We start from the raw sequence: 115,343 nt of genomic DNA on the forward strand, positions 1-115,343 counted from the left end.
CAAAAAAGGCGACCGGGTTGTGGTGCCGTTTACGGTTGCCTGCGGCAAGTGCTATTTCTGCCAGAAGAATCTGCAAATGCACTGCGAAAACTCCAACCCCGAGCACTACGGTCCCGATGGCGGCTTACTCACCGAAAAAGGGGGCGGTCTATTTGGCTATACTGATCTCTACGGGGGCTACAACGGCGGACAGGCAGAATACGTCAGGGTGCCTTATGCCGACTACGGACTCCACACGGTTCCCGAATCGCTCAAAGATGAACAGGTTCTGTTCCTGACTGATATTTTTCCAACCGGCTGGAGCGCCATTGAGTGGGGTGAGCTGAAGGGTGGCGAAACCGTCGCTATTTTCGGATCAGGGCCGGTGGGGCTTATGGCGCAAAAGTCGGCCTGGATACAGGGTGCCGCCCGTGTCATTGCCATCGACCCGGTAAACTATCGCCTGGAGAAAGCCCGGCGCGTCAACAATGTAGAAACGCTCAACCCCGATGAGGTCGATGTTATTGAAGCCATTCGCCAAATGACCAACGGCCGTGGTGCCGACCTTTGTGTGGATGCCGTGGGAATGGAAGCCGACCGGTCGCTGCTGGAAAAAGCCAAAGCCGTTATTAACTTCGAGAAAGGGACACCCAAAGTGCTGGAACTGTGTTTTCAGGCCGTTCGGCGGGGTGGTATTGTATCGGTGGTTGGGGTGTATGGTACGCCCTTCGATAATATTTCCATTGGCCGTATGTTCGACAAGGGCATTACGGTTCGCTTCGGGCAGTCATTCGTCCACAAGAACATGAGCCACCTGCTGGACCTCGTTGTGGAGGGCAAAGTAGTCCTTGACGATATCATCTCGCATACGCTTCCGCTGGCCGATGCCTCAAAAGCCTACGATATATTTAAGAAGAAACAGGACGATTGCACCAAAGTTGTGTTGAAGCCTTGATACGTACGTTTCATATCAAGGCATACCCTAACTCAACAAAACAATGGAACAGCCAATTTCGCGTAAACAACACGGCCTTGCCGACTATGGATACGTTCCGCTGGTTGCTGCGGCACCAGCTCTAGCAGGTTTTGACGATGAGCCGACGGCCACTCGATTAGCCAGAATCATCAGCGGGGGCGTTCTGGCTACCAGCCTGCTGACCCGCTATGAACTGGGGCTCTGGAAAGTTATACCGTTCAAAGCGCATCTGGCGGCCGACGCTGCCGTGAGTGCATTTTCACTGGCGGCTCCCTGGCTCCTTGGTTTTTCGAAACACAAACGCGCCCGGAATACCTTCCTCGCCATTGGTGCATTCGGTGTGGCAGTTGGCTTGTTGACCAGGCCCGACGATATGCCGTAGACAGTTCGATACAGCCCGGATTTGACCGTCCAGGCTACACCCGATTACCCGTTTATTAGTAAACTAAATAACTCAACGATGGAAAACACAACCGGGAAAACAGCCCTGATAACAGGCGCTACAAGCGGCATTGGGCGTGAACTCACCAACCTTTTTGCCAAAGACGGCTATAACCTTGTTCTGGTAGCCCGTTCGGGCGATAGCCTCCGCCTTATTGCGGATGAGTACGAGCAGCAGTTTGGCATTAAAGCCATAACCATCACTCAGGATCTGGCCGATCCCAAAGCTGCCGACGCCATTTATGAGCAAACCCAGCAACAGGGCATCATGGTAGACATCCTCGTCAACGATGCAGGTATGGGCGAATACGGCAAATTCGCTACCGAAACGAATCTGCAGAAAGAACTGGACATTGTACAGATCAATGCCGTGTCGCTCATGCACCTAACGAAGTTATACCTTAAAGATATGGTAGCCCGCAACGAGGGCAAAATCCTGATGCTTGGCTCGGAGGTATCGGTAAGCCCGAATCCGATGATGGCAGTTTACGGAGCTACCAAAGCCTTTATCAAGTCATTCTCGGAAGCCATTCGTAACGAGTTAATCGACACGAACATTACCGTTACGGTACTGATGCCGGGCGCTACCAACACCGACTTTTTCAATAAAGCCGGAGCCGCCCATGTTAAAGGGGCTGACCCATCTAAAACTGCCAATCCCGCCGATGTAGCCAAAGAAGGCTACGATGCTCTTATGAAGGGTAAAGATCATGTAGTAGCTGGCTGGAAGAACAAAGCAAAAGTAGCGATGGCCCATGTGTTGCCAGACCCATTCGTTGCCGCCAACGCCCGCAAAGACATGATGCCTAAAGATGAGTCGGAAGACCAGAAAAGCCAGCTAACCAGTCTGGCCATGGGTATCGGGGTAGCAGCGGGTGTTATAGCGGGACTATATCTGGCTTACCGCCGGAGCACCCCCGTTGAGCAGGCCGTGTACCGATACAGAGCCGGAAAAGCCCTCAATTCGGCTAAAAAATCGTCAAAGTACGTCGGCAATTCAATAAAGGAGTCAGCCCGCAAAGCCCAGGAAACACTGGAAGACGCATGGGTGTAATTGGTTGATGGGTGTTAATGGATAAAGCTGTACGTGGTTGAAACGCGGGCATTTCCGGTATCAGTCACGTACAGCTTTACCCATCAACTAGTCCACTTATTCACTACTTTTCCCCGGCAGGCTTTATCTTCGTGTTGACGTACAAACGGTCCTGTTGGTTCGGTACCGTGAATACAACGTTAGCTCAGCATGAAATACGCCCTATTCTTCTTTCTATTCTTACCTCTCTTTTCTGTCGCGCAGGTTCAGCTGCCAACCAATGAGTTGGGGCAAGTTCAGTATCAGGACCTTGTACGGGTGCCGGATAGTAAACGGCCCGCCCGCCAGCTTATGGAGCAGGTTCGGGCCTGGGCCAGCCAGTATTATCCGCAAGCCAGCGAAGCCGAGCAGCAGTTCGACCAGGAACATAACATTCTGTTTGTTAGAACATTTTATGCGATTGGCAAGCGATCTGTCCGGTATACGCTGACCATCGAGACAAAATTTGGTCGCTACCGGGCTACGTTAACCGACCTGATTATCGACGATGGCGGTCGTACGCAACCCGTTCGGGCGGCCAGTTCAACGGTCGAGGAGATGACCACAGCCGCTGACAAGTCGCTTAAAAACCGTGAACTGCTCCAGCAGATCGTTGACGATCAAACCAATCTGTATCAGCAAATCGATAAGTCTTGCCGAAGTACGCTGGCCAGTCTGAAAGAAGCCATGACGGAAGATTGATATCACCGATGCCGGTCTACCCCTACCTGCTCGCACCAGGGCAAAACGGGGCATGTTGAGCAATGTGGTAATGTACCCGTGCAAATGTGTTTCCCGAAGGGCATCAGCAACCGGTTAATGTTCACCCATTGTTCATTCGGCACCTGTGTTTCCAGTACCTTCAGCGTTTGTTCAGGCTGTTTGGTGTGAACATACCCCCAACGATTCACCACCCGATGCACGTGAACATCTACACTAATAGCGGCTTGTCCCGTTGCTACGCCCAGCGCCAGGTTGGCGCACTTGGGACCAACGCCTTTCAATGACGTCAGCGTGGCATAATCAGCCGGCAACTTGCCATTAAATTCGTTGACAATGCGCTCGGCAATGCCCAGCATCGTGTACGCTTTCTGGTCAGGATACGTGGTGCCGTACAACAGTTCCGTCAGCGTTGGTACGTCGAGGGCGAGGAGTTGCTCAGGGGTACGGGCACGCTCAAACAGCCGCAGGGACACCGGAATGGTTGTTTCATCGAGCGTTCGAATGGATACGATGCACGAAATCAGTTGCTCGAATAAGGTGTTGTACCCCCGCTCGAACAAATCGAACATAGCCGCTTTCGGATAAGGACGAATGGCCGTTTCAATATGCGCTAAAACAACGTTCAGGTCGAAGTCAGGTTTCATCTATGCTTAACCACAAAGGCGCAAAGATGTCGTGAAATCCGCAACCTTTTTTTTGCGTTCTCTGCGACACCTTTGCGCCTTTTATATAAAGCGGCTTTAAACCTTCACGATCACCAGTTCGACGCGCCGGTTTTCGGGACGCTCCTTCAGGCTTTTGTTGGTATTGATAGGCCTTGAGGGTCCATACCCAACGGTTTCAATGCGGCTGGTACTAATTCCTTTATCGACCAGATATCGTTTTACCTCGTTGACCCGATTGCGGGATAGCTCGACATTGGCATCGAACTCACCAACGGTATCGGTATGCCCTTCGAGCCGGATCTGCATCGTTGGATTCGACCGCATCATGGTTACCAGACGGTCGAGTTCCGGAAATGACTCCGGTTTCAGGTCGTACCTGGAGACACTGAAATAGATATTCTTCAGCGTAATTTTCGCCCCGGCCTCAATGGGCACCAGGTTGAAATCGCGGGCCACATCGACCCGGTTCGTTACCAGCGTATCACTCTGACTGAAGTAGCCTTTCGCCGATGCTGTAACGGCATAAACGCCCCGACGGTCAATATCGATCCGGTATTTACCCGTTAAGCTACCACTTTGTATCGAGTCGGCCGGTTCGTCGCCCGATGTTTCGGCACCTGATATCAGGCGGTACGTTACTGTTGCGCCAATGGGCTGCTTCGTCTTTGCATCGCGGGTAATGCCGTTGATGGCTACCCCTGTCGGGGCAGGCACTACCTGCGGCTGAACCGGAACGGGCGTATTATCAGACGGACGCTGCTCGGTTGGCGGCTCCGGCTGCGGGCGAGGAGCCTGGCGGGGTGGCTGCGGGCGGGGCCGAACGGGCGCCTTGCGCTGGGAGTAACTATCCTTCGGTGGGTTTATAATGTGAACACCCCAGAAATTGAAGCAAATGTAATTTTTGCTGTCTCTGCACTCGAAGAGGTCAAACGTGGTGTATCCCGGCTCAATCCGTTCAAAATAAGCAATAAAGTCGACCCGCTCCCCTGGCCGAACCTGCCGACGAGTCTCGGCGGGTATATTCTCAGCCCGAATCAGTTTGTACGACCGTTCGCCCTGATTTACGTACAACCGGGAACCGGGTTGAAAACCAATATTACTTGTTGACTCCATCTGCCCCCCTCCCCGGCTATTCGGCATGGGAATATCAAACGGGAACGACCGGCCATTAAAGCCCGATTTTCGGGCCTGAAATTTCATGTAGATGATGGTATACTGAGCCGTCAGTTCAACACGCTGAATACTAACGTCGGTATCATTGATATCATCAACACGAGGATTTTCAGTCGTAAACTGAACCTGTGCCTGCGCAGCAGTGGCAACCAACAGGTAAAGGATTGTGAAAAGTCTGGATTTCATTGAGTTTGTGTTTACGAACCTACTTTGTTAGTAATCCGTGGCTAGTTAGGTAATGACCCAGTCAACAAAGGCAAAACACAGTTTAGCAACCGCTTATCCCAACTATAACGTCCGGATAAGCGTGTAGTGTTTAACACTTAGACAATGGCTGCTGTTCCAGAGTTTAACCTACCTTTTATAAAATTCAAGGGGCTAAGTTCCCCTAACCAACAGGTAGCACAACAGTCAAGTTTTGCCCGTAGCAATCGATCGCGCCGATGCCAAAAACGACTTCTGAACCCTAAGAAAAATACCAAACAACAAACTAGTTAAACAATAGACTAAATGTGAAAATAGTAATATCATCCTATATATATACTAATTTCAATTAATATAACATTGATAGCCTTAGTAGAATATTCTACCTGATAAAATCGTATAATTAAGTTTTTCTATTGCATAAAAATAGCTAATCAAAATTTGTCTTGATTAACTACTTTTTAATAGTGGTTGATTAATTGTAATTTTGTCATTCATTATAAACCATTCTCAACATACTACTATGAGGAAATTGCTACATACTAGTTTCCTGATTTTGATAACCGTATGGGCGGGTTACGCCCAGGGTCAGACTATTTCAGGTAAAGTAACATCATCAGACGAAGGTAGTCCGCTACCCGGCGTATCGGTGAGTGTCAAAGGAACTACCCAGGGAACATTGACCGATGCCTCCGGCAATTACCGCATCAATGCCGGTAATAATGCGGTAATCGTGTTCAGCTTCATTGGTTTCACCACGCAGGAAGAAAAAGTGGCGAATCGGTCAGAAATCAATATCCAGCTCAAAACCGACGTGCGCAACCTGAGCGAGGTTGTTGTAACAGGTTATGGTCAGCAGATTAAGCGGGACTTAACCGGCAACATTGCCAAAGTCAGAGCTGCCGATATTCAGGATCAGCCCGTAACGACCTTCGATCAGGCATTACAGGGCAAAGCGGCTGGTGTTCAAATCAACTCCGGCTCCGGCAAACTGGGTCAGGGCATACAGGTGCGGGTGCGGGGTCAATCGTCGGTATCGGCATCCAATCAACCGCTTTATATCATTGACGGTATTCCCGTCACGACGGATAACCTCAGCATCAGTAGCGCATCGACTAACCCACTGGCGGATATTAATCCACAGGATATTGAGTCGGTCGATATTTTAAAAGATGCATCAGCCGGTGCGATCTACGGCGCTCGTGCAGCCAACGGCGTCGTTCTGATTACCACCAAACGCGGAAAAGCCGGGCGGACGAACGTTAACTTCGGTGCTCAGTACGGCTCAAGCAAGCCCACCCGCAAACTGGAGTTTCTGAATACCGAACAGTACGTGAAGTTCTACAACCAAGCAGCCGCCAACTCCGACCGTATCGAAGGTCTGGCTGCAGACGACCCGGACTCCTACACGACGTACATGAAGGATTTCTACGTAACGCAGGGCCTGGGTACCTACGGCACCGCGAATCAGGCCAGTACCAAATGGGGTGATCTGGCGTATCAGGATGCACCGTATCAACAGTACGACCTGAACCTGAACGGTGGTAACGAAAAAACGACCTTCTATCTGTCAGGACAATTGCTGGACCAGAAAGGTATTCTGATCGGGAACGCCTTACAGCGTTATTCGGGCCGTTTGAACGTCGACCATCAGGTATCGAGCCGGGTAAAGGTAGGCTTTAACATGGCACTTACCCGCACGCTCAACCAGCGTCTTTCGGGCGACAACCAGTTTGACAACCCCATGCAGATGGTGGCTCTTCCGCCAATGACACCCGCTACGGATGCCACCACGGGGCTGCCCGTGGGCACTCCTCCCGGCGACATCAGCATTCCGGTATATTACAACCCGCTTATCAACATCGGCAATGCCTATTTCAACACCACCGTTTACCGGAATATCAGCAACGTATTCGGTCAGTTGCAGATGATGAAAGGACTTACGTTCCGGACGGAGTTTGGACTCGACGTACTGAACCAGCAGGAAGAACTTTATTACAACAGCAAAACGCAACGGAACTTCGGCTCACCGCTGGGTTTGGGCCGGAACCGTTTTGCCCGGGTAGAAAACTATACGACGAATAACTTCTTCAATTATTCTACCGCTTTTGGCCGGAGTAACCTCGATGCCACGGTGGGGATGTCGTATCAGCAATCGCAGCAGAAAACGAACTATACCGAAGGACGGGATTTCCCGTCTGATGCCTACCGGATGATTGCCAGCGCAGCCCGCAAAACGGATGGTAGCTCTTCGCAAACAGATTACCGGTTCCTGTCGTACTTCGCCCGCGCCAATTACAAGTTTGCCGATCGGTATCTGGTGGGTGTAAGTGCCCGGGTAGACGGTTCTTCCCGTTTCGGTAAAAATAGCCGCTATGGCTTTTTCCCATCCGTTTCGGCGGGCTGGGTACTGAGTGAGGAAGGGTTCATGAAGAACACAACCGCGATCAGCTTCCTGAAGCTCCGCGCAAGCTATGGGCAGACGGGTAATGCCGAAATCCAGAACTTCCCACAATTGGGCCTCTTCACCGGCGATGCCAGCTACGGTACGCTGCCCGGTCAGCGGCCATCGCAATTAGCCAACCCCGATCTGAAGTGGGAAACCACCAACCAGTTCGACATTGGCATTGACTTCGGCATTCTCAACAACCGCATCAACGGCGAGATCGACTATTACAACAAACAAACGTCGGGCCTGCTGCTCAACGTAAACGTGCCGGGAACGACGGGCTTTGCCACCCAGTTCAGAAACGTGGGTAGCCTCGAAAACAAAGGTGTCGAGATCGTTATCAATACCGAAAACCTGACGGGTGCTTTCCGCTGGACCACGAGTTTCAATGCAGCCACTAACCAGAACAAGATAAATAATTTGCAGGGGCAGATTATTGAAGGTGGTATCAACGCCATGAGCCGGGCGGTAGAAGGCCAGCCGCTGGGCGTTTACTTCACGCAGGAATACGCCGGTGTCGATCCGGCCAACGGTGATGCGCTGTGGTACAAGAACACCACCAATACCGACGGCACCATTGATCGTTCTACCACCAAAACATACAATCAGGCACAGCGGGTAGTTGCGGGTAGTCCGTTACCGAAGTGGACGGGCGGCATTACCAACACCTTCAGCTATAAGGGCTTCTCGTTGAGCGTACTGTTCAACGGTGTATTTGGCAACAAGATCAACTTCTACGGCGTGGGGCGCTACTCATCGGCCAACGGTCGTTTTGAAGATAACCAGACCGTCAATCAGCTCGCTGCCTGGACAAAAGAAAACCCCAATACCGATGTTCCGGAAGCCCGCTTGTTCTACAACAACGGTGCCCAGTCGTCCAGCCGCTTCATTCTCGATGGTTCATTCGTTCGGCTGCGTACGGCTACCCTGTCGTACTCGCTGCCCAAAACGCTCATCAGCCGCGTGAAGATGAATAGCGTTCGTCTGTTCGTAACGGGGCAAAACCTGCTGACGTTTACGAAGTATGCCGGCTGGGACCCCGAAGTGAATGCCGACTATATCGTGTCGAACATTGCGCAGGGGTACGATTTCTACACGGCTCCCCAAGCCCGCACCATTACGGGCGGCATTAACATTGGTTTCTAAAACACACGCATGTCAACGTGAGTCAACAGACATTTTAAACGCATTCTCTCTTATGAATTCATCTATAAAACAGTGGTTATACGCAGGCGCCGTTAGTCTTTCGATTATGGCCTGCGATAACAAACTAAATGTTACACCTACGCAAAGCATCGAAGCCAGCCAGGCGTTGAGTACGCAGCAGGATGTACAGATCACCCTGACGGGTGCGTACGACGGCCTGAGTGATGTCAATCTCTATGGCGGGGGCATTCAATACATTGGTGATTTGATGGGCGACAACCGCGATGTTGTTTTCGGCGGCACCTTTGCTACCATCGACGAAATCTGGCGGAAAACCGTCACGGCTTCCAACACCGTCACGCGTGATTTCTGGCTGGACGGGTACAGCACCATTAACCGGGCCAACAACATTCTGGCCTCTCTGGACAAGGTTGGTACGAGCAGTCGGAATAATTTTGAAGGACAGGCCCGGTTCATACGGGGTGCACTGTACTTCGAACTGGTAAAATCCTTCGGTAAGAGCTGGAATGATGGCACACCCACAGCCAACCCCGGCGTACCGCTGGTACTGACACCAACGAATAGTGTTACGGATGCGGACTACAAAGCCCGGAATACCGTTGCCGAAGTGTACGCTCAGGCAATCGACGACCTGACGAAAGCCGAAAGCCTGTTGCCCGCCACGCAAACCGGCGTGCTTGGTTTTGGCGCTGCCACCAAGGGAGCCGCAGCGGCTACGCTGGCTCGTATCTACCTGCAGCAGCAGAATTTCGCAGCCGCCCGCGATGCCGCCAACCGGGTCATTACATCCGGCACTTTCAGCCTGCTTCCTAACTTTGCGGATGCCTTCAACGATGCCACCAAAGGCCCGGAAGTTATCTTCAAGATTATCGTTACCGATCAGGACGGGGCTAACGATATGAACACGTTCTACGCGTCGGCCCTGAATCAGGGGCGTGGCGATGTGCGGGTACAAACCAAATTCCGGCAGTTATACGCAGCCGGCGATGTACGCGGCACATTCTTCAACACCGCCGGTCAGAACACCTTTACCAGCAAGTTTAACGACCGCTATGGCGATGTGCCGGTGGTTCGTCTGGCCGAAATGTACCTCGTTCGTGCCGAAGCCAACTTCCGGTTAGGGACAAGCATTGGCGATACCCCCCTGAACGATGTCAATCGGATTCGGAACCGGGCCAAAGCAGCTCCGCTCACGACCGTCGATCTGCCCGCTATCTTGCTGGAGCGCCGTCTGGAGCTAGCCTTCGAAGGCCAGCAACTCCCCGACATCAAGCGCACGGCAGGTACCGTTGGAACAGCTCCTTACAATTCCAATAACCTGGTGTTGCCGATTCCGCAACGAGAAATCGACACTAATAAAAGCCTGGTTCAGAATCCGGGGTATTGATTGCAATCAGTAGTACCGACCGTCAACGCGTCGACGGTCGGTACTACTGACCTACCAACGCCAGTTTTTTACCGTCAATATCAATAGCCATTCGGGTTAATTGCCGGATGCCCTCCGTACTGAAATCGGCGAGTTGAGTCCAGCTTTGAGCCGTTTCGGGTTTAAGTTGATAGAGGATCGCTCCCTGGCACATGAGCAGGGCGCCGTCTGGTGTCCAGGCGTAATCCTCGCTGCCCGGCAGGGTTCGGCCAAGGGTGGTTATCTGGCGGGTTTGCAGATCAAGCTGCTCTATATCCCAGTCCGTTGGGGTGCGTTTGTGCACGAAGCTGATAGCATTTTTACCCGGTATTTTCAGAATACACCGGCCAATATTGCCCTCAACGCGCAGGGTGTCACCCGTACTGACCTGTGCGAGTTGAAGCGAATTCGGTGTTCCCAAAATAAACAAGGCCAACCGATCGGGAGTAAGCCAGCAGTGATACCCGACGGGCTTCACGGTTGGAAGCACCAGCGTTGGCTCACCAGTGCCCGCGATCGGAAACTTCCACAGGCGCTGTGTCTTATCTTTCTCCACGCGTATTACCGAGAAATACCCCTTGTCGGGTGTAACAATAGGGGAATATTCGCTTTCAGTAGTACGGGTTAATGGCGTAGTCGACTTTTGTTGAAGATCGTACCGATAAATGTCGGTTTGTCCGTCTTCGCGCATGGACGTGTACAGGATGCCCTTACCATCGGGCGTGAACGACGGCTGATTATCATAGCCCTTACGCTGGGTTATATTCACCGGCTTCCCTACCTGAACGCGCTGGCTTTTCAGCATCAGATCAACCAGAAAAATGTCCGCATCAGGTGGCGATTGCGCCAGCACGGCCATACCACCTGCCAGGAATAGTGTCAGGCTGAGCACGGCCGATACAGACAGCCGAGTGATCGGGGAAAATGCGTACACGGAAAGAGGTTGCATACCGTATCGTTTTGTTAAACTTGTACAGGACTGGATTCGATTTTTACTTCCTCACCCCGGCCTCGACAAACCAGTAGGCCGTTTCGGGTTTTGGGTTGGCTTGAAAAGTCATCAGATTAAATCCGGACGTTCCTGCTTCCGACCCCGCAACCGTTGTGACCGAAACGGCTTTCCCTTTTCGGCTCCAGGTGAGGGGCTGGTTGGCCAGACAGATTTCGGGTTTTCGCGGACCTGATTTCAGGAAATAAGCGTTTCCTTTTCCGAAAACGATAGCGTTACCATCGGGTGCGATACAAACGGCCGTCTTCTCATCGACCCCGATACCACGCGTTTTAAGCTCCCAATCATGAAAAGCACGGGCCATGAACACCAGATGCCGCCCTTGCCGGTCGCGAGCGGCATAGTGCATGTCGGTGATGGTATTGGCGAGAAGGGGTTGTTTCAGAAAATCGTCACGGCGAAGATCGACCCGTTTGTCGTACGGGTTTGCCAACGCTTCGGCGGAGGTTATGGTGCCTTCTTTAGCCGTAAAATAGACCTGCCCCAGAATACCGCAACCGGCACTGGTACCGCCCAGCACAGCACCGGCCCGAATACGCTCGTTCAGGGCATCGGCAATGGGCGTCCCCTGCCAGAAATTCACATAATTACCCTGGTCACCCCCAGCGAAGAAGATGCCCTCTGCATTCCGTATTTTCCGGATAATGTCTGCATTGGTCGACAATTGGCGGCTATCGAGCATGATTGTCTCGACCGAGTTGACGTTTACCCCTACCTTTTGATACAGGTAATCGTTGTACCCATCTTTGCCCGACGACCGGAGAATAACCACATCGCCCCCACCCGACCGCTGCAAAAACCAGCGCATGGCGGCATCAATATCCGTACTGCCACCCGCCAGCACAACACCGCCTACCGGCTGGGCCTTTACATCGGCGGTATCGCCCACAATCCAGGACGTATAGGCAGGCACTGGCTGCGGTGCCGCTGGTGCATACAAGAAACTGGCAAGGTGAAGAAACAGGGAAACGAGTGTGTTGGCCATAACAAAACCAATATGATTATTTTTTCCGTCTTTTCGACAACGGACCCGAAACAAACAGGGCTGCCACGGTTCAAACCGTGGCAGCCCTGTTTGTTTCATTTAGATCAATCAACCTCTAGTAACCGGCATTCTGCACCAGGGCCGGATTGGTTGTAATCTCCCGCAATGGAATCGGGAAGATTAGCTTGGGTGAGTTATACGGCAACGTTCCCACGTTGGTCTTGGTCCGGCGGAGGTCGTGAATATACGTTCCTTCGAACGCCAGTTCGAGCCGACGTTCTTTCAGAATAGACGCCAATGTCAATTGGGCCGTTGTCAATGGAGTTGCACCGGCACGGGCCCGAATCACGTTGATATCATTCAGCGGACTATCGCCTACCGTTGTGCCCATCCGGAAGTTAGCTTCGGCGCGGGTCAGGTACATTTCGGCCAGGCGCAGTACCTGAATGTTACCATACTGATTCACGTATTTAAGCGTCCGGATTGGGCCACCATCGTCGTAGAACAGCTGCGACCGAAGGTCGTTTGGCTCAAACTGATTAATGAACGTTTCAGTAACTTCAATATCACCCCGACCGCCCACATCGCTGGAGCCATAGAACGTATTCAGGTCATTGGTTCCATCCTGGTCGGTCAGCTGAACTGCGAAAATCGTTTCGGCGGTATTGATTCCGCTCTGGGACTCCCGGGTGTCGAAAACGCTTTCGATATCGACTAACTGATAGCGCCCGCTGGTAATGACCCGGTTGGCTGCATTAGCCGCATTCGTGTAATCAGCTTTTTGCAGATACACCCGCGACAACTGCGCTCCGGCGGCTCCTTTTGTAGCAAAGAAGCCATTGGCGAGCGGAAGTTTAGCTTCGGCATCCGTCAGATCGGCAAGTGCCTGCGTGTATACAGCCGCTACCGTACTACGTGGCACGTTCGAATTGGCATCCAGATCGACCGTCGGGGTCGTTACGATAGGTACACCGAGGTTGGCATTCGGGTCGCCATCACTCCAGTCACGACCATAAAGCCGGACCAGTTCAAAATACACGGAACCTCGAATGAACTTTGCTTCACCTTCAATCCGGGGCTGATCGGTCGTGGAGGCCAGCTTCAGATTGGCCAGAACGGTATTGCAGATGTTGATCGTACGATAACCGTTCGTCCAGGTTACGTCGGCCTGATCGTTGTTGACCAGTATATTCTTGGTATAAATCTGCTGCGGCCCTACATAGGTGCCTGTCCAGAGAATGTCGCCGGTACCGGGTACCGTACCCAGCAGTTCGGCATCCCGGAGCAAACTGCCGCCGTACAGGTTAATACCACCCAACCCATCGTAGGCACCAACGAGCAGGGCTTTCAAGTCATCGGCCGTTGTCAGCGCCTGGCTGGTTGCAACCGAGTTGAGCGGCTTAATGTCCAATTGGCGGTTGCAGGAAGTTAGCCATAGGCCAACCGACAGCGCCGACGCCAGTAGTATTGATTTATTCGTTTTCATAAGTTGTGTTCGTCGCTTAGAAGCCAATTTGTAAACCACCGATGATTGTGCGCGGCTGTGGAGCCGAGTAGAAATCAATGCCGAGGTTAACCGGATTACCGGTGTAGGCATCCGAGTTAACTTCCGGGTCCCAGCCCGTGTATTTCGTGAATGTCAGCAGGTTCTGTCCCGTGGCAAAAATCCGAACCCGGCTCAGGTGAATACGCGTCAGCAGTTCTTTGGGTAGGGTGTAGCCCAGGGTAATGGTCCGCAACCGAACGTAATCGCCTTTTTGCAGGTAACGCGACGATTCCCCGGTGCCGTTACCACCCAGCAAACGAGCCTGCGGTACGTTGGTAATATCACCCGGCTTTTTCCAGCGGTTAAGCTGATCAATGGACTGGTTATCAAAGTAATCGCCATTGGCTGATTGAAATTTACCCCCACCATTGTAGATGTAGTTACCGAACTGCCCGTTGAACAACACGCTCAGGTCGATACCGCCATAGCTGAAGGTATTGGTGATCCCTCCGATGAACTTCGGCGCTGGGTTTCCAAGGGGTACATAAGCCGCATCGTTGTAATTGTTCGTCGTCGACCGGTCGAGGGTACCGTCAGCTTTGGTCGAGTTCCGGTAATATAGTGCGTCGCCATTCTGCACATCGACACCGGCATATTCTGGCCCCACAAACACGCCCAGCGGCTGTCCTTCCTGCGCCCGGTTCAGGAAGCTGCCCGTAATGGTCGTACCGCCCAGATCGGTAATCACGTTTTTATTATAAGCGAGGTTCAACGAGGTCGTCCACTTGAAGGGGCCGTTAAAGTTGTTAGAGTTGAACACAAATTCGACGCCCTTATTTTCCAGCTTACCCACGTTGCGCAACTGCGTCCGGAAGCCCGATGAGCCCGGTACGTTTACGTTGAGCAGCAAACCACTCGTGTTCTTCTGGTAATAGTCGATTTCGCCGGAGAAGCGATTGTTGAGGAAGCCGAACTCCAGCCCAATATCGGTCTGTAAGGTTTTCTCCCACGTCAGGTCGGGGTTTGGTATCTGCGATGGAGCCTGTCCCGGCACACCAGCGTACCCGGCCGATGTACCCGCATTGTTCGTGGCCGCGTACAGGGCCAGTGAACTGAAATTACCAATTTCAGCATTACCGGTCAGACCATAACTGGCCCGCAGTTTAAGCAGGCTCAGGGCTTTGACATTTTTCAGGAAAGATTCTTCGGTAAGAATCCAGCCTGCCGATGCCGCCGGAAAAAAACCGTATCGGTTATTCGTTCCGAAACGTGACGACCCATCAATCCGGCCCGATACACCCAGTAAATAGCGGTTATTGAAGCGGTAGTTGACCCGGGCAAAGTAAGAAAGAAAGCTAAAGCTGGTTTCCTGCCCGTCGCCCGCTGTAATTCGGGCAGCCGATGTGATTTGCTTGTAGGCGCTGCTGGGAAACTGCTGACCCGTTACGGAGCTGTAATTGTTGCGCGACTCCTGGTACGACATACCTACCGTAGCGTCTACATCATGCTTTTCGGCAAACGTCCGGCCAAACGAAAAGTAGTTGTTGGTCGTGTAGTTGGCCACCTGGCGGAATGTGTTTGACCCCAGTCCATTGGGTGCGCCTGTATTGCCCCGCGTTTCGCGGCCGTAATATTCTTCTTCCTGCTGGCTCAGGAGATCGGTACCAAACTCGGTACGGAACGACAGGCCGGGCAGCAGTTTGTAATCGGCATATACATTCCCGATCATCCGGTACACCCGCGCCTGTAGGTTGGCAAAATCGCGGTTGATGAGCGGGTTGTAGTACAGCGGGAAACTTGGGTAAAGATCAGGATCAGCACCACTCACCCGGCCGGTACGCGGGTCGACAACCGGCGTCATAGGCGACAGGGCCACAATCTGCATCGGTGTCGAGAAAGCGTTGTCGTTCGAAACCCGGTCGTTGATGGAATGCGACAGGTTGAAGTTCACCCCAAGCGTCAGTTTATCCGTGGCAGTATGGTCGAGGTTAACCCGGCCACTCAGCCGACGGAACCGGTTTTTGATGATAATGCCGCTCTGATCGAAATACTGACCCGAAATAAAGAACCGGGTTTTGGCATCGCCCCCCCGTGCGCTCAGGTCATACTGCTGCGAAGGTGCTTTCTGGAAGGCTTCCTGCTGCCAGTCGGTATTGTATTTTGGATTTTCTCCCTGCCAACCTGCCGGATCACCGGCGGCATAACGCGTAAACCGGTTGGCCAGCGAGGTAGCCGAAGTAGCGCCTGTATTGACCCGCGCTTCCTGCAATAATTCCACATACTGCTGGGTATTGAGCCACTGGCGCAGGTGCGTTGGGTTGCTGGCTCCCATTTGTGCCGACGCTTCGAAAGTTGTTTTGGCCGCACGTCCTTTTTTGGTCGTAATCAGCACCACACCATTCGACGCCCGCGATCCGTAGATAGCCGCCGAGGAGGCATCTTTCAGGATTTCCAGCGACTCGATATCGTTGGGGTTCAAATCGGCGATGGGGTTGGTTGGGGCCGTTGTCGACGACTGATCGGAGGAGGTAAGGGGAATACCGTCGATCACATACAAGGGTTGGCTGCTGGCCGTCAGCGACGATGTTCCCCGCACCCGAATCTGTAGCCCCTGCCCCACTTTACCGTTGAGGGAGGTAATCTGCACCCCGGCGACTTTACCCTGTAAGGCCTGTTCAACACTCGGTACCGGAATATTTTCGATGTCGCGGGCGCCTACTTTGGCAATATTACCAGTCAGGTTACGCTTCGACTGGGCACCGTATCCCGTTACGATTACCTCATCGAGGGAACGGGTATCGTTACTCAACGCAACATTGATTACTGCCCGATTTCCAATAGACACCTCCTGCGTCACTACGCCGACGAAGCTGTACACCAGCGTTCCAATGTTGACGGGCACCGAGAGTGTGTAGTTCCCGTCGGCATCCGTCTGCGTACCACGGGTTGTTCCTTTGGCAACGATCGATACCCCCGGTAGTGGGTTACCATCCTCGGCTGATGTGACCCTGCCGGTCACCTGCCGTTCCTGTTGAGCACTGACGTTCGTCGCTATCAGACAACACCAGGTTACCAACAGAAGTAGTAAAAAGTTTCTCATTTGTTGATCTATTAGGTCCATAAACCAACAAAAGTACAAATCAATATATTGCAATATCAAGCAGAGCAATAAAAATCCCAAAATCTATATATAAAGTATAATAACTATTGGCAAGTAGCTACTTGTTTACTGCTATGGGATAAATAGGCAAGTATGTCCATCTTACTAAAATACAAACTGCCTTGGTCTGGTTGTCCCAGCTTGGTGTCTAACTCATGGGATAATAGAAAGGGTCAAATTCTGCGACTTTGGCCCTTTCTATTACTGTTTCACAATTCGTCTTCGGAACACCTGTTCCCCTATCCTGACCTCTACAAAGTACACACCGGGCGGGGCCGTTTTTATATCGAGCGTTTGCTGGAAGAGATCGGTCGTCTTATTTATACATTTTATAAAATTTATTATACTAATCTGCATACTTTTAATAAATATATTTTTATAATTGGGCACAAAAAAATCTCACATCTATGTTTGACCATTTAACAAATATCCTTTCAGTACGCTTGACCGTACTGTTAATGACGCTCTTTACTATCACTTTTTCATCCTTTATCAGTGATAACGAAGATCCAAAACGTGCAGAGTTGCCCTTTAACGAGCATTTCTACATACCCTAGTCTGTTCAGTCGCCAACTGAATATTCATCAGGTAAGGGTAATCCCCTTTTCGATAGTGATCCAATTAAGTTCACTATTAAATCAAACAAAAAGGCTGTTGCGATTGGCGAAGAAATAGAAATTCTCATCTCGGCACATTATTTAAACATTAGCCCTGCACTTCTCTTTGTTACGGCTGGTTCAAACGCATTCCGGCTGAAAGTGTTAGTACCGGACGGCTTTGTACGAACCGGTGGAGACTATACTGATTACATTGGAACAGAACTATCCACTACCAACCCTTTTGCCTCGTATACACTGAAAGGGCATTTTACAAAAACTGGCAATGAAACTAGTTTTAGGTTACTGCGAAGCCATATAAATGAGATGATAATAGCTTATTTGTAGAAAAAGGTCGGCTAATAATAGAGACTTATGATTCGTCATATTCACAAAACAAAAGTACCCGCGTAGGTTCTTGTTCAGTTAGCAGTCCAAATGGAGCTTTTGATTATGCTAACTGTAATGGCATCGGAGGATGGGCACTGGATCAGGCTGACATGAACCAGCCCGTCACAATTGACATTTATGTTGACGGGGTTAAAACATACGCTGACATTACAGCCAATGGCGACCGACAAGATTTAGTAGGGGCATTTGGCAGCACCGCAGCTCGCTATCATGGCTTCAACTACAGTTTCCCCTCTGATGCAGCCTGGAAAAACGGCCAAAACCATAGCATCTCTCGCTTGATTGTGGCTTTGTATGGGCAATTCCAGATACATACAAGAATGGCCGCCAATTGACCATAAAAGTAGTACCCGTAAATGACATATCACCCATAGGAAATGCACCGATGACTACATCGGGTAATTGTGATAAGCCAGTTACTCCCGGCGGAACGATAGAGGGACCTCTCTCTTGGAAAGATTTCCCTAATTTAAAAGCCATTAGTGACCAGTACTTTCTAAATAATTATATCTTGGCAGGCCCTACAAAGCCTATAAATATTGCGGAGAAACTTAATTGCTTTGGTACAGTCCCTGACGATCCACGATACAAGTATAGTGTAACCTTATACGTTGATCAGCCGGTTAATGGAACAAGGCAAATAGCTGATCTTAATCTTAACGAGCGCGATAGAAGACCAGGGCATACCTATTTAGGTCTTGAGAGCTATGATTCCTTTACCGGAAAGGTCATAAGAATAGTTATGGGGTATTACGTGCAGACTGAATGGATTGCAGCTTTAGGTATATCAACAGAAAGCAGTTGGGGCGACGATGGAGGTACTCCTTATGATGTATCACTGAAAGTTGATTTATCAGCTGCTGATTTCAAAAGCGTAGTTTACTATATAAAAAACCTTGGCAATCCAAAATATAATTTGGTAGATAATAATTGTACTACGTTTGCGTGTAAAACTTTGGTTCCTTTTATATCACTTCCTAATGGCAAGGGAAATATTGGCCCACTTGGTCAAGGTTATAATCCTGCTGATCTAGGTCAGGATTTACGTGAAACAAAAAACACATATGGAACTAAAATTACTGTTATAGATAATTCAACTTCGCCTTTGAGCACTAATTGCAACTAATCCTATGCAACATTTAAAAGAATTGGAGTATATCAAATTCCGCTTTTGGCCAACAAAGGTGCTTATGATACTTACTGTTTTATCGTTCGCCTGTATCACGTTTAATGACACAAAACTTGATTGGCCTATACTAATACTGGCTCTTGCCGCAGTTTTTATAGGTTCACTTCTTGAAAAACTACCCTATTTAGTTGTGCTCCTGAGTTGGCTATATCTCGTTGGATTGCTTTTCAATAAACACATCTATAAACGATCAGCAGCAGTGGCAGCTATCGGCGTTTTATGGACAATAGTTATACTACAAGGATCTGCAATGTTTAACGGTATTCAACCGGATACCGTTACTGTTGAACGAAACCACTGGTTTATTGGATCAAGCGTTTTATTTCTTATTAGTTCTTTTCTGATACTACTTCAGATGATGACTGTTCATGCTGAAAATAAGAAAACGTAATAACCAGTTTTAGAAAAATGCTGCATAACGTAATAAATGGGCAAGACATTCGCCAGGCGACTCAGCTCCAACAACTAATTTCAACGCACCTGGCTAATAAACTTGCACAGGGCTTTTACAAAAATTCAATTAGGCTATGAGGAGGGTTGAATTACTGATAAAGTTCTCATAACCAAACAAACAGGGGCCGGATTTGAAAATCCGGCCCCTCAACTTTCTACTGCTTAACCACTCGTTTCCTGAACACATCCTCCCCTATCCTGATCTCCACAAAATACACACCCGGTGGGGCGGTTTTTATGTCAAGCGTTTGCTGAAAGAGATCGGCGGTTTTTTGATGATTCTGCCGGGAGAGTTCAACACCCGTTACGTTTCGCACGCCCAGCGTTAAGGTGCCCCGTTGCGGACCGCTGAAGAGCACCATCATTTGCCCGTCGCTGGGGTTTGGCGTTACCTGTAGGGCCTGTTCGGCAAGTGGTGTATTCGCCGTAACGGTACCCGCCCGGACATTGATCGTTACCACGGCCGTAGTACTGCACAGATCCAGGCCCGAACCCGTCACCGTGTACGAGGTCGTTTGGGTAGGCTGGGCAACTACCTGCGGCCCCAGGGTGGTGTTCAGACCCGTGCCAACCCAGTTGTAAATACCGGCTCCGCGGGCATTCAGCGTAACGGTTTCGCCGGGGTTGATAAACAGCGACGAGGCCGCTATCTGTACCGATGGTTTCTGGCCCACGTTGGCCACAATGTTGTGCGCTACGTTCAGACCCAGGCTGTCGGCATACCGGAGCCAGTTGCCCTGCTGGTTCTGCCGCCAGGACGTCGCCCCCAGCGATTCACCGTTTTTCGTCGTAATTACAGCAATGGTATCGCCGGTAGCGTACGGGAACGTGACACCCACGTGGAACGCCAGCCCGCTTACGGGTACGTTTCGATCGAACGTAACCGTTGTTGGGCGGTTATTGGCAACATCGTCCAGAATGACCCGCAGGGGTACATCTTTCTCACCCAGCACCGCACCGGGACCACCCTGAAAACCTCGTCCGTTCCAGACGGTTACCGTCACCACCGATTCGGTGGAGGCTCCCCTCGCGGCTTTGGCTACACCAAACTTGAGCGATGCCCCGGCCAGATTCGTATAGCCCAGCCTATTGGCAAAAAACTCCGACACGGCTTTGCTTTTGTGACTATTCTGACCGGCTACATAACCAGTTCCGCCTACTTCCCGTAATACCGTTGGCGTTCCGTTGAAGTTAGTAACCGTATTGCAAAGTCCCTGATTAAGCACCTCAATATATTCGGTACGCGTGACCGGGTCTGACTGGCCTACGGCATTGGACGTAACCAGCGTTACCTTGAACTTACCCGGCTGGGTGTAGGTAACGACTGGATTCTGATCCGTTGAGGTGGATGGTGTGCCCCCCTCGAATGTCCACGACCAGCTCGTAGGGAACCCATCCGAGAGGTCATTGAACTTGATCTGACCACCCAACAACACCTGTAGGTTATCAGCCCGGAAGTTCGACACCGGACGAGCTGCCACCAGCGTACCGCACACATTGGATGACAAGAGACTTGCCCGCCGGGGGCTAATTGCCATAACTGCCCGTATACGATCCTTTTGGTTCAGGGTGAATATATTCATGCAGGCATCGTTGGAATAATCCATGTAGTTCTGCACCATATTGGTGGAGCCGCAGCTTACCCGACCCACCGGGCAACCACTACTCGCTGATGCCTGTGGGGGCGTATCGGCGCAAAAGTCGTCACCGCAGTTGGCATCGCCCCAGATGTGACGAAGGCCTAGCCAGTGCCCGGTTTCGTGCGAGAGTGTGCGTCCCAGGTTATACGTGGCCCGCATAGTGGGAAAATTCCCTTTCTCGGCATTGCCGAAGGACCGATAGTCAATCACAACACCGTCTGTGCTGGCCGGACCATCGGAAGGAATACCGGGCAGGTTGGACTGGCTCGGGAACTGTGCATACCCCAAAACCTGACCGCCACCAGGTACGGCTTCATTTAGGTCAAGAACCCAGATGTTATAATATTTGTCGGGGTTCCAGTAAGTGCTGGGTTTCAGAATACCTTCAATATCATTCTGATTCCAGTTGGCCCGGTTACCGTTGTAACGGTCGATACCCGGCTCGGCCATCGACTGCCCCTGCGGATTGACGATGGCTGGACAGAACTCAATTTCAATATCGGCACCTAATGGATTTTCGTTGAACCCCCGTGTGCCCGCCTTCCGCCTAAAATCTTCATTCAGTGTAGTCAACTGTGCCTGCACCTGCGCCCGGCTGATGTTGCGCCCGGCCCCAACAGCCTCGCCGTTGTGGACAACGTGTACCACAACGGGAATAGTGATTACCGTAGCTAACCCTACCCGGCCGCTGGCCATCTGCTTTTTAAGCTCAACTATCTTCTGTTGAAGGGCCCGCTCAAAATCGTTGAGGGTGCCCAGTTCGGGATGGCGGGCGCGGAGCAGACTATCCATCTGCATGGTCGTGCATTGTTGAGGAATCTGGGCGTTTACCCCCGACGTCAACAGGACAAGTAGCAATAAGCTGAGTAATAGTCGGAACATACGCCTATTTGGTTGTAGTCGAATTGAACGTAAACTGATAGCTGGCATTGACATCCGGGAAATAATACTGAACCGTCAGCGAGTTAGCGGTCAGGTTCTTGATCGTCCAGGGATATTTACCATCGAGTACGGGCATGTAAAATTCCAGTGTGGCATTGGCGTTGACCAGTGTCCAGGTGTCCGTCACGTAAATGTCCGGGTCTGATTGATTACACTTGGTAGCGCCTTCACTAGCTTCAAACTTATGCTCCGGATTAGCGTAGAAAGTCAGCAGATCATCAGAGATACAAGGATTTATCCCCGATTGCGAGACCGGTATCACGCCCGATGGGGTACCGTCATCAATAACTTGAAAAGTTACCATCTTCCAGGTTTTCTTTTCGGTGCCGGTCAGTATTTGCGAATAAGTGGCGGGCTTTGGTTCCAGCTTCTCGGAGCAGCCCCCAAAGAGCCAGCCGGTCAAAACCGGAATGAGCACTAAACGTATAAGATGTCGCATGATCGAAATGTATCAATAACTTAATAACTCATTAACCAAACTACTGCGGTGTATAGGTTTGGGCGTAGGATAAGGTGGTATCCCGGCCATTATTCATTCTAAGCCTGAACTGAAGCGTTAGTGAGATCTTTCGGTCGATGGGATTCCAGGCCCCCCGGCCCGAAATCTGGTCTGTCGAACTGAGTTCAGGGTTACCCTGGGGCGGTATCGTCAGGGAGTTATCGCCATTGTCGATAAACGTAAGGGTTGGCTTTGTGGCGTTAAAGTTAAGGAGACCGATGTTCCAGTTTTTCAGGATATACTGTTTGCAATCGGTGCTGGTAATCTCCACATCCGACGCGGTGTAGGTCTGCGCCCCTACCCGGCCACTGCCCGTATAAAAACCACCAAACAGGCAGTCGTCCTGAATGGTAAACTTCAACTGCTTCCCTAAGGCACCTTCTTTGCCAAATCCAACCTGTAATGTACCGGGCTGAACGCCGGTCAGCGTGAAGATGAGCGACTGCGATTCGAGGATGTTATTGGCATTGTTGATCAATTGGAGCTTGATACTGCCCGTACTGGCCTTTGCCGGAATGATTACCGTTCCTTTAGTTCCGGCAATGGTATAATCCTTGCCTTCACGCGCTGTACCGCTGATGCTGTACGTGACCGTGATCGGCTGGTCCAGTATGGGTCCGGCGTTGTGTACGCTAAGGGATATCGGCTTGCTGTAGCTCTCTTTATAATTTAGAGTGGTATCCGTAAACCGCACGAAATAAGGCCCCTCAAACGTGCGATCCAGATCCTGTGGCTCGCAGGCACTTACCGCCCAGCCAATCAGGGTAACGGCCAATAGGCTAAGCAGCCAGCGGCCACTGGTCATTGAATAGTTGCTTTTATTTTCCATAGTCCAGAACAAGACATTTTTTTGCCATTGCCTTACGCGAACCGCTATCGATCAACGTGTTAGCAACAGCGAATACCTGAATAACCAATCAATAGCCCGGGTTTTGTGTCAGGGCTGTGTTTTGCTGAATTTCCCGTTGTGGTATCGGCCAGAGTTCAAAGCGGCTGTTCCAGTTTGGCGAGAACGCCGACATGACGGCCTGCGCCCGGCCCGTCCGAACCAGATCGTACCAGCGCTGCCCTTCAAACGCGAATTCATATACACGCTCCCGCTCAATGGCCAGCAGTACATCGGCCTGGGCCGTTGCGGTAACCGCCGGTGCTTTCGCCCGGGTACGAATTACGTTTATGTCGGCAATGGCCCCCGACGCACCCGTAAGTTTACCCTGCTGCGCCCTGGCTTCAGCGCGAAGAAGGTACATTTCGGCCAGCCGAATCAGTACAATGTTGTTGTTGTCTTCCGTTGCTGTACCGTATTTACGTACCGTCCAGCCATTATCGTTTCCGCGCTGCTGTTGGGCATTAAAGGTAATCGTGGCACTCCGCGTACCCGATTCGGCCGAAAGCAGCGAACTGACAAGTTGGTTGGATGGTATAACTTCCCGTCGACCAACCAGCAGGTTGTTCAGGCTGTATGACCCGGTTCCGGGGTCATCGGACAGGTTATAGCCAACCTCAATAATGGACTCGCTGGTAAAATCTTTGGTGACGAGGTCCGAGTAATTGGTTTGCAGTGTATACACGCCTGAGTTAATCACAACGGTAGCCAGTTGCTCGGCCTGTGCCCAGTTCTTCTGGTACAGATAAAAACGGGCCATCGCTGCCTGGCAATTTATTTTGTTGATGTAAGCGGCATTGGTCGTTGCATTGGTCGACGACGATGTAACATCGGGCAGATCCGTCAGGGCAGCCTGGTAGTCGGCCAGCACCGAGGCCAGAATATCCGCTTTTGGCGTGCGGGTAATCGTCGTGTTGGCTACCTGATTCGTGCTCGTCACTTTAGGAATATCGCCAAAAGTATACGCGCCGATAAAGTTGGCCCAGCCCCGCAGAAAACGAGCTTCGGCCGTAACCTGCTTCCGGGTAGCTTCGCTCACATTCGGTACGCCCGGCAGACGTTCCAGGATAAAATTGGCAACATAAACGGTGTTGTATATCCCGCCCCAAAGCGCATTGACAGCACCGTTGGTAGCTGTAATTCGCTTGGTACCAAACTCAATATTATCAGTAAACGTACCGTTTGCCTGAATGTAATCGGCAGTAAAATCCCCGGCAATGATGTTGGGCGAGGCCATGCCCCGAAACGCACTGTACAAACCAATACGTACCGGCTGCACATCGTTGGGTTCGTTCAGCACCAGTTCATCAACCAGCAGCGTCACCGGTTTGGGCTCCAGCACCTCCTGACAGGCCGCCAGGCTGGCCAGTGTAATCAATAGGCTATATCGTAGAAAGCGAATCATCGTGAAGCGAATTAAAAGCTAAGGGTTGCCCCTACCAATACCGTTTTGATCTGAGGAAAGGTAAAAAAGTCAATGCCCTGCGCCGTGGTAGACCCATCGAGGGTGCTCACCTCCGGATCAGCTCCCGAGTAACGCGTCCAGGTCAGGAGGTTCGTTGCCGAAACGTACAGACGTGCATTGGCCACCTTGTATTTATTGATCCAGGTCTTGGGAATATTGTATCCCAGCGATACGTTTTTCAACCGCAGGTAAGACCCATCTTCCACAAATCGGCTGCTGGTGTAGTTATTATAGGTATTCTGATATTCGTAACGGGGTACGCTCGTGATATCACCCTCTTTACGCCAGCGTTTGAGCGCCTGGCGCGTCTGGTTATTCTGAATATCGGCACCGGAATTCAACAGGGTCTCATTCGAAAAATTAAGGATGCTATTGCCGTACGAAAACTGGAGCAGCGCACTCAGATCAATGCCTTTCCAGGAAATCTTGTTGGTCAACCCGCCATAGAGTTTTGGCTGAGCATTGCCAATAACCTGTCCGTCGGCGGGGGTAATGCGGCCATCGCCGTTTTTATCGTCGTAGATGGCATCGCCGGTGGCGGGGTCGACACCCAGAAATTTCAAGCCCCAGAATGTTCCCAATGGCTGTCCGGGTAAGACAACGTTGGTGTTGGAAACGCCGTTACCCTGGTAGCCCCGGAACACCGGTTCTGTACTGGCCAGTTCTACTACTTTATTCTGGTTATGGGAGAGGTTCAGGTCGGTATTCCAGCGGACAGCCCGGTTGACATTCACTGTCGAAATGGTCAGTTCAATCCCTTTGTTCGATACCTTCCCGATGTTGCCCTGAACGGTACTGAAGCCCGTTGTTTGTGGGATGGGCTGCGCAAACAGGAGTTTATCCGTCAGGTTATCATAGGCATCGACGATAAAATTAAGCCGCCCGTTAAAGAACGAAGCATCCAGGCCAATGTTGGCTTCTCGGGTGCGTTCCCATTGCAGGTTCGCGTTGGCCAGAGCGGCCGGACCCACGCCCGTTGCGCCACTGTAGGTAACCGATGCCCAGGTGCCCAGAAACTGAAAATCGCCGATGCGCTCGTTACCCGTAAAGCCATAGCTCGTCCGTAATTTCAGGTCGCTCAGGAACCGGAAGCGCTCCATGAACTTTTCGCTCGAAATACGCCAGGCAAAGGAGGCCGACGGGAACACGCCAAATCGGCGGCTCTGGCCAAACCGCGACGAGCCATCGTAGCGGGCTGTAATCGTCGCCAGGTATTTTTCATCATAGCTATAGCGAACTTCGCCGAAGGTCGACAACAGGCCATTGTTCGTCACGGAGGAGCCGCCCTGATCGACAATACCCGCCGAGTTTATGTACGTGAAGTCATCACTGGGAAACAACCGTCCCTGAACATTCCCGTCACGGGCGGTAGCCTGCAGAATCTCCACCCCCGCCAGTGCATTGAACTGATGCTTTTCGGCGATTTGAAAATTATAGGTCAGCGTATTCGTATTGACAAATGTGGATAGGGACTGGTTGATGAACACGCCGTAGCCCTGTCCGCCTACACTGGACAGAAACCCGCCAATAGCCGTCGTGGAGGGTTCAAACTGATCTTCAGTTACGTTATTGTAGTCGATATTTACCTTCGACCGGAAGCGCAGATTCTGCAGGATTTCGTATTCGGCATACAGACCTGCCAATATTTTAACCGTGTAAGCATTGAATCGCGGCAGCACAGCCTGGGCTACCGGGTTAAAATTCGGAAAACCTGGGTATTCGGCGTCGGCGGGACCATAAAGACGTCCCTGTTCGTTATAAGGCGAATAATAGGGCAGACTTTTCATGGCACCCGAGTACACGCCATCCAGAAAATTATCGCCCTTTACCCGTTTGTTCAACGCCCTCGACAGGGTCACGTTTGTTCCGAAAGAAAGTTTATCCGTCGCTTTATGATCCAGTTTTAACTGGCCGGTATAGCGCGTAAACTGGTTGTTCAATTGTACCCCCTGCTCATCGCGGTAGCTGCCGCTGAGGTAAAACTGTGTGCGGTCGTTCCCCCCCTGGGTCGATAGCTGGTACTGCTGATAAACCCCTTTTCGGAGCACAGCATCTATCCAGTCTGTATTTTGCCCATCGGTAACGCCTTTGATCAGACCCAGCTTATCGGGGTCAAGTCCGGCATTGGTAACGGCTTCGCGCTGTAATTCCAGCAGTTCTGTAGAATTAAGTAGGTCCGGCCGCTTTACCACATCCGTTATCCCCCGCTGCACATCGGCAGTAAAGCTCGTTTTCTGGGCTTTGCCGCGCTTGGTCGTGATCAGTACCACACCATTAGCCGCCCGTGAGCCATAGATCGCTTTGGCCGAGGCATCTTTCAACACCTGGATAGACTCAATATCGTTGGGATTAAAAAGAGACAGCGCATTGTCTGTTTGCCCGCCAAACTCCCGGCCCGACAAGCCCCCGTCTGATACGGGTACGCCGTCGACAATAAACAGGGGGCGGTTACTGGCCGAGATGGATGTATTGCCCCGCACCCGCACGGTGAGTCCGCCACCCGGCGTACCCGACGACTGCGTCACCTGCACACCAGCCGCCTGCCCTTGCAGCGCCTGGTCGAAACTGGCAACGGGAATATCTTTGAATTTATCGGGCGATACCGAGGCAATGGAACCGGTAATGTCTTTTCGCTGGGTGGTGTTGTAGCCCGTAACGACCACCTGGCTCAGTTCATTAACGGCTTCTTTCATGGGCACGTTGATAACAGTACGGTTGCCCACCGTTATTTCCTGCTGCACCAATCCGATTGAGGTAAACAGAAGCACGGCCGAACTGCCCGGAACCGTGATCGTGTAATTCCCATTGGCATCGGTACTAACCCCATTGGTTGTTCCCCGAACCGCAATGTTCACTCCCGGTATTGGCAGTCCATCCTGCTGCGATGTTACTCTGCCCGTTATACGCAGCTGCTGAGCGAACAGATAACCCGGCAGCAGGACCAGCAGAGCCAGTCCCAAAATAGTACCACAAAATTTTCTCATGTATAGGTTATACGCTAGGCAAAAGTTTTTGGAGGTGAACTACTTATTTGTATCAGAAATAACAGCCGAAAATTACTGGCAAGCTACTATTTTTTACATGAAAATGCATTTTTATTCCATGAACTCCTTAGTTCCAGACCAGTAAAAGCAGAGGCTTTTCTTTCAACAGTCTAGTAAGCGGATCAGGTAAAATATCGTCCTGCATTTGCTGCCTTTTAACAAATCATGTACGCGTCGGTACGTGAAAAACGCTCGATTTGATGCATTATATATACGCCGTAACAATATTTTTTGAACGGCTGCTTTTAGCTTCTAACGCGAAGAGGCTCCCCGGAAAATCGGGGAGCCTCTTATGTACTATCAAATGCCAGTAATTACTTCGGATTTTTCACGGGTGCACTTCCCGCAGCCGCCGGGTTATAGACCAGCTCATTATCGGGTACATCCCAGTAATCGAGGAAGTTATACGTAATGGTTGCATTTGTATTCACCTTACCGGCTTTGTCAACAACAACGGCACCGGTGCGGCCTTTCGAGATCACTTCCCAACGACGGGCATCGTAGAACGAGAGTCCGCGGAAAGCCAAGGCTACCCGGCGCTCTTTGCGAAGTTCTTCTTTGGCAGCATCGAGTGTCAGCCCGCTCAGCGGAGCCAGACCGGCACCCTGAAACGAACGCACTGCATCAATCGAAGCCAGCGCACCGGCGATGTCGCCCGTGTACAGTTTAGCTTCGGCTTTCATCAGTTCGTTTTCTTCGTACGTGCCTGCCAGATACAGTTCATAAGCTCCAACATTCAGGTTGCTCAGCACAACAACACCGGCTTGTCCTTTACCACCGTTCACCAACTGCCAGCGGGTGTTGAATGAGTTACCCCGGTCGGAGTTGAACAAGGCAGGAGCAGCCAGCTGGGTGAAGTTATTGGTTAACCGCTTATCGCCGGCCGGGAAATCCTGGATCAGGCGCTCGCTGATTTTATAGGTAACCGTACCCGGCGTACCCGTCGATTTTGCTGCCATGCTGCCGTTCACGCTGGAGATAAAATCGGCATTGTCGGTCGAACGGCCCGTAAATACGTTATCCGTCGATTTCACCCCATCGTTGGTCAGAGTCAGAATCTGGCCCCATTGTGCAGGCGTCATGGTAGCGGCCGTTGTATTTACCAGAATGTTGCGGGCTTTGAGCGTGTTGATGCTCCGTTTCCACATATCCGTTGTTGGCGGAACCCCTTTACCCACCTGATTGAACTGCGGAACCAGTGAGGTGATCGTTGCCGTGTAAGCCGCATCCGTACCCAGTGTCGTTAACAACGTAGCGGCCTGGTCGAGGTTTTTGTTGGCTTCGGCAATGATCTTCTCTTTAGTCACGTAGTTGCCATTGGTGGCGCCCGTCTTATCATTGATCAACCCCGCGTAATAGATCGATCCAATGCGCGAATAGGCATAGCCTTTCCACCAATAAGCCCAGGCCAGAACGGTGTTCTTTTTAGCAGCCGCCGACGTACCCGAGAACGTAGTTGAATTGACGATGTCAATTACGTTATTCATGGCGTTGTTCAGGTTGTACATATACGCCCACTCATAGAAAAGTGGGTTCGCACCCGCATTGGCGTTGGTATTCACGGTCCGCAGCAGCGCAATCTGAGTATTGACGGCACTTGGGTTGGCCACTTTGGTACCATCGTCCAGCGTTACCAGATCGGGCATACCAACCTGGTTGCCATACACGTTGGCCGCTTCTTCGCCCACCACGTCGCCCATCAGTTCATGGAATCCAACAGCGCCGGTCCAGAAATAACCCGGCACACCGTCACTGTATTTGATCCCATCCCGGAATCCGTTAATGTACACACTCCCCTGGGCCAGAGCAATAACGCCCGTTTCGGTCGAGGCACTGGCCGGCGTAGGCTGGTTAGGATTTTTGACATCCAGTTGCTCCTTGCAGGCGCCAAGCAGGCTAACCAGCGCCAGAGACAGGACTGTTGTTTTTATATATCGTTTCATGAAGTTGTTCGTGCTGATAAAAAATTAGAAGCCAAAATTGAGAGAAACCTGATACGAACGGTTGTTTGGCGTCGTGTTATGGTCCGTACCCCGATCCCATGCCGAACTTTCGTTACCCGTTGTCTGCCCGGAACTTACCTCAGGATCGAAGCCCGTATACTTCGTGAACGTGAGCACGTTACGACCGCTGAAGACAACCTGCAAACGGCGCATCGGCAACTTGATGAGTTTGGTTAATTCCAGACCCAGCGCCACGTTCCGAAGCCGTACAAAGGAAGCATCTTCGTAGAAGTAATCTTTCGTTCCATTGTTGGCACCCGCCTGATAAACACCCCGATAGAAGGCCGTCCAGGCACCCGTCTGACCGTTGATCGTGATCGGATTGGTGTAATCCTTGTGGATACCATCACGGTACATCCATTCTTTCGTCTGGTTGTAGATGTGGCTGCCCTGCGTCCAGTCGAACTGGAAGTTCAGCGTTATGATGTCGCGGAACGAAATATCGTTGATGAACGACGATACGAACGTAGGGTTCGGATCACCAAAGCTGTACTGCGCCGAGCTAAACAGGGGTTGCTTGGTCGTTTTGTTAACCACATAGCCGTTGCTGGCCACTTCGTAATTTCCTTTGGCACTTTCGGCAATGGCGGGCGTGCCATCGGGCAACACCTGATCGAGGCTGTGAATAGCCAGGAAGCCAAATAACTGACCGATTTTCTGACCGGCTTTCAGCACGTAGTTGGTGCTACCGGCGCTGGAGGTCACAACAATCTGCTGGTTCCCTTTCACCGCGTCGATCTGCGAGCTCTGGTGTCCAAAGTTCGTTGTGAAATTCCAGGTGAAGCTGCGACCCCGGTACACCGTTGCATTTAAGGAGAACTGCGTTCCTTTAGACGATAGCGAGAACGCGTTATCTTTAACTGTACCGATACCCGTAGATGGAGCCGAGTTTACGTTATAGATAGCGTTGTCGGTCGAGCGGTCCCAATAGCTGAACGAGAAGTTAAGCTTGCGGAGCCAATCGCCGTTACCGCCTTTAATCGTGAAGTCCGTTCCGAGTTCAAGTTCTTTCGACACCTCTACGCCCAAATCCGGATTGCTTTGCGTTACAGTGTTATAAAAGACGTTGTTAGCGCCGAAGGTACGTGTACCCAGCGTTACGTACCGGTCGAATGGACGGGGCTGAATACCCGCCTGACCGTAGGCTGCCCGCAGTTTGAACTCAGGGACATACGTTCCCAAAGCGCTGTTCTGCCAGAAGGTAAGCGACGACGGACGGACATACCCATCGGCATGCGGGAAGGTAAACGGCGTCGACCCACGTCCGAATGCCGACGAATAATCGGAACGGAAACCGGCGGTCACACCGAGCAGTTCACCGTATTCGATGTGCTGATTGATCAGGTATCCGTACGTTACGAATGGCGTGCTGTTGTCAAGTGAAACACGGTAAGTACTGGCCTGAGCGGCTGTATACGGGTTGTACGTAGGTACGCCCAGCGCATAGGTATCAAATTCTTTGTAATTGTTTTTCCGATAGTCGAACGAGATTTGGGTCGAGGTCCGGATAGGGACGTTCAGCTTGAAATCCTCCTGAAAATCCGTTTTGATGAACGCGCTGGCCAGGAAGTTCTGGAACACGGTTTTGTAATCGTAGGTCGAAATTTCCCCTTTGGCATCGCTGGCGTTCAGCGACGTAGCATAACCGGCACCGTTGGCAATGATATTCCGGTTCAACGTCTGATTCCCATACGTATACCGTTCGCCTTCCTGCGTGTAGTTTAAGCCATACCGGGCGTTCAGGTCCAGGTATTTGATGGGTTTGTAATCCAGTTCAACGCTCTGAATAACGTCTACTTTGTTGTCGGCGTGGTTGCGGTATTGCAGACGGTAGTTCGGGTTGTACCCGTTTACGCCCGACGCGCTACCGAAATAAGCGGCATAGTTACCGTCCGGATCGACGTAATCGTAATTATCGAACGGACGGGTGTTGTTGATATCGTACCAGACAGCCCGGTCGTAGGTATTGATCGTGTTCTTGGTGTATACCAGTTGGGAGATGCTGCGCAAGGTCAAATTCTTGGCAAGGGTCATCCCAATATTGCTAACCAGGTTGCTGCGGTTAAAGGCCCCGTTGTTTTTCAGAATGGTCGACTGATAGCTATTGGAGGCTGTGATGCTGTAATCAGCCTTACCGCTTCCGCCCGAGATGTTCAGCGAGTTGTTGATCGTTTCCGACGACCGGAAAAACATCTTGTAATAATCGTAGAACTTCAGGTTCTGGTCGTACGGCTTATTGGCCTGGCTGTTTACGTCCAGCGCATTGTACTGAACGTTTTCGCTCCAGGTACTGGTGGCCGGATCGAAGGCGAGCGGCTTGCCGGACACCCCAATTACATTGTTGCTGGCATCCGTTACAAACGCATGTTTGTCAGCCTGCGCAACTCCACCCTTGTTGATGTATGAGTTGCTGGCATAGCTGTTTGAGAAGCTGATCTGAGCCGGGCCATCTTTACCCCGCTTACTGAACAATTGAATAACGCCATTGGCGCCCTGCGCTCCGTAGAGTGTACCGGCAGCCGCACCCTGGATAACTTCAACCCGTTCAATGGTAGTCAGATCCAGGCTGTTAATGTCAGTAGAACCTACCTGCACACCATCCATCAACACAATTGGCGATGTACCCCGGTTAATCGTATTGATACCCCGCAGCAGGATATTGGCTTTTGAGCCGGGTGTACCATTGGCACTCACGATCTGAGCACCGGCAATTTTACCAACCAGAGCCTGGTCGATCGAAGCCGTTGGCGCAGCCGGAAGGTCTTTCGCCGATACAGATTCTACGGCAATACCTAACTTGGTTTTTGAGGTGGCTACGCCAACCCCTGTTACGACGACTTCTGATAGCTGACGCGAATCGGACACCAGGCTTACATTCACCTCCGATTCACTACCGAGTTTAATTTCCTGTGTGGTAACACCTACGAAGCTGTATACCAGAATTGTCCCTTTTCCGGAAGGGACTGTAAGACTGTAAATACCGCTCGCATCCGTCGTTGTCCCCTTAGTCGATCCCTTTACTACCACAGAAACGCCGGGTAAAGCGGATCCATCCTCTGCCGACGTAACCTTACCGACTACTCTCCGTTCCTGAGCCCACGCTGTAGACCAGATCGAGCTTACCAACAGGAAACTCAATATTAGAATTCTACTCATTTAGTTGTTGCTTTTTAGGTTAATTAATGATACCCAACCACAAAACTAATATTAAAAAAATTCAACAAAAAATTAGCATCAGATGATCAAACTTAGTTAATCGTACGCCACAAAACCATATTATCAAAATTTTATTTTGTCACCAATGTACTTGGAAGTTAATTAGAGTTGAGCTAATCACAGATTTTTACTTAAAAACAAAACATTATGTATATGAGTAATAACAACAAGAATTACCGATATAAGTAAAAATTATAACGTTTACTTTTTATAATACTAATTTCAGTTCAAAAAGGTAGGTTCTACTAATACAGGGCATCCTTTTATAATACAAAATTTTAATCCTTCTTTAACTTCAGAATCAACTTATATGTGCATACCTATATTCTTGGAATTATACCTTTATTGCCATACTTCGATCAGTCAATGAACAAGCGTACTCAGTCAGTTAATAACACTGGTTATGTGCGATGAAGCTTATACCATGAAGACAACCAACTCATTTGTGCTCGTATATTACCATTGATTCTTAGACAGTGGAACAGCTATGGGCAGTTTAACCTATTTCGTGTGGTTTGTACAACGACTTTACAGCCATTGGTATCAACAGACTCATCAAGCTGAAGTATTCATACGAATAACACGACGAACGATCATCGGACAGTTTAAACGTCTGACCGGAATAGGGTTGGTTCTCCTGCTGTTCATTCAGTCGAAACCCACTCCACCTAAACTGACGGTATACGCTTTTCTTAGCACTGAATGCCCCATTAGTCAGCAGTACGTTCGGACACTGGACAAACTGTACCAGCGTTTTACCCCATCAGGGGTTCAATTTGTAGCGATGTTTCCGCTGGTTACTGATTCACCCCAACGAATCAGGCAATTTCGTTCGGAATACGGACTTCCTTTTGCAGGTCGGGCAGATACCGGAGCGCGGCTGGCCCGGCAGTTTCGGGTACGCACCACGCCAGAAGTGGTCGTCATGCAGGCAAATGGTACTGTACGCTATCAGGGAGCTATTGACGATTGGTATATTTCATTGGGTAAACACCGTCCGGATGTCACGAACGCTTACCTTCAGCAAGCGCTGGATGCGCTGCTGGCAAACCAGGCCGTTGTGACGGCCCGAACAGAGGCTATTGGCTGCTTGCTGAATTGAGGAACTACGGTAACGTCAACAATGGCTGTAGGCTGGTTAAATTGTATTCACCTGACTAGCCAAAAGCTGTATACAAGGTGAATTTCTATCCAACTAACTCGTTACTCACGTTACTTTATATAATAGAACACCAGATTCATCATTTCATCGGTCGAGCTCCAGCCGTAGCCTACGGTTCGTGCGGGACGGTTGGGATTGATGGGGTTCTGATCTGTGTTATCGTAGCTGGCTTCGGCAATAATCGTGGTCCCTTTGGGTAGAACAAGTGGATTTTGGAAGAAATAAGACAATTGCCAGTTGTAGTCCCAAGCGTCTATTTTTATTAGGTTGATCACGTTGCCATCGGGCGTAATAGCAAACGCCCGCACCGATTTCCCCAGCCGGTGCATATGCGGTAATACAGATAAAAGCCGAATGGTATCGGGCAGCGGGCCATAGTTCATGTAGAACGTTGGTTTGGTGTTGGCCGGCAGTTGAAACGGCTGATTCGTCACATTATTCTCCGTGAGCGTAAGCGTTTTTACAACCCTTTCCACTGGCTTTCTGGCGAAATATAACCGCACTTCCGACTGGTCCTGATCGGCCTTTGCTGACGGCGAATAATGGATATTTAGAATCAGGTCGCTACCTGCCCGAATGCGCTTGGCCGCCCCTTCGGGAAACGTTACCCGGTCGTTACCCGGTACCCACCCATACAGGAATTCGTCGGCGAGCGGTGTTTTCTGAAAGTCGCGCAGTCGTGGGTCTTCTTCCGTGATGCCATCAATACCGGCCATAGTCCCTGTAGAGTCAATCATGAGTCGACTATGATGGAGCAACTTACGATTCCCGGGAACAAACTCGATCGCTTCAACCCAGATGTCCTGCAACAAACCCATGGGTATGTGGAAATACCGAAAGTCCTCCCGTGCATCGCCCCTGATACCATAAGGCTTCATACGCAGCACAAGATCCGGCGTTCGGACAGGGGGAAGTGGGGTTAGGATAGAGGATTCCTTATTAGTCAGGCTTCCCTCTGCACCCTGACCTTGGCTAGTTTTTTTCTGCTCTTTACCCCGCACCATTCCCCCCTGCACCCAGGCCCGAATAGTATTGATTTCGCTTTCGGAAAGGCCCCGCTCGTTAGCGTAATGCTGAAACTGACGATCGGCCGGGAAAGGCGGCATATAGCGAATCTGGGTAACTTTCGCGACAAACTTACCTCGTTTGGCGACGTCTTCGTAGGTAAGCAGGCTAAACGGTCCCAGGCCACCGGGGTGGTGGCAGGGCGCACAGTGCTGAGTAATGATAGGCTGAATATCAGCTGCGTAGGTAGGCGTCTGTGCCAGCAGCCGGGGAGCTGTTAACAGCCAAAGTAATAAAATCTTAAATGGCCCCTTCATCATTGGACTCGAATATACAAAAATAGCAGCAACGGGTTACCCCGCTGCTGCTAGTCATTGAATTGTTAACGCTGTTACCGAACCGTGAAGTTCAGGCGGCAATTGGAGTTAGCCTGCGATACCGGCGTTGGGTCGAGACAGATACTATCTTCGTTCCATACTTTAAATACCAACCCGTCAGACGTGGTAAGCTCCCAGGTAACCACAAACGCATCGGCAGTGGCAACCGTTTTACCGCCTACCACCTGAGGTCCCTGCAAACGTGCGCCAGCGGGGCGGGGACGGGCGGGGTTTTCAAATACCTTCACCGCATTTACCTTGTCGTATTTGACGGTCGCATCTTTGTAGAGCGTATAGATATCGGCAGGAGAAAGGCTAAATGCATTCCACTGGCGGTTCGCCGTTGGTGCATCAATCGTTTTCACTACTTTACCTCCACCACCCAGCGATACTGTCTTTGGGTTTCCGTCAGGATCAGTGTACGACTCGATCATGTCTACCTTAATAACGATCTTACTCACTGTGAGTTTGTTATCAAGCGATACCCACCGGATTTTGAAGTCAATTTTTGCGGCATCCTGCCCCGTAAGCGGGAAGTTTTTGGCGTTGGCCGCAAAATTGGCTTTAGCGGTTTCGGCGACTCCGTCAAAAACCCCCAGGGCGTGTACACCTGGCTCCCAAGGTTTGTTGGGGTTAAGTGACTCATCCTGGCAACCGACCAGCAGCATAACTGCGGCCGTTAATGAATATAAAAATAGTTGTTTCATTGCTGTCGTTATCTGGTTAACCCACCGGCTACGCGCTTATGTATGCTCGTAGCCGGTGGCTATGATTTTCCTAGTACTCCCACTTAACTTTTACCTTGTCCCAGAAGATCGGATCCCGGTCGAAAATCACGTCGGAAACGTATTTAGCTGCATTCGGATTCAGCGCACCTTCAGACTGCGGATAGGGTAAGCGCAACGCATACTGACGGGGTGGCTTCGAAATTGGAGCCTGAATCCCTACCGAGAATTGTTTGAACTGGCTTTGAATGGGGTAGCCCGTCCGGCGTTGCAGGTTCCACATATCCATGCCCTGTCCCCACGAACAGAACCAGATTTGTTTGGCTACCACGTTCAATTTAGATTGGGCAGACGTAGCTGCATCATACAAGTCCAGCCAGGCTTTTACATAGGCATCGACATCGGCCTGCGCGGGTGCTTTAGCACGGGTGGGGTCTGATTTAAGGCCCTGAGCCACAACCACGGCAATCTGCTCACGCATGGCGGCTTCAAAGAGAGCCTTGGGGTCGCCTGTTACACCAGTTCCATCCAGAATAGCTTCCACCTGATAGTACTTTGTGTTCCAGCTGTGGATCAGCGGCCACATACCATCACCACCGAAGTTCAGCGATGCCTGGCCGGTAAGGGCTACAGCAGCCACCGTGCGGTCAGAAAAAACGCCACCCGCCGGATAGGTGCCAGGCGCAGTCCGCAGTGGACCATCGGCAGCAGCACCCGATACATCGGCCCGGTCACGTCCAAAGTAACCGGCGATGTAGGCCAGATCAGCAGCCGGTATTGCACCCGTGATACCAAATGCGTTCTTATATTCATCCAGGAACGAAGCCCGCAGTGGCAGGTACGATCCGCCAAAAGGCGTAGTACCCCGGTCGGTTGGGTTATTCTGGTCCAGAATCCGTGATGTTTGCCGGTAGAAATAGAAAGGCAGACGAGGATCCTTGTTCAGGATCATTTCGCCCATCAACTGGTGGTTGATGTACGTCGGGTCCGAGGTTCCGGTATAGGTAATAAACCAGGGGTGGGTGTTACGCTCGGGTGAAATCTGCTTCGAATACAGGTATGACCAGTTCTGGGCGGGAGTTGAAATAAATCCGCCCGCATCGAAAGCCGCTTTCAGTTCGGCATTGCCATTGGTACGGCCTTTACGCGCGTTCAGCAACAGGCGTAACTTCACGGTTCTGGCAATCCGCGTCCAGGTCGTTGCATTGCCACCACCCATATAATCGTTGATGACCGCAACCGGCTGGGGTTTAGCCAGTTCTACAATGGCCTGATCGCACAGTTTGATCAGATCCTCGTAAATGGCAGCGTCCTTATCGAACACCGGGGATGTATTCTGTTTGGCTGCGTTACCTTTCCAGGCTTCTGTGTACGGCATATCGCCAAACATATCCACATAGTTGCCCATTGCATAGGCCTTCAGCACCAGGGCAATACCCCGATAGCGGGGATTTTTACCATCTTCCGTAGCCTTCAGCATTTCCTCCATGCTCTGCATGTTTCGGTAAGCATCATTCCAGGTGCCCTGGAAGCTGGTGTTGCTCAGGTTATAGGCATCGTTGGAATTCCACAGCCCCGCAAAGCCCATAGCACTACTATTGACACTCGTGAACGCATCACGGGCCGCGTTTTCCGCTACGGGCAACAGTAGACCCAAGGAACCTGATGCTGGTTTGTTGGGATCTGTATTGATATCCAGATCGGTATAGCTACACGAACTGACTATGCTTATAAATCCAGCCAGTGCCAGTGCCCTGATACTATTTTTAGTATTAATCATTGTAACTGCTTAGTTAGAATTTTTAATGAGGGAGAGCCATCATCTGTATCTCCCTGACCGTAGTTAGAATGAAGCATTGAGGTTGATACCGAAACGACGGGTCGATGGCGAAGCGCCCAGGTCAAAGCCCTGAATGTTCGAATCGGCGAAGTTGGACAGTACTTCAGGGTCGAAGTTCAGTCCTTTCAGCATGTTCGGTGCATAGAACCACAGGTTACGACCCGATACGGACACCCGCATGCTGCCAAATACCTTAGCATAGCGCTTCAGGAAGGCCTTGGGTACGCTGTAGCCCAGCGATACTTCCCGCAGGCGCACGACTGTAGCGTCGTAGATGTTTACTTCGTCAGCACCGTAGGCGCCGTATCCATCCGTAAAGTGGTACTGGAAGGCCGACATAGCGATGGTGTTTTTTATTGGCTGACCATTATCACCTAACAGTGGCTTGTAGGTAGCCGGATCGCCCAGTACACCCGGAATTACCCGCATACCTTCGCGATCTTCGGAGTTCTTGAGCTGGCCACGCAGCAGCAGTGACGCTGCCGTGCTGGAGAACAGGCTACCACCGGCTTTGTAGTCCATCAATACGCTCAGCGAGAAGTTTTTGAAGTTTACGGTGTTGGTCCAGCCCACCTGGTATTTCGTGTTCGGGTCACCAATAATATCTGATTGTGCCGCCCGGATGGGAAGACCCGTGCTTGGGTTGATCAATAGGTTACCGGCATCGTCACGGGCGTTCTTTGAACCGATGATCTGGCCGTAAGGCAGACCATTCCGGAAAATGGTTCCCAGCGAGGAAAGGCCGGTACCACCAATGAAGATCTCGCCACCGGGACCAGCATCTTCCACTTTCGACTTAATTGTTGTGAAAGCGAAGTAAGACGTCCAGGTCAGGCCGTTGGACATCCGTAGCGGAACAAGCGTCAGGCCAACTTCCCACCCTTTGTTGGAGATTTTACCGGCGTTTGTTATTTCGGTAGCAAAACCTGACGTTCGGGGCAACTCCCGGGTAACGATCAGATCAGTCGATACACGATCAAAATAAGCCGCGTCAATACCAATCCGACTGTTGAAGAACTGAAGTTCTGTTCCTAACTCAACCTCAGACGTAAACTCAGGCTTCAAATTGATGTTGTTCAACTGGCTTGGTAAGTTGGCCGTTGAAATGGCGGTCCCATTGTAGAACGTACGGCCCAGATTGTAAGCCGTAAATACCTGATAAGGCGAAGCATCCTTACCCACTTTGGCGTAGTTAGCCCGTAATTTACCCAGGTTGATAATATTCTTCGGCAGATTCAGTACATCCGAGAATACAAACGAACCGGATACGGCCGGATAGTAGTAGCTGTTATTTTGGGCTGGCAATGTCGACGATTGGTCATTACGAACCGAAGCTGTCAGGAACAGGAAGTTACCATAACCCAGCGTCAACTCGCTGAAAATGCCGTACAACCGGCGCTGGCTCCGATAATCGGCCGCGTTCTGGTTTAGCGTACCGCCAATGGTCAGGATGTTCGGATCAATAACGGGTGCGCCACTAACCGCAGATTCGGTATAGGTCCGCTGGTTTGGGTTGAAACCAACCAGCAGTTTGGCATTGATCTTTTCTGAAAAATCGTGCTGTGCCGTAGCCAGAAAGGTGAAATCAATTTCTGTATTCGTCAAATCTGTCCGGGATACCGAGCCGAGCGGGGAAAATGAACCACCGGGACGGAGCACGTTTCTACGCGTTTCGGAGTAGGTGTTGATACCACCGCGAGCGGTAAAGTTCAACCAGGGTGTTACGTCGTAGCTCATCGTCATATTCCCGTAAACCCGGTTTACGCCAGAGTTGTAGAGGTTGTACTTGGCGGTCCAGAGCGGGTTGTCCAACGCCCGGTAAAATACGTTTGAGCCATCAACCGGGTTTTCGAACGGGTATCCGTTCAAGTCAAAGTTACGGGGTAGATAAAATAAACGGCTGTAGATAGAGCCAGCAGAAGCCAGCCCGCCGTAGTCAGCGTAATAACCAGCGCCCGACTGTGGACTTTGCTGATTGGTGTTCGTATAGGCTACGCTACCGGCTACGTTGACATTGTTGCTAAGCGTGGCATTGCCACCGAAGCTCAGGGTAGTACGATCCGTGAACGAGTTTGGGATAATACCCTCGTTTCGGGTCCTCGAGACCGATGCGTTCAGCGATGTCTTATCGCCGGTGGAGGTAATCTGAATGCCGTTCTCCATCACTTTACCCGTTTTGAAGAAGCCGCCGATGATGTCGTGAGGAACAAGTGGTACGGGAATACCCCGGCCGTTTGCCTGTAGCAATTCAGGGAAAGCCGTCTGGTAACGGGCAGCGCCGTAAGGAACCGTTGCGTCGACCAGCGGGTGAGGGACGGTACCCGCCGGATAATCCGGATCAACTACTTTAGAATACCGCTCAAAACCCAGACCGGCATTAATGCGGTCAACTTCCGATGGGAAAACGGTACCCCAGTTTCCAATAAATCCACCGTTATAGGTCTGGTTAGAACCCTGGGTATAGGTGTTCTGGTAATCGGGAACCGTTGATACGTTTTCAACTGAATATGAAGAATTGAAATTGATTTCAAGACCCTTACGTGCTGATTTGCTACCCGATTTGGTCGTGATCACGATAACGCCGTTAGCGGCCCGTGAGCCGTACAGAGCCGATGCAGCCGCACCTTTCAGTACGGTCATCGCTTCGATGTTGTTCGGATCGATGTCGTAAGCCCGGTTTGTCGTTACCGTGTTTGTGTTATACCCCTGGCTACCGTTTTGGGGCGTGTTGACCGAGTTATCGAAGGGAATACCATCCACAACGAACAGCGGTTGGTTGTTTCCTGTAAATGAGTTGTTACCCCGGATGGTAATCCGTGTACCCGCACCGGGGGCTCCGTTACCGGCCGTGATGTTCACGCCCGGCACTTTACCCGATAGCGCCCGCAGTGGATCGGGCTCCGAGCGTTGCTGAAGCACATCACCTTTCACATTGGAGACGGCATAGGCAAGTGCTTTCTTATCGCGTTGCTGGCCTAAAGCCGTTACAACCACTTCACCCAGTTGCTTGGCATCATTCGCCAGTTTAACGTCAATAACGGTACGGTTACCGATTTCTATTTCCTGCGTTGCCGAACCGACAAAACTGAACACCAGTGTTCCGCCTTTTGCCGGAGCGTTTATTGAATATGAACCATTTGCGTCGGTATTGGTACCTCTGGCTAAACCTTTCAGTACAACAGATACACCCGGTAAAGGTGTACCATCTTCGGCGGCTGTAACCTTACCTTTAATCGTTCGCTCCTGAGCCCATGCCGGAAGCCAAAATGAGCACACCAGAAGGAAGCTCATCAGTAAAATTTTCCTCATAAATACGTCTGTTTAGTAAGTTAAGAAATGAGTACTTTCAACAAAAGTATACCAAGTATCACATTTATCAAAATTTTACTTAACAGCCAATGACCAAGACATAAATAACAAATAGTGTTTTTATATCAGAATAATATTTTGTTTTATACTTCTCTAATCGGCTATATGCAACATTAAAATTATGTTAAACGAACGTAATTATACTTAAACAAATAGAATAGTGGAACCAGCGTATAGCCAATGAATCGAGTTATTGGGCCCACTAATTGTGGCTGATTTCAAATCAATCATTAGAACTTTATATTTTTTCGTCAAACACTTCAAACAAAAAATGCCAAACGAGTGAGTTTGGCATTCTTGATCTTCCTCCGGTATACTCTACAAGGTTTCCAGCGTCGGCTTATCTAAAGCTTTTCCAATCTCGGCGGCCATAGACCGTGTATACTGATACCCGATTCGGAACAACTCGCGGGATTTACTAATATCTGTCGTTGTATACTGCGCCAGTTGGGGCGGCTCAATGAGCACATTACACTTGGCAAACCGGTCCCTCGTTTTACTCTGCACAGCCAGCACCAGGCTTCGCTCAATAACCCCACGCATCGACGTAATTGGCTTACGAGGCCCCAGTACGTTGCAGTGCGAACCAATCAGGAAGTCCACTTTGTGCTCAATCACATCAACGGGTAAGTTGTTGAGTACGCCCCCGTCGACAAACTGCCGCTTATGAATAAGCATAGGTTCAAAAATACCGGGCAAACAACAAGAGGCCAGAACCGGCCGGATTAGCTCACCCGTTTCAAAAACGACCTGCTCCCCGGCGTTTAAATCAACGGCAACCACATGCAGCGGAATCGTCAATCCTTCGAACGTATCGTGTGGAATGTATTTCTTGTAAAGTTCAACCACGTTATCCAGCCGCAGCAAGCCCATACGGTTCCAGGCGGGCCGAAGATGACGCATAAACGAAGAGGATTCGATGATTTTCAGGCTTTCATCGGGCGTGTAGCCCTGGGCCAGCAGCGCACCGGCAATGGCCCCGGCGCTGGTCCCGGCAAGCTGGTCGAACTGTATACCCATTTCCTGAAGGGCTTTGATAATACCCAGATGGGCAATACCTCGCGCTCCTCCCCCTGATAAGATTAATCCTATTTTCATAAGTCAACGACTGGATAAACAACAACAACCGGTTTGATAACGGTACGTCTACTGGTTTGGTTTGTACCACGGGTTTCCACGGCAACGGCCGGCCGGCCGCACTAGAGCAGCTCCGCCAGAGTCCCTTTATCTTTTACCCGGATTCCTTTTTCAGTGCGTTCAACCGTAGCCGCTTCGTGAACGGGGTCATGATCAAAAACCAGCAACCAGTCTTCATCCACAGCCCGGTTGAGAAAGTGCGTTTTCTCATCCATCGTCAGCAGTGGCCGGACGTCGTAGCCCATCACATAAGGAACGGGCACGTGGGCGACCGATGGGATCAGATCTGCGCAAAATACGACGGTGCGCGGCTGACCCGTACTCCCTGTAAGTTGAAGCAACGGCAGCGTCATCTTCTCGGTATGCCCATCCATATACAGTAACTCAACACCCGGCAAATTCAAACCCTCCTGATCTATAAAACGAAGCTGTCCATTCGCCTGCAAGGGCATAAAGTTCTCGCGCAGGTACGTGGCCCGCTCGCGGGGATTGGGGTTCGTGGCCCAATCCCACTGCCCGCTATGACTCCAGTAGGCGGCCTGCGAAAAGGTCGCTTCGAGCGTTGTACGACCCGCATCGGCATACCGGACGGCCCCGCCCGCGTGGTCGAAATGCAGGTGAGTCAGCAAGACATCGGTAACGTCATTCACGGAGTAACCGGCCTGTTCAACGGCGCCGGTCAGGGTTTTCCCGTTGGGCAGATCATAAAATCCAAAAAATTTAGCGTCCTGCTTATCCCCCGTACCCGTATCGACGAGCATGAGCCGGTTACCGTTTTCAACGAGTAAACAGCGCAAGGCCCAGTCGCAAAGGTTACGGTCATCGGCAGGGCATTGTTTATGCCAGATGGTTTTGGGCACAACGCCGAACATAGCCCCACCGTCTAATTTGAAAGGGCCAATATCAATGGGTTTGATGGTCATATACGAGATTTTTGGCAAGTTATACTTTTCCGTTTATTGCCGAAAAACGCATTCCTTCCCGTAAGCCTGTCGCTTACTCCGTGCAGGGTTCACCGACTGGCATAAGCCCGGAATACGTTGACGGTCAGCTTTCTGAACCGAGCCGTTCGTTTGGTTACTTTTTGGCAAAAAAATACGTTCAACAGCTAATTTACGACTGTATGTTCTATAGCTACCACGAACCTAAGACAGAAGGCACGCTAAATCTTATCTGCCAGGAAGCCGCCTTCGGACGACAGTTTTTCAAGGAGCGTCATAATCTGCTGCTGACCATTGTCTGGAATACCGGCAGTGATCAAACGGTTACGATCGACGGTATTGATTTCCGCTTTCCTTCGCAAACGATACTGCCACTGATGATAAATCAAACCGTTCGCTTTGAATGCCCTGCCGATCTGGTGGCCTGGCAGTTCGATCGGGCGTTTTATTGTATTGTTGATCATGACAAAGAAGTATCCTGCGTTGGGTTTCTGTTCTACGGCACCAAAGGCCCGCTTTTTCTTCGTCTGGACGAGAGTGAGCAGCCTAAATTCAACGCCTTGCTAACCGTTTTTTATGATGAGTTCTCGGCCCACGATTCGATTCAGGGCGAGATGCTCAGAATGCTGGTCAAACGTCTGATCATTAAACTTACGCGGCTGGCTAAAGAGCAGTACCTTGACCCGGAGCTGAGCGAGAAAGACCTCGACATCGTCCGCCGGTTCAATCTGCTGGTCGAAGTACATTATCGCCGGTTGCACGCCGTTAGCGATTATGCTGATCTGATGAATAAATCGCCCAAGACGCTGTCTAACCTGTTTGGGCTTTATAATCAGAAGAGTCCGCTACAGGTTATTCATGAGCGGATAACCCTGGAAGCCAAACGGTTACTGCTCTATACGGATAAGTCGACCAAGGAAATTGCCTTTGAGCTGGGTTTTGACGAAGTACCGCACTTCAGTCGTTTTTTTAAGAAGCAGGCTGGCTTACCGCCATCGGAGTTTAAAGACAAGATCGAAAGCAACCTGGCGGCTTACCCGCTGGTCGGGAAGAATTGATAACAGGGCGGGCAGTTCGGTCATTTCCAGGCGCGTTTTAATACAGCACCTTTGTCTGGTCAAAACGATAAACAAAAACGACACGAACATGGCCACCTTCACAGTACCAACCCGCGATCAGGTTTCAGCACAAAACCAGCAATTATTTGATAATTTACAGAAAGGACTCGGCTTTGTTCCGAACTTATACGCCACATTCGGCCTGTCGGACAATGGACTAGGCGCTTACCTGGCGTTCCAGCAAAGCCAGACCAAAGGGGCATTCAGAGCCAAAGAGCGGGAAGCTATCAATCTGGTGGTGTCGCAGGCCAACAATTGTGTGTATTGCCTGGCCGCCCACACAGCCCTGGGTAAAATGAACGGCTTCTCCGACGATCAGATTCTGCAGCTCCGTGCGGGCTATGCCGATTTCGATCCTAAACTCGATGCCCTGGTGAAACTTGCCAAAGCCATTACCGAAACCAAAGGCCATCCGGCTACTGATCTGGTTGACGCCTATATCGCGGCTGGCTATGCCCAAAGCAGCGTTGTGGACCTTATTCTGATGGTTGGCGACAAGATCATCTCGAATTACCTCCACAGCCTCACCCAGATCCCCGTCGATTTTCCGGCGGCCCCGGTTCTGGAAACTGTTGAGGCTTAGCGGTCAGTACGAATCCGGCTGGTAGTTATATCCAGCCGGTTATCAATCACCAACCAAAAGCCCAACCGCCATGCAGTCTATTTTTTCTGTGGCCATAGCCACCTTTCTGTTTGCCTTTACCGTGGCAGATACCATTCCCCAAAAGCCGGAAGACATTAGCCCCCTGCTGATTGGAGAAACGATTCCGGATGTACACTTGCAATCTGTTGATGGGAAGTCGGTTTCCCTATCAGGCGAAGTAGCCAGAAAACCAACGGTTCTGGTTTTTTACCGGGGTGGCTGGTGCCCTTATTGCAGCCGCCAATTAGCCGAACTACGCTTACTCGAACCCGATCTGGCTAAAATGGGGTATCAGCTTATTGCCGTCAGTACCGACAGCCCCGCCAGCCTAAAAAGCACCCTCGACAAAACGGAGCTTACATATACCCTGCTGTCCGACGCGGATGTGACGGCGGCCAAAGCGTTTGGCATCGCCTTTAAAGCACCTGTCTCCTACAGTTCAACCCTGGAAAAAGGCAGCGGTGGCAAGAACATCGAAAAACTGTTGCCGGTACCCGCCGTCTTCCTGCTAAATCAACAGGGCGTTATTAAGTTTGAGTACATTAACCCCAACTTTAAAGAGCGAATGTCGGCTAAATTGCTGAAAGCCGCAGCCGAAGCATCGCTCTAACGTATGTTTACCACATGAACAGTCGGAGAAACAGAGTCCTTTTTTACGACAAAGACCGAAGAAGGAATCGAACTTCCCGGATTATTCGTTATATAATTGCCTGACGCAATCAACCTTTCACTCTCCCAAGCCTTATCACATGAAACGAATTGTTCACAAACACCCGCTGGCCATCCGGTGGTTTCACTGGATCAACTTCCCGGTTCTGTTCGTTATGATCTGGAGCGGGCTGCTGATTTACTGGGCGTATGACCCTTACAAAATCACCATTGGCAGTTATACCCTCGTTTCGTTCTTCCCGGATGGATTTTATAAATCCCTGGGCGTCCCGCGCCGACTGGCCGAAGGCATGGCCTGGCACTGGGTGTTCATGTGGCTGTTCATGCTGAACGGTCTGGCATACGTGATTTATACGTTTGCCTCCGGCGAATGGCGACATCTGGTTCCCAACCGAAATTCGTTTCGCGAAGCGATTCAGGTAACGCTTTATGATCTGGGGCTCCGCAAAACCCAGCCGCCTTTTATCAAATACAATGGCGCGCAGAAAATTGCGTATTTCTCCATTATGCTCATGGGTGTTGGCTCCATACTGACGGGGTTCGCGATCTACAAGCCTACCCAATTTTCGTGGCTGACAACCTTATTAGGTGGCTACAAGGCCGCCCGGCTGGAACATTTTGTGCTGACCGTTGGCTATGTGCTCTTTTTCTTTGTTCACATTGGTCAGGTAATCCGGGCGGGCTGGAATAACTTTCAGTCGATGGTAACGGGCTTTGAGGTTATCAAACCAAACGACCCCGAACGGCCATCGGTCACTCCCGACCCCATCAGCGAACCCGTAGAACCCACTCCAACGCCTACCCCAACACTCGTATGAGCCAGTCAACAGAACCCAAACTCCCGGAAAGCGACATCCCGGAATCGGCCGTCCGCCGGAAATTACTGCAATCCTTTGGCTTGTTTGCCCTGGCGGCTGCCGTACCCGTTGGTGTATACGAGTGGATCACGCACAGCCCCAAGCTACGGGGCATAAAGAAACCGTTTCGGGAGGTGCTCGACGCCAATGAGCAGGTGGCCCGGACGTATTTCAGCAACACCCATCTGGTGCGGACATTTCCGGTCGAAGAAGCCGAAAAGAAAGCCCGCGTCAACGGGTATGATGGCATTCAAACGCCCGTTCCCGAAGACTGGAAACTCCAGATCGACCGCTCCAATGCCGAACCGCTGATGTTATCTATCGACGACATTAAAGCCCTGCCGAAGCACGAAATCGTGTACGAATTCAAGTGTATTGAAGGCTGGAGCCAGGTACAGCACTGGGGTGGTGCCCGCCTGTCCGATTTCCTGGAACACTATAAACTCGGCAGCAAAAGCGGCAACGCACCGACGCCGGATAACACCAGCGACCTATATAAGTACGTCGGTATGGAAACACCCGACAAAGGGTATTACGTAGGAATCGACATCGAAAGCGCCATGCACCCGCAAACGCTGCTGGCTTACGAACTGAACGGCCAACCCATCAACGCGCCCCATGGCGCACCCCTACGGCTGATTATCCCGGTTAAATACGGCGTTAAAAACCTCAAACGCATCGGTCGGATGTTCTTCTCCGACCAGCGCCCACCCGATTTCTGGGCCGAGCGGGGGTATGATTATTATGTGGGGTTGTAATACCGACCGTCCCGGTCGGGTGCGTATGTAAGCAAAGATACAGCCGACCGGGACGGTCGGTAGTACATCAACCAAAATCGTTATGAACTCCCTCCTTCTTTTTCTGACTTTAGTCGGTACCGGGCTACTCAAAAGCCCTGTGAAACCGGCATCGCAACCCGTTGTGGTGCTGGAGCTGTTCACCTCGCAGGGCTGCTCCAGCTGTCCACCCGCCGACCGGGCGTTACAGGCTATAACCCAGCAGGCGGTACGCTCCGGGCAAAAGGTGTATGGCCTGTCGTTCCATGTCGATTACTGGAATCGGCTGGGTTGGCAGGACCCGTTCAGCAACAAACTCTTCACCGACCGCCAGCGCCAGTACGACCGGGCTTTAAACAGCCAGACCTATACTCCCCAGTTGGTGATCAACGGACGGCAGGATGTCATTGGCGGGCAGAAAGGTAAAATTGAACAAGCCATTCAGACGATTCAGCAACAGCCAGCCTCGGCGTTTGTGGGTGTCGATGGCAGCGTCTCCCAGGATACAAAGCAATTAACGGTTCGCTACGCGTTATCAGCCGCCGGTCCCTACCGCGTCAATGTGGCACTGGTTCAGAAAGAGGCCCGTACGGATGTAAGAAATGGCGAGAACGGCGGTCGAACGCTGGTCAACACCAACGTGGTACGGCAATTTAAAACCATCGACAAGGCCGAACAAGCAGGCAGCGTGACCCTTCCCCTGCCCACCGGCCTGACCAGCGATCAGACAGCGGTGCTGGTGTACGTTCAGCGAACCGACAACGGACAGATCGTTGGGGCCAAACAGTTGTAAAATAAGCGTGCTTGGTAGATGGGCGCCCCAGTTCTAAATCGTGGCACCCATCCACCGGGAACACACAACGAAGCAACTATAAACTTACCGTCTGTTTCCCAGCCTTCAACGGCATTGATTTCCCTTTCCAGCGTAGCGTGCCCGTCAAGTTCGCGGGTAGTGTCACAGTACCCATTAGTCCACCGGTTGCTGTTTTTTGGAACTGCACGGCAATCTCGCCCAGCGGGTGTGGCATTTTCCCGTCAACGCTGGTCAGATCCCCCATGTATGGCTCAACGCGTACCGATTTGAAGCCCGGCTCGGCAGTTCGAATGCCGCAGGTGGTAGACAAGAACTCATAAAGGGGTGAGGCACTCCAGGCATGACAGTCGGAGCGAGTGGGTTCCGGATTTTCGGCGAAGGTGGTCAGGCCCATTGCCAGCATGTCGCGCCAGGGTTTGAGCTGAGCCACGAACAGATCGCCAAGACCCGTTTTTTTAAGCGCTTCGAACAGATAAAATTTAAAGTAAAAAGTAGCCTGTGTCAGGGTGGTATCGGTCATGGTTTTCTGCAACAAGGCCGCTTGTTGGGCAGCCGGAACGGCATCAGTCAACACCCCCAGAATGTTGGCGTGCTGGCTGAAGGACGTTTTTTCCGGTGTGTCGGCAAATAGCCCGCGTCCGGCATCCCAGCATTGGGCAAAAACCGCTTTGTTCAGCTTCCGGCCCATCTCGCGGTAATGTTCAGCCCGTTCGTTTTGTCCGTAATGGGCCAGCAAATCGCCCGCCCGAAAATAGGTGTAGGCCTGTTGCAGTGACAAGATGCTCGACCCGCCTTTCCGTGCCCCGGCCGGTACACCACCACTGGTTTCCTCTTTCGCATTTTTCCAGGCCGACCAGTCTACAAAATTCCACCACTCCAGCGGCCCGTTGAGGCCCGTTTTGGCAATACGCTGCTCGTGCCAGTTCAGTACGCCCAGAATACCGGGCAACCTCGATTTGATAAACTCGTCGTCCTGCCGATGCATCCAGTAATCATGGACCATGCAAACCCAGAACAGCGAAAACGTAGGAATAACCTGAAAATCGGCCGATGGGTACCGGCTCTGCGTCAGGCCATCGTTGAACCGACTATGGTCGTAATCCATAATAGCTTTGCGCATCAGCCGATCGTCGCCCGTAACGTAAAGCGAAATCATGGATTGGATACGCGTATCGCCGGTGTATTGCAACTGCTCGTAATAGGGACAGTCGTAATACGTTTCGCCCGCGCAGAGCCGGGCCGTTCGCCAGCCCACGTTCCAGATGGCTTTCAGGGTGGTATCGCTGGCGGCAAACTGCGCTTTTTCCTGAAACGGATAGCCCGTAAACTGCCCCAGTAAATCCTCCAGCACCAGCGGCTCGTCTTTCGTTTCGACCGTTAATTGCAGATACCGGTACGTTCTGAACCAGAGCGGGCGGAAGGTTCGTTTAGCGGTGCCATCGGCCACAAACTGATCTTCAAAACCAAGCATTGTCCGTCCCTCTACGTCGTTACGATTGCCTTTCTGATTTTTAGCATCGATCAGGGCTTCTGCATAGGCCAGCGTAATGGTGCCACCTTTGCCCTGGCTTACAGTCAGTTCAGGATAGGCATTTGTCAAATGACCCTGATCGAGCAGGAAAACGGCTTTGGTGTTGGCGGCAACAGTAACCGGCGCTTTGCCCTGCAAAAAGGCATTGTTCATCGTTCCGTTTACCACCCGCCGAACAGTGGCCAACCGAACGGTTCCTTCCTCCATCATGGGAATGGTACGCGGCACCAACTGCCAGTTGCCGTCCGTGCCGAATCCACGGGGTTTGGTGCCAAAGTTGAGTGGTTTAGCCGACACCCAGGCTCTATCATCAAAGTTGGGCTGCTCCCAGCCCCAGGGGTATTTGGCGGCATCGACCCGGTCGCCATCACCGGCAACGATGTATGTTCTCAGCTTTGGAATATCGTTTTTGATGGGGGAGTAAGCGGTATTCTGGTAGATTTTCCAACTGGCATCGGTATTGGCTATTTTTTCCAGGTCGCCATCGCCCTGCATCAGGAAGCCAAGCTGGTAGCTCATCTGGGCAAAGGGTGCTCCTTCACCCATGTACCAGACCTGCGCGGCCAGCACATTGCGCCCCGCCTGTAAGTATGGCGCCAGATCGAGGGTTTCATAATTCCAGTTCTGGGTATCGCTGCGGGCGGGTCCCATAGCAACGGATTTACCATTCACGAACAGCCGGTAGCGGTTATCGGCCGAGACATGCACCACGAAACGAGCGGGTTTCTGCGCCAGCTCAATGGCTTTTCGAACGTGATAGATGCCATATTGGCGGGCCGGTGCCGTTGGGTGCAGAATCCAACGGGCGGGCCAGTATTGATTGGTCCAGTCGGGCGTGGGTGTTTGAGCAAAGGTCGTTACCGACGATAGGACAATAAAGAGCAGAACTCGAAACCAGGTCATAGAAAAAGAGGGCTTGGAAATAGCGCTGCAAGTTAAGTTTTCTATACCTTTTCTGAGGTCAAGGCGGTGGAAATAGTGTTGGATCAGACTGACAACTCCGGCTGGAAAACAAACTTTTTAGGTGATTCTGTCCGAAAATGTGGTGATTTCAGACATTTTGACGATAAACAAGTATATAATTTATCGAAAAATGGTTTCATTAGACAAATAATTCTAACCGCATCCAACTACCGTGATTCAGAAACTATCCAACCGCTTACGTTTTTTGGATTCACTCATCCGCAAACGGGCCACTGGCTCACCGAAGGAGCTCGCCCAACGCTTGGGTATTACCGAACGTGCCTGGTACAAAATCCGTGACGAATTAATTAACGATCTCAACCTGCCCCTCGCCTACGACCCGGTTCGCAAAACGTATTACTATACCGAAGAGGGTCAATTTATCTTCGGGTTTCAGCGAAAGCTAACGAATGATGATATGGAAAAGCTGGAAGGGGGGCGAAGTCATCGGTATCGTTGGCGAAACGGGTTCGGGCAAAAGCATGCTGCTTCAAATTCTTCAGAAGTTTTACCAGCCTGAGCAGGCAGATCAAATCAGCGTTCAGTTCGATACGCCTACGGGAAAAAGCCAGCTTAACTGGTCAGACATCGCCATTACCAACTGGCGTACCTGGGTTGGTTGTGTGCCTCAGCCGATCAAGATTTTCAACGGCACCTTACTGGACAATATCTGTCTGGGTAATTCTATGGAAGAAGCCGAAGCCGTGGTGCAATTTTGCCAGGCATTCGGCTTTCACGACTACTTCATGAAGCTGCCCCAAAACTACCTGACGCTGGTGGGCGAAGAAGGTATAAATCTATCAGGCGGTCAGCAACAGTTAGTTGGACTGGCGCGGGCACTGTTCCGGCGTCCACAGTTGTTATTGGTCGATGAAGCGACCTCAGCACTGGACCGCCAGACGGAGCAGTTTGTATTAATGCTGTTTGAGCGCATCAAGCATGAGCTGGCCATCATTATGGTCACGCACCGCAGCCAGTCCGTTCAGGTTGCCGACCGGGTTTACGTGATGGAAAACGGTGTTCTTCAAGTAACCAGCGATGCGACGACGGTAGCTTGATTGAAAGGGTTGTGGAATGGAAGGACATACGCCATATCTCCAAGATATGGCGTATGTCCTTCCATTCCACAACCCTTTTAGTTTTACTCCCTCACAACCAGTCGACCAAAGACACCGCCAACCCGATGGTCGTTTGTTTATGGTTATAGTCGATGAGGGTTTCGCCGTAGCCGTGCAGGATCTGGAGGTCGCCCCGCAGGTTGCCCGTTACGGGAAACGTCCAGTCGAACTGAACCTGCCCCCGGTTTTTAGCCCCGCCCCGTAGCGAATGACTACCCACGACCGAAAACAGGTGACGGCCTGTTCGATAAATGACCGTGGCATCGGCCCGGCCAATGTAGTCGGCCACGGCCGGGTTTTCATCTTCGCTATCCGGAAGCCGAAACCACGGACGAAGCAAAACGACCCATTTGCCGCGTTCAAAACCAGCCTGCGCAATAATACGGTTCCAGCTTCGGGAAAGTGGTAAGGCACGCCCGTTAGACTGGTGGTTGAAGGAGATGCCCAGCATCCGGGTTTTAAAGCCCAGGAACGAGAAATTTGTGGCAAAATTCAGGATCACTTCGGGTTCGTAGTTAGTCTCCCGGAATGGCCTCGAAAACGTCGTGTTATAAATCTGCCAGTGCGACTTTTGTGTATAGCCAACCCATAGATCGCCATGCTTCCCGAAAATGCCCTGAATTATTTTGACCTTCAGGCTCAGTTGGAAACGGGCTTCGTACTTACCCAGCGGAATGTTGAACGGATAATTATAAACTGGATTTTCACTGACCGGTTGCTCATTCGGGTCGCTCGACCAACGCCCGGCCGTGACGTAAAGCGGTTTGTAGGCCGTGACCAGAAAAGTGCCTTTCTGCGTAGTCGAGTCGAGTTCCCAGCGGTCGGATAAAGACCGGAAAACCTGTTTTTTTGTGAAAATTGGGTCGGCATCGGTCTGTGCCCATGCCGCCGGAGCCATTAAACCAAGGGAAAAAAGTGCGCTACAAAAACAACGTATACGTTTGTGCTTCATAGGATTTGGTCAGTGAATGTTGGTTGAGGCACCTTTACACCTTTCAATGCGAAGTGATTTCCAGCTACTAACCTCTAAATCAGGGCTGATGTTTATCGGGGTGATTGTTGATCGTCTGTCGGCATTATAGGCAACATTTACTTTGCTCATTTATCGCCTTCCCGTTGTACTTTCGTACTGTAATTCCTAATTCTGGTAACCACATGTATTTTATTGGATTCGACCTCGGCAGTTCGTCGGTCAAAGCGTGTTTAGTGGATGCCGATAGCGGTAAAGCTATTGCATCGGCTTTTTTTCCGGAAACGGAAATGGTCATTGAATCTCCTCAAGCCGGCTTTGCCGAACAACAGCCGGAGAACTGGTGGAAAAATGCCTGCCTGGCCAGTAAGGCAGTTATCCAAAAAGCCAACGTTCAGCCATCAGACATCAAGGCCATCGGTATATCTTACCAGATGCACGGTCTGGTCGTTGTCGACAAGGCGTTTAATGTCCTGCGCCCCTCCATTATCTGGTGCGACAGCCGGGCTGTTCCCTACGGAAACAAAGCCTTCGACGCGCTCGGCCACGACCGCACGCTGCACCACCTGCTCAACTCACCCGGCAATTTCACAGCCGCCAAACTGGCCTGGGTGAAAGCCAACGAGCCGGATGTGTATGCACAGGTCGACAAGTTTATGCTTCCCGGCGATTATCTGGCTGCCCGCATGACCGGCGACATCGTCACAACGGCATCGGGTTTATCGGAAGGCGCTTTCTGGGATTTTCAGAACAACGAACCGGCGCAGTTTCTGCTGGATTACTTTGGTTTCGATGCGTCGCTGATCCCTACCATTAAGCCAACATTCGCCCCGCAAGGCGAACTGACCGCAGCGGCAGCGGCCGAACTGGGTCTTTCAGCCGGCACACCCGTTACGTATCGCGCTGGCGATCAACCCAACAACGCGCTGTCATTGAACGTACTGGAGCCGGGTCAGATAGCCGCTACGGCGGGCACCTCGGGTGTGGTATATGGCGTGAGCGATCAGGCCAGCTACGACCCTCAGTCGCGGGTAAACACATTTCTGCACGTGAGTCATACCGTCGAAGCGCCCCGCTATGGGGTTTTGCTGTGCGTAAACGGCACTGGTATTTTGAATAGCTGGCTGCGGAATCAGATGCTGCAACGGTCGGTGAGTTACCCCGATATGAACGTGCTGGCCCACGAAGCCCCAGTGGGTGCCGACGGACTGATTTGCCTGCCCTTTGGCAACGGAGCCGAACGTATGCTCGAAAATGCTGATTTGGGAGCCTCGTTCCACGGCCTGCAACTAACCCGGCATGGTCTGCCGCACATGATTCGAGCCGCTCAGGAGGGCATTGTTTTTGCGCTCTACTACGGCATTCAGGTTATGGAAAGCGTAGGTGTAGGGCTGCAAACCATTCGCGCCGGAGAAGCCAATATGTTCTTAAGTCCGCTCTTCCGCGATACACTAGCCAACCTGACAGGTGCCACTATCGAGCTTTATAATACAGACGGTGCACAGGGCGCTGCCCGTGGCGCTGGATTAGGGCTGGGCTTCTACAAAAATGCACAGGAGGCCTTTGCCGGGTTGCACGTAACCAAAACCATCGAACCCGACATGCGGGCACAGGAAGGGTATCGAGATGCCTATCAGCGCTGGCTGACAGTTCTGAAGAGCTAGTCAAATAGCGAAATTGCATTGATTAATTTTCATATAAAAAATGCGGAGTATCGACTACTATTTTTTGGTCGATACTCCGCATTTTTTATATGAAAAAAGTAAACTTTATAAATAAAAAAGATTTATCAGGTCGAAAAAATCCGCTATTCTCCTGAAACATTTTTGTTAATCAATTATAGTTAATTGATCATAAACAAATTATCATACATCGGCAACAATTCCGACATAAATCATTGATTAACAGATCATTAAAAATATTTTCAATTAATATAAATCCAAACATCCTCACCTGTCCGTAAGTCTTCATGTTGTCGACAAACACAGTATTACATTCAATACACATTTCAACCAGTCAAAAAAAAATAACGACATGAAAACGCTTAAATTAATTTTCTCAATTGTTGCTTTATCGGCTATTAGCCAGGTTTCATTTGCTCAGGAAAAAACGGTAACCGTTGGTGGTGCTCCGATGTATCCTTCTAAAAATATTATCGAGAATGCGGTGAATTCTAAGGACCATACCACACTCGTAGCCGCAGTTAAAGCTGCCGGCCTGGTTGAGACGCTATCTGGTCCCGGTCCTTTCACGGTCTTCGCTCCTACAAACAAAGCCTTCGATAAACTGCCAAAAGGCACTGTCGAAACACTGGTGAAACCAGAAAACAAACAGACACTGACGGGCATCCTGACCTACCACGTTGTAGCCGGCAAAATGAGCGCTGCCGACCTGATGAAAGCCATCAAAGACGGCGGTGGTAAAGCTACACTGAACACCGTTTCGGGTGGTACACTGACGGCCATGCAGAAAGGCAAAAAGATTGAACTGATGGACGCTAAAGGAGGCACCTCAACGGTCACCATCGCTGACGTAAACCAGTCGAACGGCGTGATTCACGTCATCGACACGGTGTTGATGCCCTGATTAGTCGCTCTGATTTACTCAACACAGAAATGCCCGGCCAAACGGTCGGGCATTTCTGTGTTAAAGCTTACCAATGTTTACAGGAGCCCTACGCATCATAACTCAGTACGGGGCTTAGCCATTTTTCTATTTCCTCCACCGGCATATCTTTCCGCTGGGCGTAATCCAGAATCTGATCTTTATTGATCTTGCCAAGCGCAAAGTATTTCGACTCTGGGTGCGAAAAGTAGAATCCACTCACCGACGAAGCCGGGTACATGGCGTAACTTTCCGTTAGTTCAATATTAATTTTATTGGCATCCAGCAAGTTGAACAACGTACCTTTTTCGGTGTGGTCAGGGCAAGCCGGGTAGCCCGGCGCGGGCCGGATTCCCTGGTACGCTTCTTTAACCAGTTGCTCATTTGACAGATTTTCGTTGACGGCATACGGCCAGAACTCTTTCCGAACGCGCTCGTGCATCCGCTCGGCAAAGGCTTCGGCCAGGCGGTCGGCGAGTGCTTTAACCATGATGCTGTTATAGTCATCGTGGTCGCGTTCGTATTTTTCCAGCAGCGTTTCGATACCAATACCCGCCGTTACGGCAAAGCCGCCAATGTAATCTTCCCGGCCACTATCCAGCGGAGCAATGAAATCCGACAGGCAGAAATTAGGTAAACCGGGCGCTTTCTGGTTCTGCTGACGCAGGAAATGGAGCACCGTTTTGGTATCGTAAATCAACTCCCCAGCCGGGCTAACGGCCGTTTGGGATTGAGCCTTACTGATTTTGTACTCGATATGCTGGTGAGAGCCGTGGCGTTCGCAGGCGGTTTCGCGGACATGTTCTTCAAAATCGTGAAGCAGCACATCGTCGTCGGCCGAGTTGGCGGGGAAGAAGCCCACCACAGCTTTCGCTTTGAGCAGTTTCTTGTCAACGATTTCCTGCAACAGTCGATTGGCGTCATCGAACAATTGTTTGGCTTCTTTACCCACTACCGCATCCTCGAAAATGGCAGGATATTTACCGTGCAACTGCCAAGTCTGAAAAAAGGGCGTCCAGTCGATGTAGTCAACCAGTTCGGCAATTGAATAATCGTCAAAATATCGGTTACCGAGGAAGGTCGGTTTCGTTGGCACAAAGGTGCTCCAGTCGATCTTCGTCCGGTTATCACGGGCCTGTGTAATTGTTAGACTGGCTTTTTCTTTCTGCCGTTTGGTGTGCTCCTCCCGCAGCTTGACGTATTCGGCTTTTATGTCCGTGAAGATTTTCTCCTTTGTTCCATCCGTTTCGCTCACAAGCCGACCGGCTACAGGTACGCTTCGGCTGGCATCCAGCACGTGAACAACGGGTCCGGAGTAGTGAGGATCAATTTTAACGGCGGTGTGAATCCGTGAGGTGGTGGCCCCGCCAATGAGCAATGGAAGCTTGAAACCCTGGCGTTCCATTTCTTTGGCCACGCCAACCATTTCGTCCAGCGACGGGGTAATCAGGCCACTGAGGCCGATGATATCGACATTATGCTCCCGGGCGGCATCCAGAATTTTCTGGGTAGGCACCATGACACCGAGGTCAATGATCTCGTAATTATTACAGCCCAGCACCACACCAACAATGTTTTTGCCAATGTCGTGTACGTCGCCCTTAACGGTAGCCAGCAGGATTTTGCCGGCATTGGATGAACCGGTTCCAGATTTCTCCGCTTCGATAAACGGCGTTAGGTAAGCCACCGCTTTTTTCATAACACGGGCCGATTTTACCACCTGAGGCAGGAACATTTTACCCGCGCCGAACAAATCACCAACCACGTTCATGCCGTCCATGAGCGGGCCTTCGATCACGTGTAAAGGGCGTTCCACCTGCTGGCGAATCTCTTCTACATCCTGGTCAATATAATCGGTAATTCCTTTGATCAGCGCGTGTTTGAGCCGTTCGCGAACGGGTTCGAGCCGCCAGCTTTCATCCTGAACAATGGCTTTGCCCTTCGCTTTTACGGTTTCGGCAAATTCAACCAGGCGTTCGGTGGCGTCGTCACGCCGGTTGAGGAGCACATCCTCGCAGCGTTCCAGCAAATCTTTGGGAATGCTGTCATATACCTCCAACTGTCCGGCATTCACGATACCCATGTCCAGACCCGCCCGGATGGCGTGGTACAGAAATGCGGAGTGCATAGCTTCGCGTACAACATCATTGCCCCGGAAGCTGAACGAAATGTTCGACACACCACCACTCACTTTGGCCAGCGGCAGGTTTTGCTTGATCCAGCGCGTGGCATTAATGAAATCGACGGCGTAGTTATTGTGTTCTTCGATACCCGTAGCAACAGTCAGAATGTTGGGATCGAAGATAATATCCTGCGGGGCGAACTGGACTTTATCGACCAGAATCCGGTAGGCGCGTTCACAAATCTGGATACGCCGTTCGTAGGAATCGGCCTGTCCGCTTTCGTCGAAGGCCATGACGACCGCAGCGGCCCCGTAGCGTTTCACCAGATTGGCCCGTTCAATGAATGCCTCCTCCCCTTCTTTTAGTGAAATGGAATTGACAATGGCTTTCCCCTGCACGCACTTTAAGCCAGCTTCGATAACCTCCCATTTGGACGAGTCGACCATGATGGGCACACGGGCAATGTCAGGTTCGGCAGCAATCAGATTCAGAAAGGTTTTCATAGCCTCCACCGAATCCAGCATGCCTTCGTCCATGTTGATATCAATCACCTGCGCGCCCCCTTCTACCTGCCCACGGGCAATGCTCAAAGCTTCGTCGAAATTACCTTCTTTGATGAGTCGGGCAAATTTCTTGGAGCCCGTTACATTGGTACGTTCGCCAACGTTCAGGAAGTTGGTTTGCTCTGTTATTTTCAGTGGTTCCAGACCACTTAATTTCTGATATGGCTCGGGCTGGGGTAACTGACGGGGCGGGTATTTGGCAGCCACATCAGCAATGGCCCGAATGTGATCGGGTGTAGAGCCGCAACAGCCCCCAACAATGTTAACAAAGCTACTTTTAACGAAGTCCTCAATCTGCAACGCCATCATATCCGGCGTTTCGTCGTATTCACCAAACTCGTTGGGCAAACCCGCGTTCGGGTAAGCCGACGTGAAAAAAGGCGCTTCTTTGGCAAGTGTCTGAATGTACGGCCGCATCAACTGGGCACCCAGTGCGCAGTTCAACCCAACACTCAGCAGCGGCAGGTGCGAAACGGAATATAAAAATGCTTCTGTCGTCTGCCCCGACAAAGTCCGACCGCTGGCATCCGTAATGGTGCCGGAGATCATGATCGGGAGAACGGTCTTCTGAGGGTTAAGATTGAAATACTTGTCAATAGCGAACATAGCCGCCTTGGCATTGAGCGTATCGAAAATGGTTTCGACCAGCAGCAGGTCTGCCCCACCGTCGACCAGCCCGCTTACCTGCTCGTAATAGGCGTTCACCAGTTCGTCGAAGGTAACGGCGCGATAGGCCGGGTTATTTACATCCGGCGACAGAGAAGCGGTACGGTTGGTTGGGCCCATGGCACCAGCTACAAAGCGCGGCTTGTCGGGATTTTGGCGCGTGATTTCATCGGCCGCTTCCCTGGCAATCCGGGCCGACTCGTAGTTCAGTTCGTAGGCCAGGTCCTCCATTCGGTAATCGGCCATGGCGATGGACGTACCGCTGAAGGTATTGGTTTCGATGATATCGGCACCCGCTTCCAGGTATTGTTTGTGTATGGCCTGAATAATTTCGGGCTTTGTCAGCGACAGCAAATCGTTGTTGCCTTTCAGGTCGTGCGGCCAATCGCGGAATCGCTCACCCCGATAGTCGGCATCAGTCAGGTTATACCGTTGAATCATCGTACCCATCGCCCCATCGAGGACGAGGATGCGTTCGTGAAGAAGTTCGTATATCGTTTTCAAAGGCATTGTTGCAACGCGTACTTGTTGGAAACCAACAACGGGCGCACTAAAAAAAGTCCAAAAAGCAAAACAGCTTATTCGCAGAAAGGCAGAAAGCACAAGGCTACCTTATCTATCCCACCGGTTGGCGGGAGGAAATTGGCACCATTCCCCTGGGTAGGTTGGTTGCCAAGACATCATCGGGTCCGTTCCCTCCGTCTTTCTGGATAAGTAGTGACAAAATTAAGCAAAAAATGGGTGCCCCGGCAAGCGCGGCACCCAAAATGAGTGTACGAGGCAATGTGATTACCACATCTGTTCCAAATCCTCTTTTGTGTACAGATGATTGCGCTCGTTGTAGAACGACTTCTCGTCTGTGCGTTTGATAGCCAGCGGATTTTTTGCTGTCATGCGGTACAAAACAGCAATGGGAAAGAGAAACACAAAGAATAAGACCGACAGAATAATTTTACCATTGATATTCCCCAGCACCTCGGCCAGTTTAAACCACGCCTTTACGATGAAATCGCCTGCCACCGGAACGGCCAGGCTCAGCACGCCCACTGCCGCAGCCGCATATAGCCACCAGGGGGATTTAAAGATAAAATAGAGCACCACAAGCCCGGTTACAATAACCAGTTGAGCCTTCACTTTTTCGGTAATATCCATACATTAGAACAGAGTATAAATAAACGGAGCAACGGCCGATCCACCGCCAATGACGATCAGAACACCAATGAGAAGCAGTAAAACGATCATGGGGGCCAGCCACCATTTCTTGCGCTGCTTCATAAATCGAAAAATGTCCTGTAAGAATTCCATACGTTTTGTTTGAGTTTAATTGTCAGTAAAAGTTAGCTGAGCACGCTGATTAGATTGGATTAGCCTGAACAAAGCGTCACCTACCCGCTGGTTTACAATCGGGCTGGCGTGTCCGTCGTTACGCCCCACTACCCGATCGCCCATGGGGAGGTCAAGCATGAGCTTTCCGGCGTCCAGCATCGGCACCTGATTCAATTGAAAAAAGTTAACCACTGGTTTAACATACTCAGCTGTTTGTTCGATGTTGTGCGAAAACGGAAACATTACAACGTACAATTGAGCATTGTTGCTTTTGGCGTACGTAATAAACTGGTTCAGGTCGCTCAGGTGATCGTTGATAATGACTGGCGTTCCGTAGGCTTTCCGGGCATACACATCGAACGGAGCAAAATTACCGTGGGGAAACTGCCAGTACAGGTAATTCAATAGATACGACTTGATGAACAGCGATTGCACAGGCCGGGGCAGATCGGAATAGGGCCGAAAACCGATGGGTATTACGCCATGATCAGCCGCGACTTTTTCAATATCGTTCGGAAAATACTGCAAAACCAGGATGTCGGGCTTTTTTCCGAATTTCACCAGACGGGCGTACTCATCCCGCGTATCGGAGCCGGAAATACCCAAATTATACGTCACGTACTGACTGGCACCAAGCTTTTTGGCCAGCACATTACCAAACCGTTCGTCGGCCGATTTCAGGCCGTGTCCGGCAGTAAAGGAATCGCCAACGACAAGGACTTTCTTTTTACCCAGTGTATCCATTTTCGGCGTATCGCGGTAATCGCCCGTCATAGGTGGCCAGTAACGTTCAAACCAGATTTTAGAGGCCAGTGTAAGACCGCCCTCCTGACTTTGGGCAATGAACATAAACACCATCTCCACAAAGATCAGTACCACAATGCTTGGCACCAGCAGCGTGGCTATATTACCAAGCAGTTTTGGCGGAGTTGAATTTTTGACAACGCCATAATAATAGACCCTCAGCAGTTCAATGATCAGTAACAGAAAGAGACAGCATCTGGCGAGCCGGACGAGTATGTTATCGAACAGGCCCTTGTGCGGATAGTCGAAAATAACCCCGAAATGATCGCCGTATAAAACAATGAACGTTAGAAATCCGAGTAGAAGCAGACGAACGACACTGGAAAAGAGCTTTGATTGCATTAATAGTGGCCGTTCATTAATCTAAAACAAATTCTTCTTTCCAGTTGTCTTTCTCCTGCCATTCGGGTTGTTTGCGTTTGTCGAACAGGTAGTTGCCAACGGCCAGATAGTCCATTTCGGTACGCATGAAGCAACGATACGCATCATCTGGCGTACAAACGATGGGTTCGCCACGCACATTGAAGCTGGTATTGACAATAACACCGTAGCCCGTTAGCTGCTTGAACGCGTCGATTAACTGATGATAACGCGGGTTGGTATCTTTATGAACCGTTTGAATGCGGGCCGAATAATCGATGTGCGTAATGGAGGGCAGATCGGAACGCTGGTAATACAATTTCTCCCGAAGCGGAAAGCTGGCATAATTGGCCGGTACGGGTGTTCGTCGTTTCTGCGCTACCGGATGAACGAGCAGCATATACGGTGAAATACCGTCATAATCGAAGTACTCCGCGCAATCTTCGGCCAGCACCGAAGGGGCAAACGGCCGGAACGATTCGCGGTATTTGATTTTCAGGTTCAGCTTTTTCTGCATCTCAGCATTACGTGGATCGCCCAGAATGCTGCGGCCACCCAATGCCCGTGGGCCGAACTCCATTTGTCCCTGCACCCAGCCCAGCACGTTGCCTTCGGCTAGTAGTTTGGCGGCATCCCGACTCAGTCCGGCAAAGTCGGTGTAATGAGTGGCTACGGCTTTATATTTTTTCGCCATCAGTTCTACATCCAGGTCCGAGAAGGTTGGCCCCAGATAAGAACCCCGCATGGCATCGCGCTCGGTGGTTACGACCCGCTCTTTACCAAAATAGATATGGTAGGCAGCCAGAGCCGCGCCCAACGCACCACCGGCATCACCGGCGGCCGGTTGAATAAAAATGTTCTTGAAAAGGCCTGCTGCCTGAAGCTTTCCGTTCGATACGCAATTCAGAGCCACACCGCCCGCCAGTACCAGCGCATCGGCATTGGTGAGTCGTTTGGCTTCTTTGGCCATGTTCAGCACCACCTCTTCAGTCAGGTATTGAATGGCCAGACCCAAGTTACAATGTTGGGGTAATAACTCGTCTTCCGGCTGGCGCTTGGGAAACCCGAATAGTTTGGCCCATTTGCCTTCGTTCACCATTTTCAGGCCCGTAGCATAGTCGAAATAGTCCTGGTTGAGCCAGATCGAACCGTCGGGCCGAAGGTCGGCCAGCGTTTCTTTGATGGTGTTCATGTAGCGGACCACATCGGGCGAGTGAGGGTCGCCATAGGGAGCAAGGCCCATGAGTTTATACTCCCCCGAATTAACACGAAATCCCAGGAAATAGGTAAATGCCGAATAAAGCAGGCCCAGGGAGTGCGGAAACCGCATTTCCTTCAGAATAGAGATGTTTTTCCCTTCACCAAGGCCAATAGATGCCGTGGCCCATTCGCCCACTCCATCGATGGTCAGAATAGCAGCCCGCTCGAAAGGGGATGGGTAAAATGCACTGGCCCCGTGCGAAAGATGGTGTTCAGGGAAAAGGATCTTAACCTTACTGGCTGACTTATAACCGAGCTTCTCCAGTTCCTCCCGAATCAGCCGTTTCAGAAACAATTTCTCTTTGAGCCAAACGGGGATCGACATTAAAAACGACCGTAATCCCTGTGGGGCAAATGCGTAGTAGGTTTCGAGCAATCGCTCAAACTTAAGTAAAGGTTTGTCGTAAAAGACAATAGCGTCGAGTTTATTCAGGTCTGCCCCGCTGTATTGAAGGCAGTATTTTATTGCCTCGGCCGGAAAACCGGGGTCGTGTTTTTTACGTGTAAACCGCTCTTCCTGCGCAGCGGCAATAATTTTCCCGTCTTCAATTAAAGCTGCCGCTGAGTCGTGATAAAAAGCAGATATGCCTAATATGGTCATGAACTATAGTACTTCAGATTGCGTCAAAAGTAACGTTATTTTCATAAGTCATAACATAGTAGTTGACGCTTTCTACCCAACGGCTTAACTCTAATACTTATTTAATAGATTATAAATATTAATAGCCTAAAACGAAGCCTTTAAATAGAAAATAGACTACAATTAGCGACCTTATTTATACATATAAACTACGAAATATTTACTTCTCAAATTTTTCGGCTAACTTTTTCGCTACCTGCCGGTAAGCTTGTTCATTTGGGTGCATGCCATCATAGGCCGTTTTCCACGAATAAAGGCCTGAGTAGTCAATCACTTTTATGTGTTGCTGATCAAAATACTGACGCAGTTCGGGTGCCATAGGATAAGCAGGAAATACAACTACATAAAAGTTATCGTTTCCAAACTGTTGTTTGTAGCGTTCTTCCGTTTCCTTCACTATACGTACAAATCGCTGATACTGATCGTCAGTGTATCGTCGGGGAAAGTTGATATTGAAGAGGTTAACGATATTACTTTTATACATGCCCCGAATCAGGTAATTATAGACCGGGTGTTTTTCGGCGTAGGTACCTTTTATGGTCATCGTACCCGGATCGAAATTAGGCCAAAACCCGTTCGAATTATAAATCCATTTGGTACTTGGGGCTACCCGAGCCAGATGATCTTCAATATACGTATAGAAGGCAACACCCTCTTTTTCGACTACCTCACGACGCATATTGACGGCCTGCATCAGGGCGAGCATATGAGCCGGCGAGTAACCCGACACGCCGTAGTTATAGGGTCGATACCCCGTTTCTTTACCGAAAAAATAGGGCAGCGTACTTGTATCAGCAACAGACTCGCCATAGGTGAACGAACACCCAAGGAACAAGGCGTATTTGCCAACGGCCCGCCGACTGTTGAAGGGGGTAACGCGTCGATCCAGACTATCAATGTGATAGGTGATCGACGCTGTATTAGACACCAAAGGCAGTTTCTGTTTTTGGGTTTGTGGTTGATCAACAGAGTAAACTACCTCATATTGACCGGGTGCGGGCCTGATTATGCCTAAACTATCGTACTTTATCAGCGTAAGTTTATTCTGTGTGGTTGTGGCGGTTGGCAAACTTTTGGTGCTATACGTAATAGTTTGTTTCCAGCGCAGCAGAAGATTACAAACCCCCTCTAAGACTAACCAACTAAAAACGAAACTTATCAAAGACAGTATACTTCCTTTAATCCAGTTTTTGGTGTGTAGCATAAAAAACGCCCGGCAGGGCTCCTCTCAATTAATCTATCAGGTGTTTATGATCTCGTCTATTACCATTAAATACGCCTTTATCCATTTTATTGCGTAAGTCTTAACATCCTCTTATTATTATTCACTTAAAGCAACTTTTATTGTTGAGTAAACAGAAAATCAGCGCATCTATTCACAAATATAATAAAGCAGTAACTCAACCCATGTACTGGAAATAAATAGTGAAACGTCTGACATACCTGTAAAAAATCTACCTTTGGCTCACTTACAAAGCACTTCAACTAGTGAAACTGGCAGCTATTGACATCGGTTCTAACGCAGCACGTCTACAAATTTCGACGGTCTTACACAACGACAACCTGGTTAGCTTCAAACGGGTTGAATACGTACGTTTTCCGCTTCGGTTAGGCCACGACGTATTTAACTTTGGCGCTTTAACGCCTGAAAGTGAAGCCCGTACTACCAAATTAATGCAGGCCTACAAACTGCTGATGGAACTGCACGAAGTAGAAGGCTACATGGCCTGTGCTACCTCAGCCATGCGGGAGTCTTCCAACGGACAGGAAATCGCCAAACGCATTGAAGCCGCTACCGGCATAAAAATTCACATCATAGACGGTCGTAAGGAAGCCGAGCTGATCAACGACGTGGTTGTTCATGCACTGGACGACCGCCAGTATTTACACATTGATGTGGGTGGAGGCAGCACAGAATTGAATGTGTATGTTAACCGCCAGAAGATCAACTCCAAATCATTCAAAATTGGCTCCGTTCGATTGCTGGAAGGTAAAGAGACCAAAGGGGCCTGGCGCAAAATTGAGGATTGGGTAGAGGAAAATATCGACTCTTCGCAGGAAGTTACGGCAGTAGGTACGGGGGGTAACATCAGCAAACTTTTTAATCTAGCCTCCAAAGTCTCTGAAAGCGAAACCACCCGAACCGAAATTGAACGCATTCGTAATTACATAGCCGGTTTTAGTCAGGAGGATCGAATTAATAAACTTCGCCTGAATGCCGACCGCGCCGACGTGATCGTACCAGCCGCCGACATTTATATATCGGTCATGAAGTGGGCCGGAGCCGATAAAATTATCGTCCCGGACCTGGGCTTGAAAGATGGTATCATTCAACAGGTGTACGCGCAGGTTTGTAAACGGAAATAAATTTTCCCGGAAAAAATCTCCCTCATCAAGTCCCCGGCCAGCTTTTACTGACCGGGGCTTTTTATATCATTCAGTCGTGCCTGAAATTACCCATACGCCATATAACTAACCGTAACCCGCTACCCGGTCGGTTGTGGTATTTATACAGAGCGATAAAGCGTACGCTCTCCAACGAAAGCGTGACTTTACTTACAGGCTGGCCGTCATGACGAACATGACCCACACCTACCTGACCGATTATACGTTTCTGATTCAGCCTACGCCCCGGCCGGCCGACATGCCCACGTTTTGCCGGCGAGGCTTTTTCTTCAATGAATACGTCCACCTTCGGCAACAGCACGATGGTCTGTTTTACCTGATTTCGGCGGTAAACCGGTTCACGCAGGAAGCCGAGGCCCGCTGCGCCTTTTTCCTTAACCCGACTACGCTGATTAGCCCGGCCGCGGCTCCGTTTGGCTCTATTGAGTTCATCGAAACCTTGCCAACCTGTGCGCTGAATGCCTTTATCTCTGTCCTGATCGAAACAGCGCGAAAACTGGGCTGCACTCGCATTCGGCTCGTCAACTACCCGCGCTGTTACGCCCCCCTACAAACCGACCGGCTGCTTTCTGTGCTGGCCGAGCATAAGTTTGTGGTTGTCGAATCGCATCCAACTTCCTTCCTGCCAGTTCGTGATCAATCTTTCGCGGATAACCTCGTTCCGGCCGCTCGTCGGCGGCTTCGCAAATGCCGGGAGGCCGGATTTACATTCGCTCATCAGCAAACACCAAACGTGTCCGAAGTCGTCGGGTTTATCCAAAACAACCGGCAGCAGTTGGGTTATCCGCTGCCTCTGGAGCCAGACCAATTGATGCGTTTGCTGGAGTCATTTCCGGAACAATTCGACGTATTTACCGTAACCCATGGTCCTGCATTGGCGGCCATCGTAATAACGGTGCGCGTCAGGCACGATATACTTTATACGTTTCTGCCCGCATCTGACCCGGCTTACCACGCCTTCAGTCCGATGATTCTGCTCATAAATGGGCTTCATGAGTATTGCCTGAAGCAGGGAATTCAATTGCTTGATTTAGGGATGTCGCTTGATGCCAGCCGCCAACTCAAGCCCAACCTGCTACGCTTTAAACGCAATCTGGGGATGCTGGAATCGCCAAAATTTACGGTCGAACGAACGATTGACCGCAACGATTTCAGCGAACTCCGGGATAGTCCGTTAAAAACCCGGTTAATCCGGTAATCCAGTCAAACATCTCTCGGTCTGCTGTTTTTTTCGTTGTTTTGCAGAAAAAAGGCACGCTCCCGGTGCCGCTTGCATGGTCGAAGCTGCGTTTAATTCCATAAGTCAATTTTTAAGCGACCTTGTCGCATCGCTGGTGTCGCTGGCAAAGGTCGCTATCCGTATTCGGCACGCGACCCGTCTGCCCAATCCGCAGCTACCGGTTTGTTCGGTGCTGGGGAACGGGCCCTCGCTGACGGAGTCGCTAACGACCCAGCTCGATTTCATCCGGCAAACGGAAATTGTTTGCGTGAACAACTTCGCCCATGCCGACGTCTTCATCCAGCTTCGCCCGCAGGATTACGTTATCCTGGACCCTAACTATTTCGTTTTTAACGAACAAACCACCGACCGCGACGATATTCGAAAAACGCTTTCGGTCTTTCTGGAAAAGGTTGACTGGCCCATGACGCTGTTCGTGCCGCATTTCGCCAAGGGAACGTATCTTCTCGGCAAAATTGAGCAGGGCAACCCGCTGATTACTGTCGTTTACTTCAACTACACGGTTCTTCGTGGGTTTAAGAAGTTAACTTACTGGCTTTATGCCAAAGGCTACGGAATGCCGCAGGCCCAAACCGTCATCATTGCGGCCCTGGCCCTGATGATTAATCGAAAGTTCAAAACCATTTACCTGTTCGGGGCAGATACGTCCTGGCATGAGCAAATTCGGCTGAATGATCAAAACCAGCTATTGATCAAGCAGATTCATTTCTACGACAAGCCGAAAGACCTCACGCACCAGCCAGTATATCTGGATGCCCAGCGGCAGCGTACGTTTTCAATGGCCGCGCAGTTTCTGTCGTTACACAAGGCTTTTCGCGGGTATGAAGTGTTGCGTGACTACGCCGATTACCGGGGCGTTCAGGTTATAAATGCCAGCGCAAAGAGTTACATTGACGCCTTTGAACGGCAAGCCACCAGCGCGTCGGTTACAAACGAGTAATTCCTAAACCCATCATGAAATCAGCCGTTTCCCTTTTATTCATTAGTCTATGTCTGCTCGGCCAATCGGCCGTGATAGCGCAGCAGAAGCCCAATATTGTGCTCATCTACGCCGATGATCTGGGCTACGGCGACATCAGCAGCAATGGCGCGACAAAAGTTCGCACACCAAACATCGACCGGGTAGCCAAAGCAGGGCTGAACTTTACCAACGCCCATGCGTCGTCGTCGACCTGTACACCCTCGCGTTACACCCTCTTGACGGGAGCTTACGCCTGGCGGAAAACAGGAACCGGCATTGCACCCGGTGATGCCGCTCTGCTCATTCCGACCGACCGCGTTACGATGCCCGGCATCTTACAAAGGGCAGGCTACAAAACGGGGGTTGTGGGCAAATGGCATCTGGGACTTGGCCCCAAAGGAGGCCCCGACTGGAACGGCGACATAAAGCCCGGCCCGCTGGAAATTGGCTTTACCTACTCCTATCTCCTGCCCGCCACCGGCGATCGGGTTCCCTGCGTGTATGTCGAAAATCACCGCATTGTCAATTTGGACCCGGCCGACCCGGTTCAGGTGAGTTACAAAGAGCCGGTTGGAACCGAGCCAACCGGCAAAGAGCATCCCGAACTGCTCAAAATGCTGTTCTCACACGGTCATGATCAAACGATCATCAATGGGGTTAGCCGAATCGGCTACATGAGCGGGGGAAAGTCGGCCCGGTGGGTCGATGAAGAAATGGCGGATGTGCTGACCGGAAAGGTCAATCAGTTTATCGAGACGAGTAAGAGCAGCCCTTTCTTTGTGTATTTCTCCACCCATGATATTCACGTACCGCGCATGCCGCACTCCCGTTTTGCGGGTAAAAGTGGCATGGGGCCGCGTGGTGATGCCATTTTGCAACTGGACTGGTGCGTGGGCGAAGTGATGAAAACGCTGGACCGGCTGGGCTTGACGAACAACACGATGGTGATTATCAGCAGTGATAACGGCCCGGTTGTCGACGATGGTTATAAAGATCAGGCCGTTGAAAAATTGAACGGCCACAAACCCGCCGGACCCCTGCGCGGGGGTAAATACAGCGCGTTCGATGCCGGAACCCGTGTGCCGTTTATCGTGCGCTGGCCGGGCAAAGTGAAACCCGGCACGTCCGATGCGCTGTTTAGCCAGGTCGACCTCGCGGCTTCTTTTGCCGCGCTGGTGAGCCAGCCGTTAGCCAAAGGCGAAGCGCCCGACAGCTTTAATAACCTGGCCACGCTGTTGGGGACAACTAAAAAGAGCCGCGAATACGTTATAGAACACGCGATCAATGGTACGCTTTCGCTGATACGCGGCACCTGGAAATACATTGAACCCTCCGGCGGCCCGGTACTCAACCGCGACACCAACATCGAAACCGGTTATTCACCACAGCCGCAGTTGTACAATTTACAAACCGATCTTGGCGAAACGAAAAATCTGGCAGAAAGCAACCCGCAGCTAACTACCGAACTGGCCGCGTTACTGAAAACCGTCCGCGAAAAAGGAAACACCAATTAGACAGCTTTTTAACTGACCCACGGCGGTCAACTGAGTACCTAAAACGATGCTTGATTTAACGAACAAATCCATTTTGATTACGGGCGGTACGGGCTCTTTCGGCAAGAAGTTTGTCGAGATGGTGTACCAGCGCCACCCCAATATTAAACGCCTGGTCGTGTATTCGCGGGATGAACTGAAGCAGTTCGAAATGTCGCAGTACTACCCGCAGTCGAAATACAAATCCATCCGGTTTTTCATTGGCGATGTGCGCGATGGCGAACGGCTCAAGCGGGCCTGCGAAGGCATCGACATCATTGTGCATGCGGCTGCCATGAAGCAGGTTCCGGCGGCTGAGTACAACCCGATGGAATGCATTAAAACCAATGTATTCGGGGCCGAAAATGTGATCAATGCTGCCATGGACAACGGCGTACAGCGCGTCGTGGCCCTTTCGACCGATAAAGCAGCCGCACCAATCAACCTCTACGGAGCCACCAAACTATGTTCCGATAAACTGTTTGTGGCCGCCAACAACATGAAAGGCAGCCGCAACTTACAGTTCTCGGTCGTCCGGTACGGCAACGTAATCGGGTCGCGGGGATCAGTCGTGCCGTTTTTTCTGGACAAGCGGAAAGATGGGGTGCTGCCCATCACCCACGCCGACATGACCCGTTTTAACATCTCGCTCGAAGAAGGGGTCGAAATGGTATTCCATGCGCTCGAACACGCCTGGGGCGGGGAGATCTTTGTTCCGAAGATCCCCTCCTACCGCATCACCGACGTCGCTACGGCCATTGGCCCCAACTGCGAACAGAAACTGGTTGGTATTCGCCCCGGCGAAAAACTCCATGAGGAAATGATTACCGAAACCGATTCGCTCAATACCGTCGAAACGGATAAATACTACGTCATTACGCCCTCAACACCCACCTGGAGCATTGAAGACTATATGAAAGCCTTCAACGGGCGGCCGGTAGACATGGGCTTCAAATACAACTCCGGCACCAACACCGAATGGCTCAACGTCGACCAACTGCGTGAGCAGATTCGGGAGCATGTTGACCCTGATTTTTCGGTGTAGCATCCCATTCTATTAACCATGAATCAATCAATCCCCTACGGTCGGCAGCATATTACGGACGAGGATATTGCAGCCGTTGCCGACGTACTGCGTGGTCCCTTTCTAACGCAGGGGCCGCATATCGGTGCATTTGAAACAGCTTTTGCCAGCTACATCGGCTGTGCGTATGCCGTGGCGGTAGCGAACGGAACAGCCGCGCTCCACCTCTGCTGCATGGCCCTCGGCGTAACCGAAGGAACCCGCGTTATTACGACACCCATCACGTTCTCGGCTTCGGCCAACTGCGTTCGTTATTGCGGGGGCGAAGTCGTCTTTGCCGATGTCGACTCCCAAACGGCCCTGCTGGATATCAATGCGGTAAGGGCGCTCATCGAACAGCATCCGAAAGGCTATTTTTCGGGCATAATTCCCGTCGATTTTGCCGGATACCCGGTCGATTTGGCCGCTTTCCGCGAACTGGCCGATGAGCATGGACTCTGGATTCTGGAAGATAGCTGTCACTCGCCGGGCGGTTCATTTACCGATAGCCAGGGCGTCGATCACCGTTGCGGGGACGGTTCGCTGGCCGACCTCGCCATTTTTAGCTTTCATCCCGTCAAACACATTGCGGCCGGTGAAGGGGGCATGATTACAACCAACGACGAAGCCCTGTATAAACACCTGATGCGGCTCCGGACGCACGGCATTACCAACAAACCAAACGAGTTTACCGAGCCCTATCCCGGCGAACCCGAACGGGGTGGCTGGTACATGGAGTTGCAGGAGCTTGGTTATAACTACCGCCTGACCGACATGCAGGCGGCCCTCGGCAATAGCCAGTTGGCCCGTGCCGAAGCCATGCTGGCCCGTCGGCAGGAAATTGCCAAACGATACGACGATTCCTTTGCCGGTACACCGGTAACCACCATTATACCGCCTGCCTGCGTCAGCCATGCCTATCATTTGTATGTTGTTCAGGTGGCCGATCGCAAGGGACTGTACGACTTTCTGCGAACCCGGAACATCATGGCGCAGGTGCATTACATACCGGTGCATCTGATGCCTTACTACCGGCAGTTCGGCTGGAAACCGGGCGATTTCCCCAATGCCGAACGGTACTACGCCCATTGCCTGAGCCTGCCCATGTTCCCAACCCTGACGGATGACGAACAGACCTATGTGATCGACTCCGTGAAGGAATTTACAGGCGCATGAGCAACGTAGCCATCATTACCGCAAGGGGCGGCAGCAAGCGGATTCCCCGTAAAAACATTCGCCCGTTTCTGGGTAAACCCATCATCGCCTACGTCATCGACGCAGCCCTGCAGTCCGGCTTGTTCGATGAGGTGATGGTGTCGACCGACGATGCCGAAATTGCGGACATTGCCCGGCAGCACGGCGCATCCGTCCCGTTTCTGCGAAAGCCGGAAACCTCGGGCGATTATTCGTCGACCATCGATGTGCTGCTGGAGGTCTTGGACGAGTACGAGCACATTGGGCAAACGTTTACCTCACTTTGCTGCCTATACCCCACGGCTCCCTTCGTTACAGCCGATTTACTGACGGCCTCGCATCGGGTACTGCTCGATAAAAAAGTCGATATTGTGTACCCCATTCAGGCATTTTCGTTTCCGATTCAGCGGGCGTTCAAACTGAATGACGGCCTGTTGAGCTGGGCGCAGCCAGATGCCTTTCTACTGCGTTCGCAGGATCTGGAACCCATGTACCACGATGCCGGGCAGTTTTACTGGTTCAATGTAGCCCGGCTGCGGGCACATCGGCAACTGCCGGGTTTATCGGCCGGGGGAATCGAAATTGACGAGATGCATGCGCACGACATCGACACCGAATCGGACTGGAAAGTAGCCGAGTTCAAGTATCGCCTGCTTAACAATTTACTGCCGAATGAGTAATCCCAACGCACCAAAGCTGATTTTTCGAGCTGATGGGGGCGCTAAAATTGGTCTGGGCCACATCATGCGTTGCCTGGCCATTGCCGAGATGACAGGCGATTTGTTTCACCTGTCGTTCGCCATTCAACAGCCGTCGGATGCGGTTCGGGATTTATTGACACAGGCATCCTTCGATATCATCAGTTTACCCGAAACAGCCGATTATGCGGCCGATGCCCGACAGTTTAGCACTTACCTGACGGGCCATGAATTTGTGCTGCTCGACGGCTATTCTTTTGGCGCGGCTTACCAACAAACCGTTAAACAGCATTGCCAAAAACTCATTGTTGTTGATGACCTGATGGCCTGGCACCAATACGCCGATGTGGTCATTAATCATGGCGGCACTATACAGGCCGCGGATTATCAGGCCGAAAGTTACACACAATTCCTGACCGGAACCGCTTACGCGCTGCTCCGAAAACCGTTTCTGGAAGCGGGTATTCATCGGTCTACTCATACGCTGACCCACTTTCAACCCCGGCGGGTGCTGGTCAATCTGGGCGGGGCCGATCCCGACAATATAAGTCACCGGGTTGTGGAAGTCTTGCTGAACGAACCTCTCGTGCAGCAGATCGTTGTCGTACTGGGGGCCGCCAATCCACACGGCAACAGCTTCAACGGGTATTCGGAGGAGCAGGTGCAGATTCGGCGGAACCTGTTACCCGAGCAGATTGTAGAGGTCATTCAGGCCTGCGATGTGGCCGTGGTGTCGTGCAGTACCATTTCATATGAAGTCGCCACCGTGGGCAAACCGTTTGTCGGCCTACTGACGGCCGATAACCAGGCCATTCTCCGAACCTTTTATAAAGTCAATCACATCGCCCTGTCGGTACTGGAGAAGGCCTTTACCAGTTCTGAACTTCGGGCGGCTCTATCCCTGCCGGTTTCGACGGTCAATAACACGCTAGTCAATCAGCAGCGCTATTTCGATGGTCGATCAGGCGAGCGAATCACGGCTTTTTTCCGAACATTGCTGCCAACTTAATCAGTCAACTCATGGATATTACCCTTACGCCCTTAACAGAAGCCGATATTGAACTGGTACGAAACTGGCGCAACTCCCCCGAAGTAGCCCAATACATGTACACCAGCGAGCCCATTACGGTTGAGCAACAACAGGCCTGGTTCAGCCGCATTCAGCAGGATTCGTCGTCCCGATACTGGGTGATCGAGTACAACGACAAGAAGATAGGACTGGCCTCCCTGACGGGCATTAGCCAAACGCTCAGCAGTTGTTACTGGGCGTTTTACCTCGGCGATACTACCATCCGGGGCGGTGGTTTGGGGGCCAAAATTGAATTCAACGTTCTCGAATACGTCTTTAACGAACTCAAGCTTAACAAGCTTCGGTGCGAAGTCATGACCTTTAACGACAAGGTTATTTCTATGCACGAGAAGTTTGGTTTCCGCCGGGAGGCTTACTATCGACAGCACGTAAAAAAAGACGGCGCCTGGCAGGATGTCGTTGGTCTGGCCCTTTTAAAGCAGGAATGGGACACCTACCGAACCATTATGCGGACTAAAATTTATGGCAGCTAACGCTACCTGGTTACACATTGTAGTAGTTAACAAGTAAGTACATCTACTATATTTACACAAAACAGTATACTTTCATTTATATCACTTAGACCCGTGCCACAGTTACCCTACAAAGCACGAAGTAACCGTGGTACGGGTCTAGGCGAAAGTTCTGAAAATAGTAAGGTATTCTCATTTAGACGAATGAAGCAACTTTCCCTGACTTTCCTTTTAACTGGACTGTGTTTTGTATTTACGGCCTGTAAAAAGCCGGCTGAGCCGGAGCCGGTCGCGGGACTGGTCGCTTATTATGATTTCACAAAAGGCGTTAAAGATGTGAGCGGCAACAACAATACGGCTCAGATTGTAGGCGCCACACCAACCGCAGATCGGTTCGGCACAACAGAATCAGCCTATGCCTTCAATGGCAGTAGTTACATCGAACTGCCTCCCGATAAGTTCGCCACGGATGAATTTACCTATGCCGCCTGGGTTAAACTCGCTTATGTTCCGCAGACCTACGGTGTGTTCACGATTCTGGATACGGGCAATTATCAGGGCGACCACGCCATGGTTCTGGCCAATACAACGGTTTTAGGATGGGGCATGTGGTCATACACCGAAGATCGCGCCAATTTTAACTTTGCCTACTCGGGGAGTTTACCGACCAATACCAACCAATGGTATCATATTCTGGCCAGTCGCAGTAAAAATAAGCTGAATATCTATGTGAACGGTGTCTTGAGTTCTTCACAGGCCATGACCGGTAAACCGTTCTATGAGGGAAGTGTCCGTACCCTGATTGGCAAGCGTTTTGACGGATCATTCTCGTTCAGCGGGGCCATCGACGATGTACGAATCTACAATCGAGCTCTGTCTGATGTGGAAGCCAAGCGGGTATATGAGATGAATTGATTTATCAAGGAAACTACCCGCTTATTAATTACCTCCCTTATTGTTCTTTATGCAACACCGTATACTATCGCTTACTTTCTGGTGCCTACTCTGTATCAACATTTGCTTTGGCCAGGCCACTAACCAGTTGGTAGCCTGCTATTCATTTTCGGGTAATGCGCAGGACGGTTTCGGTCCAAATCACGGAACAGTCGTTAACGCAACGCTCAGTACCGACCGTTTTGGCAAGGCTAACAGTGCTTATTTTTTCAATAAAAACGCTTATATCAATTTACCGGCGGCCCCATTCACCAATCCGACCTATACCCTGTCGGCCTGGGTGAAGCTGGCCTCGTTCCCTGCACAGGCCGATGCCTTCACAATCTTCTCGTTCAGTGAACCCAACCAGTGCCTGACATTAACCAATCAGCCCGTTTATGGCGGCAATGTCTGGAACTTCTTTTCCTACAATACAACGGGATCGATCATTACTACCCAATCGGTCCAAATGAATACCTGGGCGCATTTGACAGCTATCCGGGCCGAACGAGCCTTGATTTTTTACATCAATGGCGAACGGGCGCAAACGGTAGAAATCAACCCTACGGCTCCCCTGAGTTATACATGTCCCTTACAGGCTTGCATCGGCATACGTCCAACACAGGGCACCCTCATCCAGCCGTTTCATGGCGACATAGATGACGTGCGGGTTTACCGGGGTGTATTATCCGATGCCGAGGTGCGTGTTTTGTATCAGGCTACCACTTGCCAGACCGACTTTACCCTTAATCCGATTACGGCCCAGCCTTTCGTTTCGCTTCGGAACGGAAACTGGAACGACCCGGCCGTTTGGTCCTGTGGCTGTATACCCACCGCTACCGACGCCGTTCAGATACGTCATGTGGTTACGGTACCACCCGCTTTTCAGGCAAACGCATTACGGGTGTACATCAATGGAGCCGCTCAGGTAACCTACGGACTCGGCGGACGGCTGGTACTTAGCCTTTAATAGACAATTCTTCCCGAAAAGTGGTAATTTTGGGGTGCTGAAACCAGGCTGGAATTTGTAAGCCAGCTACTGGTGTTACAGAAAGTGGCTGGCGTTCAGATGCACGAACCAGCCAGCTATCCAGCGCAAACGTCAATTTACCAATGATTCAACCCATTCAGGTTGCCCAGTTTACCATCGGATCGGCACATCGTCCCTTTGTTATTGCCGAGATGTCGGGCAACCATAACCAGTCGCTGGAACGGGCGCTGGAAATCGTGGACGCCGTGGCTGATGCGGGTGCCCACGCGCTCAAACTTCAGACTTACACGCCCGATACCATTACGTTCAACGGAGCCTCCGAGGAGTTTTATATCCGGGATGCCAAATCACTGTGGGCCGATAAAAACCTGTATAAACTCTACCAGGATGCCTATACGCCCTGGGAATGGCACAAACCGATTTTCGACCATGCCAAAAAACGCGGCATGATTGCGTTCAGCTCCCCGTTCGATACCACGGCCGTCGACTTTCTGGAATCGCTGGACGTGCCACTCTACAAGATTGCATCCTTTGAAAATACCGACCATATCCTGCTCAAAAAAGTAGCCCAAACGGGGAAGCCGGTCATCATGAGCACCGGGGTCGCGTCCGTTGCCGACCTCGACGAGTCGGTGAAGGTACTGCGGGCCAACGGCTGTTCGGAGCTTGTTCTGCTCAAATGTACCAGCACCTACCCCGCCACGCCCGAAAGCACGAATCTGCTTACCATCCCGCACATGAGCCAGTTATTCGATGTGCCCGTTGGCCTGTCGGACCACACCATGGGTATCGGCGCGGCTGTGGCAGCTGTGGCGTTAGGAGCCGTTGTGCTCGAAAAACACGTGACCCTGCGCCGGGCCGATGGCGGTGTCGATTCGGCGTTTTCATTAGAGCCGGAGGAATTGAAAAGCCTCGTGATCGAAACCGAACGGGCGAAACTGGCCATGGGACAGGTTAGCTACACGCTCACACCGAAAGAAGAAAAGAGCCTGCAATTCAAGCGTTCCCTTTACGTAGTGCGCGACATGAGCGCGGGCGAACCCTTCACCCCCGAAAACGTCCGGAGCATCCGCCCGGCCAACGGCCTCCATACCCGCTACTACGACGACATCCTCGGCAAAACTGCCACCACCAACATACAAGCCGGTACAGCGCTGGCGTGGGAACACATTAATTGATGTATGCTATAGGATGTATGATGTATGACAGGACCATACATCCTACATCCTATAGCATACATCCTATATCATACATCACTACGTGGGTATTATAAAACGGCAAACCATTCAGAGTTCACTGTTCACCTATGCCGGTGTAATTGTTGGATTTCTGACGCAGGGAATCTGGTTTCCACATCTTTTTACTACCCAGCAGGTTGGTTTATTGACATTGCTGATTTCGCTGTCCCTGATCCTGGCGCAGGCCTCGAACGTGGGCATCAACGGCGCGGGCGGACGGTTTTTCCCTTATTTCCGCGATGCCGAACGGCAGCATAATGGCTTCCTGCTCATCGCCAGTCTGGCTACTTTAGTGGGTTTCTGCCTGTGCGTGCTGGCGTTGTGGCTGGCTCGGCCCTGGATTGTCAAGTTGTACCAGGATCAGTCGGCGCTGTTTGTCGAATATTATTACCTGCTCATTCCGCTGACCTTTTGTACGGTCTATTTTACTGTTTTCGACAACTACTCCCGCCTGCTCTACGACCCTGTTACCGGAACGCTGCTGCAACAGTTCGTTCAGCGGCTGCTGGTCGCGCTGGCCGGTGGGCTGTACTGGCTGGGTTGGGTTAGCTTTCCGCAGTTTCTGGGCGTCTGGCTATTGGCTTTTCTGCTGCCGCTGCTGCTCATGATCATCAGCGTAGCCCGCGACGAAGCCTTATTCTTTAGCCGCAACTTTGTATCCGTCAACCCAGAATTACGGCGAAATATGGTCCGGTATGCCAGCCTGACCTTCACTTCGGCCTTATCGTCACAGGTTGTTTGGACAATCGACAAGATGATGATTAACAGCAAGCAGGGACTGGGCGATACGGGTATTTACGGGACAGCTTCGTATTTTGCCGCCGTCATTGCCATTCCGGCAACAGCCCTCTACAAGGTGTCCGGTACGCTCATTGCCGAGTCGTGGAAAGTGAATGACCTGGAAAACATTGCCAGCATTTACCGAAAAAGCTGCCTCAATCAATTGATTGCGGGTTGCCTGGTCTTTGTGGGTGTGGCCGCTAACCTGCCCAATGTCTTTCAGTTTCTTCCCGCAAGCTATTCGGCTGGGTATTACGTGATTTTGTGGCTTGGTCTGGGCAAACTGTTCGATATGGCAACGGGCATCAACGGCACCATCCTGAACACATCGCGTTATTACACCTACGACTCGTTCTTTGTGGTGATACTCATTTTTATTACCATTGGTGCCAATCTGTACCTGATACCCCGTTTCGGTATCAACGGTGCCGCAATAGGAGCCGCATTTGTGACTCTGCTCTTTAACCTCGCCCGGACGCTGTTCGTTGGGTTTGCGTTCAAGATGCAGCCGTTTACCTGGCGAAATCTGGTGGTGATCGGGCTGGGGCTGGCCGTGTGGTGGCTATCGGTTCAACTTCCTTACCCCGATGCCGGAGCCGCCAAGTGGCGTTTTATGCTGGATGTAGGCTGGCGGTCGGCGTTAATTACCGGGCTGTTTGGCGGAGCCGTTTTAGCGTTGAAATTATCGCCCGACATTAACCAGATGGTAGACGGGCTGAAAAAACGATTTATAAATAAATAAAAATTATGCTACAGAGATGCACCAAGCTACACAAAGAAAAACTCAGTGTATCTCCGTGTTAGCTCTGCGCATCTCTGTGTAACAATCTTATGTGGGTTTTTAGATTTTTATTTACCGAGGCTGCCCGGCTGTTGCGATCAGCAGAAGGTCGCCGGTTGCTGGGGCTTGCGTTTCGCTACGGCAGTAAGCCGCGCAACAAAACGGTTGATGTTTCTTTTGGCCGATACCGGTTTCGGGTGCCGGACGCCCTGTCGTTTGTCTGGCAGTTTCGGGAGATATTCGTCGATGAGTTTTACCGATTCAATACGACCAGTGCGAATCCGGTTATTTTCGACTGCGGCACCAATATTGGTACGAGCGTCGCGTATTTCCGGCAGACGTACCCTAACGCCCGAATCATTGCCTTTGAAGCCGACGAGCAGATCAGCGCCACCTTGCAGGAAAACCTTCGGCAAAATCAGATTTCGGGCGTTGAGGTGATTACCAAAGCCGTCTGGACCAACGATGAGGGCATTTGGTTCGGCAGCGACCAGGCAGACTCGGCGTCTATTTTCTCGCAGACAGATCGTAAGCTGGTGCCGTCGGTTCGGTTGCGGGACTATCTCCTGCGCGAAACCCGGATCGACATGCTCAAGATGGACATCGAAGGCGCCGAAACAGCCGTTCTGACCGATTGCCACGACGCACTTGCCCACGTTCAGAATCTGTTCGTCGAGTTCCACGCTTACCTCGACCATCCCCAAACCCTGGCCCCGGTCATGAAGGTGCTGGAAGACAGCGGCTTTCGGTACTACATCAACACCAGCCAGTACCGCCACGCGCCCCTGGCCAACCATCGTTACAAAGGCAGCGACAGCATGGACCTGCAATTGAATATCTTTGCCTATCGCAACTAAGCAGTAAAATGATCGACAAAATACTTTCCCGCCCTGAGTTCCAGACTGAGCCGCCTGTGTTGGTCGATATTGGCGCATCGGGGCAATTGCATGGCCGCTGGAAGGCGTTCGCCAAATACGCCATCTGCATCGCCTTCGACGCTGACGACCGCGACTTTGGGTACGTTGAAAGTGAATCGAAGCATTTCCGAAAGTTATATACCTTCAACAATATCGTTACGGGGCCGCAATCGGCGGAGGAGGATACCGAAACGTCGGACTTTTACCTGACGGCATCGCCCCACTGTTCCAGTTTGCTGCCCCCCCGCCCCGACCTGATTCAGGAGTACGCCTTTGCGCCCAAGTTTGAACTCTCCAAAGTCGTTCAACTAAAAACGCGCAGCCTGCGTTCTACCCTCGACAGCCTGAATATCAACCAGGTCGACTGGTTCAAAACCGACTCGCAGGGCACCGACCTCCGGTTGTTCCGTAACCTCGGCGAAGCACGGTCCAAACGGGTGCTTACGGCTGAGTTCGAGCCGGGTATTCTATCCGTTTACGATGGTGAAGACAAGCTCCATGAAGTACTGCGGTTTATGGAAGAGCAGAACAGCCACTGGCTGGTCGAGTTGATTCCGAAAGGCTCCCCCCGCATCACCCCGGCTTTGCTGGATAGTTTCACGACTAATCCACTCCTTAAAAAATTCGTTCTGTTTTCGTTGAAAAGCAGCGCGGCCTGGGGCGAAATGACTTACCTGAACCGCTTTGCCGACGAGGCCGCTCTTACGCAGCGAAATCTGTTGCTGGGCTGGGTGTTTGCTACATCGCTCAAACAGCATGGGTTTGCGCTTATCCTGACGCAAAAAGCTAAGAGCCGTTTTTCGGACCCTATTTTCGATGAGATGGAAAACTATTCGCGTCGGCGGGTTTGGGGACGTATCCTCGAGATCGGATTCTGGCCCGAAGTCGTGAAGAAGTTTGATAAACTCCTTGGTCGGTGAGAGTTACCCTGCTTAGCACCTATCAGTCGTTTGGCGGGGCTGCGGTGGCGGCAACCCGGCTGCATCGGGCGTTGCAGAAATACCCGACTTCGTTGGCAACGCATTCCACAGTATCGGTAGAAAGCACGATGCTGATTGGTACACCTAACCGGCTGGATGCCCATAAACCTGCCCCCGGCGTTTCTTTTCTAGCGAATAACTTTCTGGCCGAGCAAACCGCCTTTGGCCGCTTCGTAGCCGAGCGACTGGCTTTCTTGCCTTACGAGCGAGATCCTTCCGTCCGGTTTCAGTTTTCGCCCGCCCGATTCGGTGCAGGGCTAACGTTTCACCCGGCTATTCAGCAAACCGACATTATCCATTTGCACTGGATCAATTTCGGCTTTCTGTCTCTGAACGGGCTTCGGGCGTTGATTGATCTGGGCAAACCCATTGTCTGGACGCTACACGACCAGTGGGCCTTTACGGGCGGCTGTCACTACACCCACGGCTGTCCTAATTTTCAAACCCATTGCCACCATTGCCCCTACCTGAAAAAGCCAGAAGCGCAGGACCTGTCTTACCAGCTTTTCGAGAAGAAGCTGCGTCTGTTTGCCAACGCTGCCATTCACTTTGTCTCGCCAAGCCGCTGGCTGGCCGATGAAGGGCGGAGCAGCACCCTGCTGGGCAATTTTCCGTTTACCGTCATACCCAATACCGTCGACCAAACCCTGTACCGACCTATCGATCGGACGGAGGCCGCCAATCGGTTCGACTTACCCGATACCGGCAAGCCGCGCCTGTTGTTCGGGAGCGCGAACATAACCGACAGCCGCAAAGGCTTCCGCTATTTTGCCGAAGCCCTCTCGCTTCTCAATCAGCAATACCCCGCCCTGACACCGGAAGTTCTGGTATTTGGGAAAGGGCGTTCGTATTTGTTGAACGAACTCCCCTACCCGGTGCATCACCTGGGTTTGCTGACAACCGAAGACGACATTGCAGCCGCTTACAATGCCGCGGATGCACTGGTTGTACCTTCGCTGGAAGATAACCTGCCCAACACCGTTGTTGAAGCCATGGCCTGCGGAACCCCGGTGGTTGGCTTCCGGACGGGAGGTATTCCGGAAATGATTGACCACGCAACGAACGGCTACCTTGCCGATGTTGGTTCCGCCCAACAACTGGCAGATGGACTGGCGTTTATCCTGACGCATTCGAACCCGGATACGCTACGGCAAAGCGCCCGCCAATCGGCCGAAGCCCGTTTTTCGGAAGCCGTTGTAGCGGGACAGCATGTGGATTTGTATAGTCAGTTATTGAAATCAGGAGTGAGGAGTTGCTGACGCGAGTGCTGGCGCGGGCATTGGCCCGTGCCTTTTGATGAAGTCAGTATTTACTGACGCCCTATTGACTAGTGCCAGCGAATGCTGGCTGTATAAAAGGCACGGGCCAATGCCCGCGCCAGCAACTCCTCGCTCCTCGCTCTTAATACTCATTTCTTGCTCCTAACTCCTCACAAATGCCAACCCTCTCCATCATCACCATCACCTACAATGCCGAGCGGTTTCTGGAGCGCACGATTCAGAGTATTGTGGCGCAGCAGGCTACGGATTATGAATACATTATAGTTGATGGGGCCTCGAACGATGGCACGCTCGACATCATTAAGCGGTACGAGAACCACATTACCAGTTGGATTTCCGAACCCGACCGCGGCCTGTACGACGCCATGAACAAAGGGCAGCAGCGGGCCACGGGCGACTATGTGTGGTTTATGAATGCCGGTGATGAACTTTATGATGCCGAAACGTTACCGAAGCTGCTGACGGTCATCAAAACCACAAAGGCCGATGTTTATTACAGCGATGCACTGTTCGTTGAGGAAGATGGCAAGCCGGTGGGTTTACGAAGCCGGATTACCCCGCACACATTACCCCACACCCTTACCTGGCGCGATATGGCTCTCGGCATGAAAGTATGTCATCAAGCCTTTGTAGCCCGACGAGCCATTGCCCCGCCCTATCCTATCAATAACCTTAGCGCCGATCTGGATTGGGAGATTCGGTGCTTAAAAGCGGCCACGGGAATTCAATTCGTGCCTTTTATTCTGTGCCGGTATTTAGTGGGTGGCTTGTCGGTGCAGCAACACCGTAAATCGCTCATCGACCGTTTTAAAGTGCTCGTGACGCACTTTGGTTGGGTACAAGCGGTACTCAACCATGGTCGGATTATATGGCGGGCCAGCCAGTTCAAAAAAGATGCTTGAAAATGCCTTGTCAGTAATCAGATGGCAAGAAGTAACTCCACAAATGAGCTTTTTTTAACTACTGGTTTTCCCTTTTTGTGAAATTTGTGTGAAAACAATGGGATAATTCCCAGTTATATGCCTTTTGATTGGTAAATGCGGATAAATTTGCAGGATTTATTCTGTCACCCGCGTAGCCTTTTTGTGAAATTCTCCTAAAAAATTGATTTAACCTATGAAACGAGTAGCTGTTTTTACCTCGGGTGGCGACGCACCGGGTATGAACGCCTGTATCCGGGCTGTAGTTCGGGGGGCGGTCTATCACGGCATTGAAGTGTTCGGTATCCGCCGGGGGTACAGCGGAATGATAAATGGCGATATCTTTCAGATGTCTTCACACTCGGTGAGCAACATCGTACAGCGTGGAGGCACTATCCTGAAATCGGCCCGCAGCAAAGAATTTATGACGCCGGAAGGGCGTGCAAAAGCCTACGAACAACTTAAGAAATTCGATATTGAAGGACTGGTTGCCATTGGCGGTAACGGTACATTTACCGGTGCTACGCTCTTCTTCGACGAATACGGTATCCCAACCGTTGGCGCACCCGGTACGATCGATAATGACTTATACGGAACTGACCACACAATTGGCTTTGACACGGCAGTGAACACGGCCCTGGAAGCCATTGATAAAATACGCGATACGGCCGACTCCCACGACCGTATTTTCTTCATTGAAGTGATGGGCCGCGACTCTGGCTACATTGCGATTCAGTCGGGCATAGCCGGTGGTGCCGAAATGGTGATGGTACCGGAAGTACTGACGCCAATTTCCGAAGTGGTCGAAACGCTGAAATCGGGCTGGAGTCGACAGAAATCATCGTCCATTGTTGTCATTGCCGAAGGAGAAGAAGCCGGTAATGCCACCGAGATTGCCGAAAAAATACGCCTTCAGGTTCAATCTACCATTGATATGCGGGTAACAACCCTGGGGCACATTCAGCGCGGGGGGATTCCTACGGCTTACGACCGGATTCTGGCCAGCCGCCTGGGCCTGGGTGCCCTGGAAGGCTTAATGAATGGCGAACAGAACGTAATGGCCGGGATCATCAACAATGAGCTGGTCTACACCCCGTTCCGTGACACCATCCGCCTGCCCAAGCCGATCAGCGAAGATTTACTCCGAATGGTGAAGATTTTATCTGTGTAATCCTAGTATTTGTCCAGACCTATGAGGTTTTCAGAACCTTGTAGGTCTACACATAGCCCACAGCCTTGTAGGTGATGTAACCAAAAAACTCGCGGATCAGGTAATACGATTCAAAAAAGGCTTCCTCAGCGGGGAGCAGCCACACGGAGGGGCCAAACAGTCGTCTGTTTCCTAAAAAGTTACTTGGAAACGGAATCGTTTGAACCCCTTCTTTCCGAAAGCAGGCTACTGCCCGTTTCATATGCCAGGCCGATGTGATGAGGACATACTCATAGTGAGTCTTGTCAAAATGTTTGCGGAGAATCGGGGCCGAAAACAGCGCGTTTTCGTGTGTATTGCGTGATTTACTTTCCAGTACAATATCCTCCGGCCTAACCCCCGCAAGGATCAGCAACTCACCGGCTAAATGTCCTTCGTCGTTCAGGCTTATCGGGTGAAAAGGCCAACTCCCCAGCCCGCCACTGATCAACACTTTCTGCACGGCCCCTGTCTTATACAAGTACAAGGCCTGCCCTATTCGGTCGGCTTCCCGTCCTAATAGAAACCGGGCCAGATGCGTTCGGTTGAGGGGGGGGCCGGGAGCTTCCCGTTCTCCGTTTATAATGCCTCCGGTCAATACAATAGCCACCCGTTTTACGGAATCTTTAGGCGCCGACATATCTGGCTTAATTGGGTATTCCCACCACAAAGCCAGCTCATTAACAAGAAACGAATTCCCGAACAGCCAGAAAATACCTAACGCAAGCCCGATAAACCGTCGGCGCAATTGCGCCCGTTTGACCAAAAGGGCGAAAACCAACATTGTTACGAGCCACCCGGCCGGCGTTAGCAGGTAGGTAATGGTTTTGGAAAAGAAATAAAACATAGACTATTTATGACGTGGTAAGCGTTTTGATAGAACGAACGTACCAGCGAAATACCGTAAATTTGTTCCTATTCTGCTGCGAAGATACATACCACCCTGTATGAAAAAACTCCTTTTAACTGCGCTGTTCAGCTTGTATTTGCTTCCTGCCATCTGGGCCCAGTCAGCGACCAAACCACTTGATAACGGTTTTAAAATTATAGGCCATGTTAAAGGGCTGAAAGATACCACCTGCATATTGGCTCATTTCTTTGGTTCTACACAATACATACCCAAAGATACCGCCCGTGTAGATGGTACCGGAAACATGGTTTTTGAAGGTACGAAGAAATTACCCGAAGGCTTGTTTATTGTCGTTATGCCCCAAAAAGGGTACTTGCAACTATTAGTTACGGACGATCAGCAGTTTTCATTCGATACCGATACCACCAATATCATCACCAACATGAAGATATCGGGCTCTAAAGAAAACGAGCTGTTCTATGCGTACCAGCAGCAGTTGAGCAAGTTGTCGGACGAAGCGCAGGCGCTGAGCATGCAGAAAAAGATGCGAAACGATGCCGCTTCAGCATCCATAGCGAACAAACAACTGGGCGATTTGCAGAAACAGGCCACCGACTACCGTAGCCAGTTTCTGAAAGATAACGCGGGTTCATTTGCCGCCAAGCTGTTCAAAGCATCGGCCGAACCCGACGTACCCCCCGCTCCAAAAGCTGCCAATGGACGCCCGGATTCCGTTTGGGTTTTCAATTATTTCAAAGCGCACTTCTGGGATGATTTCGACTTTTCCGACGAGCGTTTTGTTCGCTCACCCCTGTTGCAGCAGAAAGTGGAACGATACATCAAAGAGCTAACCGTTCAGGTACCGGACTCCCTCATTAAAGAAGCCGACCTGGTTGTTAACAAAGCCATTGCGGGGAAAAGTACCGAGGTTAAATACTACACGATCTACTACATCACGAGCCAGTATGAGCAACCCAAAGTGATGGGAACAGACGGGCTCTTTGTACACATGTTCGAGAAGTATTACAAAACGGGTGTGATGACCGTTTCCGATTCATCGACCCTTAAAAGCATTGGCGAGCGGGTAGCCACCATGAAACCCAACCTGGTAGGCAAACCATTTGTTGCCCCCGTCATTAGCGATACCCTTCGTCGGCCAATTGCCTTTCAGGCGATCAAATCAGATTATACGGTGGTGTTTTTCTACTCGCCAACCTGCGGGCATTGCCGGGAAAGTGCGCCGAAACTGAAGAAACTCGTGGACGACTACAAAGGGAAAGGCATAGAAGTCGTAGCCATCGCCATCGACCAAAGCCCCGAAGAGTGGAAGAAGTTTATAAAGGAATTCAAGCTCGGCAATGCTATTAACGGCTTTGATTACGCATCCCGCACCGACTTCCGACGGCAGTACGATGTCTGGACAACGCCAACGGTCTACGTATTGGACAAGAACAAAAAGATCATTGGCCGTAAGCTCCCTACCGAGCAAATTGAAGATTTCATCCTGTTCAACAAACGGCAGGAAGCCGCCAAACGAACGGCATCAGTATCGGTAAAGAAGTAGTCTTCTTTTAGTATTAGGAGTTAGGAGCGGGGAGTGAGAAGTTGCTGACGCGAGAATACTACTGGCGTCAGCAACTTCTCACTCCCCGCTCCTAATACTAAATAACCTACCTCATCTTCGTCCGCTTCACCAGGTAGGCCTGTAGAATCTGGTCGAAGCCCTGGGCGATGTCGGCTTCAATGAAGTCGATTTTATACTGGCCGCAACGCATTTTCAGCTCCTGGAAATACGTTTTTACCGCTTGCTGGTAGGTCTCCCGTACCTGACCGGGTTGAAGTTTCACTTTTTCGCCGGTTTCCAGGTCAATGAACTCGTAAGGTCGTTCGTCAAACGCGAATTCCTCTTCCGTCTTTTTGTCCGTTACGTGAAACAGTAGTACCTCGTGTAAATTATGGCGCAAGTGCTGCAGGGCTGAAAACAGCGCATCGGCCTTTTCACTGTTGTCGAACATATCGCTGAAAATAACCACCAGCGACCGCTTGTTGATCTTCTCCGCCACCAGGTGAATGACCTCAGCCGCCGACGTTTTTCGTAGTGGTTTAGGCTGCTGCATGAGCAGGTCCAGTTGAGTAAACAACTTATGAACGTGCGACGGTGTCGATTTTGTGGGCGTTTGCAGATCGATCTCGTCGGCAAAGGTTGTCAGGCTGACGGCGTCTTTCTGGCGTTGCAGCATATAAGCCAGACAGGCAGACGCCATAACGCTAAAGGTCATCTTGCCATAGTTCGCTTCCGGGTAGTACATCGACGACGATGTGTCGATCAGCAGATGGCAGCGGAGGTTTGTTTCTTCTTCGTAGCGTTTGACAAATAATTTTTCTGTTTTGCCAAACACTTTCCAGTCGATGTGTCGGGTTGTTTCGCCGGTATTGTAGAGCCGGTGTTCTGCAAACTCGACCGAGAACCCATGGAAGGGCGATTTATGCAGCCCTGTGATAAATCCTTCGACCAGTTGGCGGGCCAGAAATTCGACGTTACCAAACGAACGTACCTGACTGAGATTAAGGGGTTGTTTCATGAACTCTTAAGAGCGGAAGAGTGAAGAGCTGGCGCAAAAAAATCTAGTCGTTCGCTCTTTAAACTTAACGCAAAAAGCGAACCGTTCGACATCTCCAGCAGGAATTGCACGGGGAAATATCGAACGGTTCGCAAAAGTAGTTGTTACCTGCTTACATAACAGGTTCCAGCAAGGGCTGAAACTCAATTGGGGTTGAGAAAGGCGAGGGAGCCATAGCGATGGCACTCCCTTTGCCAACAACCCGAAGCGATACATTAGCAATACCTTTAGAAACCATGCCAAGTGCATGGGCCGCTGCTAAGGTTAAATCAATGACACGGCCTTTGGCGAATGGCCCCCGATCATTGATTCGTACAATTACAGAACGTTGGTTATCCAGATTTGTGACTTCAACCAACGTGTTTAAGGGTAAGTTACGGTGGGCACCTTCGAGCGACTCTGCGCTTACGCGCTCTCCGTAGGCGGTCCTGCGACCATTGAACTTCTTGGAATAAAAAGACGCTTTGCCTTTCTGTATGAGGCTCGGAAGAGCCTCCGCCGGGTTTATGTTGCTAAAGAACAACATAATGGACATGATTAAACTCATACAGCTCCTAGTTACGTGAAAAAAATAGGCGGGGGGTATGTTTGTGTTACGCCTACATACCAACCGCCCCAAAAAAGTGCAATTCCTTAAAAACAAAGATAGTGCACACAAGCTTTATAACCAAGCTATTAGCCGAAAAAGTGTAGAATAAGCTCCACATCCATGGTTATTTTTGTGGTGAATTGGCCCCAAAATATATTTAAGTGTATTGTTTTTGTTCTATCCTGATAGAATGTACTTTAGCGTTCGAGAAAAGACTAAACTTCTTAATTGTGGACGATAGAGACCGAGAAAAAATTTACTCAAAGCGAGTTCGGGCGGGTAAGCGAACCTATTTTTTTGACGTTAAGTCGACCCGTACAAACGACTATTACCTGACCATCACCGAAAGTCGCCGACACCCGCAAGGCGATGGATTTGTGTATGAAAAGCACAAAATGTTTCTCTACAAAGAAGACTTCGACAAGTTCGTCGAAGCATTGCAGGAAACTGTCACTCATATAAAAACCGAACTCATGCCCGAAGTAGACTTCTCGCAGTTTGTACAGCGCGAACGGGATGAACAGGATGACTTTGCCAGTGAGTTGAAATGGGAATAAACTATATTACACCTTCGAATGGATAAACTTTACAAGCGCATTTAAGGGATCGTTCCTTACATAAATACGTAGCCTTCAACCTGTCAGGTTGAAGGCTTTTTTTGTGGTCCGCCGTCGTAGTTGTATTTTTGCACAAAAACCAAAGAGCGAGAGGATAAATCGCTCCGCATCGGCGGCCCGGTTTATCCTCTCGCTCTTTAAAAATTATTTATGGGACTTCAATGTGGAATCGTGGGTTTGCCGAATGTGGGCAAATCAACGCTGTTTAACGCAATATCGAGCGGAAAGGCCGAAGCTGCCAACTACCCGTTCTGCACAATAGAGCCCAACGTGGGCGTAGTAACTGTACCGGACGAACGGCTGGACACCCTCGAAAGTCTGGTGAAACCCCAGCGGGTGGTGCCTACCATTATCGAGTTTGTCGACATCGCCGGTCTGGTAAAAGGCGCTAGCCAGGGGGCGGGGCTGGGCAATAAATTCCTGGCCAACATCCGTGAAGTGGATGCCATTGTCCACGTAATCCGTTGTTTTGAGGACGATAACATCGTTCACGTTGAAGGCAAGGTCGACCCAATATCGGATAAAGAAATTATCGATGCTGAGCTGCAACTGAAGGATTTAGAGGCCGTTGACAAGAAGATTCAGAAAATTGCAAAAGCGGCTCAGGTTGGCGATGCCAAGGCGAAGGCTGAGTTAGCCGTCCTGAAGCAATACAAATCAACCCTCGAAGCAGGTAAAAGCGCCCGCACCGTTCAGGTGTCGCCCGAAGAACAGGAAGCCGCCATCGGCGATATTTCCCTGCTCACCGTAAAGCCCGTCATCTACGTGGCTAACGTCGACGAAGGATCGCTGCCAAACGGAAACGCCTATTCCGATCTGCTGAAGGAAGCGGTTAAAGATGAAGGTGCCGAGGTTATCATTATCAGTGCCGGTATTGAATCGCAGATTGCCGAAATGGAAGACGTTGAAGAACGCGAGATGTTCCTGGGCGAATATGGCCTGACCGAATCCGGTTTAAGTCAGCTCATTAAGGCGTCGTACCGACTGCTGGGTCTGATCACCTACTTTACGGCGGGTGTTAAGGAAGTTCGCGCCTGGACCATCCACCGGGGCTGGAAAGCCCCCCAGGCCGCCGGGGTGATCCACTCCGATTTTGAAAAGAAGTTCATCCGGGCGCAGGTCATGAAGCTCCCCGACTTTACGCAGTTTAAGACCGAAGCGGGCGTACGGGAAGCCGGAAAACTGTCTGTAGAAGGTAAAGAATACGTCGTACAGGACGGCGACATTATGGAATTCCTGCACAGCGCTTAAGGTGTTTAAGTAGTGAGGTGGTAAGGTTATGGCCACAACTCCACTATTTCCGTTTATTCACTCCTACCCGCTTGTAGGCGATTAGCTGGTCGGCGCGGGAGGCTGGCGGCCGGTGGTAAATGAATATTTCGTAATCATTTTCGGTGGATGAGAAACTTCCCTCAATGAAGTTCTCATCCACTTTTGGTTGTGGGCCGGTTGTGGCGACAATGTAATCGTAATTATAGACTCCCTGCTTTAATAAAATACTCGCCCGGTAAGCACCTAATGTTGGATCGAACTCCATGCGGTTGCGGTCTGTCAGCTGCCAGAAGTTAAACGCACCGTTCACATACATATTTACCCCCGGTATCTCGGCAGTTTTGAGGGTGAAAATCGTCTCAATGTAATCGGCATTGGTGGCGCCATTACCCGTTTCGCGATGGTCGATAACAAACTGGCCATTGAAGTCGTCACTTTGTATGTAGACACCCCGACTGCGCGGCTGATCGACCTGTACGTAGGCAATGTTCCGGTCGGCGGGGCGGTCGATGCGGTCGATGTAGTTGGCGCGGGACAGCACCGTCCGCGTGTCGAAAAACCGAAATTCATTCCCGCCCGGCATGGTGTTCGTCAAATCAACGAGTCGGTATTCCAGGGTTTGGTCAAATGCCTGCACATTGGTAGGCCGAAGCCCCCGGATCTCCCGGTCGTCGCGGTAATTCTGACGGACAACAACTTTAAAATCATCCTGGGGCGAAATCACCTGATAGCCTCTGTAGTTAACGCTCATGTCGATTTGCTGGTCGCTGAACTGACGGGACGGATTTGACGAGAAACGTACATCGGCGGCAACTGTTATCCGATTTTGATAGGTGCTGAACCGACGGGTAAAAAGAATATTGTTTCGGTTGCGTTCGTCATAAACGACCAGCACGTAATTGCCCGGCAGTTTTACCCGTGGCAGGGTAAATCGGTAATGATAATACGGGATCTTAGTGTTGATCGAATTCTGATATTCTGTAATGGGATTGTCGTTGTATTCGTACGTAAACTCAATGTCGTTCAGGATAGAGCGTTGCCAGTCGGCGTTGCAATGCACCAGACGAGCCCGGAAGGACCGGTAATTGGCCGTCAGATCGTCGAACTCCAGTTGGAGCACGACCTGTTCATCCAGCGAAATAACGGGCGGATTCAGCGTAAGGGCCGGGTCGATCAGGTTAGTACCAACTTGCGGAAACAGCAGCACAGAAGCTATCTTAGGATCATAGATATGGTCGATGGTCTGAAGTTGCTGGGCAGCCAAGGGAAACGCAAAAACCCAAAGTAACAGAACGGCAGGAAACCTTAGAGAAGCAATCATCTACAATGGTTTTAATCGGCGATTGGTAAACGGACAGTCGTGAGTCTATTTGTTAATGAACGCTATACTCTCCCCTGATTATACAATGATATCAACATTCGCCGGTTTCAGTGGTTGATATCTGTATGATTATCGTCTACTCAGGTAAAATTCTGTATGGTCAATTATAACCCTAAAGACTGGTTTCGGTTCATTATCACCTTCAACCGGGCCGATACGGTGCGTAAGCTGTTACCGGCGCTGGTAGTCATGGGCTTCTATTCGTTTATCATCGTCCATCTGATTGAAATGGCCGATCTGAGTGATAACCCGCACCTGAAGAATTTCTCGCTCATGCACACGTTGCTGAGTTTTGTTATTTCGATGCTGCTGGTATTTCGGACAAACACCGCTTATGACCGTTGGTGGGAAGGCCGCAAACTTTGGGGTGCCCTTGTCAACAACAGCCGGAACATGGCGCTCAAGCTGGATCAGTTGCTGGAACCGGCTCAAAGCGAGCCCCGCCAGTTTTTCAGGGCTATGATTCCCAACTTTGCGTTTGCGCTTAAAAACCATTTACGGCAGCAAAGCGTAGAGCCTGAATTTGAAGAAAGTGCGTTGTTCGGCGTGCGTAACCTTCGGCTGAGTGAGCATGTTCCCCAGCAGATCGCGCTGGCTATTTTTGGCCGATTGAATGAATTACAGCGCCGGGGTATCCTGTTACCCGAACACCTGCTGCTTCTCAACCCGGAAATTCAGTCGCTGATGGACATCTGCGGAGCCTGCGAGCGAATAAAAAACACGCCCATTCCGTTCTCCTACAGTTCGTTTATCAAGAAATTTATTTTCCTTTATTGTATCTCCTTGCCGCTGGGGTACGTCTCCAACCTGCACTACCTGGTTGTGCCGCTGGTCGTATTCGTTTTTTACGTACTCGCCAGCCTGGAAGTTATTGCCGAAGAAATCGAAAACCCATTCGGTACAGACGATAATGACCTGCCGCTCGATACCATCTGCAAAGGCATCCAAAAAACCGTAACCCAGTCGTTCGACCATACCGAAATGCTTCTTCAAACGGACCAGATCACCGGAACAAAAAAGGGCTTCTCGTACGAAAAATAGGCGATTAAAAACACCTCAGTCAAATAAGCCAAGTTGCCCGGCAGGTCTGAACAGGCTCGTCGTCAGCTCGGTCGGCTTACGTCCGGCAAGGTATTTCTGGCAGGCAATCCGATGCAGCTGAGCAATCTGCCGGGCGTACTGACCCTCGCCCGACATGCGGGTTTTAAACCGGGAATCGTTCAACTGGCCTCCATGACAATCAGCAATTTGATTGAGAACGCGCTCTGCCCGATCTGGAAAGGTCTGCTGAAGCCAGTCGGTAAACAGAGGGCCCACCGCACCGTTTAGCCGGACAACGGTGTAAGCTGCCCAGCACGCACCCTCACTAGAAGCCTGCTCAATTAGTTTCGGAATTTCATGATCGTTCAGGCTGGGAATTATCGGGGCCGTCATAATCCCCACAGGAACGCCCGCCCGATGCAGCGCACCCATCGTTTTAAACCGCTGCGTAGCTGTAACCGTGCGCGGCTCCATCAACAACCGAAGGGACTCATTGCTGGTGGTAATCGAAATGGCGACACTCACCAGGTTAAGTTCGGCAAGTGGCTTTAGAATGTCCAGATCGCGCAGGATCAACGCATTTTTGGTGATGATCGACACCGGATTCCGGTACTGAAGGCACAACGCCAGCAGTTGACGAGTGAGCCTGTAGGTTCGTTCGGCAGGTTGGTAGCAATCCGTATTCCCCGAGAAATGAATGACTTCCGCTTTGTACGAACGCGACTGAAACTGCTTTTCGAGTAAGGCCGGCGCGTTTTTCTTCACCATGATCTTGCTCTCGAAATCGAGCCCGGCCGAGAAGCCCCAGTATTCGTGCGTGGGTCGGGCGTAGCAGTAGATACAACCATGCTCGCACCCCTGATAGGGATTTATGGATGCCGAGAAACCAATATCCGGGCTTTTGGGACGACTGATGATCTGCTTCGGCGTTTCCTCGAAGAATTGCGTTTTTACCGTTGGTTTCGGAAAGTCATCGTCAACCAGCTCACCTTCCTCATCAGGCTCATACTGATGTGTGGAAAATGAATTGGCCGCATTAAACTGCGCACCCCGCCCTTTTTTGTAGTCGCCCATAGTCGTACAAATAAAACATAAATATATTTTACATGTACGATTTTCAGTAAATCAATAAGCGGCTTCGCCCAGGTCGATAAGTAGGTAAGTGGCTGACGTAGGCAACAACTTACCGGCTTACTGACCTGGGCGGAGCCGCTTATTGATTTACTGACTTCAGGCTAGCTTTTTCTCCCACTCTTCTGCTTCGAGCATAGCGGTTTCCCACTCATCCTGAAGCCTGCTGATTTGGGCCATCACGTGTCGGTATTCGTCGTTTTTGGCTTGCATCAGTTTATCCTCGCCATAGGTTGCGGGGTCGGCGAGTTCTGTTTCAAGGCGTTTCTTGCGTTCCTCCAGTTGTGCAATTTTGGTTTCCGACTCCTCCACCTGGCGGGTCAGGTTCTTAAGTGTCTTCTGCCACTCTTTCCGTTCTTCATCCGACGCCCGGCCATTGGTGGCCTTGCCATTCGAATGCCCATTACTCGTGGGTGCCGGAGCCGTGGCGGGCTGCATCTTGGAATTATCAACGGGTTGCTTCGACGGGCCAAGACCCTGCGCTTTCCGCTCTTCCTGCCACCACTCGTATTCGTCGTACGTACCCGGATATTCCTTGATCTGCTCGTCTTCGATATACCATATCTTGTTGGCAATCTGCGATACGAAGTACCGGTCGTGGGAAACAACCACGTACGTACCTTCATACTGCTGTAAAGCCTGAATCAGGATGTTTACCGACTGCATGTCCAGGTGGTTGGTCGGTTCGTCGAGCAATAGGAAGTTTGCTTGTGAGAGCAGCACTTTTGCCAGCGCCACGCGCGATTTCTCCCCCCCGGAAAGTACTTTTATTTTCTTGAAGACATCATCGCCGGAAAACAGGAAGCAGCCCAGCACTCCGCGCAGTTCGCCATCCGATTTGGTCGGGTTTGCCTGTTTCAACTCTTCCAGCATCGAATCTTCCACCCGAAGCGACTCAAGCTGGTGCTGGGCGTAGAAGCTGAATGAAACGTTATAACCCAGAACGCGCTCGCCATCAATCGGTTCAGAGCCCGAAATAATTCGCAGCAGCGTCGACTTACCACGACCATTAGCTCCAATAAGCGCTACCTTATCACCCCGTTCGAGCCGGGCGGTAGAATGCGTCAGAATGCGTTTTTCGCCGTAGGCTTTCGAAATATCATCTAAATGCAGAATGTGGCGACCGGGCTGCTGCGAGAAGTTAAACTTGAAATTTACCCGCGCATTACTGTCGATCACATCATCGACAAGCTCCATCCGTTCGAGTTGTTTAACCCGGCTCTGGGCCTGCTTCGCTTTCGAGGCCTTGGCTTTAAAGCGCTCGATGAACCGCTCCGTCTGCCGGATTTTGGCTTGCTGGTTTTCGAAAGCGCCTTTCTGAATTTCGTTCCGCAGGGCTTTCTCTTCCATGTAGTAGGAATAGTTACCCGCATAATAATTCAGTTTCGCTCCCGATACTTCCACAATGGTATCGACCACGTTGTCGATAAATTCGCGGTCGTGGGACACCACAATAACGGAGCCTTCGTAGTTCTGAACGTATTTTTCAACCCACTGGATAGACGGTAAGTCCAGGTGGTTGGTTGGCTCATCGAGCATGAGCAGCGACGGTTTTTCGAGCAGCAGCTTGGCGAGCATAACCCGCATGCGCCAGCCTCCCGAAAAGAGCCGCAAAGGCCGGTGCAGATCGTCGGTCGAGAAGCCCAGTCCTTCCAAAATCTCTTCGGCTCTGGATTGAATGGTGTAGCCATCGAGTGCATCGAATTCCTCCTGCGCTTTTCCGAGCTTATCGACCAGATCATCGGTATAATTGACCTCCATTTGGTGGAGCAATTCATCAATTTTTATCTGCAACTCATTTTGCCGCGCAAAGGCCTGCATAGCTACCGACAGGATGGAATCGTCGGTCTGGTACGACAGCAAATCCTGGTTCAGGAAGCCAATCGTTACATCCCCTGCTTTGGAGATGGTTCCTCCATCTGGCTGGTACTCGCCATTGATAATACGGAGCAGGGTAGACTTGCCGGTACCATTAAGACCAATGAGGCCGATTTTCTGGTTTGGCTTTATATGGAGCGAGGCATTATCATAGAGTGCCCGGCTACCGAGGTAGTACGATAGGTTCGTAATGGAAATCATGGGTGCAAATTTACCAAAAATAGAACGGATACTTGCGTTCTTAAATTCCACTCTGTTATATTTGCACTCGCAAAAGCGACTAAAAGCCTCCTTAGCTCAGCTGGTAGAGCACTTCATTCGTAATGAAGGGGTCGTAGGTTCAAGTCCTATAGGAGGCTCTCCACACTAGTCCCACTCAATCGAGTGGGACTTTTTTTTTAGCGATGGCCCGAACCGGACGAACCGCAGATGAACACGCTGACCGTGCCGAACACGGAAAGACACCTCTGTGTCGCTCGAAAACACCCAGACTGCTATTGCTCTCCAGTCAGGTAACATAATGGAAATAAGCCAGCTATTTTCACATCATTTGGCTTCCCCCATTGCGGCAGCTCTTCCCTGAATTTTGCCTGACAATCCTCTCCTTTTACCGAAAAATCGTCGATTCGTACCGCTCCAGGAGGTAGCGTTCTCTTAGGTTTGTAATCATAAAAACAAAGGGCAGCAAAGCCCTGACTTATCGACACAAACATCTTATTCTCATCAGATTAATCTAGAACAAGCCATGAAATAGATCAATTGGTATTGAACCGAAATAACTTGTTCCCGGATGGTAGCGACGGGCATGATCGGGGCGACCCATAAGGTAGCTCTACGGTAGCACCAGTGCCCTGATAGCCGGGCTTCCTTAATTGATTTCAGTAGTATGGTAAATGGCAACGGTCAGTCTGGCAAGCGGATTTCAGACGTCCAGTTGATATCGGCCTATCAATCGAATCTGGCCTGGAATGGCGTAACGACAACCGATAGTGGACGCGTTTTCGTCTGTTTTCCACGCCGGGAAGATGAAACCGGTCTGCGAGTCGGCGAAATCCGGGCCGATGGTACGATTAGTCCCTATCCTGACGAAGAGTGGAATACTCTGTCTGCTAACCAGACGACCCGGCCAGCGTTTATTCGGGTTCGCTCCCTGCGCATTGGTCCCGACCATAATCTTTGGATTGTGGATACGGGACAGTTAAAGCCGACGCCGGAGCCAATGGTTGAAGGGGCAAAAGTGGTTGTCATCAAGGTAGAAACGAATCAGATAATACGGGTCATTCCGCTCGATGGCGTAGTAAAGGCGAACAGCCTGGTCGATGATGTACGGATTACACCGTCGCATATTTACCTGACCGATGCCGGAGCCCCCGCGCTGATTGTGCTCGACCGGCAATCGGGTCGAGGCCGCCGGATTCTGGAAGATGATGATTCCGTAACGGACATGCGTCCTATACTGGCCGAAGGGCAGATTTTACGCTACCCGAACGGCGAGGAGGTACGCATTCATGCCGACCAGCTGGAAGTGTCACCCGATGGCCGATACCTGTATTTTCAACCGGCATCGGGCTTAATGAGCCGCATTGACACCTTTTTCGTGAACGACGTGACCCTGCCCCCCGCCGATGTAGCTAAACAGGTGCAGCTCTTTGTCGATACACCGGGAACGGGCGGAACCACGATTGATGCAGATGGCAACATGTATCTGTCGGATATCAATCTATCACGGATTTTAAAAATTACGCCTGATGGAAAAACCTCGGTACTCATTGCCGATCCCCGACTTATCTGGGTAGGCTCGATGTGGATTGACGATGCCGGATTTCTATGGCTCCCGGCGGGACAACTCAACCGGACCCCCTTGTTTCGGCAGGGAAAATCGGCGGTTATTTACCCGATACACCTTTATAAACTTCAGATCGGGGCAACACCCGTTCGCAACTAACCCATTACCAAACAGCTATGGACAACCGCATCCTGGGGCTTCATCACATTACCGCCATTGCCAACAACGCCCAGCGCAATTATGATTTTTATACCCATGTACTGGGCCTTCGCATGGTAAAAAAGACCGTCAACTTCGACGATCCCAGTACGTATCATTTCTACTACGGCAATGAGACAGGCACGCCCGGCACCATCCTCACCTTTTTCCCATGGGAAGGCATCGGGCGGGGCAGAACGGGCGTGGGCATGGCTACCGAAATCGGTTACTCGGTTCCCACCGGAAGCCTTGACAACTGGGCGGGCCGATTCCGGGAAATGGGCGTGTCGGTGGGCGAACAGGCGGAGCGATTCGGCGAAGTATATCTGCCCTTCACCGATCCTGACGGGCTGGCCATTGCCCTCATCCAGCACCCGGACAACCGGCCGGTCTGGGAAACCGCAGACCTGAAAGAGGACATCGCCACCAGGGGATTTCACAGCGTTACCCTGACCCTGCAATCTATCGATGCCACCGCCAGGGTACTGACCGATATTTTTGGCTACACGCAACAAGGCCAGGAGGGCAACCGCTACCGGTTCATAACCGATTCAACACCAACGGCATCCATCGTCGATTTGCTGGAAGAGCCCACCGGCACGCTCGGCCGGAATGCCGCCGGCACCAATCACCACGTGGCGTTTCGGGTCGCTAACGATGCCATTCAGATGGAGTTTCGGGACAAGATTCTGAGCAAGGGCTTACAAATAACCCCAAAAATAGACCGCGATTACTTCTTCTCGCTCTACTTCCGCGAACCGGGGGGCGTTCTGTTTGAGATTGCCACCGACAACCCCGGCTTTACGGTCGATGAGCCCCTGGCAGAACTGGGCACTCATCTTAAACTACCCAGACAGCATGAAGACAAACGGGCCAAAATAGAAGAATCGTTACCCGCGCTAACCTAAATTTCCCTCCCATAAAATGGTTTGTATCCATTCGGGTACGCCGTATTTAAAGCTGTACTTATGAAAACAAGCATTGGTATCTCACCCGAAAACCGGGAAGTGGTCGCTCACGAGCTGACCAAACTACTGGCCGATGAATTCGTCCTGTACACAAAAACCCTCAACGCACACTGGAATCTGGAAGGCATCGACTTTCATTCCATGCACATCTACTTCGAAGACCTGTATAATGAATCGGCCGAGTTTGTCGATGCGGTGGCCGAGCGTATCCGGCAGTTGGGTCACTACGCCCCGGCCACGTTGAAAAACTTCCTGCAACTTACCCACCTCACCGAGCAGGATGAAGATGGCAACGACAGCCGAAGCCTGATCAAAAAGCTGTTGGCAGACCACGAGAGCATTATCGAATTTATCCGAGGCACGATTGATGCGTTCGCAGATGCCCACAAGGATGCCGGTACAAGCGATTTTGTTACCGGCCTAATGGAAAAACACGAAAAAACAGCCTGGATGCTGCGGGCACACATTAAGTAGCTAATGGATAAATAGCTCAGCTTCAGCATGCTTTGGTTATTAACCATTAACTTAATAACCAATAACTGTTAACTGATAACCATTAACCAATCACTATTTTTGCGGTTGTTTTTATACGCAGGCGTTTGGCTTAGACCCGTGCCACGGTTATCCCGTGTGTTACAGGGTAACCGTGGCACGGGTCTAAGCCAAACGCCTGTATACGCTTAAAGCGAACGTAGTATGCAGCCAGTTAAGGGTAAAGCCCGCCAGTGGTCGACCAAGCTATTCGTCTTCCGGCACCATAAATGGTTTGTGATGATTTGCGCGCTGGCGTTGCATACCCTGTCGGCTTCCGGACAGAACATAAACCGGCAACTCGTTAACCGTCTGCTCGTACGGTTGCAGAAAAGTCAGCCGGATACAAACAGAATCTCTATTTTACTCGAACTGGGTAAGTTTCACATCTACAAACCGGGCGAATCGAAAATCGACCTGGACAGCGGCCGCACCTACCTCAGTAAAGCCAAACAACTGAGCGATTCACTCCATTTGCTCACCTGGCAGCATGACATTGAAAGCATGTTCGTGATTGCCGATATGGAAGGGGGGAATCCGGAGTCCGGACGTTCCCAATTTTCGGCGCTGATCAACGACTGCCAGCGTACGGGCGATAAAGAAGGCGAAGCCATTGCCCGGTTCAGGCTGGGGATCTGGCTCAGAAACGTCGATCCCGATTACACCCATGTATTCGCCAACTTCCGTCAGGCAGCGGCTATTTACAAGACCTTACATAAGCCGGAGCAGGAGACGACAGCCCTGAAAGAAATTGCGGTTACGCATCTCTATCAGGGTGACCTGGCCATTGCCGAAACGCAACTACGGAACGTACTGAAACGCTACAAGGCCATTCATTACCCCAAGCTTCACTACACTTATAACCTGCTCTCCACCATTGGCCGGCTGGAAGGCGACTTAAACAAAGGCCTGCTGTACGGAATGCTATGTCTGGAGAGCATGAACAAAACGGCGGACACGACCTCAGCAGCAGCTTTTTACGGCGATCTGGCCCGAATTTATGTCGAGATTGGTAACCATCAGAAAGGAATCGAGTGGTACAAAAAATCGCTGGCAGCCTGGCGGCAGGAACGGCTCCCTAACTTTGCTATGTACTACGCAGCGGGTGTACTGGCAAAAGATCTCATCGACCAGAAAAAACCGCAGGATGCTCTTCGGCTCATTCAACAACTCGTCAGGGAAATCCCGACCAACACCATCATTCAGAAAGCCTGTGTTGCCCGAAATTTAGCCTATTGCTACGATGCCCTGAAGAACTATCCGCTGGCCGAGCGGTATTACGAAGAGACACTGGACTGGTATGCGAAGAACAAGATTTTCGAGGCTTCGCAGCAGGCTCATGAGGATATCGGCGTTTTCTATTTCAACCAGAAACAATTCAAAAAGGCAAATTATCATCTGCAAAAAGCGCTGAGTTTTCTGCCCCAGAAAAATGCGCTGTCGACAGTCAGAGACATTCATTTTATGCTGTTCAAGGTCGATTCGGCGCAGGGCAACTACCTCTCGGCAATCAACCATTTTCGACGGTACAAATCCCTCAACGACTCCCTGTTCAACGAAACCAAAAGCAGGCAGATCGCCAGCCTGCAAATACAATACGATACCCAGAAGAAAGAACAGAATATTGCCCTGCTCACCAAACAGAGCCGATTACAACAAAGTGAGCTCAAACATGCCCAGACAACCCGCAACGGTATTATTGCCGGGGCTATTCTGCTGGCGGGTCTACTGGGCGTGAGCTACAACCGCTACCGGCTCAAACAGCGGAGCAACCAGCTGCTCGAAGCCAAGCAGATTGAGATTAACCAGAAAAATCACTCGCTGGAAAAGGTGCTGGACGAAAAGGAAGAACTGCTGGCCGAGAAGGAATGGATGCTCAAGGAAATCCACCACCGGGTCAAAAACAACTTACAGGTCATCAGCAGCCTGCTAAACGCGCAATCCGATTTTCTGCACGATTCGACGGCACTGGCGGCCATTCGGGAAAGCCAGAACCGGGTGCATGCCATGGCCCTCATTCATCAGAAGTTATACCAGTCCAGCAACATGGCGCAGGTCGATATGGCCGACTATATCCGTGATATTGTTGACTACCTCATTGACTCCTTCGACCGGCAGGACTCCATTCGGGGAAACGTAGCCGTTTCGGTGGTCGCGCTGGATGTAACGCTGGCGACTCCTCTGGGATTGATCATCAATGAGGCCGTTACCAACTCCCTGAAATATGCCTTTCCGCCCGGTGCGTACCCTCCGCACAGCCCCGGAACGCTAACCGTTAGCCTTACCCCGGTAGATCAGCTGTCTTATCTGCTAACCATCAACGACGACGGTATTGGTTTTCCCGACGGCTATGATGTGGACGAAAGCAACACCCTGGGCCTGACCATGATCAAAGGCCTCAGCCGACAGATTAGTGGGCAGCTACGCATCGATGGACACGACGGCGTGCAGATCAGCCTGCAGTTTGGCATCGTTAAGAAAACTGCCCGAACGACCTGGTCATCCCATTAACCGCTGCGCTGATCAATTACCTGACTGCTGGTAGGCGCTAATGTTCAACTTTTTCATCCGGGCTTCCAGCGTGGTGGGTTTGATATTGAGCAGTTCGGCGGCCCCGCCAATACCCCGAATGCGATTGCCCGATTTCGCCAAAGCGGCCAGTATAGCCGATCGCATGGCGTCGTCAATGGATTTTACCTCTTCTGACGACTGCACGACAAACGACGGTAAACCAATGGCTGACCGCAGGGGTTCGGCCAGCGTCAGGGTAGTGGTTTGGGAGAGAATGGCCGACCGCTCCAGCACGTGCTCCAACTCCCGAATGTTGCCCGGCCAGCCATACTGAAGGAGTTGCTGAAGCGATGCGTTGGCAATGTTTGTGATGGGCTTACCCAGCTTTTTACTGATCTTCTGTAGAAAGTGCATCGTCAGCGGAAAAATGTCTTCCTGCCGCTCGCGCAGGGGCGGCACCACTATAGGGAACACATTGAGCCGGTAATACAGATCGGAGCGGAACCGACCGGCGGCAACTTCCTGCTGAAGGTTTCGGTTGGTGGCCGCAATAATCCGGGTATTGATCAGGATAACGCCTTTACCGCCAACCCGCTCAATCTCTTTCTCCTGGATGGCCCGTAGTAATTTGGCCTGTAGTTCGAGGGGCAATTCACCGATCTCATCCAGAAAAAGGGTGCCGCCATTGGCCAGCTCAAACTTACCGATCCGCTTTTCGGTAGCGCCCGTAAAACTGCCGCGTTCATGGCCGAACAGTTCAGACTCGATGAGTTGGGCGGGTAAAGCGGCACAATTTATTTTAACGACGGGTCGGTCACGACGGGCTGACAGGCTATGGACCGCCCGGGCAATGAGTTCCTTACCCGTTCCCGTTTCGCCCATGATCAGGACGGTATAATCCGTTGGGGCTACCTGTCCAATGGCGTTGAATACAATTTGCATCGACGGACTCCTGCCGATGATTTCTTCAAAATTATGGCTGGTCTTAATTTCTTCGGTCAGGTAAGTTTTTTCCTGTTCGAGGTGTTCGCTCAGTACCTTTATTCGTTCATAAGCAGATAGATTTTCCAGCGACAGAGCCAGTTCAATGCTGATATCCTGTAAGGTACACAAGTCTTTACGAGTAAAGGCATAAGCCGCTTTGCTGGCCAGAATCAAGGCAGCGATTGGCTTTCCCTGACTAAAAATTGGTACGTACATCGACGATTTCAGACCCAGAGCCTCGCCGTAAAACCGGGTCACTACGCTCCGCTGGCGCGTTTCATCGAATTGACTTCCTACATTAATGGTCGGTTCGACCAGCCAGGTTTCCATATCGGCCAGCGCCCGTTTCCAGTCTGGCTGGTCGGCAATGTTACGGGGAACAATGTCTTTTTCGGTTAGGGGCACAAACGCCCCATCCTGTTTAAGCACAGCCATGTCGATAGTAGCCGATTCAAGTATTCGGCCTATTCGATAAACAGCCAGCAAATCGAACGGTATCAACTCGTTGAGGACAGCCGCTACCTGCGGGATGATCTCACGGCTGTCTTTGCCATTTTGAAAGGCATTAACAAGGGCAAGCTCCGTTGTTTTGGTCTGTCGGCGGGCTTCAATTTCTTCGTACGCCAGGAGGTTATCCAGGGCCAGGGCTATCTGGGGTGCAATCAGACTAACGGCCTGGTAATCTTTCTGCGTAAACCCATCAGGCCGGGTACTGGACAAAATAATGGTTGTAAAGGCTTTCCGCTTCAGCTGGATCGGGAAAAGCACCAGCGAACGAACCCCAAAATTATCCCGGCATGAACGAGCGGTTATGTACCGGTCACAGAGTTGATCAAAGGCATCGCCCGTGAAAACGCCCTGCTCCTGCCCCAGCGCGTCCGGTGCTTCGCGATCCAGTTTCTGAATCAGCCCGTCCTCTACTTCGTCTCGAAGCAGCGTGGCCAGGTTTACCCGCTCAAACGTACCTGTATTGGTCTTTTCCAGCATCAACCAATAAAAAGATGCTTCGTCAGGCAAACCGATCCGCAGGTTAAAAAAGGAAAACGGAACGAACGTATTGATCTGATGAGCAATCGCCTGACAAAGCTGGTCACGGTCCTGAATGGTAACAATGGCGTTATTTACGGCAATTTGTACTTCCTGCTGCTGCCTTAATCTCGCTTCTTCGCTATGCGCATGGCGGTAACGGGCAATTTCCAGCGTTGTCAGTACATCTTTTTCCCGGAAAGGCTTGTTCAGGAAGCCAAACGGCTGCGTTATTTTGGCCGCTTCGAGAATACCATCGGTCAGGTTGGCGGAGAGAAAGACAAACGGAATAGGCACGGGCTGCTCATTGAGCCAACTGGCCAGATCAATACCGGTCTGGTCGTCGTTCAGAAAAATGTCCAGCAAAACAATATCCGGCGTGTGGCCGGTGATCATTGTTTTTGCTTCAGCCACGGATGCCGTTGTACCAATAATCTGATAACCTGCCTTTTGCAATATCCGTCTGAGGTCATTCGCAATCAAAAACTCATCCTCGACAATGAGCAGTTTGGGTAAAGGAACAAACTCGCTGGGTAATTTCATCCGGTTCGTTGAGTTGATGAATAGCAAAGTTACAAGGTAAAACGAACTCCATTTTGGATCTCCAATATATTGGAGATCCAAAATAGTAGAGGGGTACTAAACTACTACAGTACATCTAAATTATACTGAAAGCCAATAACTTATACCTGATCTATTCTATTTTAAACCCATTTTGAATACTTGGCACTTGATTGGCACAATCATTTGCACTGGCTGAGTGGATGGCCACTAAACACGTCTTCAGATGAAACGTATTTTCCAGCACGACCCCTTATCGCTTCAACAAGTTGAAACAAGTCAATGGTCTTATCCCGTTCATACCCAAAATCATTACGAGTTAATTCTGATTCGTAGTGGCAGTGGTCATCATCTGATCAACGGCAATCGATTCGCCTACCAGGCTGGCGATGTCTTCTTTCTGGGCCCGCTGGACTATCACTCGTTTGTGATCAGTACAAAAACCTGCTTCTGCTTTCTGTCCTTCACGGATCTGTACCTGGCGAATCTGTCGTCGTTGGGCATGAATTCCTGGCCGCAGATTCGTGAACATGGCCAGATTAAACACCAGCCACTCGTGGGCAGCCTGGTTACGGATGGCCCGGAACAGCAAAATTTACAGGCGTTGTTTGGTATTATCCTGGCCGAACATTATGCACATCAGTCGCCGTTAGCCAACCCCATTGTTGAGTCGCTGATGAAAACGATCCTAAGCCTGGTAGACCGCCAATTGTCGCGTTACCATACGGGTGCAGGCGCGTTATCCTGTACAGCTTCGTCACTCCGACAGCGGATTAACACCTATGTACACCGGTACATTACGGAACCGGACTACCTGCGCCTGGAAAAGATGGCCGATGTCTTTAATTATTCGCAGCGGCATCTGGGCGCGCTGTTTAAACAGCAGACCGGCGAATCCATTCAGCAGTACATTATCCGGTATAAGCTTCAACTGGTCGAGACAAGGCTCAGGCTGAGCACACTAACCGTTTCGCAGATAGCAGACGAATTTGGGTTTACAGACGTGTGCCACCTGAATAAATTGTTCAAACGCTACTACCGGCAAACGCCCACCGGTTATCGACGGGAGCTTTCGGCCAGTCTTCGCGCAATGCCCGGCTTACCGGCTGGTTTCACCACGACGTTGAATACCAGTGAAAAGTCGTTTTTGATTGCGTAATCGCCCAGGCCCGAGAAGAAACTGGTCGAGTTGTAGCGAATGGCAAACTGCGTCCGGTCAATAACGGCTTTACCTTTGATGCGCAGTCCGTCACCTTCCATGCTGACGGCCACCGGAAACGTAACCGGCCGGGTAACGCCCCGAATCGTTAACTGCCCGGTTGCGACCTGGCCCGATAAGCTGGTCAGCAGAAACGTTGCAGTGGGATAGCGGGCACTATCGAAGAAATCTTCACCCCGCAAATGCGCCTGAAGCTTGGCATCTTCGTGTTGAAGGGTGCTCATGTCAATACTGATCCGGCCACTGGTTATTTGCTTGCCGGCAACGGCAAACTGCCCTTTACTTACCTGAATCGTACCCGAGGGGGCCCAGGAGCCAACCTCCGCGTAACCCGTCCAGTTGAGCTGGCTGGCGCTGACATCGACGGCGAACTGAGACTGCGCTACGCCTGATGAAACAAGAGCAAGAGCCAAAGAGAAACTAATGAGAAGCGTTTTCATGAGGATATCTGATTTTAGAATTGATGGAGTTGATGATTAGTTAGCGGTGGGGTTTCCTTCCGTTTCGATCAGGCCATAGCCTTTGTAGAGTTTGCCGGAACGGTCTTTGGCAATGACGTACCAGAGCGCATCGCCCCCGTAAGCCTGCTTGCCATACCGCCAGTTTTTGGGGAATGTATACGTCTGGCCACGCTGGAGTTTTCCCTGAGGGCAGACAAACGTAGCGGCAAACTCGTCGGGATTGTACCGCATGTTGGGGTGCCAGCCAGTTGAGTCGTACCAGATGAAACTACCGGCTTCAACCAGTTCCAGATCGCTCACGTCGGCACGGACCATGGTGGCATGTTTCCAGTAGTACATGTCTCCTTCCAGTACCGGCACGCAGGGATTGTTGGTATGCCAGAGCGTCAGGCCAACGGGTAATAAGCGCAGCTTGTCGGGTAACAAACGGGACTTGTTCGACCAGCCGGAAGGCTGTGGCTGCGACCAGGCAATCAGGCCGGTCAGGCAGAGGGTAAAGAGCAGGAATGTTCGCATCGTTGTGACGGGGTTAAGTCGTTGAACGATACAAAGGTGGGGCGGCAACCGGCCCCCATCGCCCCAATTCAGGATCGGGACGTCCCAACGGACGAATTGGGACTAAGCCTGACCGGCATATTCGCTGGGCGACTGCCCCGTATGCTCCTTAAAGATTCGGTTGAAGGTCGTTTTAGAATTAAAGCCCGATTCGAAGGCGATACCCAGCAGCGTAAAGCGGGTTAGGTCGTCGGTGCGGAGCCGCTGCTTCACTTCGCTGATGCGGTAGGAGTTGACAAAATTATTGAACGACTGGCCAATACCGGCATTGATAATAAGCGAAACGACTTTGGGATTGAGCCCCAGATGCCGGGCCAGTTCGGTGAGCGTCAGGGTTGGATTGAGGTAGAGTTTGTCGATGTCCATGGCCCGCCTAACCTGGGCAATCTGCTCCGGGCTAATCTGAACGTCATTCTTGGGCAGCAGTGGCAGACTGTCGGGTACGGCTTCGTCCCTGAACTGTACATTGGCCAGATTGGTCTGTTGCAAGCCGGCTGTACCAAGCACAACGAGCAGCAAACCAAGCAGCCAGTACGAGTAGTCATACTGAAAATACAGATTGAACCGATGGCGCAAAATCAGTTCGATAGCCCACTGACCACACACCAGCGCGATGATGACCAGTAATACGCGAAGCCAGCGTAGGGTAAGCTGGCTTGTCTCGGAGAAGTTTTCCTGCACATAGCGGCTGTAGTTACGCAACAACCGCAGGGATAGCAGCAGGTAAATAAGCAGTGAGATCAGCGTACCATCGAACTCAATACTGTATGTGTACGGGTAATGAATGTTGTTCCAGAACCAGTTCCTGAACTCATACGACTGTACCGTCAGGAACAAGTAAAGTCCTGCCTGAACAGCTACTGGCAGAAAATGCCACCAGTAACTTCGCTTAAACTGAAAAGCACTATTGGTGAGGCTATTTACGTAGATGTAAATCAGCGGTCCAAAGGCAAACGAATAGAAGATGGGGAGGAAATACAGATTGGCATTTTGCTGATAAATACCGGCTAACCGAAAAAAGCCATCAATTAACCAGCAGGAAATGGCAACCATCAAACAGGCCAGAAATCGGTTTGCCTGCCGGTTATGGTGAGAAAACCAAAGCAGCCCCGCAGCAAAGAACCCTACGTTGATGATGAACAGCCCGACCAGTATATCAACTGTAAACCCAATTTTCACCTTTTTACTGTTTAGATTCCGTCAATGGTCTTGCTAGCAGAAAGCAGGGAAATGATTCCCTGCTTCACATGCAATATACAGCAACAGAACGCAAAAAGGTGAATGTAATGCCGTGACGGTGTAATGCCGACCGGGACGGTTCGACGCATCGACGGTTCGACGGTCGGCACTACAACCCGCTAATACCGCTCGTTTCCCTCGTCTTCTTCTTCGGCGAGTTCAATGATCTGCTCGTCAATATCATCATCCGACATATCGGCATCGGTTTCATCATCGATGAACTCGTCGGGTTCGGCGTCGTTCGACAGTTCGTCGGTAGCGTGGCGGGCGGTGGCGGTATCGGTATATAAAAGTGTATCGGAAGCCTCTTCATCGCCCGGATTCATGATGTCGGGGTCGTTGTTCACACCAAGCCCGGCGTAAACGACAGCATCGTCTTCTGTGTCGTTTTCGGGCATGTTGTTATGACGGGGCGACATACCTTCCAGCGGACCGCCCGAATTTTCGTCGACGCGCTGTTGATCGGAGTTGTTTGTATTTTCCATAATGGTCTAGTTACCGATGATGCTGGCCGGAAGGTCTGCGTACCTTTTCGGCTCACCGGTATTACTCCCTAACTCCGAACGTTTAAAAGAGTTTTCGGTTATTTCCAGACCACCACTTTCTGTATCTGCACCGGGCGGCTGTCGCTCTGGAGTCGTATCAGATACGTACCATCGGCCAGATTACCCAGATCAAGGAGGGTCTCTGCGCTGGCTTTAACCAGTTGGGGAGGCACCACGGTCTGGCCCGTTAAGGACACCAGTTCGATGCGTCCGTCGTAGTGCGGACGAACCGTAACATACCGGTTCGTTGGATTGGGAAATACCCAAGGGCTGGTCGATTCTTCGGGTACGCCCGTTACAACCACCTTTTGGGACGTGTTTTTAAGGTAACGCAGGCCGCCCCCCGTTCCACCGAGTATCAGGTCGGGAAGCTGGTCGCCATCCAGGTCGGCGGCAGCAGCAATGAGTCCTTTGCCGGGTAAGCCAATACCTGCCAGCGAATCAATCAGCGTAAATGCCTGAGTCGGCGTTTCGGGAAATTGATAGACCTTAACAGAGCCGTTATCAGCTGCGGCAATGAGTTCGTTTTTCTGATCACCGTTCAGGTCGGCCACGACCAGCGACCGGGCGCGGGCGTAGATGTAATCATCCGTCGTAATACCGCCGAACGTCTGGTTCTGCAATTGAAAAACGGGGGCCGTGGCCGTACCGGCATTGCGGTAATAGAGGATTGTACCCACGTTGTACCGGCTAATCAGCAAGTCGGGTTTATCATCCCTGTCGACATCTGTTACCGTCAGGAGATCGAGCGGGAACATCAGGTCGGGCGTGGGCCAGCGGGTGGCACCGGCAAGATTGTATTGGACGGCAGCTCCTTTGGGAGCGGCATTAAGCAGCACACGGATTTCTACGGCCTGCTTTCCCGTGGCGGTGATGACCAGATCCAGGCTGCCATTGGCATCTACATCAGCAAAGGAAGGTACTACGTTCGTCAGCCCCAGCGACTGGGCACCCAGGTAATCGGTTGTGACGAGGGCGAAAGCGGGACTTTGCGTTGTGCCTTTATTCTCAAACTGCCAGATGCCGCCCCGGTAGCCGGAGCCAAACCCTACCCCGCCGTAACCAACCAGTAAATCCAAATCGCCGTCGCCGTCCAGGTCGGCCAGCGCGGGGGCTGTACGTTCGCCCAGATCGAGCATGTCGCTTTGCAGAAAATCTTTCTGAACGAGCTGAAAATCGGGCTTTTGCGTAGTGCCCGTATTCTTGTAAAACCAACCCGACGCCCGAAAATCGTACAGATAGCCATCGTTGAGACTCACATTGGGCGATGCCAGCAAATCTTTCTGTCCGTCGCCATCGACATCTTCAAAAAATGTGGCTGGAAAAGCCGGAAACAGAATAGGATTCCGGGCCGGAAACAGACTGTCGTAACTCGTAAAATTGGCACTGACGCTGTTTGGACCCGCGTTGCGAAGCCGGGCAATGTTCTCGCAGCTCACAAACCCAAATAGCAAGTCTTTGTGTCCATCGCCATCAGTATCGACCACCGTGAGGGTGTTACCCGAATGCAGCGGTCTTGCCCCGCTGGGCCCGTTCAGGCCTACCCGACCGGTAGCGGCCGGAGCGGCCAGCCGACCACCGGTGCCGGAGCCATCGTCACAGTTGATACCAAAGGTAAAGTCGTTACAGAATTCCTTATGAAAATGGCCCCAGCACTGATTCCCGGCACGGGCGAAATCGAGCCCTCCTTTCGTGCCGGTTCGTTCCACGCTCATGTTTCGCTGGTAGGCAATGATGTTGCCGTCAGCATCGAAGGTGATGATGTCGATGTCGCCGTCGTCGTCATAGTCCGTAATGGCGGGTAAATCGGTAGCGTTGACGTAAAGGGGTATCTGAAAACCGCTGAAGCCGAGCGTTCTGAGCGGGTCGACCGCCAGCTTGAACGACACCGTTCCGTTCTGCGATTCATTATGCCAGACGCTGATGCCTTTCGAACTGTTGGTAAAAATGTCTTTCCGACCGTCGAAGTCATAATCGACCAGCAGCATCCAGCTGTACATCACCGCCGGAAAGGCCAGTTCATACTCGGGCGCGTACTGCCAGACCGTGCCGCTGCCAACGGGATTGTCGACGGCGATGAAGGTGCTCACTTTGCCGGTTGTCCGGTCATAAACGGCGAGATCGTCGCGGGTATCGGTATTCAGGCGTATGGTTGAGTACTGCGTGGTGTTCAGGCCACCCGCCCACGGGTTTAGCAACGGCCGGTTATTGACGCTAACAGTTGGACTCTGGTCGTATCGAAACGCGATCTTCCCGCCCGACTGTGCACGGGTGAGAAACGGAATTACTAAAAAACAGAGCGTAAACAGCTTTTTCATCTAATTTTGACCTTTATCAATCACAACCGGCACTTCACTCAAGAGAACGAACGGAGGAACTATTTATGTCTATCGGTATGCTATCAACCGAACAACTCTACCATAAATTTCAGGAATGCACCGGCGTTTCGACGGACACCCGCCGAATTACCCCCGACTGTTTATTTGTTGCCCTCAAAGGCGACACCTTCGATGGCAACCAGTTTGCCGAACAAGCCCTCGCGTCGGGAGCCCGTTATGCACTGGTCGACGATGCCGCCGTAGCCGAACGCGACCAGGCCAGTGGAACCAACCGCTGCCTGCTCGTAGCCGATGGCCTGACGGCGCTACAGGACCTGGCGCGGCATCATCGGCAAACCTTTACCTTCCCCGTTATCGGCCTGACCGGTTCCAACGGCAAAACGACGACCAAAGAACTGATTGCGGGCGTACTGTCGAAGAAATACAACCTCTACGCTACGGCGGGTAATCTGAACAACCACATTGGCGTACCGCTTACGCTGTTGTCGCTGAATGAGCAGCACGAACTGGCCATCATTGAAATGGGTGCTAATCACCAGAAAGAGATTGCCTTCCTCTGCTCCATTGCCCTGCCTACCCACGGCCTGATCACGAACATCGGCAAAGCCCATCTGGAAGGTTTCGGCGGCATCGAGGGCGTCCGGAAAGGCAAGGGCGAACTGTATGATTACCTGGCGCAGAATGCCAAAACGGTCTTTATCAACTCGCGCGACAAAACGCTGACGGCCATGTACCGCGAACGACTCAAGAGCATACGCTCCGAAACGACCTTCGCCGAAGCTATTTTTTATCCAGCCGCCAACCCGGATGAAGCTCCGATTACCCTGATCAGTGAATCGCCGGTGGTCGTTTACAAAGACGTAACCGGCCACGAGATCACCACGCATTTGCCCGGCCGGTACAACTTCGACAACATGCTGGCGGCTCTGGCCATCGGCGATTATTTCGGGGTTTCGCCCGAAGAGGCCAACCGCGCCATTGCAGATTACAACCCAACCAACAACCGCTCCCAGCATGTTACGAAAGGCACCAATACGGTGCTGCTGGATGCGTACAACGCCAATCCCAGTTCTATGGCTGCGGCCATTCAGCAGTTTGCCGCTACGCCCGCCAAACGCAAAGCCGTTATTCTGGGTGATATGTACGAGTTAGGCGACGAAAGTGAAGCCGAGCACGCGGCACTGGGCAAACTCATTGCCGAAAGCAACTTCGACCTGGTCATTCTGGCGGGAAAAGACATGCGCTTCGCCCTGGCCTACCTGCCAAAAGCTTATTACTTCCCGGATAAGTTTTCGCTGCACAACTGGGTCATGGATAACCCAATGACGGATACCCACATATTAATAAAAGGGTCGCGGGGCATGAGTTTAGAGTCGGTTGTGCCTTTTATATAAATCAGATGTTTCTGATTAGCCTATTTGGCCAATGCACAAGCTCAACTTTTCCAGTATCATGAAGATCAGTTTAATTATTTGCCTGCTGTTTGTTGCCCCCTGGGCAACGAAGAAAGTCCATCTGTTTACGACGGATACCCCGTTCGAAGCCGAAATCCGGGCGTTCGAGACGCAGGACCAGCAGTCACCTCCTCCACAAAATGCTATCGTTTTTACGGGAAGTTCGTCCATCCGGCTCTGGGAAAACCTGGCGACGTACTTCCCCGGCAAGCCAATACTTCAGCGTGGGTTTGGCGGATCGGAGCTGAGTCAGGTGCTGCTCTATGCCGATCGGATCATTACCCCCTACCACCCAAAACAGGTCGTTATCTACGCGGGTGAGAACGACATTGCCACGGGAAAACAAACCGGCCGGCAAACCTTCGACCGGCTGGTTGCCTTGTTCACGCACGTCCGGCAAGCCTTACCCGAAGCTACGTTCACGTTTATTTCCATAAAGTCCAGCCCGTCGCGCCGGCAGTATTTCGCGGAGAACGACACGGCCAACCAGCTCATCAAAGACTTTCTGGCTACGAAGTCAAACACACAGTTTGTGGATATCCGGCCGGTTATGCTTGGCAAAAATGGTCAGCCCGAGCCCATTCTGTTCAAGTCGGATAGCCTGCATATGCTCCCGGCCGGTTACGAGCGCTGGGGTCGCGTGTTAAGTCCTTATTTGAAGTAAATTACGCTGGGGCGAGCATTCACTCGTGCCAGTTGATAAAGTCAGTATTTACTGACGCAAGCGAACCGGGACGCCGGACCAACTTGCCAAATAACAGGCACGAGCAAATGCTCGCCCCAGCGTTCGCGCCAATACAAACCCCGCAAATCCTGTCAATAACCCTTTTCCTACATGAAAAAACCCTTTTTACTTCTCATTGCGTTATGCGCGACGGCGGTGGCCACCCACGCCCAAACCGCTACGTACGCCCTGGTGCCCAAACCCACCCATCTGGAAGCACGCAGCGGTAGTTATACACTGCCTGCCAAACCAACCATCGCTGTTCAGGGCGCCGATCCGGAAATACGCCGGATTGCCCAGATGCTAGCCGGCCAGTTGACCAAAGCAACCGGTTCGACACCCGTTATCACCACGGGGAAGGCCTCCAGCGGCATCTCGTTCGTCAGTGCCAAAGGCCCGAAGCTTGGAGCAGAAGGGTACACCCTGACCGTTTCGCCGAAGCAGATTATCATTACGGCCGAGCAGCCCAAAGGCTTTTTCTACGGCGTCCAATCGCTGATGCAGTTGATGCCCGCAGCTGTGTTCAGCCCGACAAAAGTAAGTGGCGTAGCCTGGACCGTACCCGCCTGTACCATCGAAGACCAGCCCCGGTACGGCTATCGGGGGTCGATGCTGGATGTGGGGCGGTATTTTTACCCCGTTGCTTTCATCAAGAAATACATCGACCTGCTGGCCGTACATAAAATGAATACCTTCCACTGGCACCTGACCGAAGACCAGGGCTGGCGGATCGAGATCAAGAAGTACCCGAAGCTTACCGAAATCAGTTCAATACGGCCCAAAACGATGGTGGGCCACTACCGGGATCACGTCTACGACAATAAACCATACGGTGGCTTTTATACCCAGGACGAAGTACGCGATGTGGTCAAATACGCGCAGGAGCGGTTTGTGACGGTCATTCCCGAAATCGAAATGCCGGGCCACTCGGTAGCCGTTCTGGCAGCTTATCCCGAGCTGGGCAGCAACCCCGACAAGACGCTGACACCCTCGCCAAACTGGGGCGTCCATGACGATGTGCTGTTTCCGCGCGAAGAGACCTTCACCTTTCTGGAAAACGTTCTGACCGAAGTGATGGCCCTCTTTCCGAGCCAGTACATCCACATCGGCGGTGACGAATGCCCGAAAACCCAGTGGAAACAGAGCAAGTTTTGCCAGGCGCTGATGAAGGAAAAAGGCCTGAAAGACGAGCACGAACTGCAAAGCTATTTCATTCAGCGTATCGACAAGTTCGTCACCTCGAAAGGTCGCCGGATTATTGGCTGGGACGAAATACTGGAAGGGGGCCTCTCCCCCAACGCGACCGTTATGAGCTGGCGCGGCATCAACGGAGGTATCGCAGCTGCCCGGCAGAACCATGACGTGATCATGACGCCAACCACTTACTGCTACCTCGACTACTACCAGGCCGATCCCAAAACCCAACCCGTAACCATTGGTGGCCTGCTCCCCATCGAGAAAGTGTACAGCTTCAACCCCTCGGTAACGGACAGCCTGACGGCCGAGCAGTCCAAACATGTGCTGGGCGTACAGGCCAACGTTTGGTCGGAGTACATGCCCACGACGCACTCTGTGGAGTACATGGCTTACCCGCGTCTGATCGCCGTAGCCGAAACCGGCTGGACACCTCAGGATGCCCGGAACATCGACGATTTCAAACAACGGCTGGAGGTGCACAAAAAACGACTTGATTTCCTGAACGTCAACTACTTCGGCGCCCCGATCAACAATACATTTCAATACGTGTGGCCGAAGGAGACGGCGAAGAAGTAAAAGTCTGCAAAAGCTGAAACGAGTTTTATTGATAGCTCAATAAGACTCGTTTCGCTCTCCGGAGGTAATGCGTTCTTTGCTATTAACACTGCTGCCGAAAACGTTAATCTCCTTCAAAATAATTCGCCCTGCCAGATCGTCGATGTACAGTACATCCGAAGGCACACGCGGATTATTTTTGTCGCGGTAATCCACGTAAATAAATGCAACAGGCAGAATATAACGGCCGCTATACTGAAGCTTGAGCGGGGGGAGCTTTTTCAGCGCGGCTATAATGGTTGACTCAAAACCATAATACATTCCTTTAGTGCTGTGATTAAGGATAGCAATATCCTCAACGCGCCCTTTTTCCGAAACGGTAAAGCCGGCAAAAACCCGCCCATACACACTTGCCCACTCCGCTTCGCGAGGGTACTTTAACCGACGGGATAAAACAGCAGTAAAAACAGGGTCATCGTTCAGATCATCACTACCTGTTTGAGCAACGCTGACGTGGCTGATGACGAAGAGAAGGAGTAGTCGCCAATAACACATAATCAGGCTATTGAAACGTAAAGAAATTATATAGCCTACTAAGCGGTTAACGGCATGTTCTTACTAGTATCACATAGCCATATCAACATGAAATTAACAAACCAGTAACACCTTATGAGTAACTACCAGTTTGGACGAGTTCTCTGCATAAACTGTTTGCTCATTATTGGTATAAATGGCCTTTTTTACTGGCAAACCAGCAGAAGCCTTCTGGCACATCGACAATGGGCTGTGCTGGCTGGTCTGGCTGTTTATGGTGCTCAAGTTAGCGTAACCTATTACTTACTGGGCAAACAAAAATCCTGGTTATC

General features: G+C 51.2%; 92 protein-coding genes, 1 tRNA gene and 1 riboswitch (2 of these 94 only partly in view). Of the genes, 52 read left to right on the top strand and 41 right to left on the bottom strand.

Annotated elements, in window-relative coordinates; all coding sequences use genetic code 11:
• The 4 genes from ACYVJM_RS11285 to ACYVJM_RS11300 form a co-directional block, all read left to right on the top strand.
• Positions 1-934, top strand: the 3' portion of a protein-coding gene (locus ACYVJM_RS11285; RefSeq protein WP_461148326.1) for a zinc-dependent alcohol dehydrogenase. The gene continues 224 nt to the left of window position 1, outside the view; only the last 934 of its 1,158 coding nucleotides appear in the window; its start codon lies beyond the left edge, outside the window; the stop codon is at positions 932-934.
• Positions 935-977: 43 nt separating this feature from the next.
• Positions 978-1,337 carry an SPW repeat domain-containing protein gene (locus ACYVJM_RS11290; protein WP_461148327.1) on the top strand — a complete coding sequence of 120 codons (360 nt, stop codon included), beginning with the start codon at positions 978-980 and terminating at the stop codon, positions 1,335-1,337.
• Between the two features lie 78 nt (positions 1,338-1,415).
• Positions 1,416-2,450: an SDR family NAD(P)-dependent oxidoreductase gene (locus ACYVJM_RS11295; RefSeq protein ID WP_461148328.1), complete on the top strand. Its 1,035-nt coding sequence runs from the start codon at positions 1,416-1,418 to the stop codon at positions 2,448-2,450.
• A gap of 189 nt (positions 2,451-2,639) precedes the next feature.
• Positions 2,640-3,170 carry a hypothetical protein gene (locus ACYVJM_RS11300; RefSeq protein ID WP_461148329.1) on the top strand — a complete coding sequence of 177 codons (531 nt, stop codon included), beginning with the start codon at positions 2,640-2,642 and terminating at the stop codon, positions 3,168-3,170.
• Positions 3,171-3,172: 2 nt separating this feature from the next.
• Here ACYVJM_RS11300 and ACYVJM_RS11305 read toward each other — a convergent pair whose 3' ends face one another.
• Both ACYVJM_RS11305 and ACYVJM_RS11310 read right to left on the bottom strand, forming a co-directional pair.
• A complete protein-coding gene (locus tag ACYVJM_RS11305; RefSeq protein WP_461148330.1) occupies positions 3,173-3,835 on the bottom strand; it encodes an endonuclease III domain-containing protein in 663 nt (220 codons plus the stop codon).
• Between the two features lie 96 nt (positions 3,836-3,931).
• Positions 3,932-5,215: an OmpA family protein gene (locus ACYVJM_RS11310; protein WP_461148331.1), complete on the bottom strand. Its 1,284-nt coding sequence runs from the start codon at positions 5,213-5,215 to the stop codon at positions 3,932-3,934.
• Between the two features lie 541 nt (positions 5,216-5,756).
• Here ACYVJM_RS11310 and ACYVJM_RS11315 point away from each other — a divergent pair.
• A complete protein-coding gene (locus ACYVJM_RS11315; protein ID WP_461148332.1) occupies positions 5,757-8,828 on the top strand; it encodes a SusC/RagA family TonB-linked outer membrane protein in 3,072 nt (1,023 codons plus the stop codon).
• 52 nt (positions 8,829-8,880) lie between these two features.
• Positions 8,881-10,236: a RagB/SusD family nutrient uptake outer membrane protein gene (locus tag ACYVJM_RS11320; protein WP_461148333.1), complete on the top strand. Its 1,356-nt coding sequence runs from the start codon at positions 8,881-8,883 to the stop codon at positions 10,234-10,236.
• Positions 10,237-10,279: 43 nt separating this feature from the next.
• Here ACYVJM_RS11320 and ACYVJM_RS11325 read toward each other — a convergent pair whose 3' ends face one another.
• The 5 genes from ACYVJM_RS11325 to ACYVJM_RS11345 form a co-directional block, all read right to left on the bottom strand.
• On the bottom strand, positions 10,280-11,203 hold the full coding sequence (locus ACYVJM_RS11325; RefSeq protein WP_461148334.1) for a TolB family protein: 924 nt from the start codon (positions 11,201-11,203) through the stop codon (positions 10,280-10,282).
• 43 nt (positions 11,204-11,246) lie between these two features.
• The gene (locus ACYVJM_RS11330; protein ID WP_461148335.1) at positions 11,247-12,248 is read right to left on the bottom strand and encodes a cyanophycinase; all 1,002 of its coding nucleotides are present in this window, start codon (positions 12,246-12,248) and stop codon (positions 11,247-11,249) included.
• Positions 12,249-12,363: 115 nt separating this feature from the next.
• Positions 12,364-13,734, bottom strand: a complete 1,371-nt coding sequence (locus ACYVJM_RS11335) for a RagB/SusD family nutrient uptake outer membrane protein (protein WP_461148336.1) — start codon at positions 13,732-13,734, stop codon at positions 12,364-12,366.
• Positions 13,735-13,750: 16 nt separating this feature from the next.
• Positions 13,751-16,834 (bottom strand): SusC/RagA family TonB-linked outer membrane protein, encoded by a 3,084-nt coding sequence (locus ACYVJM_RS11340; RefSeq protein ID WP_461148337.1) that lies wholly within the window; start codon positions 16,832-16,834, stop codon positions 13,751-13,753.
• A 261-nt stretch (positions 16,835-17,095) separates the two neighbouring features.
• The gene (locus ACYVJM_RS11345) at positions 17,096-17,251 is read right to left on the bottom strand and encodes a T9SS type A sorting domain-containing protein (protein ID WP_461148338.1); all 156 of its coding nucleotides are present in this window, start codon (positions 17,249-17,251) and stop codon (positions 17,096-17,098) included.
• 739 nt (positions 17,252-17,990) lie between these two features.
• Between ACYVJM_RS11345 and ACYVJM_RS11350 the strand changes: the two genes are divergently transcribed.
• The 3 genes from ACYVJM_RS11350 to ACYVJM_RS11360 are packed head-to-tail and all read left to right on the top strand — an operon-like array spanning position 17,991 to position 19,481.
• Positions 17,991-18,236: a hypothetical protein gene (locus ACYVJM_RS11350; RefSeq protein ID WP_461148339.1), complete on the top strand. Its 246-nt coding sequence runs from the start codon at positions 17,991-17,993 to the stop codon at positions 18,234-18,236.
• Between the two features lie 50 nt (positions 18,237-18,286).
• Complete coding sequence (locus tag ACYVJM_RS11355) at positions 18,287-19,027, top strand: hypothetical protein (RefSeq protein ID WP_461148340.1); 741 nt, start codon at positions 18,287-18,289, stop codon at positions 19,025-19,027.
• A gap of 4 nt (positions 19,028-19,031) precedes the next feature.
• Positions 19,032-19,481 carry a hypothetical protein gene (locus ACYVJM_RS11360; RefSeq protein ID WP_461148341.1) on the top strand — a complete coding sequence of 150 codons (450 nt, stop codon included), beginning with the start codon at positions 19,032-19,034 and terminating at the stop codon, positions 19,479-19,481.
• A gap of 217 nt (positions 19,482-19,698) precedes the next feature.
• Here ACYVJM_RS11360 and ACYVJM_RS11365 read toward each other — a convergent pair whose 3' ends face one another.
• The 7 genes from ACYVJM_RS11365 to ACYVJM_RS11395 all read right to left on the bottom strand — a co-directional run bounded on the left by ACYVJM_RS11365 (position 19,699) and on the right by ACYVJM_RS11395 (position 33,178).
• Positions 19,699-22,065: a M43 family zinc metalloprotease gene (locus ACYVJM_RS11365; protein WP_461148342.1), complete on the bottom strand. Its 2,367-nt coding sequence runs from the start codon at positions 22,063-22,065 to the stop codon at positions 19,699-19,701.
• A 4-nt stretch (positions 22,066-22,069) separates the two neighbouring features.
• Complete coding sequence (locus ACYVJM_RS11370) at positions 22,070-22,564, bottom strand: hypothetical protein (protein ID WP_461148343.1); 495 nt, start codon at positions 22,562-22,564, stop codon at positions 22,070-22,072.
• A gap of 40 nt (positions 22,565-22,604) precedes the next feature.
• Positions 22,605-23,453, bottom strand: coding sequence for a hypothetical protein (locus ACYVJM_RS11375; RefSeq protein ID WP_461148344.1), 849 nt, complete (start codon positions 23,451-23,453; stop codon positions 22,605-22,607).
• A gap of 88 nt (positions 23,454-23,541) precedes the next feature.
• Positions 23,542-24,915 (bottom strand): RagB/SusD family nutrient uptake outer membrane protein, encoded by a 1,374-nt coding sequence (locus tag ACYVJM_RS11380; protein WP_461148345.1) that lies wholly within the window; start codon positions 24,913-24,915, stop codon positions 23,542-23,544.
• Between the two features lie 11 nt (positions 24,916-24,926).
• Positions 24,927-27,959, bottom strand: coding sequence for a SusC/RagA family TonB-linked outer membrane protein (locus ACYVJM_RS11385; protein WP_461148346.1), 3,033 nt, complete (start codon positions 27,957-27,959; stop codon positions 24,927-24,929).
• Positions 27,960-28,333: 374 nt separating this feature from the next.
• On the bottom strand, positions 28,334-29,962 hold the full coding sequence (locus tag ACYVJM_RS11390; RefSeq protein WP_461148347.1) for a RagB/SusD family nutrient uptake outer membrane protein: 1,629 nt from the start codon (positions 29,960-29,962) through the stop codon (positions 28,334-28,336).
• Between the two features lie 24 nt (positions 29,963-29,986).
• A complete protein-coding gene (locus ACYVJM_RS11395; RefSeq protein ID WP_461148348.1) occupies positions 29,987-33,178 on the bottom strand; it encodes a SusC/RagA family TonB-linked outer membrane protein in 3,192 nt (1,063 codons plus the stop codon).
• A gap of 547 nt (positions 33,179-33,725) precedes the next feature.
• On the opposite strand from ACYVJM_RS11395, the gene ACYVJM_RS11400 reads away from it, so the two are divergent.
• Positions 33,726-34,340 carry a redoxin domain-containing protein gene (locus ACYVJM_RS11400; RefSeq protein WP_461148349.1) on the top strand — a complete coding sequence of 205 codons (615 nt, stop codon included), beginning with the start codon at positions 33,726-33,728 and terminating at the stop codon, positions 34,338-34,340.
• A gap of 110 nt (positions 34,341-34,450) precedes the next feature.
• Here ACYVJM_RS11400 and ACYVJM_RS11405 read toward each other — a convergent pair whose 3' ends face one another.
• The 6 genes from ACYVJM_RS11405 to ACYVJM_RS11430 form a co-directional block, all read right to left on the bottom strand.
• Positions 34,451-35,725 (bottom strand): monooxygenase, encoded by a 1,275-nt coding sequence (locus tag ACYVJM_RS11405; protein ID WP_461148350.1) that lies wholly within the window; start codon positions 35,723-35,725, stop codon positions 34,451-34,453.
• A gap of 71 nt (positions 35,726-35,796) precedes the next feature.
• Positions 35,797-36,489 (bottom strand): hypothetical protein, encoded by a 693-nt coding sequence (locus tag ACYVJM_RS11410; RefSeq protein ID WP_461148351.1) that lies wholly within the window; start codon positions 36,487-36,489, stop codon positions 35,797-35,799.
• 70 nt (positions 36,490-36,559) lie between these two features.
• Positions 36,560-38,287, bottom strand: a complete 1,728-nt coding sequence (locus ACYVJM_RS11415; RefSeq protein WP_461148352.1) for a SusD/RagB family nutrient-binding outer membrane lipoprotein — start codon at positions 38,285-38,287, stop codon at positions 36,560-36,562.
• A 63-nt stretch (positions 38,288-38,350) separates the two neighbouring features.
• Positions 38,351-41,656 carry a SusC/RagA family TonB-linked outer membrane protein gene (locus ACYVJM_RS11420; protein ID WP_461148353.1) on the bottom strand — a complete coding sequence of 1,102 codons (3,306 nt, stop codon included), beginning with the start codon at positions 41,654-41,656 and terminating at the stop codon, positions 38,351-38,353.
• A 378-nt stretch (positions 41,657-42,034) separates the two neighbouring features.
• Positions 42,035-42,814, bottom strand: coding sequence for a patatin-like phospholipase family protein (locus tag ACYVJM_RS11425; RefSeq protein WP_461148354.1), 780 nt, complete (start codon positions 42,812-42,814; stop codon positions 42,035-42,037).
• Between the two features lie 101 nt (positions 42,815-42,915).
• On the bottom strand, positions 42,916-43,776 hold the full coding sequence (locus ACYVJM_RS11430; protein WP_461148355.1) for an MBL fold metallo-hydrolase: 861 nt from the start codon (positions 43,774-43,776) through the stop codon (positions 42,916-42,918).
• Positions 43,777-43,976: 200 nt separating this feature from the next.
• Between ACYVJM_RS11430 and ACYVJM_RS11435 the strand changes: the two genes are divergently transcribed.
• The 6 genes from ACYVJM_RS11435 (at position 43,977) to ACYVJM_RS11460 (ending at position 48,650) form a co-directional block, all read left to right on the top strand.
• Positions 43,977-44,852, top strand: coding sequence for a helix-turn-helix domain-containing protein (locus tag ACYVJM_RS11435; protein ID WP_461148356.1), 876 nt, complete (start codon positions 43,977-43,979; stop codon positions 44,850-44,852).
• Positions 44,853-44,940: 88 nt separating this feature from the next.
• Positions 44,941-45,495 (top strand): carboxymuconolactone decarboxylase family protein, encoded by a 555-nt coding sequence (locus ACYVJM_RS11440; RefSeq protein WP_461148357.1) that lies wholly within the window; start codon positions 44,941-44,943, stop codon positions 45,493-45,495.
• Between the two features lie 70 nt (positions 45,496-45,565).
• A complete protein-coding gene (locus tag ACYVJM_RS11445) occupies positions 45,566-46,165 on the top strand; it encodes a peroxiredoxin-like family protein (RefSeq protein WP_461148358.1) in 600 nt (199 codons plus the stop codon).
• A gap of 139 nt (positions 46,166-46,304) precedes the next feature.
• Positions 46,305-47,042 (top strand): cytochrome b/b6 domain-containing protein, encoded by a 738-nt coding sequence (locus ACYVJM_RS11450; protein WP_461148359.1) that lies wholly within the window; start codon positions 46,305-46,307, stop codon positions 47,040-47,042.
• Positions 47,039-47,839, top strand: coding sequence for a molybdopterin-dependent oxidoreductase (locus ACYVJM_RS11455; RefSeq protein WP_461148360.1), 801 nt, complete (start codon positions 47,039-47,041; stop codon positions 47,837-47,839). Before ACYVJM_RS11450 ends, ACYVJM_RS11455 begins: the two co-directional genes overlap by 4 nt.
• Positions 47,840-47,921: 82 nt before the next feature.
• On the top strand, positions 47,922-48,650 hold the full coding sequence (locus tag ACYVJM_RS11460) for a DUF1223 domain-containing protein (RefSeq protein WP_461148361.1): 729 nt from the start codon (positions 47,922-47,924) through the stop codon (positions 48,648-48,650).
• 76 nt (positions 48,651-48,726) lie between these two features.
• Here ACYVJM_RS11460 and ACYVJM_RS11465 read toward each other — a convergent pair whose 3' ends face one another.
• On the bottom strand, positions 48,727-51,105 hold the full coding sequence (locus ACYVJM_RS11465; RefSeq protein WP_461148362.1) for a family 78 glycoside hydrolase catalytic domain: 2,379 nt from the start codon (positions 51,103-51,105) through the stop codon (positions 48,727-48,729).
• A 232-nt stretch (positions 51,106-51,337) separates the two neighbouring features.
• Between ACYVJM_RS11465 and ACYVJM_RS11470 the strand changes: the two genes are divergently transcribed.
• Both ACYVJM_RS11470 and ACYVJM_RS11475 read left to right on the top strand, forming a co-directional pair.
• Complete coding sequence (locus tag ACYVJM_RS11470) at positions 51,338-51,685, top strand: hypothetical protein (RefSeq protein WP_461148363.1); 348 nt, start codon at positions 51,338-51,340, stop codon at positions 51,683-51,685.
• On the top strand, positions 51,576-52,223 hold the full coding sequence (locus ACYVJM_RS11475; protein ID WP_461148364.1) for an ATP-binding cassette domain-containing protein: 648 nt from the start codon (positions 51,576-51,578) through the stop codon (positions 52,221-52,223). Before ACYVJM_RS11470 ends, ACYVJM_RS11475 begins: the two co-directional genes overlap by 110 nt.
• A 91-nt stretch (positions 52,224-52,314) precedes the next feature.
• Here ACYVJM_RS11475 and ACYVJM_RS11480 read toward each other — a convergent pair whose 3' ends face one another.
• On the bottom strand, positions 52,315-53,235 hold the full coding sequence (locus ACYVJM_RS11480; protein ID WP_461148365.1) for a phospholipase A: 921 nt from the start codon (positions 53,233-53,235) through the stop codon (positions 52,315-52,317).
• A 203-nt stretch (positions 53,236-53,438) separates the two neighbouring features.
• Between ACYVJM_RS11480 and ACYVJM_RS11485 the strand changes: the two genes are divergently transcribed.
• Complete coding sequence (locus ACYVJM_RS11485; RefSeq protein ID WP_461148366.1) at positions 53,439-54,917, top strand: xylulokinase; 1,479 nt, start codon at positions 53,439-53,441, stop codon at positions 54,915-54,917.
• A 370-nt stretch (positions 54,918-55,287) separates the two neighbouring features.
• The gene (locus ACYVJM_RS11490) at positions 55,288-55,839 is read left to right on the top strand and encodes a fasciclin domain-containing protein (RefSeq protein WP_461148367.1); all 552 of its coding nucleotides are present in this window, start codon (positions 55,288-55,290) and stop codon (positions 55,837-55,839) included.
• 88 nt (positions 55,840-55,927) lie between these two features.
• Here ACYVJM_RS11490 and metH read toward each other — a convergent pair whose 3' ends face one another.
• From metH to ACYVJM_RS11520, 6 genes are all read right to left on the bottom strand, one after another.
• Positions 55,928-59,713: a methionine synthase gene (metH, locus tag ACYVJM_RS11495; protein ID WP_461148368.1), complete on the bottom strand. Its 3,786-nt coding sequence runs from the start codon at positions 59,711-59,713 to the stop codon at positions 55,928-55,930.
• 105 nt (positions 59,714-59,818) lie between these two features.
• Positions 59,819-59,926: riboswitch (SAM riboswitch) on the bottom strand.
• 72 nt (positions 59,927-59,998) lie between these two features.
• Complete coding sequence (locus ACYVJM_RS11500) at positions 59,999-60,361, bottom strand: SxtJ family membrane protein (RefSeq protein WP_461148369.1); 363 nt, start codon at positions 60,359-60,361, stop codon at positions 59,999-60,001.
• Between the two features lie 3 nt (positions 60,362-60,364).
• A complete protein-coding gene (locus tag ACYVJM_RS11505; RefSeq protein WP_179830237.1) occupies positions 60,365-60,514 on the bottom strand; it encodes a DUF5989 family protein in 150 nt (49 codons plus the stop codon).
• A gap of 15 nt (positions 60,515-60,529) precedes the next feature.
• Positions 60,530-61,681 (bottom strand): SGNH/GDSL hydrolase family protein, encoded by a 1,152-nt coding sequence (locus ACYVJM_RS11510; protein ID WP_461148370.1) that lies wholly within the window; start codon positions 61,679-61,681, stop codon positions 60,530-60,532.
• Between the two features lie 16 nt (positions 61,682-61,697).
• Positions 61,698-63,560 (bottom strand): carbamoyltransferase family protein, encoded by a 1,863-nt coding sequence (locus ACYVJM_RS11515; protein ID WP_461148371.1) that lies wholly within the window; start codon positions 63,558-63,560, stop codon positions 61,698-61,700.
• Positions 63,561-63,759: 199 nt separating this feature from the next.
• Entirely contained in the window at positions 63,760-64,530 is a 771-nt protein-coding gene (locus tag ACYVJM_RS11520) for a hypothetical protein (RefSeq protein WP_461148372.1), read from the bottom strand.
• 557 nt (positions 64,531-65,087) lie between these two features.
• Here ACYVJM_RS11520 and ACYVJM_RS11525 point away from each other — a divergent pair.
• The 18 genes from ACYVJM_RS11525 to pfkA all read left to right on the top strand — a co-directional run bounded on the left by ACYVJM_RS11525 (position 65,088) and on the right by pfkA (position 84,226).
• Positions 65,088-65,966: a Ppx/GppA phosphatase family protein gene (locus ACYVJM_RS11525; RefSeq protein WP_461148373.1), complete on the top strand. Its 879-nt coding sequence runs from the start codon at positions 65,088-65,090 to the stop codon at positions 65,964-65,966.
• Between the two features lie 133 nt (positions 65,967-66,099).
• A complete protein-coding gene (locus ACYVJM_RS11530) occupies positions 66,100-67,203 on the top strand; it encodes a GNAT family N-acetyltransferase (protein WP_461148374.1) in 1,104 nt (367 codons plus the stop codon).
• A 76-nt stretch (positions 67,204-67,279) separates the two neighbouring features.
• On the top strand, positions 67,280-68,185 hold the full coding sequence (locus tag ACYVJM_RS11535) for a hypothetical protein (RefSeq protein WP_461148375.1): 906 nt from the start codon (positions 67,280-67,282) through the stop codon (positions 68,183-68,185).
• A 14-nt stretch (positions 68,186-68,199) separates the two neighbouring features.
• Complete coding sequence (locus tag ACYVJM_RS11540) at positions 68,200-69,720, top strand: sulfatase family protein (protein ID WP_461148376.1); 1,521 nt, start codon at positions 68,200-68,202, stop codon at positions 69,718-69,720.
• Positions 69,721-69,766: 46 nt separating this feature from the next.
• Positions 69,767-70,783, top strand: a complete 1,017-nt coding sequence (gene pseB / locus ACYVJM_RS11545) for a UDP-N-acetylglucosamine 4,6-dehydratase (inverting) (RefSeq protein ID WP_461148377.1) — start codon at positions 69,767-69,769, stop codon at positions 70,781-70,783.
• An 18-nt stretch (positions 70,784-70,801) separates the two neighbouring features.
• The gene (gene pseC / locus ACYVJM_RS11550; RefSeq protein WP_461148378.1) at positions 70,802-71,977 is read left to right on the top strand and encodes a UDP-4-amino-4,6-dideoxy-N-acetyl-beta-L-altrosamine transaminase; all 1,176 of its coding nucleotides are present in this window, start codon (positions 70,802-70,804) and stop codon (positions 71,975-71,977) included.
• The gene (gene pseF / locus ACYVJM_RS11555) at positions 71,974-72,675 is read left to right on the top strand and encodes a pseudaminic acid cytidylyltransferase (protein ID WP_461148379.1); all 702 of its coding nucleotides are present in this window, start codon (positions 71,974-71,976) and stop codon (positions 72,673-72,675) included. The genes pseC and pseF overlap by 4 nt, the downstream gene beginning before the upstream one ends.
• A complete protein-coding gene (gene pseG / locus ACYVJM_RS11560; RefSeq protein ID WP_461148380.1) occupies positions 72,668-73,702 on the top strand; it encodes a UDP-2,4-diacetamido-2,4,6-trideoxy-beta-L-altropyranose hydrolase in 1,035 nt (344 codons plus the stop codon). Before pseF ends, pseG begins: the two co-directional genes overlap by 8 nt.
• An 11-nt stretch (positions 73,703-73,713) precedes the next feature.
• Positions 73,714-74,256: a UDP-4-amino-4,6-dideoxy-N-acetyl-beta-L-altrosamine N-acetyltransferase gene (gene pseH / locus ACYVJM_RS11565; RefSeq protein ID WP_461148381.1), complete on the top strand. Its 543-nt coding sequence runs from the start codon at positions 73,714-73,716 to the stop codon at positions 74,254-74,256.
• A gap of 183 nt (positions 74,257-74,439) precedes the next feature.
• Positions 74,440-75,150: a LamG domain-containing protein gene (locus ACYVJM_RS11570; protein WP_461148382.1), complete on the top strand. Its 711-nt coding sequence runs from the start codon at positions 74,440-74,442 to the stop codon at positions 75,148-75,150.
• A gap of 49 nt (positions 75,151-75,199) precedes the next feature.
• Positions 75,200-76,138, top strand: coding sequence for a LamG domain-containing protein (locus tag ACYVJM_RS11575; RefSeq protein WP_461148383.1), 939 nt, complete (start codon positions 75,200-75,202; stop codon positions 76,136-76,138).
• Positions 76,139-76,281: 143 nt separating this feature from the next.
• A complete protein-coding gene (pseI, locus tag ACYVJM_RS11580) occupies positions 76,282-77,337 on the top strand; it encodes a pseudaminic acid synthase (RefSeq protein WP_461148384.1) in 1,056 nt (351 codons plus the stop codon).
• A gap of 82 nt (positions 77,338-77,419) precedes the next feature.
• The gene (locus tag ACYVJM_RS11585; RefSeq protein WP_461148385.1) at positions 77,420-78,919 is read left to right on the top strand and encodes a lipopolysaccharide biosynthesis protein; all 1,500 of its coding nucleotides are present in this window, start codon (positions 77,420-77,422) and stop codon (positions 78,917-78,919) included.
• 89 nt (positions 78,920-79,008) lie between these two features.
• A complete protein-coding gene (locus tag ACYVJM_RS11590; RefSeq protein WP_461148386.1) occupies positions 79,009-79,815 on the top strand; it encodes an FkbM family methyltransferase in 807 nt (268 codons plus the stop codon).
• Between the two features lie 8 nt (positions 79,816-79,823).
• Positions 79,824-80,795: a hypothetical protein gene (locus ACYVJM_RS11595; protein ID WP_461148387.1), complete on the top strand. Its 972-nt coding sequence runs from the start codon at positions 79,824-79,826 to the stop codon at positions 80,793-80,795.
• Positions 80,792-82,114, top strand: a complete 1,323-nt coding sequence (locus tag ACYVJM_RS11600) for a glycosyltransferase (protein WP_461148388.1) — start codon at positions 80,792-80,794, stop codon at positions 82,112-82,114. Before ACYVJM_RS11595 ends, ACYVJM_RS11600 begins: the two co-directional genes overlap by 4 nt.
• Positions 82,115-82,290: 176 nt before the next feature.
• Entirely contained in the window at positions 82,291-83,037 is a 747-nt protein-coding gene (locus tag ACYVJM_RS11605) for a glycosyltransferase family 2 protein (RefSeq protein ID WP_461148389.1), read from the top strand.
• A 214-nt stretch (positions 83,038-83,251) separates the two neighbouring features.
• Entirely contained in the window at positions 83,252-84,226 is a 975-nt protein-coding gene (gene pfkA / locus ACYVJM_RS11610) for a 6-phosphofructokinase (RefSeq protein WP_297382423.1), read from the top strand.
• Between the two features lie 46 nt (positions 84,227-84,272).
• Here the strand turns inward: pfkA and ACYVJM_RS11615 are convergent, their stop codons facing one another.
• Positions 84,273-85,091: a YdcF family protein gene (locus ACYVJM_RS11615; RefSeq protein WP_461148390.1), complete on the bottom strand. Its 819-nt coding sequence runs from the start codon at positions 85,089-85,091 to the stop codon at positions 84,273-84,275.
• 100 nt (positions 85,092-85,191) lie between these two features.
• Between ACYVJM_RS11615 and ACYVJM_RS11620 the strand changes: the two genes are divergently transcribed.
• Entirely contained in the window at positions 85,192-86,658 is a 1,467-nt protein-coding gene (locus ACYVJM_RS11620; RefSeq protein WP_461148391.1) for a thioredoxin-like domain-containing protein, read from the top strand.
• Between the two features lie 106 nt (positions 86,659-86,764).
• Here the strand turns inward: ACYVJM_RS11620 and ACYVJM_RS11625 are convergent, their stop codons facing one another.
• A complete protein-coding gene (locus ACYVJM_RS11625; RefSeq protein ID WP_461148392.1) occupies positions 86,765-87,676 on the bottom strand; it encodes a DUF58 domain-containing protein in 912 nt (303 codons plus the stop codon).
• A gap of 151 nt (positions 87,677-87,827) precedes the next feature.
• Positions 87,828-88,262 (bottom strand): septal ring lytic transglycosylase RlpA family protein, encoded by a 435-nt coding sequence (locus ACYVJM_RS11630; RefSeq protein WP_461148393.1) that lies wholly within the window; start codon positions 88,260-88,262, stop codon positions 87,828-87,830.
• Between the two features lie 272 nt (positions 88,263-88,534).
• Here ACYVJM_RS11630 and ACYVJM_RS11635 point away from each other — a divergent pair, with 272 nt between their 5' ends.
• Positions 88,535-88,861, top strand: a complete 327-nt coding sequence (locus ACYVJM_RS11635) for a DUF3276 family protein (RefSeq protein ID WP_461148394.1) — start codon at positions 88,535-88,537, stop codon at positions 88,859-88,861.
• Positions 88,862-89,071: 210 nt separating this feature from the next.
• Positions 89,072-90,172, top strand: a complete 1,101-nt coding sequence (ychF, locus tag ACYVJM_RS11640; protein ID WP_461148395.1) for a redox-regulated ATPase YchF — start codon at positions 89,072-89,074, stop codon at positions 90,170-90,172.
• A gap of 43 nt (positions 90,173-90,215) precedes the next feature.
• Here the strand turns inward: ychF and ACYVJM_RS11645 are convergent, their stop codons facing one another.
• Complete coding sequence (locus tag ACYVJM_RS11645; protein ID WP_461148396.1) at positions 90,216-91,514, bottom strand: type IX secretion system plug protein; 1,299 nt, start codon at positions 91,512-91,514, stop codon at positions 90,216-90,218.
• A gap of 156 nt (positions 91,515-91,670) precedes the next feature.
• Between ACYVJM_RS11645 and ACYVJM_RS11650 the strand changes: the two genes are divergently transcribed.
• The gene (locus ACYVJM_RS11650; protein ID WP_461148397.1) at positions 91,671-92,615 is read left to right on the top strand and encodes a bestrophin family protein; all 945 of its coding nucleotides are present in this window, start codon (positions 91,671-91,673) and stop codon (positions 92,613-92,615) included.
• A 15-nt stretch (positions 92,616-92,630) separates the two neighbouring features.
• Here ACYVJM_RS11650 and ACYVJM_RS11655 read toward each other — a convergent pair whose 3' ends face one another.
• Together ACYVJM_RS11655 and abc-f are read right to left on the bottom strand one after the other, a co-directional pair.
• Positions 92,631-93,689: a PA0069 family radical SAM protein gene (locus ACYVJM_RS11655; protein ID WP_461148398.1), complete on the bottom strand. Its 1,059-nt coding sequence runs from the start codon at positions 93,687-93,689 to the stop codon at positions 92,631-92,633.
• Positions 93,690-93,845: 156 nt separating this feature from the next.
• A complete protein-coding gene (gene abc-f, locus ACYVJM_RS11660; protein WP_461148399.1) occupies positions 93,846-95,825 on the bottom strand; it encodes a ribosomal protection-like ABC-F family protein in 1,980 nt (659 codons plus the stop codon).
• Positions 95,826-95,910: 85 nt separating this feature from the next.
• Here abc-f and ACYVJM_RS11665 point away from each other — a divergent pair.
• The 5 genes from ACYVJM_RS11665 to ACYVJM_RS11685 all read left to right on the top strand — a co-directional run bounded on the left by ACYVJM_RS11665 (position 95,911) and on the right by ACYVJM_RS11685 (position 101,618).
• Positions 95,911-95,983 (top strand) — tRNA-Thr (locus ACYVJM_RS11665).
• A 527-nt stretch (positions 95,984-96,510) separates the two neighbouring features.
• Positions 96,511-97,569 (top strand): SMP-30/gluconolactonase/LRE family protein, encoded by a 1,059-nt coding sequence (locus tag ACYVJM_RS11670; RefSeq protein ID WP_461148400.1) that lies wholly within the window; start codon positions 96,511-96,513, stop codon positions 97,567-97,569.
• Positions 97,570-97,586: 17 nt separating this feature from the next.
• Positions 97,587-98,516, top strand: coding sequence for a ring-cleaving dioxygenase (locus ACYVJM_RS11675; RefSeq protein WP_461148401.1), 930 nt, complete (start codon positions 97,587-97,589; stop codon positions 98,514-98,516).
• Between the two features lie 60 nt (positions 98,517-98,576).
• Positions 98,577-99,050: a Dps family protein gene (locus ACYVJM_RS11680; protein ID WP_461148402.1), complete on the top strand. Its 474-nt coding sequence runs from the start codon at positions 98,577-98,579 to the stop codon at positions 99,048-99,050.
• A 222-nt stretch (positions 99,051-99,272) separates the two neighbouring features.
• The gene (locus ACYVJM_RS11685) at positions 99,273-101,618 is read left to right on the top strand and encodes a histidine kinase dimerization/phosphoacceptor domain -containing protein (protein WP_461148403.1); all 2,346 of its coding nucleotides are present in this window, start codon (positions 99,273-99,275) and stop codon (positions 101,616-101,618) included.
• Between the two features lie 12 nt (positions 101,619-101,630).
• On the opposite strand, the gene ACYVJM_RS11690 is transcribed toward ACYVJM_RS11685, so the two are convergent.
• Positions 101,631-104,171 (bottom strand): sigma 54-interacting transcriptional regulator, encoded by a 2,541-nt coding sequence (locus ACYVJM_RS11690; protein WP_461148404.1) that lies wholly within the window; start codon positions 104,169-104,171, stop codon positions 101,631-101,633.
• Between the two features lie 244 nt (positions 104,172-104,415).
• Between ACYVJM_RS11690 and ACYVJM_RS11695 the strand changes: the two genes are divergently transcribed.
• On the top strand, positions 104,416-105,348 hold the full coding sequence (locus ACYVJM_RS11695) for a helix-turn-helix domain-containing protein (protein ID WP_461148405.1): 933 nt from the start codon (positions 104,416-104,418) through the stop codon (positions 105,346-105,348).
• On the opposite strand, the gene ACYVJM_RS11700 is transcribed toward ACYVJM_RS11695, so the two are convergent.
• The 5 genes from ACYVJM_RS11700 to ACYVJM_RS11720 form a co-directional block, all read right to left on the bottom strand.
• On the bottom strand, positions 105,246-105,848 hold the full coding sequence (locus ACYVJM_RS11700; RefSeq protein ID WP_461148406.1) for a YceI family protein: 603 nt from the start codon (positions 105,846-105,848) through the stop codon (positions 105,246-105,248). The genes ACYVJM_RS11695 and ACYVJM_RS11700 overlap by 103 nt on opposite strands.
• 36 nt (positions 105,849-105,884) lie before the next feature.
• Entirely contained in the window at positions 105,885-106,385 is a 501-nt protein-coding gene (locus tag ACYVJM_RS11705; protein WP_461148407.1) for a hypothetical protein, read from the bottom strand.
• 102 nt (positions 106,386-106,487) lie between these two features.
• Complete coding sequence (locus ACYVJM_RS11710) at positions 106,488-107,603, bottom strand: helix-turn-helix domain-containing protein (RefSeq protein WP_461148408.1); 1,116 nt, start codon at positions 107,601-107,603, stop codon at positions 106,488-106,490.
• 179 nt (positions 107,604-107,782) lie between these two features.
• Positions 107,783-108,148 carry a hypothetical protein gene (locus tag ACYVJM_RS11715; protein WP_461148409.1) on the bottom strand — a complete coding sequence of 122 codons (366 nt, stop codon included), beginning with the start codon at positions 108,146-108,148 and terminating at the stop codon, positions 107,783-107,785.
• A 98-nt stretch (positions 108,149-108,246) separates the two neighbouring features.
• Positions 108,247-110,526 (bottom strand): FG-GAP-like repeat-containing protein, encoded by a 2,280-nt coding sequence (locus tag ACYVJM_RS11720; protein WP_461148410.1) that lies wholly within the window; start codon positions 110,524-110,526, stop codon positions 108,247-108,249.
• Positions 110,527-110,603: 77 nt separating this feature from the next.
• Between ACYVJM_RS11720 and ACYVJM_RS11725 the strand changes: the two genes are divergently transcribed.
• From ACYVJM_RS11725 to ACYVJM_RS11735, 3 genes are all read left to right on the top strand, one after another.
• Complete coding sequence (locus ACYVJM_RS11725) at positions 110,604-111,941, top strand: UDP-N-acetylmuramoyl-tripeptide--D-alanyl-D-alanine ligase (RefSeq protein WP_461148411.1); 1,338 nt, start codon at positions 110,604-110,606, stop codon at positions 111,939-111,941.
• A 58-nt stretch (positions 111,942-111,999) separates the two neighbouring features.
• Entirely contained in the window at positions 112,000-112,665 is a 666-nt protein-coding gene (locus ACYVJM_RS11730) for a GDSL-type esterase/lipase family protein (RefSeq protein WP_461148412.1), read from the top strand.
• Positions 112,666-112,836: 171 nt separating this feature from the next.
• Complete coding sequence (locus tag ACYVJM_RS11735; RefSeq protein ID WP_461148413.1) at positions 112,837-114,498, top strand: beta-N-acetylhexosaminidase; 1,662 nt, start codon at positions 112,837-112,839, stop codon at positions 114,496-114,498.
• Between the two features lie 36 nt (positions 114,499-114,534).
• Here ACYVJM_RS11735 and ACYVJM_RS11740 read toward each other — a convergent pair whose 3' ends face one another.
• Positions 114,535-115,032 (bottom strand): energy transducer TonB, encoded by a 498-nt coding sequence (locus ACYVJM_RS11740; RefSeq protein ID WP_461148414.1) that lies wholly within the window; start codon positions 115,030-115,032, stop codon positions 114,535-114,537.
• Between the two features lie 114 nt (positions 115,033-115,146).
• Between ACYVJM_RS11740 and ACYVJM_RS11745 the strand changes: the two genes are divergently transcribed.
• Positions 115,147-115,343: the 5' end (the start) of a CPBP family intramembrane glutamic endopeptidase gene (locus ACYVJM_RS11745; protein WP_461148415.1), read on the top strand. Its footprint extends 550 nt past the window's final position; only the first 197 of its 747 coding nucleotides appear in the window; the start codon lies at positions 115,147-115,149; the stop codon falls past the right edge of the window.

This window comes from Spirosoma pulveris (assembly GCF_054781875.1).

Excerpts from the sequence above, each read along its gene's own strand:
- ACYVJM_RS11405 (WP_461148350.1), bottom strand. The coding sequence starts at position 35,725 with ATGATGAAGGGGCCATTTAAGATTTTATTACTTTGGCTGTTAACAGCT.
- ACYVJM_RS11650 (WP_461148397.1), top strand. The coding sequence starts at position 91,671 with ATGGTCAATTATAACCCTAAAGACTGGTTTCGGTTCATTATCACCTTC.
- abc-f (WP_461148399.1), bottom strand. The coding sequence starts at position 95,825 with ATGATTTCCATTACGAACCTATCGTACTACCTCGGTAGCCGGGCACTC.
- ACYVJM_RS11400 (WP_461148349.1), top strand. The coding sequence starts at position 33,726 with ATGGGCAGTTTAACCTATTTCGTGTGGTTTGTACAACGACTTTACAGC.
- ACYVJM_RS11615 (WP_461148390.1), bottom strand. The coding sequence starts at position 85,091 with ATGTTTTATTTCTTTTCCAAAACCATTACCTACCTGCTAACGCCGGCC.
- ACYVJM_RS11345 (WP_461148338.1), bottom strand. The coding sequence starts at position 17,251 with ATGCAGATTAGTATAATAAATTTTATAAAATGTATAAATAAGACGACC.
- pseH (WP_461148381.1), top strand. The coding sequence starts at position 73,714 with ATGGATATTACCCTTACGCCCTTAACAGAAGCCGATATTGAACTGGTA.
- ACYVJM_RS11535 (WP_461148375.1), top strand. The coding sequence starts at position 67,280 with ATGGTCGAAGCTGCGTTTAATTCCATAAGTCAATTTTTAAGCGACCTT.
- ACYVJM_RS11625 (WP_461148392.1), bottom strand. The coding sequence starts at position 87,676 with ATGAAACAACCCCTTAATCTCAGTCAGGTACGTTCGTTTGGTAACGTC.
- ACYVJM_RS11320 (WP_461148333.1), top strand. The coding sequence starts at position 8,881 with ATGAATTCATCTATAAAACAGTGGTTATACGCAGGCGCCGTTAGTCTT.
- ACYVJM_RS11370 (WP_461148343.1), bottom strand. The coding sequence starts at position 22,564 with ATGCGACATCTTATACGTTTAGTGCTCATTCCGGTTTTGACCGGCTGG.
- ACYVJM_RS11595 (WP_461148387.1), top strand. The coding sequence starts at position 79,824 with ATGATCGACAAAATACTTTCCCGCCCTGAGTTCCAGACTGAGCCGCCT.
- ACYVJM_RS11390 (WP_461148347.1), bottom strand. The coding sequence starts at position 29,962 with ATGAAACGATATATAAAAACAACAGTCCTGTCTCTGGCGCTGGTTAGC.
- ACYVJM_RS11675 (WP_461148401.1), top strand. The coding sequence starts at position 97,587 with ATGGACAACCGCATCCTGGGGCTTCATCACATTACCGCCATTGCCAAC.
- ACYVJM_RS11740 (WP_461148414.1), bottom strand. The coding sequence starts at position 115,032 with ATGTGTTATTGGCGACTACTCCTTCTCTTCGTCATCAGCCACGTCAGC.
- ACYVJM_RS11305 (WP_461148330.1), bottom strand. The coding sequence starts at position 3,835 with ATGAAACCTGACTTCGACCTGAACGTTGTTTTAGCGCATATTGAAACG.
- ACYVJM_RS11360 (WP_461148341.1), top strand. The coding sequence starts at position 19,032 with ATGCAACATTTAAAAGAATTGGAGTATATCAAATTCCGCTTTTGGCCA.
- ACYVJM_RS11475 (WP_461148364.1), top strand. The coding sequence starts at position 51,576 with ATGATGATATGGAAAAGCTGGAAGGGGGGCGAAGTCATCGGTATCGTT.
- pseC (WP_461148378.1), top strand. The coding sequence starts at position 70,802 with ATGAATCAATCAATCCCCTACGGTCGGCAGCATATTACGGACGAGGAT.
- ACYVJM_RS11435 (WP_461148356.1), top strand. The coding sequence starts at position 43,977 with ATGTTCTATAGCTACCACGAACCTAAGACAGAAGGCACGCTAAATCTT.
- ACYVJM_RS11620 (WP_461148391.1), top strand. The coding sequence starts at position 85,192 with ATGAAAAAACTCCTTTTAACTGCGCTGTTCAGCTTGTATTTGCTTCCT.
- ACYVJM_RS11715 (WP_461148409.1), bottom strand. The coding sequence starts at position 108,148 with ATGGAAAATACAAACAACTCCGATCAACAGCGCGTCGACGAAAATTCG.
- ACYVJM_RS11705 (WP_461148407.1), bottom strand. The coding sequence starts at position 106,385 with ATGCGAACATTCCTGCTCTTTACCCTCTGCCTGACCGGCCTGATTGCC.
- ACYVJM_RS11415 (WP_461148352.1), bottom strand. The coding sequence starts at position 38,287 with ATGATTAATACTAAAAATAGTATCAGGGCACTGGCACTGGCTGGATTT.
- pseF (WP_461148379.1), top strand. The coding sequence starts at position 71,974 with ATGAGCAACGTAGCCATCATTACCGCAAGGGGCGGCAGCAAGCGGATT.
- ACYVJM_RS11350 (WP_461148339.1), top strand. The coding sequence starts at position 17,991 with ATGAACCAGCCCGTCACAATTGACATTTATGTTGACGGGGTTAAAACA.
- ACYVJM_RS11655 (WP_461148398.1), bottom strand. The coding sequence starts at position 93,689 with ATGGGCGACTACAAAAAAGGGCGGGGTGCGCAGTTTAATGCGGCCAAT.
- ACYVJM_RS11440 (WP_461148357.1), top strand. The coding sequence starts at position 44,941 with ATGGCCACCTTCACAGTACCAACCCGCGATCAGGTTTCAGCACAAAAC.
- ACYVJM_RS11330 (WP_461148335.1), bottom strand. The coding sequence starts at position 12,248 with ATGGCCAACACACTCGTTTCCCTGTTTCTTCACCTTGCCAGTTTCTTG.
- ACYVJM_RS11385 (WP_461148346.1), bottom strand. The coding sequence starts at position 27,959 with ATGAGAAAATTTTGTGGTACTATTTTGGGACTGGCTCTGCTGGTCCTG.
- ACYVJM_RS11485 (WP_461148366.1), top strand. The coding sequence starts at position 53,439 with ATGTATTTTATTGGATTCGACCTCGGCAGTTCGTCGGTCAAAGCGTGT.
- ACYVJM_RS11515 (WP_461148371.1), bottom strand. The coding sequence starts at position 63,560 with ATGACCATATTAGGCATATCTGCTTTTTATCACGACTCAGCGGCAGCT.
- ACYVJM_RS11395 (WP_461148348.1), bottom strand. The coding sequence starts at position 33,178 with ATGAGTAGAATTCTAATATTGAGTTTCCTGTTGGTAAGCTCGATCTGG.
- ACYVJM_RS11605 (WP_461148389.1), top strand. The coding sequence starts at position 82,291 with ATGCCAACCCTCTCCATCATCACCATCACCTACAATGCCGAGCGGTTT.
- ACYVJM_RS11690 (WP_461148404.1), bottom strand. The coding sequence starts at position 104,171 with ATGAAATTACCCAGCGAGTTTGTTCCTTTACCCAAACTGCTCATTGTC.
- ACYVJM_RS11295 (WP_461148328.1), top strand. The coding sequence starts at position 1,416 with ATGGAAAACACAACCGGGAAAACAGCCCTGATAACAGGCGCTACAAGC.
- ACYVJM_RS11460 (WP_461148361.1), top strand. The coding sequence starts at position 47,922 with ATGAACTCCCTCCTTCTTTTTCTGACTTTAGTCGGTACCGGGCTACTC.
- ACYVJM_RS11290 (WP_461148327.1), top strand. The coding sequence starts at position 978 with ATGGAACAGCCAATTTCGCGTAAACAACACGGCCTTGCCGACTATGGA.
- ACYVJM_RS11680 (WP_461148402.1), top strand. The coding sequence starts at position 98,577 with ATGAAAACAAGCATTGGTATCTCACCCGAAAACCGGGAAGTGGTCGCT.
- ACYVJM_RS11570 (WP_461148382.1), top strand. The coding sequence starts at position 74,440 with ATGAAGCAACTTTCCCTGACTTTCCTTTTAACTGGACTGTGTTTTGTA.
- ACYVJM_RS11315 (WP_461148332.1), top strand. The coding sequence starts at position 5,757 with ATGAGGAAATTGCTACATACTAGTTTCCTGATTTTGATAACCGTATGG.
- ACYVJM_RS11335 (WP_461148336.1), bottom strand. The coding sequence starts at position 13,734 with ATGAAAACGAATAAATCAATACTACTGGCGTCGGCGCTGTCGGTTGGC.
- ACYVJM_RS11575 (WP_461148383.1), top strand. The coding sequence starts at position 75,200 with ATGCAACACCGTATACTATCGCTTACTTTCTGGTGCCTACTCTGTATC.
- ACYVJM_RS11340 (WP_461148337.1), bottom strand. The coding sequence starts at position 16,834 with ATGAGAAACTTTTTACTACTTCTGTTGGTAACCTGGTGTTGTCTGATA.
- ychF (WP_461148395.1), top strand. The coding sequence starts at position 89,072 with ATGGGACTTCAATGTGGAATCGTGGGTTTGCCGAATGTGGGCAAATCA.
- pseB (WP_461148377.1), top strand. The coding sequence starts at position 69,767 with ATGCTTGATTTAACGAACAAATCCATTTTGATTACGGGCGGTACGGGC.
- pseG (WP_461148380.1), top strand. The coding sequence starts at position 72,668 with ATGAGTAATCCCAACGCACCAAAGCTGATTTTTCGAGCTGATGGGGGC.
- ACYVJM_RS11695 (WP_461148405.1), top strand. The coding sequence starts at position 104,416 with ATGAAACGTATTTTCCAGCACGACCCCTTATCGCTTCAACAAGTTGAA.
- ACYVJM_RS11735 (WP_461148413.1), top strand. The coding sequence starts at position 112,837 with ATGAAAAAACCCTTTTTACTTCTCATTGCGTTATGCGCGACGGCGGTG.
- ACYVJM_RS11590 (WP_461148386.1), top strand. The coding sequence starts at position 79,009 with ATGTGGGTTTTTAGATTTTTATTTACCGAGGCTGCCCGGCTGTTGCGA.
- ACYVJM_RS11480 (WP_461148365.1), bottom strand. The coding sequence starts at position 53,235 with ATGAAGCACAAACGTATACGTTGTTTTTGTAGCGCACTTTTTTCCCTT.
- ACYVJM_RS11490 (WP_461148367.1), top strand. The coding sequence starts at position 55,288 with ATGAAAACGCTTAAATTAATTTTCTCAATTGTTGCTTTATCGGCTATT.
- ACYVJM_RS11630 (WP_461148393.1), bottom strand. The coding sequence starts at position 88,262 with ATGAGTTTAATCATGTCCATTATGTTGTTCTTTAGCAACATAAACCCG.
- ACYVJM_RS11500 (WP_461148369.1), bottom strand. The coding sequence starts at position 60,361 with ATGGATATTACCGAAAAAGTGAAGGCTCAACTGGTTATTGTAACCGGG.
- ACYVJM_RS11455 (WP_461148360.1), top strand. The coding sequence starts at position 47,039 with ATGAGCCAGTCAACAGAACCCAAACTCCCGGAAAGCGACATCCCGGAA.
- ACYVJM_RS11450 (WP_461148359.1), top strand. The coding sequence starts at position 46,305 with ATGAAACGAATTGTTCACAAACACCCGCTGGCCATCCGGTGGTTTCAC.
- pseI (WP_461148384.1), top strand. The coding sequence starts at position 76,282 with ATGATTCAACCCATTCAGGTTGCCCAGTTTACCATCGGATCGGCACAT.
- ACYVJM_RS11510 (WP_461148370.1), bottom strand. The coding sequence starts at position 61,681 with ATGCAATCAAAGCTCTTTTCCAGTGTCGTTCGTCTGCTTCTACTCGGA.
- ACYVJM_RS11645 (WP_461148396.1), bottom strand. The coding sequence starts at position 91,514 with ATGATTGCTTCTCTAAGGTTTCCTGCCGTTCTGTTACTTTGGGTTTTT.
- ACYVJM_RS11325 (WP_461148334.1), bottom strand. The coding sequence starts at position 11,203 with ATGCAACCTCTTTCCGTGTACGCATTTTCCCCGATCACTCGGCTGTCT.
- ACYVJM_RS11355 (WP_461148340.1), top strand. The coding sequence starts at position 18,287 with ATGACTACATCGGGTAATTGTGATAAGCCAGTTACTCCCGGCGGAACG.
- ACYVJM_RS11425 (WP_461148354.1), bottom strand. The coding sequence starts at position 42,814 with ATGAAAATAGGATTAATCTTATCAGGGGGAGGAGCGCGAGGTATTGCC.
- ACYVJM_RS11310 (WP_461148331.1), bottom strand. The coding sequence starts at position 5,215 with ATGAAATCCAGACTTTTCACAATCCTTTACCTGTTGGTTGCCACTGCT.
- ACYVJM_RS11375 (WP_461148344.1), bottom strand. The coding sequence starts at position 23,453 with ATGGAAAATAAAAGCAACTATTCAATGACCAGTGGCCGCTGGCTGCTT.
- ACYVJM_RS11670 (WP_461148400.1), top strand. The coding sequence starts at position 96,511 with ATGGTAAATGGCAACGGTCAGTCTGGCAAGCGGATTTCAGACGTCCAG.
- ACYVJM_RS11720 (WP_461148410.1), bottom strand. The coding sequence starts at position 110,526 with ATGAAAAAGCTGTTTACGCTCTGTTTTTTAGTAATTCCGTTTCTCACC.
- pfkA (WP_297382423.1), top strand. The coding sequence starts at position 83,252 with ATGAAACGAGTAGCTGTTTTTACCTCGGGTGGCGACGCACCGGGTATG.
- ACYVJM_RS11430 (WP_461148355.1), bottom strand. The coding sequence starts at position 43,776 with ATGACCATCAAACCCATTGATATTGGCCCTTTCAAATTAGACGGTGGG.
- ACYVJM_RS11540 (WP_461148376.1), top strand. The coding sequence starts at position 68,200 with ATGAAATCAGCCGTTTCCCTTTTATTCATTAGTCTATGTCTGCTCGGC.
- ACYVJM_RS11730 (WP_461148412.1), top strand. The coding sequence starts at position 112,000 with ATGAAGATCAGTTTAATTATTTGCCTGCTGTTTGTTGCCCCCTGGGCA.
- ACYVJM_RS11685 (WP_461148403.1), top strand. The coding sequence starts at position 99,273 with ATGCAGCCAGTTAAGGGTAAAGCCCGCCAGTGGTCGACCAAGCTATTC.
- ACYVJM_RS11505 (WP_179830237.1), bottom strand. The coding sequence starts at position 60,514 with ATGGAATTCTTACAGGACATTTTTCGATTTATGAAGCAGCGCAAGAAA.
- ACYVJM_RS11365 (WP_461148342.1), bottom strand. The coding sequence starts at position 22,065 with ATGTTCCGACTATTACTCAGCTTATTGCTACTTGTCCTGTTGACGTCG.
- ACYVJM_RS11300 (WP_461148329.1), top strand. The coding sequence starts at position 2,640 with ATGAAATACGCCCTATTCTTCTTTCTATTCTTACCTCTCTTTTCTGTC.
- ACYVJM_RS11380 (WP_461148345.1), bottom strand. The coding sequence starts at position 24,915 with ATGATTCGCTTTCTACGATATAGCCTATTGATTACACTGGCCAGCCTG.
- ACYVJM_RS11725 (WP_461148411.1), top strand. The coding sequence starts at position 110,604 with ATGCTATCAACCGAACAACTCTACCATAAATTTCAGGAATGCACCGGC.
- ACYVJM_RS11700 (WP_461148406.1), bottom strand. The coding sequence starts at position 105,848 with ATGAAAACGCTTCTCATTAGTTTCTCTTTGGCTCTTGCTCTTGTTTCA.
- ACYVJM_RS11420 (WP_461148353.1), bottom strand. The coding sequence starts at position 41,656 with ATGAGGAAAATTTTACTGATGAGCTTCCTTCTGGTGTGCTCATTTTGG.
- ACYVJM_RS11445 (WP_461148358.1), top strand. The coding sequence starts at position 45,566 with ATGCAGTCTATTTTTTCTGTGGCCATAGCCACCTTTCTGTTTGCCTTT.
- ACYVJM_RS11465 (WP_461148362.1), bottom strand. The coding sequence starts at position 51,105 with ATGACCTGGTTTCGAGTTCTGCTCTTTATTGTCCTATCGTCGGTAACG.
- ACYVJM_RS11410 (WP_461148351.1), bottom strand. The coding sequence starts at position 36,489 with ATGAAACAACTATTTTTATATTCATTAACGGCCGCAGTTATGCTGCTG.